Source organism: Streptomyces sp. NPDC053474 (assembly GCF_044544845.1).
Taxonomy (GTDB): Bacteria; Actinomycetota; Actinomycetes; order Streptomycetales; family Streptomycetaceae; genus Streptomyces.
Window position 1 is genome coordinate 57,672 of the sequence record NZ_JBITXV010000010.1, and the last position, 115,343, is coordinate 173,014.

Consider the following 115,343-nt stretch of genomic DNA (forward strand, 5'->3'; position numbering starts at 1 on the left):
GAATCCGCTCATGGCGCCAACGGTACCTGCGGGTTCCTGTCGGAAACCTAGCCTGGATTCCCACCCCCTTCCTTCCGTCTTCCTGGTCAGGAGAGTCATGCGAGTCATCACCCAGCACACGCTCGGCGGTCCCGAGGTACTCACCGTCGTGGACGCGCCCGAGCCCCGGCCCCTGCCGACCGAGGTCCTCGTCCGCGTCAAGGCGATCGGGCTGAACCCGCTGGAGGCGCGCCTTCGCGCCGGTGAGTTCCCGCTGATCGGCAAGCCCCCGTTCACCCTCGGCTGGGACATCAGCGGCGTGGTCGAAGAGGGGTCGCAGACATGGCGGTTCAGGCCCGGCGACGAGGTGTTCGGGATGCCGCTGTTCCCTCGGGCGGCGAACGCGTACGCCGAGGCCGCGGTGGCACCCGCGCTGCACCTGGCGCGCAAACCGGCCTCGCTCTCCCACATCGAGGCGGCGGCGCTGCCGGTCGTCGGACTGACGGCCTGGCAGGGACTGGTCGACCTCGCCGGGGTGGGAGGGGGCGACCGCGTCCTCGTCCACGGCGGCGGTGGCGGAGTCGGCCACGTCGCGATCCAGATCTCGAAGGCGTACGGCGCGCACGTGATCGCGACCGCCAGTGGAAGCAAGCGGGCGTTCGTCGAGGGGCTGGGCGCCGACGAGGTGATCGACCACACGAGGGTCGACTTCACCGAGAAGGTCCGCGACATCGACGTCGTCCTCGACACGATCGGCGGCGACACCGTCGAGCGCTCGCTCGACGTGCTCCGCCCGGGCGGTCATCTGGTGACGGCGGTCGCCGAGGAGGACACGGGACTCATCGCCAGGTACGAGGCGGCCGGTATGCGGTTCAGCGGCATCGCGGTCGAACCCGATCCGGTCGCCCTCCAAGGCCTCGTCGCACTCGTCGAACAGGGCAAGCTCCGGGTCCACGTACAGCAGACGTTCCCCTTCGAGCGTGTCGCGGACGCGCACCGGCTGCTCGACCGCGGTCACCTCCAGGGCAAAGTCGTCCTCACCGTCTGACTCCGCCGAGGACGCCCGAGGAGGTCCCCGTCCGTCGGGAGCCCCACCAGCACCTGAGCCCCGAGCTGATGGATGCCCAGTCCGGAAGGGTGAACGCGGCGTCGCACGCCTGCTGTCCGGCAAGGTTGTCCGGAACGCTGAGCCCCGTCCCGGGCGGTGGCCCCCGGCGGTGTGAGAGATTCCCCCGAGGCAGGGGGGCGATGTCCGCTCGCACGGGGGTCGGCAGGTGGGGGTCCTTCCGTGCGCAGCGGTCACCGCCCGGGATGAGAGGGGCGAGGTGGCGATGCAGGGCATGGATCTCCAGGGGGACGGGCGGCGCGCACGGGATGTGGTCCGTCGGGGCGGGCCGCTCGGGTTGTTCGCGCGGCGGCTGCTGGCCGCCCGGCGCGAGCGGGTACGGGACCGGGCCTTGGAGCGCAGGCTCCGGCAGCAGTTGCGTGACCTGGATGTCCAGCCGCCGCTCAGCGTCGAGGCGTTGTGCGACGCGCTGGCGAGACAGCTCGGGCGCCCCATCGTCCTGCGGGCCTATCCCCTGCCGGTCCCCGGTCCGCAGGGGCTCTGCGTGGAAACGCCCGACGGGTACGCCGTGTTGTACCAGGAGCACACCACCCCCCTGCATCAGCGCCACATCATCCTGCACGAGGTGATGGGTCACATCTGCGGCAGTCACCAGACCGACGGCTCCCAGTGGAGTGCGGTGGTGCCGGGCCTCAGTTCCGAGGCGGTGCACCGGGTGGTGGCCCGGTGCACGTACGACGACGACCCGGAATGCGAAGCCGAGCGCGCGGCGACGATCGTCACGATGTGGGCCACGGTTCTGGACGAGGTCGCTCCGACCTCCTCCGTCCATCCCGAACTGGGCCGGGTCCACTCCGCGATGCGCGACCGGCACGGCTGGCTCTGATGTTCTTCACGATCCTCTTCGTCGTCCTGGCGGCCGAGGCCGCCTGGAAGTTCCACCAACTCTCCCGTGCGCCGCAGAATCGCGGGGTGCGGTGGCTGACCCTGTGCGTGGTCTGCGCCGTGGCCACCTACGCACTGGCGATCAAACACGGCACGGAAGGCCTCGACGGCACCTTCGGCATCGGTACGGCGAAGCTCCTGATGGACGTCCTGTACATGGGCATGACGTACAGCCTGATGCTCTTCTATCTGTACTCCACCGGCGACACACCGGCGGTCCGGCGCCGGGCACGCCGGGAGGGAGTGGGGTTCCTCGCCGCCGTGACCGTGATCGTGGCCACGGCGGTCACCACACCTCACCACGCGGTGCTCCACAGCACCTTCGAGGACGCCGACATGACGAACCCCCGGGTCGCCCTCTTCTACCTGGGGCTCGGGCTGTACACCCTGTACGCCCTCGCCATGTCCTGTCGCAGGACCCACCGCTTCGCCCGGATGTCCAGCGGTGCCGAGGCCGTCGGCCTCTGGACGGCCAGCGCGGGGCTGCTGGGCCTCACGGCCTGCACCGCTATCCGGTCGGTGTTCCTCGTCGTCCGCTCGCAAGGCGGGGCCGTGCCCGCGTGGCTCAGCGTGTCGACGGGGATCCTGCTGCTGGTGTCCCTCCCCGTCTTCGTCCTCGGCGTCACCTGGCCAGGGATGCGGAGCCGCTGCGCCGCATGGCGGCTGCGGCGGGAGCACCGCCGGATCCACCGGGAACTGGAGCCGCTGTGGCGTCTGCTCTCCTCGGCCTACCCCGACACCGTCCTGCCCCGAGCGGGCCGCGGGGGCCGTGCCGCCTTCCGGTACGCGCGCCGCGTCATCGAATGCCGGGACGGCCTGGTCCGCATCAGCCCGCACCTGAGCTCTGCCGAGCCGGTCCTGGAGTCCCTGGCTCCGAAGGTGCTCGCGGAGCGTCTGCACCTCGCGGCGCTGGCGGTCCGCCGCGGTCAGGTGCCGTCGCGGCCCGGCACCCCGCTGGCCCTCTCGCGGGACGGCGACACCGCCGAGGTGGCGCAACTCGTCGCCCTGTCCCGGGCCTTGCACGCGCTGTCGGCGCCGACCTCGTAGCGGGAAGCACGGATGCCGGGGCGGCCTACTGATGAGCCGGGTCGTCCTGGGTCCTGCCCCACTTCTGGAGGTTGCTGGCGAGGTCGTTCACGACGGCCAGCAGTTCCACCGGCAGGCCTTCGGGGCCCAGGCCGCGGGCCTTGATGTTGCTGATGTCGCCGTTGCGCACCTGATGGAGCGTGCGCAGACCCTCCACGATCGTCGCCACGATGGCGTCCTCGTCCGGCTGGAAGAAGAAGGCACTGACCCCCAACACCGCGGCCAGACCGTCCCGGACGACGGGTGGGGCGTCCGTCACCGTGCCCTCGCGCAAGTCCCTGACACCCCGCGCGGACACCACCTCGGCTCCGGCGGCCGCGTTGATGCCACGGGCGATGTCCTCGTCCGAGGGCGGCTGTTGGTCGCCCGGATACGTGTGCTCCAGCAAGTACTCGATCTTCTCCGCGAGCGTGACGGGCAGCGGAGTGTCCTCCCCTCCGAAGCTGCGCCGCTCCGCTGCCAGCAGCGCGTCCTCGGTGACGTCGTAGAGGGCGGCCAAGGTCTTGCGCAGGGCCGGTGTCAGCCGCCGGGAACCGCGCTCGGCCCTGCCGATGTCGTGGTCCGTGGTGCCCGCCTTGCGCTCGACCTCGTACTGGGCGAGACCGGCGTCGCACCGCAGATCGGCCAGATCGGGGGCGCCGTGCCGGGGGAAGAGCAGGTTGATGTCCGTGTGGAGGGCGTGGGCCAGAGCGGGCAGGCGTTCCGGGTCGGGACCGCGGCCGTTCTCCCACGTGGCGACCGCTGTACGGGAGACCTCGACCTCCCGGGCGAAGTCGGCCTGGCTCCGGTATCCGGCTTCCAGCCGTGCCGATCGCAGGCGCTTGCCATCAAAGTGGCGTGCGGGCATGGCGGACTCCATCAGCGGGAGGGCACAGCGTCGGTGGCGTAACCATTTGAGCACCGTGCGAAGTTGTCATAGTGTCAATTCCGCACGGCGGCGTGGAATGGAGAGCCACATCTCCCGTCCGTACTGCCATGCCCACCCTTGCTCTTCCGGGACCGCGAACGGAGCCGCCCAGCCAAAGGCCCAGGAACTTCACAGCTGGAGACGGCCCACACACCAACGGAGTTGCTGGAGTTGCTATGAGTGTTGCACCCCACATGCCCGCATGCCTAGTTGCACCAGCCGAATCGGACCACAGCCCCTTGTGACACCGGCACGCCCCTGCCGCTGTGCCGACCGACCGACCGCTCGCCCCGCACCAATCCCCACGCGCCTTCCGCTACCGCGTCCACGACCCCGCCCCGCGCCGGTGGCTCCACGGCTCACCCCACCCGTGGCCGACCGGACGTAAGGACACACGGGCGGCCAGCCGGATCCCTAGCGCTCTTGCTTCTCGAAACGGAGGAATTGGCATGCCCGAGCTCACGATCGGTCTCACCGCGGCACACCGAGGGGAGAGTGGCCAGAGCCTTCCCATCCATCCACAGCACCTGGCCTCTCTGAGCGCCGAGATCCGCAGCCGACTGTTCTTCGAAACGGGGTACGGCACCCCCTTCGGCCTGACCGACGACGATCTCGCGCGGGTGTCCGGCGGCGTCTGCACGCGTCGGCTGATCTTCTCCGAGTGCGATGTGGTGCTGCTGGTCAAGCCGGTGCTCGAAGACTTCATGGACCTGACGGAGGGGCAGATCCTGTGGGGCTTCCCGCACGTCGAGCAGGCCGGGGAGCCTCCCCGGGCGACCGTCGACCGTCGGCACGCCGTCATCGCGCGGGAACCCTCCATGGACGGCTCGGGCCACGTCCCCTGCGCCCCTCCCATAGGTGAGCAACTGGAGGAGATGGCGGCCTATGGCTCCGTGACCCATGCTCTGGCGCGCGCCGGAAGGACGGGCCGCTGGGGACCCCCGGCGCACGCCGTGGTCCTCGGCGACGGTCCGGCCGGTGACGGCGCCGTGGCGGCACTCCAGGCACAGGACATCACCGATCTCACGCTCGTCACGAAGCGCTTCCCGGCTGCCCTTGGCGCGCGACTCGACGGCGTACGGACGGTCCAACTGGTCGTGGACGACGCAGGAGAGTGCCACGCGGTCTCCCCCTCGGGCCACCTCGCGCTGCACGACCTGCTGGCGCAGCACGAGATCATCGTGAACTGCCTCGGCCAGGACGCGGACGTGCCGCCGACGCTCTCGCCTCGGGACCAGGCGGCCACGCTGAGACCGGGCACGCTCGTCGTCGACGCCTCGCAGGGGCAGGGCGCGGAGTTCGGCCGGGCGAGACCCGGCACGTCCGCACAGCCCTCGCGGCACGTGGCCGACGGCGTCCAGTACTACGCGGCCGACGACCACCCCTCCTCCTGGTGGCACTCGGCGACCTGGATGCTCAGCAGAGCGATTCTTCCCCACCTCGGCACGGTCGCGTCGGGCCAGGCCCGCTGGCTCGGTCGTGGCGGAGACACCGGCACCGGCCTCTGACCCGGGCCTTCTCCCTAGCCGCCGCCCAGGTGCGGGTCAGCCAGGGCGGCCGAGCTGGCGCAGCAGCCGGTCCGTGCGTTCCTCCGCCGCTCGGACGCAGGCCTCGATGGAGGCGCCGCGTGCGTAGTCACCGGTCAGGGTGAGGCCCGGGAGGGCGGCCGTGAGGGTGTCGATGGCGGACAGGGTGCGGGTGTGGGCGGGGGCATAGGCGCACAGACCGTGCCGCCACCGGGCCGTGGCCATGTCCAGGCGCTTGGGTGCGTCGAGGTCTAGGTGGGCGCCGAGGTGCCGTTCGGCGAGGGCGGCGAGTTCCTCGTCGTCACCGGGCAGGGTGCGGGCCGCTCGGCCGCTGAAGGTGTAGCGAACGAGGTGCCGGTCCGTGACGCCGTAGGCACCGGCGTTGCTGAGAGGGCTGTCCGCAGGGAAGGTCAGCGCCCTGATCCGTGTGTCGAAGACCGGCCGGTCGTACTCGGCCACGACGACGGAGACCGGGAAGTAGCGGACGCGGGACAGGTGTTGGGCCAGCTCGTCGTGGTGGTGCCGTAGGAGTGCGGCGGCGTGGGGAGCGGGCACGGCGAGGACGACGGCGTCGGCCTCCTCCTCCGATGCGGTGCCGTCGGGCGCGAGGGCGCGGACACCGGTGACGCGCCCCGCGGTGACGCGCAGGGCGGTGACACGGGTCGCGGCGCGCGTCTCCACCTGGGCGGCAAAGGCGTGCAGGAGTGGGTCGAAGCCGTCGGTGAGCTGGTCGAAGCCGTCCAGGAGCATGCCGAGGTTGGTGCCCAGGGTGGAGAGGTACGACTCCTCCGGCTCCGCCCCGTTCATGCGGATCACCGCGGGGCGCAGCAGCCGCTCCCGCAGGCGCGTGCCGAAGAAGGCCGAGAGCGTGGGGTCGCCGGTGCGTGCGGCGTAGCGCTCGATGTCGGGGCCGCACAGGAAGGCGTTGGCGCGGTCGCGGCGGACGTAGTAGGCGAGGCGCAGGATCCGGCTCAGATCGCGCGGGGGCACGCCGCGCAGCATCCCGTACAGGGCGGCGGCCTTGTTGGTGCTGTCGGTGGTGCGCAGGCGGCCGTCCTCGATGCGCGAGGAGTTGATGCCGAAGTGCTCGTAGGCGTTCTCGCCCGCCCCGAGTTCGGCGGCGAAGGCGCGGAAGCGGCTGTACTTGCGGCCGATGTTCTTGCCGCCGAGGGTGATCGCCCGCGTGCCGAGGTGGGCGGTGGCGGAGCGGCCGCCGAGGGTGGGGCGGTCGTCGATGAGGAGGGGGCGGGCGCCCGCGCGGTGCAGGTTCCAGGCGGCGGCCAGGCCCGACCAGCCGCCGCCTACGACGATGACGCGGGCGCCGCCGGAGCGCTCAGTGCTCATCGGTGGTGCTCCTCCCGCTACTCATCACTCATCCTCGGTGCTCCTTCGGCGCTCGTCCGTGGGGTTCGTGCCTCGCTCGTCCGTGGGGTTCGTGCCGCGCTCGTCCGTGGAGTCCGTGCCGCGCTCGTCCGTGGGGTCCGTGCCGAGTTCGTCCGTGGTGCTCGTCCCGCCTGCCTTGACGGACTCGCCGACCCACCGGGCGAGGCGGGCGCACAGGCCCGCGTGGTAGCGGACCCAGCGGAAGTGGTCGATCGGCTTCCCGTCGGCGGCCTCACGGGTGTACTCCCACTCCTCCAGGGCGCAGCGCGGGACCTTGGCCAGCAGGTGCTGTCGGGAGCCCGCCGGGGCCAGCCGGTCACCGGCGACGCCGACGGCGAGGACCGGGTGCGTGAGGTCACGCAGGGCCCGCTCGTAGTCGACGGTGCTGCCCCGGGGCCGGTAGTCGCCGGTACGTCCCTGGCGGGCCCAGTCGCGCATGACGCCGGTGGCCTCCGTGCCGCCGAAGCCGAAGCGCTTGCCGGGCCAGTAGCCGATCACGGTGGCCAGCGCGGCGAAGAGCTGACCGGCGACGAGGTTGCGCAGGGCGCGTGGCCCCTCGAAGCCGCGGTACCAGACGGAGCCGCTGGCGACCAGGGCGATCGCGTCGACGTCGGCCGGGTGGTGCGCGGCGTACAGCAGGGCGAGCTGGCCGCCCAGGCTGTGCCCGACCAGGATCACGGGCCGGTCGGGCAGTTCGCGCCGGACGGTCTCCAGGAGGGCGGGCAGGTCCTCCTCCAGGAGCTCGCGGTAGCCGAAGCGCACGCCGCGGGCCACCCGGGGGACGGATTCGCCGTGGCCGCGCTGGTCGGCGGTGACCACGGTGAGTCCCTCCTTGTGCAGCGCGCGCACGAACGGCAGGTAGAAGCGGGCGGAGGCGCCCATGGCCGGGAGGACCACCGCGACGGGCGCGGTCGGGTCCTGGTGGCGCAGCACCCGCGCCACCAGGGACACACCGGGGGCGGGCTCGATCCGGGCCAGCAGGGGCAGCGGGGCGCGCTGTTCCGTCGGCCCCGCCGGGTCCGGGGGCTCGCCGTTCATGTGGCACTCCTTTCGACGGGGGCACCGTCGGGGACGGCGCGGCGAAGTGCTACTTCATCAGCCTCGGGTACTCCGCGTCGTGTTCCTTGATGTACACGGTCTCGGCGGTCACCTCGAAGCGGTTCTCGCTGTCGAAGTCCTGGCGGGCTTCGGTGAGGTGGTTCATCAGCACTTCGCCCTTGGTGTTGAGGGTGTGGCGAAGGTAGTCGGTCTGGAGGTTGCCGTGCCAGATGACACCCAGTTTGTTGACGGTGAACCGGTCGCCCTCGTCCTCGATGACGCCGGCGGCGAGGTGCCCGTCGAGCACGGCCCTGACCCGCTCGAAGGTCTCCTCGTCGACCCGGGCCCCGTAGTCGGCCAGGAGCTCTTTGTCGAGGGACTTGTAGCGCGGGAACATCACCATGATCCGGTCCAGCACGCCCTCGGGGCCGATGGACTGGAGGGTCTCGGTGGAGGCGCCCTGTTCGTCGACGTTGCGCTGCCAGTCGTCGACCTTCTCGGGGTTGATCGACACCATGTCGCGGAGGTTGCCGCGGGCCGCGCAGCCGATGCCGATGATGTCCTGGCGGGCGCAGTGGGCGGTCTGGTACTGGGACCGCTCGGGGCGCTTGGACCAGGTCTCGGCGATGGTGTTGTGGTACCCGGCGTCGGTCAGGGTGTCGTAGAGGTGCTCACGCATGGCGAGCAGCTGCCAGGGGCTGCCGGGCTGTTCGACCCTGCCGTCCATGATCAGCTTGTGCAGCGGCCGGTAGGGCAGGTAGATCGTGGTGAAGAGGTCGATCTCGGTGGGGTCGTAGCAGCTGAGCAGCTCGGACAGCTCGGCCTGGAACCCTTCGAGGGTCTGCCCCGGCAGGTCGTACATCATGTCCACGCAGGTGTCGGCGGTGTAGCCGATGTCCCGCATCCGGTCGAAGATCGCGTCGACGTCCTCGCGGGTGTCGAGGCGGCCGATCTTGCGGTGGATCTTCTCGTTGAGCGTCTCGATGCCGAAGGTGACGCGGTCCCAGCCGTGGTCGCGCAGGACTTCGAGGAGTCCGGGGCGGCGCAGCGTGCGGGGCTCTCCGGTGAAGCTCTTCTCGATCGTGTCGAAGTTCGGGACGACCTTGCGCAGATGGTCGCTCAGGCGCTCCACGGCGGACACGGGCAGCGTCGAGGGGCTGCCGCCGCCGATGTAGATGCCGGTGAACTCCCGTGCCTGGACGTACGGCTGGCGCGTGTACCAGTCGATTTCCTTGATGAGGTAGTCGGTGTACCGCTCCAGGCGCTCGGAGTCCTGCTTGGGGTAGTGGAACCGGTTGAAGTTGCAGTAGTGGCAGAACGACTTGCAGTACGGAACATGGATGTACATCATGATCCGGTCGTTCAGGTTGCCGCCCGGGTCCTGCAGGCTGTGGATGTTCTCGACGACCTTCTCGCGCGGAACCTGGTGCCAGTCCATCGTGGCGAAGTTCGGCATGATGTAGTGCGAGACCGTCATGACGCCGTCGAACGGTACGGGGCGGGTGGGGTTGTCCCCCAGGTAGTAGCGCTGTTTTTGCTTACTCACCTCTGACACGGGGTGTCTCCCTGGTCACTCGTATGGGCTGTGGGCGTGTGCGTGTGCGTGCGGTGGTGCTCGTAGCTGTCTGTCTCGGGGTGGTGCGTGCGGTCGTACGCGAGGCCTGACGCGGATCTGTCTGATGCGGGGCGGTGTGTGCGGTCGTACGTGGCGCTCGCTGAGCCGGGGCGGTCATGCCGCGGGCGGCCCGTCTTCCAGCGCATGAGTCCGGCGCCCCAGACGAAGCCCGCGCCGAAGGCCGCCATGGCGATCCGGGCCCCCGCGGGCAGTCGGCCGCGCTCGCGGGCCTGCCACAGGGCGTGCGGGATGGAGGCGGAGGAGGTGTTGCCCACGGAGTCGACGGCGATCTCCACGCGTGCCTCCGGCAGCCCCAGTTCGGCGGCGACCGCCAGCAGGATCCGCGCGTTGGCCTGGTGGCCGATGAACAAGTCGACGTCGTCCAGGCCGATCCCGCCGGTGCCCAGGAGCTTGCGGGTCTGCTCCGTCATGTTGTCCACGGCGAACTCGAAGACCTCACGGCCCTCCATGCGCAGGAGGCGCTCATCCCGGTCCGCGTACAGCAGCTCGGTGTGCCTGCCGTCGGAGCCGAGCAGGAAGACGGGGCGTTCGGCGGTGGGGTGGGCGGTGACCACGACGGCGCCTGCCGCGTCGCCGAACAGCACGGCGGTCGAGCGGTCGTGGTGGTCGGTGATGCGGGACAGGGCCTCCGCCGCGCAGACCAGGACGCAGCCCGCGCGGCCGGTCTCGATGAGTGCGCAGGCGTGGTCGAGGGCGTAGACGAAGCCCGAGCAGGCCGCGTTGAGGTCGAGGGCGGGCGGTCCGTCGGCGCCCAGGCGGGCAGCGAGTTCCGGGGCGATGCCGGGGGTGATCCGGTCCGGGGTGATGGTGCAGACGAGGACGTGGTCGACCTCGTGGGGGTGGCGGCCCGCGTCGGCGAGCGCCTCGCGCGCGGCCCGCTCCGCGAGGTCGGCGAGGCTCTCGCCGGGGCCGAGCCGGTGCCGGGTGCGGATGCCGGTGCGCCGGGCGATCCAGGCGTCGGTGGCGTCCAGGGGCAGGAAGTGGTCGTTGCCGATGACGCGGGCGGGCAGGGCGGCGCCGACACCGCTCAGGACGGGGTGCGTGGCCCCCGGCTTCGCGGCCGGGGGAGGGTTCGCCGCTGTGTTCATGGCCCCGCTCCTGGGTCGGTGACGGGGTCCGCACCGCGCCCGCCCGGCGGGCTCTCCCCCGCGGGTGCGGCGTCGGGGCTCGTGGTGAACTCGACCTCCACCGTCCCGATGGCGCGGTCGCGCTGCTCGACCGACACCCGTATGCCCGAGGGGCCTTCGGGTCGCGCCCGGCACCACAGGGGCGCGTCGTGTTCGGCGAACTCCCGGAAGGCGGCGCGGCAGGCGGTCGCCACGAGGGCGGTGACGGGCACGCCGCTCGCCCGCGCCCTGGCGACCAGTGCGCACTGGCGGGCCGCCTCGACCAGGAGCATGCCCGGGAGGTGGTCCAGCGGGTGGTCGAAGAAGACGGGGTCCGCCGGGTCGGGGACGACGCGTGCGAGCGTCTCGTGGCCCCGGACCCCCGGTTGGCCGATCAGGACGTTGCGGGGGTCGGTCCGGCCCACGAGGGCCGGTGTGCCGCGGGGCGGGAGCGGGTCGGCGGGCTCCGGGGCCGGGTCGGCGCGCAGGTCGGTGTAGGTGTCGGCGGGTACGAAGCGCAGGGCGCCGGAGAAGCGTGCCGCCTGCTCCCCTTCTACGTGGCACTGCGCCACTCCCTCCAGCGCGCGCAGGGTTCCGCTGCGGCTGCGCCTGCTGCGGTCGATGTGGAGTTCCACTGCGAGGTCGGTGGGGGCGGGGCCGATGCGCAGGGCGGGCAGCCGGGTGATCTCCACGGCCAGTCCGCCCAGGACGAACCGGGCGTCCAGCGGCACGCCCAGGAGTTCGTGCGTCATGGCCTCGACGGTCTGCCGGGCCGCCTCGGCCACCAGCAGCAGGTCGTAGTACGGGGTACTGGTGTCGTTGAAGTACCGGTGGCAGCGCGGTAGTTGGGCGATGCCGAGGAGCCTGTCGCCGTGGCGGGCCACGGCGGTGGTGAGGACGTGTTCGACGGCGCGTTTGTGCACCAGTTGCCGGTGTACGCCGCGGTCCGTGGTCAGCGGCGTGGCGGCGTCCCGGGGTGCGGTGGTGGTCACGGTGCCTCCCGTTGCGGTGCCGGGGTGCTGGGCGTCCCGGACTCCGTGGCCGCTTGCGGGGCGGGCGCCCTGTCGGCCGGGGCCGCTCCCATGCCGACGCTGCGCATGCCGCCGTCCGCGTGGAGCACCTCGCCGGTGACGCCCCGGGCCAGGTCGGACAGGAGGAACAGGGCCGGTCCTGTGACCACGTCGGCGGCTGCCGTGGTGCTGTCCCAGCCCAGCGGTGCCTCCTCGCGCCAGCGGCGGTCCAGGGCGTCGAAGGTGCTGACGCCGCGCCCGGAGACGGTCTCGACGGGCCCGGTGGCGACCAGGTTGACGCGGATTCCGGTGGGGCCGAGGTAGAGGGCGAGGTAGCGGCAGACGGACTCCAGGGCCGCCTTGGCGACGCCCATCCAGTCGTAGCCGGGCCAGGCCCGGGTGCCGTCGAAGTCGATGCCCACGACGCTGCCCGGCGTCGCGCCGCGCTCCAGGAGCGGGGCGAGTGCCGTGGTCAGGGCGTGCAGGGACAGGGCGCTGGTGCGCAGGGCGCCTTCGGCGTCGGTGGCCAAGGTGGTGAGGAAGCCGCCGCCGATGGCCGCGGGCGGGGCGCCCGCGACGGCGTGGACCACGCCGTCGAGCTCGGCCCACCGCTCCGCGACGGCCTCGGCCAGGGCGGGGAAGTCCTGCGGGCGCTGGACGTCGAGGGGCAGGACCTCGGCGGGCTTGGGCAGTTGGGACGCGGCCAGTTCGGTGATGCGCAGGCTGCGTCCGTACCCGGTCAGCAGGACGTCGGCGCCGGCCGACTGGAGGGCGCGGGCGATGTGCCAGGCGATGGAGTCGCTGGTGAGCACGCCGGTGACCAGGTAGCGCCGGCCGGACAGGTCGATCATGGGCCGGTCTCCCGTGCGGGGGTGCGCAGCACGAGTACCGCGTTGTGGCCGCCGAACCCGAACGCGGTGGACAGCGCGGTCAGGCGCCCGTCGGGGCCGGGGCTCAGGGGGCAAGGCCGGGTGAGGTGGGTCAGCGGCCCCAGGTGTGGATCGGGGACGCGCAGGCCCGCGGTGGGTGGTGCCTCGCGGTGGTGCAGGGCCATGACGGTGGCAACGGCCTCCACCGCTCCGGCCGCCCCCAGGAGGTGTCCGATGGCCGACTTGGTGGAGGACAGCGGGATGGTCTCCAGGGCCGGGCCGAGGCTGCGGCGCAGGGCGGTGACCTCGGCGCTGTCGTTGAGGGCGGTACCGGTGCCGTGGGCGTTGACGTAGTGGACGTCCTGCGGGGCGACGCCCGCGTCGGTGAGGGCCAGGGTGACGGCGCGGGCCGCCGATGTGCCCTCGGGGTGCGGCGCGGTCAGGTGGTGGGCGTCGCTGGTGGCGCCGTAGCCGGCCAGTTCGGCGAGGACGGGCGCTCCCCTGCTCCGGGCCGCCCCGGCCTCTTCGAGGACGAGGATTCCGGCCCCCTCCCCCAGCAGGAATCCGTCGCGGTCCTGGTCGAAGGGCACCGACGTCCCGCTCGGTGAGAGGGCTCCGGCGTTGAGGAAGGCGGCCCGGACGATCTCCGAGGTCGCCGCCTCCGCGCCGCCGACCACGACCGCGTCGGCCTCGCCGGACCGGATCATGCGCAGTCCCGCGCCGATGGCCTGCGCACCGGCCGAGCAGGCCGAGATCACGCAGTGGCTCTCGCCGCGCAGTCCGAAGCGCAGGGCTATCTGGGCCGCGGCGGCGTTGGCCATCATCATGGGCACCATGAGGGGGGAGACCGCCTCCGGGCCCTCCTTCTCCAGGACGACGAGCTGTTCCTGGAAGGTCTCCAGGCCGCCCACCCCCGACCCCACGACGCACGCCGTCCGTTCGGGCGCGTGGGGCGGTACGTCACCCCATCCGGCCGCGGTGACGGCTTCGGCGGCGGCCACCAGGGCGAACTGCGAGAAGCGGTCGGTCCTGCGGGCTTCCCTGCGGGTCAGCACAGGGGTGGGAGTGAAGTCGGCGCAGCGGCCCTCGCCGCCGCTGAGTCCGGTCTCGCCCGCGACGGCCCGCTCGTGCAGCACGGCGGCACCGGTGCCGAGCGGGGTCACCGCCCCGACACCGGTGACGACGGCGCTTCGAGGGGTCATCACAGCCCCGCGGCCGCGAACATGACGTCGAGTGCCTCGCCCACCGTCTTGACGCCGTCCATGTCCTTGGGGCGCACCAGGACGCCGAACCGCTTCTTCACGGCCTGGCCGAGCTCCACCAGGTCCAGCGAGTCGATCTCGAGGTCCTCGAAGGTGACGTCCATGGTGATGGCGTCGGGCTCGGCACCGAAGTCCTCAAGGGCTTCGACGACGAACTCCGTCAGGGCCTCACGGGTGGGAGCGGTGGTGGTCATGGGGCGATCTCCAATCGTGGCAGGTGCGCCCGGGCAGGGCGGCAGCAGGGCGGGAAGCGGTGAGGTGGGGCGCCGGGTGCGCGGGCAGGGCGCGTCGGGGCGGCGCCTGGGGACGACGGGCGGGGACGGGTGGCTCTCAGTCGTGGACCGCGCCGGGCAGGAACGCGGCGGCGGAGAGCCCTCCGTCGACGGTGAGGGTGGTTCCCGTGACGTAGCCGGCCTCGGGCGAGGCCAGGAAGCTCACACAGGCGGCGATCTCGGCGGGCTTGGCGGCCCGTCGTGCCGGGATCGCCGCGCGGGCCGAACGTCTCAGGAACTCGACGTCACGCACGAGTTCGGTCTCGACGAGGCCGGGAGCCACCACGTTGACGGTGATGCCGCGTCGGGCGACTTCGACGGCCACCGATCTGGTCAGGGCCTCCAGGCCCGCTTTGGCCGTCGCGTAATTCGCCACGCCCGGCAGTGATCGACCGCCGAGCACGGAACCGATGTTGACGATACGACCGAAGCGCGCCTTCCCCATAGCGGGAAGAGCTCTGCGCACGGTTCGGTAGACGGAATTCAGGTTGGTGTCCAGCACCACATTCCAGTCGTCCGGTTCCATGGCGGAGAAGATCTGATCGGACCGGATCCCGGCATTGTTTATCAATACCGTGACAGGGCCGAAGGCGGATTCGGCGGAATCGAAAATTCTTTCCACGTCGGTGGAAACGGTGACGTCGGCCTGGACGGCAAGCGCCTTGCCACCGGCGCGTTCGACCGCCTCAACCGTGCGCCGCGCAGCGGCCTCGTCCGCGCGGTAACCGACCACAACGGGCCTTCCGGTGGCGGCGAGCGAGAGCGCGATGGCCGCGCCGATCCCGCGCGACGCGCCCGTCACCAGAGAACAACTTTCGTCAGGTGGACGCATTGGAGCGACGTTCGGCATGCAACCCCCGTGGAACATCGCGTACGAAGAGCCGACGTAAAGGGATTCACATCGGCGGTCTGAGGGCGATGGTAGGACACCGCCCTCGAAAAGTCACCGTTGTTAAGCGGTCTTGTGAGCGCCCTTACGGAGATCTACGCTGCCCTGCCATGGAAATGAGTTCGGCGGCCGATTCCTCATATTCCCCATCCGTCACCGTGTCCCACGTTCCCGTCTCCACCCAGGGGCGCACGGCCGTGGTGACCCTCGACCGTCCCGACGCCGGCAACGCGATGGACACTCCCCTGCTGGTCCAGCTCACGGAGGCACTGCGGTCCCTGACGGCCGATCCGGAGCTGCGCGGGGTCCTGGTCACGGGCGCGGGTCGGGCCTTCTGCCTCGGCGGCGATCTGCGCGCGTACCACCAGGCCATGTCGGACCCGCAGTTCGACCCCGTGGCCTACGGCGATCGGCTGACGGGGCTGTTGTCCGAAGTGGTGCTGAGCGTACGCTCCTTGGGCTGTCCGGTCCTGGCCGCGGTCAACGGACAGGCGGCGGGCGCCGGGTTCTCCCTCGCGCTGGCCTGCGACCTGCGCATCGCTTCGCGCCGGGCGTCCTTCCACTTCGCGTACGGCGCCATCGGGGCCTCGACGGACGCCGGCATGGCCTGGTTCCTGCCCCGCGTGGTCGGCCACGCCCGCGCGCTGGAACTGCTCCTGGAACAGCCCGTCCTGCGCCCCCCGCAGGCGCTGAAGGAGGGCCTGGTCGGCGCGGTCGTCGACCCCGGGGACCTGGTGGACGCGGGGCTACGCCGACTGGAGGAGCTGGCGCAGGGCGCCCCGCACGCCATCCGCAGCGCCAAGCGGCTGCTCGACCGGAGCCTGTCGACCGGCCTCGCGGAACACCTCGAGCTGGAGCGCGCGGACTTCGCCGCCGGGGTGGCCTCTCGTGACATGCGGCGCGGGGTCACGTCCCTTCTCGCCGGGGAGTGGCCCGAGTTCCGGGGCGAGTGACCTCTCCGTCGTCGCCCGTGGCGGCCTCGGCGCCGCCGCCCCCTGCGTCCTCGTCGCCGGTGTCGTCCCCACCGCCCGTACTGTCCTTGGCGTAGCCGCCGTCCGCGCCGCGTACGCACCCGGCGTGCGCGCCTCGTACACGGCCGGGAGCAGCGCCAGCGACGTCGGCACGAGCATCGCCCCGCCCACGGCCTGCACGACGCGGGCGGCCGAAGGGCATCAGGAAGGCGGTGCCGCATTCATGTCAGGGTGGTATCGGACCACGTGTGCCGGTCCGCGCTCTCCAGGTCGGCGAGGAGCACGGCCGCGATCTCGGACCGCGGCTGCGGGTCCATCAGTTCCTCGTGGCGGAAGCCGATCCGGGAGACGTGGACCGCGCCCTCAACGTGGGGAGCCCAGCTGTCCGCCCGTGCCCGGAGTTCGTCCTCGGTGGCGCCCTTCGTGCCGACGAACAACCGGACGGGGCCGGTGAAGCGGGTGGGGACATAGCGCTGGGCCAACACGGCGTTGGTGCGCATCACGGCGAGCACGCGCTCCAGGTGCCGGGCGCCGATGCCCGCGAGCCTGCTGCCCTCGTCCCGGGCCAGGGCGAGCGCGCTGTCCGGGGTCAGCGTGGTGCCGGGGTGAGGGACGCCCGCGTGGCCCAGGAAGTCCGTGAGGAGTTCGCTCTCCGAGGGCGGCCGCTCCCCCGCGACGGCGGGTCGGCTGTCCACCACCGTCAGCGAGGCGACCACCTCGCCCGCGGCCCGCAGCCGCACCGCCGCCTCGAAGGCGAGCAGCCCTCCGAACGACCAGCCGAGCAGGTGGTAGGGCCCGTGCGAACGGATCTCCCGGATGCGGCCGAGGTATTCCTCGGCCACCTCCTCGACCGACGCCGGGAACCGGGAGGGGCCGCCGATGTGGGGCGACTGCAGACCGAAGACGGGCCGGTCGGGGCCCAGGTGCGCGGCCAGACCCGCGTAGGGAAGGCTCAGGCCGAGAGCGGGGTGGAAGCAGAACAGCGGGGGCCGGGAGCCGGAGGAGCGAATCGGAAGGACCGGCACGAAGGAGTCCTGCGAGGTCTCCCGTGGGCTGTCCGGCCGCGATGGCGTGCCGGGGGCCGCGGCGCCCTTGTCCCGCAGTACGGCGGCCAGTTCGGCCGCGGTCGGTGCCGTCAGGATGTCGGTCAGGGACAGGCGTACGCCCAGGGCTCGGCGGATGCGTGCCAGCGCCTGGGTGGCCAGGAGGGAGTGTCCGCCCGCTTCGAAGAAGCTGTCCCTGATGCCGATCCGTACGCCTCCGAGGACGTCGTTCCAGATGTCGAGGAGCGCCGCCTCCACCTCGTCCCGGGGGAGGTCGTCGGTGGATGTCCGGCCGAGGTGGGCCTCCGGGTCGGGCAGGGCGCGGCGGTCCACCTTGCCGTTGGCCGTCAGCGGGAGCCGGTCGAGGAAGACGATCACGGACGCGGTCATGAAGGCGGGCAGCCGCTGCGCCATGCGGTGGGCGAGGTCGGGCTCGGCGGCCGGGTCCGCCACCACATAGGCGCTCAGGCGCGCCTCATCGGTACCGGCGGCGTCGACGACGACCACCGCGTCCTTGACCTGCGCCGAGGAGAGCAGCAGCGTCTCGATCTCGCCCGGCTCGACACGGTATCCGCGGACCTTCACCTGGTGGTCGAGCCGTCCTCGGAAGTCGAGTTCCCCGCCGGGCAGTGACCGGACCAGGTCTCCGGTGCGGTACATGCGGCTGCCCGCCGGGCCGTAGGGGTTGGGCAGGAACTTCTCCGCGGTCAGGCCGGGCCGGTGCCAGTAGCCCCTCGCGAGGCCCGGCCCCGCGAGGTACAGCTCACCGACAACGCCGACGGGCACCGGCGTCAGGGCGTCGTCCAGGACGAGGGCCTGGGTGCCCGGGAGCGGCTGGCCGATCGTGATCCGTTCCGCCGTGGTCACCTCGCGGCCCGTGGCGTAGGTCGTGTACTCCGTGGGGCCGTACAGGTTGTTGATGCGTGCCCGGGGTGCGAGTGCGCGCAGCCGGTCCACGATCTCGGGCCGCAGCGCCTCGCCCGCCAGGTTGATCGCGCGTACGCCCGGCGGGATGCGGCCCGCTTCGGCGAGGACCCGGCCCACCGACGGCACGATGTTGAGCAGGCCCACGCCCGCGGAGCCGTCCGAGGCGTCCGCGTCCAGTAGGTCCAGGGCGTTGTCCGCCAGGATCACCGTGCCGCCGACCGACAGCGGTGCGAACAGCTCGAAGACGGAGAGGTCGAAGGAGATCGACGTGCCGAAAAGGACCCGGGCGAGTTCCTCCTCGGTGAAGGAGGTGCTCGCCCAGCGCACGAACGCGACCGCGTTCGCGTGCCGCAGCACGACTCCCTTCGGTCGACCCGTCGATCCGGAGGTGTACAGGCAGTACGCCGCGTTGTCCGGCACCACACCGGGGTCGGCGTACGGGACGGAGACGGCGAACGGCTCGTCGATCAGAAGTAGTTCGGCCGCGGGCCGCTCCAGCCGGTGGGCGACGTCGGAGGCGGTCACCACCACCTTCGCCCCGCTGTCCTCCAGCATGTCCTGGACGCGGGCCCGCGGATACTCCGGGTCCAGCGGCAGATAGGCGCCGCCCGCCTTCAGGACGGCCAGCAGGGCGACGACCGTCGTGGCCGAGCGGCCGAGGAAGACGCCGACGAGCTGCTCGGGGCCGATCCCCCGCTCCCGCAGCAGCGCCGCCACGCGGTCGGCCCTGGCGTCGAGTTCGCGGTAGGTGAGCCGCTCCTCCCCGGCGACCACCGCGAGGGCGTCGGGGGTGCGGCGTGCGGTGCGTTCCACCAGGTGGTGCAGGCAGGCGTCGGCGCCGGTCGGCCGGGGCGCGCGGGACAGTTCGGCGACCCGGGCGGCGAGCCGCGCGTCCGGGAGGAGGGACAGCTCGCGCAGGGGGGCGGCCGGGTGGCGGGTGACCCGGTCGAGCAGGGTCAGGATGCCGTCGGCCAGGCCCTCGATGGTCGACCGGTCGAACAGGTCGGTCGCGTACTCCAGGCCCGCCGTGATCGATCCGTCGGGGCCGATCTCCTCCGTGACGAAGGTCAGGTCGAACTTCGCCGTGCGGTCCCCGGTGTCCAGCTGCGTGACCCGCAGGTCGCCCAGGCGGTGCTCGCCCGGCGTCAGATGGGCGGACATCACCTGGAAGAGGGGGTGGGCGCCGGCCTCGCGGGCGGGGGCCAGCTCGGCGACCAGTCGGCCGATGGGCAGGTCACGGTGGTCATAGGCGGCGAGCAGGTCGGTGCGCACGCTGTCCAGGAGGGACAGGAAGGTGCTGTCCCTGCCGATGGTGCTCCGCAGGACGACGGTGTTGACGAAGTAGCCGATCAGGGAGGTGGCTTCGTCGTGCGAGCGCGCGTCCACCGGGAATCCGACGCAGATGTCCGACTGCCGGGTCCACTTCGCCAGCGCCGCGTGGAAGCCCGCGAGCAGCACCGTGTACAGGGTGGCGTCGTGTTCCCTGCGGAACCCCTCCAGGCGCGCGGCGAGCTCCGGTGGCACCCTGAACCTCAGCATGTCGCCGGACTGGGTGGGCACCGCGGGACGGCTCCTGTCGGTCGGCAGGTCCAGCAGGGGCGCCGCTCCGGCGAGCCGGTCCTTCCAGTACCGCAACTGCCGTGCGTAGTCGGGCCCTTCGGCCCACTCCCGCTGCCACACCGCGTAGTCGGCGTACTGCGCGACCGGCGGCGGCAGCGGGGAGGTCCGGCCTTCGGCGCAGGCGCGGTACAGCGTGTCCAGCTCGTCGAACATGATCGCGGTGGAGGGCCCGTCGATGGCGATGTGCGGGACGGTGACGAGGAGGACGTGGTCCGTGGGCGCGGTGCGGACCAGGTGCACCAGCAGCGGAGGGTCGGCCGCCAGGTCGAAGCGGTGGTCGGTGTGGGCGTCGCTGATCGCCGCCAGCCGGTCCGCGCGCCGCTCCGGCGGCAGCCGCGACAGGTCGGTGACGTCCATGGGAACCTCGCCGGGCGGGTCGACGAGCTGGTGTCCGACCCCGTTCTCGGAGACGTAGCGCGTGCGCAGGCTCTCGTGTCTGCGCACGAGTTCCCCGAACGCGCGGCGCAGCGCGCGCACGTCCAGGTCGCCCCGCAGACGCAGGTCCGTCCGTACGTTGTACGCCCTGTCGTGGGCGCCGAGTTGGTCGATGTACCAGAGCCCTTCCTGGCCCAGGGAGAGAGGGAGGCGCGGCGGGCGCGGCCTGCTGGTGAGGGAGGTCCGGTCCTGGCTGAGCGCCGCGACGATCTCAGCTCTGGCGCTCCGCAGGGCGGCGAGGACGGCCGGGGCGAGCGGCTCGGGCGCGCGGTAGCGCAGCGCGCCCTCGTGGACCCACAGTCGGGTGCCACAGGCGCGCAGCTCGGCGAGCAGGCTCTGCACATCGCTCATGACCAACTCCTGGTGGGTGGCGGGGCTAGCTCAGCGCGAGGAGGTCCAGCAGGTCCTCGTTGTAGAAGTCGTCCAGGCCGCAGGCCCCGGACAGGGTGCCGAAGTACCGGTCGACCAGGTCCTGGCGACCGGCGATCGCCCGCAGCAGGCAGAGCCGTGACTCCGCGACCCTGAGCTCGGCGGTGGTGAGGGTGCTGCGGTAGAAGCCCAGGAACCGCTGCTCCAGCTCGGCGGCGTACCGCGCGAGCGCCGCGTCGAGGCGGGCGCCGTCGTCCAGCCCGGCGCCGGTGCTCTCGACGCTCTCGACGAGGAGCTGCGCCTGGAGGAAGGCGTCGGTGATGCCGCGTGCGGCGATGGAGTCCTTGTGGTGGGCGGCGTCACCGACCAGCGCCCAGCCGGGGCCCGCCGCCCGGCGCAGGTAGTTCTGCTGGTCACCGGTGCCGTAGAGCCGTTCGACCCGGCGGGCCGAGGCCATCCGCTCGAACAGGCGGGGAGCGGTCGTGCGCACCGCCTCCAGATAGGCGGGCTCGGCGGCCGCGCGCACGGTGTCGAAGTCCGCCTGCGGGAAGTACGTCATCACCAGCGTGAGCGCGTCGTTGGTCGGGATCACCCCGATCCACCGGCCGGGCCGCTCGTACAGCTCGAAGTCGACGGGCAGGCCTTCCCAGTAGCTGTAGTAGGTGCAGGTCATGCGCCGGTCCTCGGTGACCGTCGGGGCCTTGGCAAGGCGGGCGACGAGCGAGCGCATGCCGTCGGCGCCGACGACGAGCCGGGCGCGTTCGACCGACCGCCGCCCTCGGGGTGTGGTGTACGCGACTCCGGTGACCCGGTCGCCGTCGAAGAGGAGGTCGTCGACGCGGCACTCCTGGCGGAGTTCCGCGCCCGCCGCGACCGCGGCGCCGGCGAGGAGGGGGTCGAGCACGTGGCGGCGGGGCGCCATCCCCGCCCGCTGGCCGTCGACGGGCGGGGAGCAGCCCGAGATGCTGACGTCAGCGGCCTGGTACCGGACGCGTTCCAGGGGCGGGCAGCCGGAGTCCCGCACCGTGGCGAGGAGTCCCCAGCGGGCCAGGAGCGCGGTGCCGGGCTGGTGGATGTAGTGCGACGAGAGCGTGTCGCGCGGGAAGCGGACCCGGTCCAAGAGCAGGACGCGGTATCCGGCGCGCGCCAGGAGCATCGCCGTGGGGGATCCCGCGCAGCGCGCGCCCACCACAATGACGTCGTACATCGTGTCTTCTTCCTCCTGGTTGTCGGGCCGTGGACGGTATGGGCCCGTTGATTGCGCGGGGCCCCTGCGCCTTAATGAGGTCGGCGACGGTGCCGCCCCGCCGCTTCCCGTCGCAGCCGTGCGGTCCGGACGAGAGGAAGGGGTTCGCGTGCGTGCGATCGTGATCCGGGCGCCGTACGACGTCCGTGTCGAGGAGGTGCCGGACCCGGTCGTGCGACGGCCGACGGACGCCGTGGTGCGTCTGCTCGGCTCCTGCGTCTGCGGCAGCGACCTGTGGGCCTACCGGGGAGTGGCACGCACCGCGCCGGGGCAGCGGATGGGGCACGAGTTCGTGGGCGTCGTGGAGGAGACCGGGTCCGAGGTGACCCGGCTGCGGCCCGGGGACTTCGTCGTCGCGCCGTTCGCCTGGTCCGACGGCGTCTGTGTGTACTGCCGCTCGGGTCTGCAGACCTCGTGCCCGCAGGGCGGGTTCTGGGGTGACGAGGGCTCCGACGGCGGGCAGGGCGAGGCGGTGCGGGTGCCGTTCGCAGACGCGACGCTGGTGCCGCTGCCGCCGGAGCTCGCCGGGGAGCGGAAGCTGCTGCCCGCCCTGCTCGCGCTGTCCGACGTCCTGAGCACCGGTCACCACGCGGCGGTGAGCGCGCGGGTGCGCCCGGGCAGCACGGTCGCGGTGGTCGGCGACGGCGCGGTGGGCCTGTGCGGGGTCCTTGCCGCGCGGCGCCTCGGCGCGGAACGGGTCCTGCTCCTCGGCCACCACGAGCCACGCGTCGCCGTGGCGCGCGCCTTCGGTGCCAGCGACGTGATCTCCGTACGCGGCGACGCGGCCGTGGCCGCGGTGCGCGACCTGACGGGCGGCGAGGGAGCCCCGGCGGTCCTTGAGGCGGTCGGCACCGCCCAGTCGCTGAACACGGCCCTCGCCATCGCCCGGGACGGCGGTACGGTCGGCTGCGTGGGGGTGCCGTACGGCGGCAACGCGGGCGTGGATCTGCGCCGGATGTTCGACCACAACATCGCCCTGGGCGGGGGCATCGCCCCGGTCCGCGCCTACATTCCCGCCCTCCTGCCGGACGTGCTCTCCGGCGCCCTGGACGCGGGGCCCGTCTTCGACCGCACGGTCACGCTGGCCGAGGTGCCCGACGGCTATCGGGCGATGGACGACCGGTCGGCCCTGAAGGTACGCGTCACGTTCTGAGCGCGCACGGCGGCGGTACGGGGGTGCCGAGCGGGGTCCTCGTCCCGTCAGGCGGCGCGCTTCACGTGCCGGACCAGCCACCTCAGCAGGGGATCCAGATCGGCGGCGGCCGACAGGACCCGGTCGACGGCCTCGGGGGTGTGCAGCCAGTCCCCGTCGCCGAGGTAGCGGGCGGCGATCAGCGAACGGTGGCGCAGCAGGTGGGTGCGGGCGTGGTCCACCGGATAGCCGCGCGGGGGGCGTTTCATCACGTCCCCGGAGATCTCGTAGCCCTTCTTGCGTACGTCCTCGACGAGGGCGGCCAGGTGTCGGCCGCTCCCCTCGGCGGCCACGGCCTTGCGGAACGCGTCCACCTGGCCGGGGTCGGGGTACCACCAGGCGCCCTGGATCCGCAGGCCGTCCAGGTCGAACCGGAGACCGATCTCGACCTTGCGGCCGAGGCGGATCACCGCGCCCTGGTGCTGCCACCACCACGCGTCGGTGCGGTAGTGCCAGACGGAGAAGTCCTCGTAGCGGGGGTCGGCGTCGGCGACCTCGTGCAACAGGGCGATCATCGGCTGTCGGACGAGGTGTTCGCGGTCCGCGCGGCAGCGCTCGCGGGTCGTGTGGGACGGCTCGCCCTGCAACCGCATCAGCACGTCCATGGCCCGCTCCGGCCAGCCTGTGAACCGTCCACGCATCCGCGCAGGATAGCTCACCCATGATCCGCGCGCGGGGACAGCGAGACGGGCAGGGAGGCGTAGCCCCAGACGTGGTGCGAGGCGTTGCGGCGGGGCTCGCCGGCCAGTGCCACCTTCCCTGTGCGGTGGGCGAGTTCGCCGAGGAACACGGAGAGCAGGAGCCGGGCGAGCGGGGCGCCCAGACAGAAGTGCACCCCGGTACCGAACGTGAGGTGGCGGTTGGGCCGCCGGTCGAAGCGGGCCGTGTCGGGTTCCTCGAAGGCGGAGGCGTCGCGGTTGACCGACGCGAGCCACACCACGACCGCGTCACCGGCCTTGATCCCGGCGCCGGACAGGGTGAGGTCGCGGGTGGCGACGCGCAGCACGTGCGTCGCCGGGGCCGTCAGGCGCAGGATCTCCTCGACGACGGGCGCCGTCTCCAGGCGGCCCGCGCACAGCGCGGCCCATGCCGTCGGGTGCCTCAGCAGGGCCAGCAGCCCCGAGGTCATGGCGTTGCGGCTGGTCTCGGTGGCGGCGACGATCACGTTGTCGCAGGCCAGGATGATCTCCTCGTCCGAGATGTCCTGGCCGCGGGAGCGGGCGTGCAGCAGCGCGGAGACGACGTTGGCGTCGGGGGCGCCGGGCGGTTCGAACAGCGCCTCGGTGTAGTAGCGCAGGATCTCCAGGTGGGCCTCCTGGACCTCGCCGCTGTCCACGTCGGCGCCGGTGACGCAGGCCATGGCGGCTTCCAGCGGGCCGACGGCGTCGTCGCGTACGCCGAGGAGTTCCGCGGTGACGGCCAGGGGGATGCGGGCGGCGATGTCGGTGGCGACGTCGCAGCGTCCGGCGATCAGGGCCTCGTCGATCAGCGCCGCCGTGACCTGACAGGCGCGGGTTTCGAGGCGGGCCATGGCGCGTGGGGTGAACAGGGGGGTGAGGGCCTTGCGGATCACGTCGTGGCGGGGCGGGTCGGTGAGGGCCAGCATCGTCCCGGCGCCCGGGTAGGGCTCGGTGAGGTTCTCCCGGAGCATGGTGCCGCGGGTGGAGGTGAAGTCCTTCCAGTCCCTGAGGACCCGCTGGGCGTCCGCGTAGCCGGTCACCGACCAGAAGCCGCCCCGCTCCCCCTCGTCCTGCCAGCTGACCGGGCGCGTGTCCCGCAGCTCCCGCCACAGGCCGTGGGGGTCGCCGCGGGCGTACAGGTCCGGGTCCGTGAGGGAGGGCGCGGGGCCGGAGAAGGGGCACTCTGGGGGCGCGAGGGGCACGGGTGCACTCCGTTCGGGGTCCGGTGGGCTAGGGCCGGTCGGCGAGGAGGTCTTCGACGTGGCGGGCGAGCTCCCGCAGCTGGGGGTGCTGGTAGACGGCGCGGGTGGAGATCACCACGCCCAGGCTCCTCTTGAGGCCCGCGATCACCTTGAGGGCCATCAGGGAGTGCCCGCCGAGCACGAAGAAGTCGTCGTCGGCGCGGACCCGGTCCCGGCCGAGGACCTCGGCCCAGGTCCGCGCGATCAACGGCTCGACCGGGCCGGTCGGTTCGAGGTGCCTGTCCTCGTCCGCCGGGCGCGCCGCGCGGGCGCGGTCGGCGGCGGTCGGCAGGGCGGCGTGGTCCAGTTTGCCGTTGGCGGTCAGCGGCATGTCCGGCAGGACGGTGAGGCGGGAGGGCACCAGGTAGGGCGGCAGGGTCGCGGCGAGGTGGCCCAGCAGACGTGCCGCCGTCCGTTCGGGGGTGTCGGCCGTGGCGGGTCCGTGGGCCAGGGTGCAGTACGCGGAGAGGCCTCGCGCGGGATCCGCGGTGACCGCCGCCGCGGCGACGTCCGGGTGGTCGGCCAGGACCGTCTCGATCTCGCCGGGCTCGACGCGGAAGCCGTGCAGTTTCACCTGGCGGTCGGTCCGGCCGAGGTAGTCCAGGGTGCCGTCGGCGCGGCGTCGTACGCGGTCCCCGGTGCGGTACATCCGGGATCCCGGTGGCGCCGCGGCCGCCGGGTCGGGCAGGAACCGTTCCGCGGTGAGGGCGGGGCGGCCCAGATACGCCTGCGCGACACCGGCGCCGGAGAGGAACAGCTCGCCCTCCGTGCCGTCGGGCACCGGCCGCAGCCGCGCGTCGAGCACCTGGCCCCGTACGCCGTGCAGCGGCAGGCCGAGATGCGGCCGGTCGCCGGTGATCCACGCGGCGGTGGCGTCGACGGTGGTCTCGGTGGGGCCGTAGACGTTGACCGCCTCGACGAGCCCGCGCTCGGCCGCGAGCGCGAGGTCCCGCCACAGGGGCACGGGGATCGGCTCGCCGCCGACGAACAGGCGCAGCGGTGTGGCCCCGGGGTCTTCGAGCAGCGGGTCGCGCAGGACCTGCCAGTGCGAAGGGGTCACGTCGAGGTCGGTCACGGCGTGCTCGCGCACGTGCGCGGCGAAGGCCGCGGGGTCGGAGCGCAGCCGGTCGTCGATCAGGACGAGGGTGTCGCCGCGGCACACCCGGGCCCACTGCTGGACGGACGCGTCGAAGGAGACGCTGGCGTTCCAGCCGACCGTGCGGGGCGCGGCCGCGTAGAGCCCTCCGTGTTCCAGGGCGGCGATCAGGTGCGCCACGCCGCCGCGGGAGACGACGACGCCCTTGGGCCGCCCGGTCGAACCGGAGGTGTAGATGACGTAGGCGGGGTCGTCGGGGGTGGGGGTCGCCTCCGGGCGGCGGGCGGCGGTGTCCGGGGCCCGCTCGTCCACGGTCACCTGGCGGACGCCCGGGTGGGGCGCCGGGTCCGGCCGGTCGGTGACGACCAGGCGCAGGTCCGCGTCCCGCGTCATGTGCGCGAGGCGCTCGGCGGGGTAGCCCGGATCGAGCGGGACGTACGCGCCGCCCGCCCGCCACACCGCGAGCAGCGCGACGACGAGGTCCACCGACCGGGGCAGCCGTACGCCCACCAGCGTGCCGCGGCGCACACCGTGCCCGGCGAGCACGTCGGCCAACCGGGCGCTGCGGTCCTTCAGTTCACCGAAGCTGAGGCAGCGGTGTCCGTCGCGGACCGCGGGCCTGCCCGGGTCGCGGTCCGCCTCCCGCAGGAAGCGCGGGACCGGATCCTCGTGGGGGCCGGGCTCCGGGCCCGGCGGTGTCTGTGCGCTGTCCGTGTCCGCCATGGCGGCCGCCTTCGCCGTACGGGGGGTCATGCGGCAAGGCCCGCGAGGGCGGGCACCGTGGGTCGGCAGTCCTCCAGGCGGACGGGGTCGCCCATCGCCACGAGGATCCTGCGCTCGCCCCGGAAGGCCTGGCGGCCGTGGGCGGCGAGGACGTTGTCCACCACCATCAGGTCGCCGGGCCACCAGCTCTCCCACACGGTGGCCTTGTCGTACGCGGCGTGGATGGCGGCGATGTCCTCCTCGGCGAGGGGCTCCCCGTCGCCGTAGGAGGTGTTGAACGGCAGCCGGTCCGGGCCGAGTTCCTCCAGCAGGACGTCCCGGATGTCCGGGTCGAGGGACCAGGCGTTCCAGAACGCCACGTGGTTGAACCAGACCTCGTCGCCGGTGCGCGGGTGCCGGATGACCGCGGAGCGCCGCTGGGTGGTGCGCAGCGCGCCGTGCTCGTCCCAGCTGTGGGCGATGCGCTGGCGGCGGCAGTACGCGGCCACGGCGTCGGCGGAGTCGGTGCCGAAGGCGGTGCGCCAGTCGAGCGAGAGGTGCTCGTCGTAGGTGCGCGTCAGGGCCCAGCCCTGCCGTCGGAACCGCTCGGTGAGCTCCGGGGGCAGGTGGCGCAGCACCTCCCGGCAGTCCGCGACGGGGGTGGCGCCGCCGTGGTCGGGCGCGGTCAGACAGCCGAACAGCAGGATGCCGGGGAAGGTCAGGGTGTAGCTGTTCTCGTTGTGCGGCCGGATGGGCTGGCTGGGCGGCAGGTCCGTCGAGGAGAAGACGTCGTCGCCGTACGCGGTGCGCGGGGTGGCCTTCTCGCGGTAGGCGGCGTTCTCGGTCAGCAGCCGGTTCCGCAGCGCCGCGAAGTCCTGGGGGGTGGTGAGGGGCAGGCCGCGCAGGCAGACCGCGCCGTACCGGTCGAGGGCCGTGCGCAGGGGTGCTCGCACGGAGTCCAGCCAGGCGCCTGCCTCGGCCACGTCCTGGGTGTGCGGGGCCTGGACGAGGGCGGGTCGTCCGGCCGGCTTGACGCAGTCCACGATTGCCTCTCCTTGTGAAGGGCGGTCGGCCCGGTCCTGGTGACGGGCGCTCAGCCCGGCGTCGGCCGGTGTGCGGTCAGCGCCGCGAAGTGCGTGGGCAGCGCCTCCCAGACCGCCGGGGTGTAGAAGTGGCCGCCCGGCAGCCGGTCGGCGCGCAGGGTTCCGCTGGTCGCCTCGGCCCACTGCCGGTCGGCCCGCGGTTCGATGACGGGGTCGTCCGCGCCGTACAGGACCTGCACGGGCACGCTCGTGCGGGTCTTCGACGGCCGGTAGGAGTCGCGTACCCGTACGTCGGCCCGCATCAGGTCGATCGCCATGCGGCGCAGGTCGGCGTCCTCGAGCGCGTAGTCGGGCAGCGATCCGCTGGTGCGCATCCAGCGCAGCAGGTCCTCGTCGCCGTCCTCGGCGCACGGGAAGCGGTCCCGTTCGGTGACTCCGCGGTACGGGGCGTTGCAGGAGGACACGATCAGGGCCTGCGGCAGGGGGCCGCCCCGCCGTTCGAGGCGGGTGGCCACGTCGTACGCCATCCAGCCGCCCATGCTGTGGCCGAACAGGACGTAGGGCAGCTCGCCCGCGGCGCCGCGCACCGCCTCGGTGGTGTCCTCGGCCAGTGCCTCCCAGCCGGGGGCGAAGTCCTCGGCGAACCGGGCCTCGCGGCCGGGGTAGCACACCAGCGCGAAGTCTGTCTCCTCGTCGAGCAGGGGGCCCCAGCCGCGGTAGGCGCCGGTGCCGCCGCCGCAGAAGCCCAGGCAGACCAGGGTCCGCCGGGCCGCGGGTCGGCGCAGGGGGCGGATCACGGCCCGCCGCGGGTCGAGGCGGGTGGTCATCGCGGTGTCCCCCTCCGCCGGGGTGCTGTCGCGGCCCGGTGTTCCGGGCGTGCGGGCTCGGCCCTGCGGTCGCTCACTTCGGCTCCTTCCTCGTGCCGGGTCCTGGCACGGCGCGGTCGTCGGGTCGTGCGCGTGGATCGTGCCGGTGGGGTCAGATCTCGGTGAAGTCCAGGCCAGCCTCGGCGATCGCGGTGAGTACGCAGGCCAGTCGGGGCGCGTGGCGCTCGTCGAGCAGGGTGAAGTGGTTGCCGGGCACGGTCTGGGTCACCACGTCGGACAGCACCTCGCCCCAGCCGTGGTCGGGCCCTTGGCGCAGCACGGCGTAGGGGTCGGGCGAGGCGCCGGTCTCGGCGGCGCGCAGGAGGTGCACCGGCCCGTCGTAGGGGTGCGGGGTGTAGTCGAGGTACGCGCCGCGGTTGCGCTCGATCGCCCGCCGCAGCCGGGTCAGTTCGTCGGGGGCCTCGTCGCCGATGGCCGAGTCCAGGCCCTCCGTGGCGATGATGTCCAGGTCCAGGAGCGCGGCGCGCGCCGCGGCCCGCTCCACGGGGTCCAGGCGCCGTCCGTCGGGCGGCACCCAGGTGTCCAGCAGGACGGTGCCGGTGGCGTCCTCGCCGCGCTTGTGCCAGGCGCGGGCCATCTCCAGCGCGATGCACCCGCCCATGGACCAGCCGACGAGCAGGACGGGGCTGAGGCCGCGCACGCCGTCGACCGCCTCGACGTAGCGGGCCGCGAGGCTCTCGACGGTGTGCTCGGCCTCGCCGTCCGGGGACTGCAGGCCGAGGACGGAGAAGTCGTCGCCGAAGGCACGGGCGACGGCGTGGAAGGGCAGCGCGGAGCCGGACGTGGCGTGGACGAAGACGACCAGGGGCCTGCCGGGGCGCGGCACCAGGGGCACCAGGCTGGTCTCGGGGGCGCTGTGGGTGAAGTCGAGGCGCTCGGCGAGCCGCCGGACCGTCGGCGCCTCGAACACGTCGGCCACCCGCAGGCGCACGCCGAGGCGGCGCGCGCACACCGCGATCAGCTTGAAGATCTTCAGGGAGTGACCGCCCAGGTCGAAGAAGCTGTCGGTCACCCCCACCTCGGCCAGGCCGAGCGCCTCGGCGTAACTGAGGGCGAGCTGGCGCTCCACCTCGCCCGCGGGCTCCACCCGGGGGGTGGTGCGCGGGAGCGTCTCGCCGAGCCAGGCCCGTTGCAGCGCCCGGCGGTCGGTCTTGCCGTTGACGTTGACGGGGATGGACTCGATGGCCTGGACCCCGGCGGGGACCATGGTCTGCGGGAGCGCGCCGCGCGCGTGGTCGAGCAGGGCCGCGGCGTCGAACGGGGCGCCGGGCGCGGTGCGGACGAAGGCGGCCAGGGCCCGGTCGACGCCCTCGCCCACCGTGACCACCACACATTCGGCGACATCGGGGTGCTGGCGGAGCACCGCCTCCACCTCGGCCAGTTCGATGCGGTTGCCCCGGATCTTGACCTGGGTGTCCAGGCGCTCCAGGAAGGTCACCGTGCCGTCCGGCCGGTAGCGGCACAGGTCGCCGGTGCGGTACATGCGGCTGCCCGGCGGGCCGTAGGGGTCGGGCAGGAAGCGCTCGGCGGTCAGTTCCGGGCGGTGGTGGTAGCCGTGGCTGATGCCGATCGGGGAGCTGAGGTAGGCCTCGCCGGGCACGTTGACCGGCACGACGTTCAGCTCCTCGTCCAGTACGTACATCCGGTAGTGCCGGTGGGGGCGGCCCAGCGGCACGACCGGGTCGCCGGGGGTGTCGGCGAGGCGGGTGCTGACCATGCAGGCGGTCTCCGTCGGGCCGTAGCCGTTGATCAGCTCGGTGCCCAGGGCGGCGAACTTCGCGTAGAACGCGTCGCGCAGGCCCGGTGTCACCACCTCGCCGCCGGTGTGCAGATAGCGCACGGCGCGCCAGCGCCCGGGGTCGTCGATGTGGTCGACGACCGCCTGGAGCAGGGTCGGGGTGAGGTACACGGTGGTCACCGCGTGCCGTTCGACCACCTCCACCAGCTGCTGGGGGTCCTTCTCCGCGCCCGGCGGGCACACCACGATGCGGGCGCCCACGTACAGCGGCCACAGGATCTCCCACAGCGAGGTGTCGAATCCGTAGGAGGTCTTGAACAGCATGACGTCGTCGGGCCGGTAGGCCAGCTGGCGCTGCATCTCCAGGATGTCGGCGACGGCCGTGGCGACCGGGCAGATGACGGCCTTCGGCTTGCCGGTGGATCCCGAGGTGTACAGCAGGTGGGAGACGTTGTGGCAGTCGCCCTGGGCGGGGAGGTCGTGCTCGGCCTCGTGCGCCGCGGCCTCATCGAGGTCCGCGAAGGTGTGTACGGCCCAGGTCCCGACGGGCATCCGGCCGGTGCCGTCCGCCTCGGCGACCACGAGCTGCGGGGCGGTGTCCTGGAGCATGAACGCCAGGCGGGCGTCGGGCAGTTGGGGGTCGAGGGGCACATAGGCCGCGCCGCTCTTGGCGACGGCGTACACCATCGCCAGGGTGCGCACGCCGCGGTCCATGAACAGGGCCACCCGGGTCCCGGGTCCGGCGCCCAGGCCGCGCAGCGCGCGGGCCAGACGGTTGGCCCAGGCGTTGAACTCGCCGTAGGTGAGGGTCCGCTCGCCCACCTCGACGGCGACCGCGTCGGGGGTGCGGGCGACCTGCTGCTCGAAGGGCTCGGCCAGGGTGGCGTACGGGACGTCGAGCGGCTGGTGGGGGTTGAGGCCGTAGAGGATCCGCTGCCGTTCCGCGTCGGTGACCAGGGGGTGGGTGCCGACGGCCGCGTCGGCGTCCGCCGCGAGTGCGGTGCTCAGGTGCAGCCAGATGTCGCGGAACCGGTCGAGGGTCGTGGCGTCGAAGAGGGCCGCCGAGCACTCCATGACGCCGCTGACGCCCTGGGGCGTCTCCGACAGCGTCGCCGACAGCTCCCACTTGGCCGTGCCGTACTCCAGGAGCTTGAGCGGGTTCAGCTGCGCGCCGCGCAGCTGGAGCCGTTCGTCGCTCTGGAAGCCGAAGAAGGTCTGGAAGACGGGGTGGGTGGTGAGGCGGCGCGGGGTGCCCAGGGCGTCCACGATCCGCTCGAAGGGCACCGTCTGGTGGTCCTGGGCCTCAGCGGTGGTGGTGTGCACGGCGCGGATGACGTCGTGGAACGACGCGGCGGCGACCACGTCGGTGCGCAGCGCCACCGACTTCACGAAGCATCCGGCGATCCGCTCGGCGTCGGGGTGGTCCCGGCCGCTGAGGGCGGTGCCGACGACGATGTCGCGCTGTGCGCTCAGCCGCATCAGGAACACCTTGTAGGCGGCGAGCAGCACGACGAACAGCGTGGTGCCGTTGCGCGTGGCCAGGTCCTTCAGGGCATCGACCAGACCGGGCGGCAGCTCGACGGCGACGGAGTGGCCGCTGCGGCTCGGCTCGTCGCCGCGCGGCCGGTCGGCGGGCAGGTCGAGGACGGCCAGGTCGCCGCCGAGCTTGTCCTTCCAGTAGGCGAGTTCGACGGCGGCGCGGTCCGTGTCGGCGGTGTCGTCGAGCCAGGCCGCGTAGTCGAGGAAGCCGACGTCCGGCGGCGGCCCGAGCGGTGCGCCCGCCAGCAGGGCGCTCAGCTCCTCCATGTACGTCGACATGGAGGCGTAGTCGTTGACGATGTGGTGGACGACGAACACAAGGAGCGTCGCGTCGCCGGGCAGGGCGACGGCCGAGACGCGGAACAGGGGCGGCCGGTCGACGCGCAGCGGCACCTGGGCGCTGGCGTTGGCGATCTCCTCGGCGCGGCGCTCGGCGTCCTGGGCGGGCAGCGCGCGCAGGTCGTGCCAGTCCACGTCGGGGTCGAACGGCGGCCGGTCGTACTGGCGGGCCTCGCCGTCCTCGACGGTGATCCGCAGCCGCAGCGCGTCGTGCCGCTCGACCAGGGTGCGCAGGGCGCGGCGCAGGTCGGCCTCGGTGCAGGCCCAGGGGATGCGCAGGTTGTCGAAGCAGTTGTACTCGGTGCTGTCCGGGAAGAGCTGGGTGAAGAACCAGATGCCCGCCTGGGCGGGGGTGAGCGGTACGCCCGTGCCGGGCCGGTGCGCGGGGATGGCCAGGTGGCGGGTGGTGGTGACGCTCTGGCTGAGCAGGCGCCTGATCAGTTCGTGCCGGGCGTCGGTCGTCTTGTCCATCTCAGCCTCCCGAGCCGCGTGCGTTGAGTGCCTCGATGCGCTCGGCGGCCTCCTGCTCGGACATCGAGCCGACGAGTTCGCCCAGGGTCCGTTCGATGAGGGCGGCGAGGCCGCGTACGGTCGGGTCCTCGAAGAACGCGGCGACGGGGACGCGGATGCCGAACAGGGCGGAGATCCTGACCATCACCTGGGCGACCTTGAGCGAATTGCCGCCCAGGGAGAAGAAGTTGTCCGTCGGTCCGACGTCGGGCAGCGTGAGGACGCGGCTCCACAGGCGGCAGAGTTCGGCCTCCAGGTGCGACCGCGGCTGCTCGCCCTCGCCGCGGGCCGCCCTGTCCTTAGCGGTCGGCGCGGGCAGCGCGGTGCGGTCCAGCTTCCCGGAGGCGGTGGAGGGCAGGGCGGGCATGCGGACGTAGACCTGGGGCAGCAGGTGGCTGGTGAGGCGTTTGGCCGCCCACCGGGCCAGCTCCTCGATGTCCACGTCCGTGCCGACGACGTAGCCGACGAGGGTGGCGTCGCCCTGCTCGTCGGGGCGTACCAGGACCGCGCAGTCCCGCACGCCGGGTCCTTCGGCGAGGACCGCCTCGACCTCGGCGGGTTCGACCCGGGCGCCGCGGATCTTGGTCTGGGTGTCGGCGCGGCCCAGGAAGAGGATCTGTCCGTCGGGGGCGTGCGCGCCGAGGTCCCCGGTCCGGTAGAGGCGTTCACCGGGTGCGAGGGCGTAGGGGTGCGGGACGAAGCGTTCGGCGGTCAGCGCGGGCTGGTGGTGGTAGCCGCGGGCGAGGCCGCCGACCCCGGCGACGCAGATCTCCCCGGGGACGCCGTCCGGCACCGGCTGGAGCGCCTCGTCGAGCACGTAGGGCCGGTACAGGCCGACCTGGCGGCCCACCGGTACGTGGGCGGCGTGCGGCGGAACGCCGGTGTCCAGGTGCGGCCGTCGACCCGCCCAGACGGCGAGCTCGCACGTCTCGCTCTGGCCGTACGCCGAGTGGATCTCGGCGTCGCCGAACCGCTGCCGCACCCCGTCGAGGAGCCGCGTCGGCAGGGCCTCGCCCGAGGTCTGCACCCAGCGCACGCCGGGGAACTTCGCGTCCCCGGCCTCGTCGAGGAACACCTTGAGCATGGACGGCACGAAGTGGACGAACGTCACCTCGCCGCGGGTGAGCAGATCGACGAGGTGGGCGACGTCCCCCTCGCCGTGCGGCTCCGCCAGGCGCACCGCGCCACCGGCCGACAGCGGCGCGAGGATCTCGATGACGGCGACGTCGAAGATGAGCGGCGTCTTGTGCAGGGTGACCGTGCCGGGTCCCAGACCGTAGTACTGCGCGGTCCAGTCGACGCGGATCGCGGCGCACGTGTGGTCCGTGACCACGCCCTTGGGGACGCCGGTGGAGCCGGAGGTGAAGTAGATGAACGCGGCGTTGTGCGGGTGCACGGAGGCGCGGGCCACGGCGCGTTCGGCGGTGTCGGTGGTGTCGGTGTCCGGCCGCTCGGTCACGCACGGGACGTCCAGGCCGTCGACGGCGCGGGTGCCCGGTGCGGAGACCAGCAGCTGGGCGCGGGCCGAGCTGAGGACGGTCCGGATGCGTTCGGGCGGCATCCGGTCGTCGAGGGGGACGAAGGGCGCGCCGCACTTGAGGACGGCGAGCAGGGCCACGACCAGTTCCGTCGAGCGGCGCAGGTGGAGGGCGACCGGCCGCTCGGGTCCCGCGCCCAGGGCCGTGAGCCGGTCGGCGAACCGCTCGGCGCGGGCGTCGAGTTCGCCGTAGGTGACGGTGTCGTCGCCGGTGAGCAGCGCGACGCGGTCGGGGTGGCGGGCGGCCTGTTCCTCGAAGGGGCGGTGCAGCGGGTGCGGCGCGGGGGCGGCGGCCGCCCCGGCGTCGGTCGCGGCGATCCGGGCCGCGGCCTGCTCGGCGCTCAGCAGGCGCAGCGAGCCGACGCGGGTGGCGGGCTCGGCCAGGGCGTGGCGCAGCAGGGATTCCAGGGCGGCCGGGGTCCACTGCCCTTCGGGCGCCGTGATCTCCGCCGTGGCCTCTTCGGCTCCGGGCGGGGTGTGCAGGACGACCTGTACGGCGTCCGGGGCGCTCGGTGTGGACGGGGCGGCCGAGGCGGTCGGCGCTGGTGACGCGGAGTGGGCCTGTGCCACGAGGTCGGTGAAGCGCACCGCGTCCGTCACCCGTACCGCCGACGGCGTGCCGCCGGTGATCAGTCGGCGCTCCTCGACGCGGTCGTAGCGGAACAGCGTCGCCGCCACCGCCGCGGCGACGACCGTGTCCGCCTGGCAGCCGTCCTTCCGCGCGAGGGCCGCGACCCGGGCCATGAGGTCCGGCGGCAGGGTCAGCCGCACGGCCGGTCGGTGGGTTGTCACGGGGTGTCCTCCCCCTCCGTGTGGCGGCCCGCGCTCGACGGTCCCGCGAAGCCGCAGGTGAGTTGCGCGGTACGGGCGGTGATGCTCGGGAAGCGGTGCTCGCACTCGCCGATGAACGGGGTGCGGTACGGGGGTGGCAGCCCTTCGAAGGTCTGCTCGCCGTACGGGTACAGGCCGTTGAGGGACACGTCGATCAGCGCGGCGCGCAGTCGCCGCAGCAGTTGGTCGAGCACCTGCCGCTCGGGGACGGGCCTGCGGACCGTCAGGAAGAAGTGGTCGTAGAAGATCGAGCGCACGGCCCGGTCCTGGAGGCGCATGTCCCCCACGGACTGCTGGAGCAGGGACTCGCTGCCGGGCACCAGGCGGGCCGCCACGGCGCCGTGCACGACCTGGTTGACCCTCAGCGCCTCCTCCAGCTCGGGGTTGCCGAGGCCGTCGGCGGCGGTGGGGACCCTGCCGTGGAAGAGTCGGCGCACCGGTCGGTAGTCCGGTGCCCAGCTGCCGCTGAATCCGTGGTGGTGGCGGTGCATCGCCGGGCGGATGACCCGCTCGTAGCTGTCACGGGTGCAGGAGCTGGTGTACAGCATCATGGCGTTGTAGCCCTCGGCGAGGCCCGCGAGCAGTTCGGCACCGGTGCGGGGCGGGTCCGGCGACGGCCGTGGGTCCGGCGCCGACCCCGGCTCCGGCATGCGGGCGAGGACCCGCGCCATCAGGTGCCACAGCAGGAACGAGATCTGGTGCCCGGTGATCCACCGGAACCAGAACACGTCGTCGAGGGTGTCGCGGTCGGCGAGGTGGATCTCCTCCCGCGACAGCCACGCCGTGGCGAGTCCGAGCCTGCGCGCGGCGTGCTCCAGGGCGGCGTGCTCCAGGGCCGCGTCGTCGGCGGTGTCCGGCCCGTCCCGGCCGAGGTCGTCCGGCTCGGGCAGGTGGAGCGGCTCCAGACCGTAGGGGTAGGCGCCGAAGTCCCATTCCGCCACCCGCGTCGCAGTCGTCACCTCACCGGCCCTCCCGCTCACGGGCGCGCACCGGGTAGGTAGGTGAACTCGAACTCCAGGCCGTTGACGTCGAGGAAGTAGAAGCTCTCCACGCCGTCGGCGTCCACCACGACGTCGGTCGCGGTCTCCTGGTCGACGAAGGTGTACGAGCCGGAGTGGAACAGCGCAAGCCAGTGCTCGCGCCAGGCGACCAGCTCCTCGGAGGAGGCCGCCTGGAGGCACACGTGCTGGTACTGCGCCGCCTTGGGGTCGGGCGGCCGCGCGGCGCTGCCCCGCCGGTCGAAGAGGTGGAAGCGCACCGAGCCGCACTCCAGCTCCACGAGGGTGGTGATCCCGGGCAGCCTGCTGAGGGTGAGCGACGAGAACGTGGACAGCGTCCAGTTCGGCGTGCAGCCGAAGAAGTCCCGGTACCAGTTGAGGGAGTTGTCCAGGTCCGCGGTCTGTACGCCGATGTGGTGGAAGGACGGCGCCGTCGCCGGTGGCGCTCCCGGGGCACGGCTCGTGCCGGGCGTCGGCACGCTCATGAGGTCCGCTCCCCGGCCGCGGCCTCCATGCTGCGCCGCAGACTGGCCGGCCGCATGTCCGTCCAGACCTCGGCGATGTGCGTGAGGCAGGCGTCCTTGGGCCGTGGCGGACCGATCACTTCCCAGCCGGCCGGCACGTCTCTGCCCGCCGGCCAGATGGAGTACTGCTCCTCGTCGTTGCGTACGACGACGAAGTCGGGCTCGCTCGCGGCCTCAGACGTAGTGTCCACTGCCGTCACCTCCCACAAGGCTCTCTACGGTGGCGTCGCCGCCCGGGTCCGATGCGGTGCGGCCGTTGTCCAGGGACATGCCGAGCAGCTGGCCGATCAGGTCGCGGTGGTCGGTCTCCGCGGTGTCGGCGAGCGCGTGGGCGGCATGCCGTCGTTCGTGCTCCTCCTGGTCCTGCGACAGCTTGAACCGGCCCACGATGTCGGTGATCTCGACCTCGAAGCCGACGACGAAGTCGATCAGCTTGTCGATGCGTTCGTCGTCGGGCCGCAGCGTCGGCGGGCCCGGGTCGCGCTCCGCGCGCGCGGCCAGTTCGCACATGCCCGCCACGATCCGTTCGCGGTCGCGGACGATCCGGGCCCGGCCGCGGACCTGGACCGTGATGGAGTTCCAGGTCGGCAGCTGGTCCGTCTCGTAGACGGTGGGCGAGATGTAGCTGTTGGGGCCGTGGAACAGGATGGTCACCGGGCGGTCGTCGAGGAGCCGGGCGTGCGGGTTCTCCCGGTCCAGGTGCCCGAAGAGGAACCCCCGGCCGCCTCGCGAGCGGTCCAAGGTGAGCGGGAGCTGGCTGACGACGGGGTCGTCGGTGCCGCGCGCCGAGATCACGGTGGCGAACTTGAAGCGTTCCACGACCGCGTACATCCGCTCGGCGTCGCGCTCCACATGGCGGTCCGGCGGATAGCGCGGCCCGCCGCGGCCGGGCGCGGGGCCGAGCCGGGCCGCGATGTCGTCGACGATCTGCCGGGACCGGAACGGCAGCAGGGACAGCAGCGTGTCGCCGAGCCCGAAGGAGCTCTCGCCCAGGCCCTGGACGTACAGGCCCGCGGTCAGTGGCGGCGTCAGGGCGACGCGATGGGTGGCGGTCAGCACGGGTTCGCCGGTCGCGTCGCGCCGGACGTACGGCAGCACGTCGGCGAACATCTCGCGGTCCAGGCGGCGTTCGTAACCGGTGGCCAGGACCACCAGGTCGCAGGGCAGGGTGGTGGTCGTCCCGTCCAGGCGGTCCTGGACCGTGGCGAGCGTCCCGTCCTCGCCCGGTCCCGCGGCGACGAGGCGGGAGTAGGGGTGGATGAACAGCCTGCGGCGCCCCGCGACCTCGTCGAGGTAGGTGAGGCGGTACAGGTGGTCGAGCAGGCCCTCCTCGACGGCTCCGTAGTTGGAGTTGCGCACGTCGGCGAGTTGCTTGGCCCGGCGCTCGGCGGGTTGCTCCAGGAAGCGGCGCGCGCTGTCGGAGAAGTACTGCTCGTTGACGAAGGGGCTGTTGTCCGTGGGGCGGGGCGCGAAGCCGGAGGCGATCAGGTGGACCTCGATCGCGGGGTACTCCGTGAGGGCCTGGAGCGCGATCTCTCCGGCGCTCTGCCCGTCGCCGACGAGCACGATCCGGTGCGCCCCGTCGGTGTCCGGCAGCCGTTCGGCGAACCGGGGCAGGAACGCGCTGGAGTGGATCACATGGTCGAGGTCGACGCCTTCGGGTATCCGGGGCTTCCCGCCGGGCGCCACGACGACGTTGCGGGCCCGCACGGTGCGGGTCCGGCCGCTGGTCCGCTCGCGGTAGCGCACGTCGAACGACTCCGTGCCGTGCGGGGTGACGCCGACGACCTCGGCGCCGTAGCGGACCTGCTCGCAGAAGTCCTCCGCCGCCCAGGCCAGGTAGTCGCTGTACTCGGCCCGCGAGGGATGGAACTCGTGGAGGTTCACGAACCGTTCGAGTCGGCCGCGGTGCTTGAGGTAGTTCAGGAAGGAGTACGGGCTCGCGAGGTTCCGCAGGCTGACCAGGTCCTTGAGGAACGAGATCTGCATCCGGGAGCCCTTGAGCAGCATGCCCGGGTGCCAGCGGAAGCACGGACCGCGCTCCAGGAAGAGGCACGTGCGCAACGGGTCGATCTCCCGCGCGGCGATGGCGAGCGCCAGGTTCGACGGTCCGAATCCGATGCCGACGACGTCGTACGGCTCGGTCGGCGATGGCCGCGAGGCAACAGCGGATTCCACAGCGTCGTTGAGCAAACCGGGTACCCCGTCCTCTGGTTCCCTTTGCCGGTGCACAACCGCGTCAGCCCATGGGCGGTCCGCCCAGGGGAATCGAGGCATACCACCCGCGCGATCGACTCATGCGCAAAGAAAACGAGGGGGCGGCAAAGGTTCGAATGTTATTGATGCGCCATTTCGAAAACACGGCCTGCTCGAGGGAGGTCCAGACGGAGTAGCCGTCCGACGTGTCCGGCATCGGCCAATTCGGCACCCGCCTTCACCATGCGATCAACATTCAACGAAGCCCCACACTACGGTGATCGAAAATTCCAGTCAACAGTGGAATCAGGACACAGATCCTCTCCCCGGCGGCCTCTCGGGACGAATGCGCATCGACCCACATTCAACGACATGTGTGCTGATGGCAGACGTGGACGGAGATCAATTCACCACCTCGTCGAGGCGCAGGGAATCAGCCCGCATGAACGGGGTGCGAAGCGGTTGACCGCCCAACGATTCGCCTGTCACCGGGGGTGTTGACTGGCGAATATCACCGGGCTACCGTCGCCATGACTCCCGGTCCCGCACCCCGCGTCCGCATCTCCGGGACCCGTGCCCGCTGCGTGGTCGCGCGGAAGAGCCGTCAGGCCACGCGTAGACGAGGCGTGACTCTACATTCATCGGCAATTTACGCTGCCGCTTCTGCCGTCAAAAACCTGTTTCAGGAAGGACTGGCGAGTTTGCACTCTCATCGCGTCAGCACGGTGGAGATAGACGAGGAAAGACTGGCCAAGGAGCTGGAGCAGGCGACGGAGTTCGACTTCGCCGAGCCCTATGACGAGTTCCTGTGCAGCCGCCCGGCACGCCGGCAAGGGCAGATCATGCTCTGGGCGCCCGGGGGCGACAACGGGGACGGCATCATCAAGCACTACGACGACGGCTGCGCGTCGGGTGTCACGGAGTACGGGCGGCGGTTGCCGTACCTCGTACAGATCATGGAAGAGTCGTTGTCCGTGCGGCATCTGCGGTTCGCCCGGCTGGCCGCGCTGACCTCGAACGTCCTGGTCCCGCACCGCGACTACGTCGAGTTCGACACGGCCGCGGCCAGCGACAAGCGCCCCGCGCACCGGCTGCACATCCCGCTGATCACGTTTCCGGACTGCTACTTCAGCGACGACAACGTGGTCTTTCAGATGGCGGCCGGGGAGGTGTGGTTCCTCGACGTCACCAAGGTGCACAGCGCCGCCAATCTCTCGGACGAGCTGCGCCTGCACCTGATCGTCGACTTCGTCGACGCCGAGGACCACGACGAGCTGCTCACCCTCGGCACCGAGGCCGAGCGGGTGATCCCCGACTCCCGCATCGTGCACCGGCCACCGCTGCCGGAGGCCGCACGGCAGGCGCTGTACGGCCTGGCCGACGTGGTCGATCCGGGGAACCTCCGGGAGGTGTTCGGCCTCGTCGCCAAGGCGGGCTTCCAGTACGACGGCGGCGAGAACTTCTTCTGGCGGACGATCGCCGAGATCCGCGACCGGGTCGCCGATCCCGCGATGGCCGCGCGCCTTGCGGAACTGGACGACTACTTCCTGTGCGCACGCGCCACGTGACCGGCGTCCCGGAGCCCGGGCGGACCACGCTGCCCGGCGGCACGGCCGCACCGACCCGCCGGGCGATGCGGCACGGCGTGGTCATCCTGCCCGAGTACACCTGGCCCAGGTCCCGAGACATGTGGCGCAGGGCCGAGGACCTGGGCTTCGACCACGCCTGGACCTTCGACCACCTGATGTGGCGACGGCTGCGCGAGTCGACGTGGTACTCGGGCCTGACCACGCTGACCGCCGCGGCCGCCGTCACGACCAGGCTGCGGCTCGGCACGCTGGTGGCCAGCCCCAACCTGCGGCACCCGGTCTCCTTCGCCAAGGAGCTCATGACCCTCGACGACATCTCCGGGGGCCGCCTCATCTGCGGGGTCGGCGCGGGCGCCCAGGGCTTCGACGCCGAGGTGTTCGGTGCCGCTCCCCTGTCCCCGTCCGAACGGGCGGCGCGCTTCGAGGAGTTCGTCGAGCTGACGGACCTGCTGCTGCGCCGGACCGAGACCAGCTACGACGGCCGGTACTTCCAGGCGCGGGAGGCCCATATGCATCCGGGCTGCGTCCAGCGCCCGCGCGTGCCGTTCGCCCTCGCGGCCGGTGGCCCCCGCGGGATGCGCCTCGCGGCCCGGCACGCCCAGTCCTGGATCACCGTCGGGGTCCCGGGACGCTTCCAGGAAGGCCGCTTCGACCGGATGGCCGGGCTGCTCAGGGACCAGCTCGCGCGGCTCGACGAGGCCTGTGCCGCCGAGGGCAGGGAGCCGTCCACGCTGGCGCGGATCGTCGTCGCCGGTGAACAGCTCGGTGGCGTCCTGGAGTCGGCGCGGTCCTTCGAGGAGGCCAGGCAGATGTTCTCGGAGATGGGCTTCACCGACCTGGTGGTCTTCTGGCCGCGCGCGGACTTCCCCTTCGCGGGTCGCCCCGAGGTCCTCGACGCCATCGCGCCGCTGCTGCACGAGGGCGCCGCCGCGTCCCGGCGCGCCGACACCACGACGCGTCCGGCATGAGCGGCACACCGCCGGGCGACGGCGCCCACGCCCTGACCGCCGCCCTGCGCGCGGCCGGGGTCTCCGTGTGCTTCACCAACCCCGGCACCTCGGAGGTCCATCTGGTGGCGGCGCTCCAGGACACCCCGGGCACCCGCACCGTGATGTGCCTGTTCGAAGGGGTGGCGACCGGCGCGGCCGACGGCTACGGCCGCATGGCACCCGTACCGGCCATGACCCTGCTCCACCAGGGCGCCGGGCTCGCCAACGGCCTCGCCAATCTGCACAACGCCCAGCGGGCGGGCACCCCCGTGGTGAACGTCGTGGGCGACGGGGCGATCAGCCACCGCGGCCTCGGTGCGCCTCTGGAGTCCGACGTCGCGGCCCTCGCCCGCCCCATGTCGCAGTGGGTCCGCAGCAGCGCGCACGCCGCGGACCTGGGAGCCGACGCGCTCGCCGCGCTGCGCGCGGCGTGCGGCCCGCCCTCCGGCGTCGCCACTTTGGTCGTCCCCTCGGACGTGGCCTGGTCGCCGTGGAGCCGGGAGCCACCGGACGACTCCCTCCACCCCACGACGGAGGCGGACCCGGTCACCACCGGGATCCGACAGCCCTCCACCACGATCACCACGATCACCGCGGACACCCCCGCCGACAGCGCCCGCGCGCTGCGGGCGGGCCCCGGCACCCTGCTGCTGCTCGGCGGGCCCACGCTCACCGCCCGCGGCCTCGCCGCCGCCGACCGGATCGCGCGGGCCACCGGCGCCCGGATACTCGCCGAGCCGTTCCCCGGGCGGCTCGAACGCGGCCTGGGCGTCCCGTTCGTCGAGCGGCTCGACTCCGCTCCTGAGGCCGCGCGGGCCCGCCTCGCCGATGTCACCCGGCTGATCCTGGCGGGCGCGGCCCGGCCCGTCACCGCCTTCGCGACCCCGGGGGTGTCCGGCGACCTGGTCCCGCCCGGCTGCGCGGTGACCCGTCTCGCCGATCACGGCCAGGACGTGGTCGACGTACTGGACGAGGTCGCCGACCAGGTCGCCCCGGGCATCCGGCCGCGGCTCCATGGGGCGCTGCCCGGACCGCGCCCCTCCCCCGGGGCCGAGCTGACCGCCGAGACGGTGGCGCGGGTCGTGGGCGCCGTGCTGCCCGAGGGGGCCGTCCTGGTCGACGAGACCAACACGTCCGGCGCGGCCCTGCCGACCGCGACCGCCTCGTCCGCGCGGCACGATCTGCTCACCCTGTCGGGCTTCGCCATCGGCCACGGCCTCCCGCTCGCCGTCGGCGCCCAACTCGCCTGCCCCGAGCGGCCGGTGGTCTGCCTGGAGGCCGACGGCAGCGCGATGTACACCCTCAGCGCGCTCTGGACCCAGGCGCGCGAGAACCTCGACGTCACCGTCCTCGTGCTCAACAACCGCGGCTACGCGATCCTGCGCCGGGAGGCCCGCCGCATGCTGGGGCCGTCCGCCGAGCCGCTGGCGGAGCTCTTCGACCTCGACCGGCCCGACCTGGACTTCGTCCGCCTCAGCGAGGGCATGGGCGTACCGGCGTGCCGTGTCCGGACCGTCGGCGAACTGGCCGACCAGTTGAAAGGGGCGCTGTCCGAGCCCGGGCCGCACCTCATTGACGTGCCGGTGCCCGCGGCCCACTGACCGAGTGGAGTGCCGCGACCGTACGAACGACCAGGACCTGGTGAGGAGCGAGCAGCCCGTGACGACCGAGCCGCACCACGCATCCCGACCGACGGGCGTACCGGAGGAGGCCCTGGCCGCCCTGTTCGCCGAATGCCTCCAGATCCCGTCGGTGGGTCCCGACGAGGACTTCTTCGTGCTCGGCGGCTACTCGCTGACCGCGACGACCCTGTCGGCGCGCATCCGCGGCGCTCTGGGCGTCGAGGTGACCACCGCGGACATCTTCCGCAACCCCACGGTGCGGAGCCTGGGCGCCGCCCTCGGCAGCGGGCGGGAGGCGGCGCGGCTCATCCGGCCCGCCGACCGCGGCCTGCCGATCCCCGCGTCCTTCGCCCAGGAACGCCTGTGGATCCTCGACCAGTTCACCGGCCCCAGCAGCCTCTACAACGTCGCGTTGGTCCTCCGCCTCAGCGGCTCCCTCGACGAGGCCGCCCTGCGTACGGCACTCGGTGACGTGCTGGAGCGCCACGAGGCCTTGCGCACCCGGGTCGTCCTCGGCGAGGACGGGCCCGTCCAGGAGGTCCTCCCGGCACCCCGGGAGGCGCCGCTGCACCCCACGCGCGTGACGACGGGCACGGTGATCGCGGCCGTGCGGGAGGCGGCCGCTCGCTCCTTCCGTCTGGCCACCGAGATCCCGTTCCGCGCCGAGCTGTTCGCCGACGACACCCGCGCGGACGGCTCCGACACGTACGTCCTGCTCCTGCTGATCCACCACATCGCTGTCGACGGCTGGTCCAACAACCGCCTCACCAGGGACATCGGCCTCGCCTACCGTGCCCGCCTCGCCGGGCGCGAGGTGCCCTGGGAGCCGCTGCCCGTCCAGTACGCCGACTACGCGGTGTGGCAACGCACCCAGTACGCCCCGGACCGCCCCTCCCCCACGGCCCTGCGGCAGACGGAGTTCTGGCGCGCCGCCCTGGCGGGTGCCCCGGAGCCGCTGGTGATGGCCACCGACCGTCCCCGTCCACCGGTGCCCAGCGGCAGAGGCGAGCAGCTGCCGCTGGCCTTCGACCCGGCGCTCCACCGGGACCTGCTGAGCGCGGCCCGGCGCTCCGGCTGCACCGTCTTCGTCCTCGTCCACGCCGCGCTCGCCCTGCTGCTGCACCTGCGCGGCGCGGGAGAGGACGTCGTCATCGGCGCGACCGTGGCCGGGCGGTCGGACGCCTCGCTCGACGACCTGGTGGGGTTGTTCGTGAACACCCTCGTGCTGCGGGTCGATCTGTCGGGCGCCCCCACGGTGGCCGAGGCCGTGCGCCGTACGCAGGTGACGGACCTGGCGGCCATGGAGCACCAGGACCTGCCGTTCGACCGTGTCGTCGAGGTGGTGAATCCGCCGCGGTCGGCCGCGTACGGCCCGCTGGTGCAGGTGCTCCTGGCGTTCCAGGCGGGCCCCGTCGAGCCGCCGGAGCTGACGGGGCTGCGCGCCGAGGCCGAGATCCTGCCGCTGAAGGTCGCCAAGTTCGATCTCACCTGGGAGCTGACCGAGGCCTTCGACTCCGACGGCGGACCGGCCGGTGTCACCGGGCACCTGGAGTACGCCGAGGACCTCTTCGACCGGGAGACGGCCCGCGCCATGGTCGCGGACCTGGGCCTGATCCTGCGGGTCATCGCCGCGGAACCGGACCGTCCGATCCATGATCTCCCCTGTGGTAGAACGGCGTTCGCCCCAAGCAGCGGCGACCTTTGAGCGCCGGGCCGACCGATCCAGCGGAGGAGACCGTGCCGAGCACCACCCGACGCCGCGTCCTTGACCGGGTGCCACCGCTGTTACGCCAGACCGCCTTCCGCAGATACTGGACCGCCCAGTCGATCTCCTACCTGGGCGATCAGATCACCTTCGTCGCCCTGCCGCTGGCCGCGGTCCTCGCCCTGGATGCCAACGCGTCCCAACTGGGTGTCCTCTCGGCCGCCGCGTCCCTGCCCAATCTGCTGTTCTCGCTGCACGCGGGCTCGCTCATCGACCGGTCCGGGCGGCTGCGCGCCACGATGGTCGTCGCCGACCTCGTCCGCGCGCTGGTCCTGGTGACCGTGCCGATCGCCTACTGGCTCGACGTGATGACGCTGCCTCAGCTGTACGTCGTCGCCTTCGTCACGGGTACGTTCGGCATGCTGTTCAGCCTGTGCGCCAACAGCCTCCTCGCCGTCGTGGTGCCGCGTGAGCAGTTGCTGTCGGGCAACGCCCTGGTCAAGGGGAGCTACAACTTCTCCTTCGCGGCGGGCCCGGGGATCGGCGGCGGGCTCGTGCAGCTCCTGTCCGGTCCCGTCGCGATCGTCCTCGACGTCGCCTCCTTCCTCGGTTCGGCCCTGCTGCTGCGGTCCTTGTCGTCCGACGAGCCCCGGCCCGCGCCCGCGGGGCGCCGACATCTGCGGGAGGGGTTGCGGTTCGTGCTGCGCACGCCGGTCCTGCTCGCGAAGTTCTTCGCGGACGCCAGCCTCAACTTCTTCTACACGATCTACTTCACCCTCCTGGTCCTGTACGCGGTCCAGGAACTCCACCTGTCGTCCGGCCTCGTCGGTGTCGTGATCGCGGCAGGCGCCATCGGCGCGATGGCCGGGGCGGCGCTCACGACCCGGGCGAGCCGGTCGCTGGGGGTGGGCGGGGCCTTCTTCCTCGGCGCGTTCCTCTACCCGGGGGCCCTGGTCCTGGTGCCGCTGGCCCATGGGCCGGTGTGGCTGGCGGCCACGGTGCTGATCGTGGCCGAGTTCGTCTCCGGCATCGGCCTGATGGTGTGTGACATCTCCGCGACCTCGATCCAGCTCGCGTTGACGCCGCACCGGCTCCGCGCCCGGGTGCAGGGCGCGTTCATGCTGTTCAACAAGGGGTCCCGGCCGCTGGGCGCGCTCGTGGGCGGTGCCCTGGGCAGCTGGCTGGGGCTGCGCCCGACGCTGTGGCTGGCCACGCTGGGCGGCGTCGTGAGCATCCTGTTCATCCTGCCGAGCCCGCTGCGGCGGATGAAGGAGCTGCCTGCCGAGGCGGAGTGACGAGGGGCCGGTGACCCCCCGGCGGAACAGCTCGCCGTCCCGCCGGGGAACCGGCTCCGTCACGGCTCAGCGGCTCACGCCACGGAGCTGAGGGCCTCGGTGGAGGCGACCTGGAGGGTGGGCAGGATCTCCCGGGAGCGCAGCACCATGCCCTGGCAGTAGTTCGCGTTGTGCTCCAGGCTCCGCTGCCGCTGGTACGGCATCTTCTGCCGCCCCCGGTGGTCGATGTGCAGGGTGACCCGCTCGGCCCCCTGGTCGTCGGCTTCGAGCATCTCGCGCCCCACCAGCAGGCGGAGCAGTTCCGCGGACACCTCGACCAGGTAGCCCTTGCCATCCGGCTGGCCGAGCAGGGTGACCTCGGTGAACTCGTAGTCCGGCGTCCGCACCGGTTCGCGGTAGATGTAGGCCCGGGTGAGGAGGTCCATCTCGAACGCCTGGCGCGCCATCGGGTCGGCCCACCAGTCCTGTTCGGCGACGAAGTCGGCCAGCAACCGGTCGAACTCCTCGCGGTGCGAGCTCAGCACCATGTGCGCGGTCTTGCCGGTGTTCAGCAGGTCGTAGTTGCCGAGGTCCTTCGTCGACTGGATGAAGAACTGGCACACCTGTGAGTCGGGCCTGCTCCGGAAGTAGCGGGCCATCTCGGCGAACAGGTCGCCGTAGGAGAGGGTTCCGGTCGCGTCGAGATAGCCCGAGAGCACGAACAGGGCCCGCATGTTGTACAGGGTGTACAGCGCGTGGTTCACCCAGTAGCCCTCGTAGCAGTCCTCCTCGGTCACCCATTTCGTGCCGAGGACGACCTCCGCCTCGGACACGTCGCTGGCCGCCTCGGCGGTCACGATGCCGAGGGCCTCCCGCTGCGCGTACATGGGCGTGTTGTGCAGGAACAGCTGCGGATAGACGATGATGGTGTCGGCGTACGAGCGGCAGAGCCGGGTCAGCCCCTCCTTGAACGAGGTGAGGGTCTCACCGGGCAGTGGCCAGATCATTTCCACGTACGAGCTGATCCGCTTCTCCCGGAGCAGGCGCTGGAGTCCGATGTAGGTCTCCTCGCGGATGTTCTTCCGGTCCACCATCTCCAGCGTCGACTCGTTGACCGTCTGCAGTGAGATGGGCTGGCTCACCATCAGTCCACCGCGTACGAAGATCTCGGTGATCTCAGCCATGCGCTCGGGCCGGTTCTTCGCGGCGGCCATGTGGACGATCAGCGGGTAGCCGTTCTCCTCGCTGCATTCGACGATGTATTCGCTCAGGGCGATGTCGCGGGGCGACAGGCCCCAGTTGGCATCGGCGATCATCAGCGCGTTGTAGCCGTGCTCGCTGACCCATTTGAGCTCGCTCTTGATCCGTTCCTCTTCGAACTTGTTGACCTTGGAGTTCGTGGCGGCGCCCCAATAGCAGAAGGTGCAGCGGAACGGGCAGCCGCGGTTCGTCTCCATGATGGCGAAGCTGAATTCGTGCCCGTCGAAGACGCCGTTGAGGAACGGCGAGGGGATGTCCATCAGGTTCTGGATCCTGGGCGCCGCCTCGGTGGTGACGAGCTCGCCCGCGGACCAGAAGCTGAGCCCCGGCACCTGGTGCATGTCCGGCTTCTCCGCGCCGAGTTGCCGGATGAACTCAAGGGACGTGCGCTCCCCTTCTCCGTTGCACACGTAGACGTTCTCCGCGCCGTCGCTCAGATAGGTCGCGGCGTGGTTCATCACCTGGGGCCCGCCCAGCAGGTAGTGGGCGTCGGGGCGCAGTGCGCGCAGTTCCTTCAGCAGCCAGCGCACCAGCTTCATGTTCCAGATGTAGCAGCTGAACGTGTAGAGGTACGCGTCCTTGTCGGCGAGCTGCCGGAGCAGGTCGCGCCGGTCGCCGGTGACCGGGAGGGACACGATCTCGAAGGTGTGGGCCGCCGCGACCTCGTCGTCGTCCTGGGCGAACGCCTGGATGTAGCCCGAGGCGAGCGGCAGGATGTTCTCGTAGGTGGGCAGTTCCACCAGCACGATCTTCCGGCGGTCCCGTGTGACCGTCCCGGCGGCCGTGGTTCCGGATAATGCTTGGCTTCCCATGCTCGCGCCCCCTATGCCCTCTGCCCGTCGTGACCGCTCACGAGATACGTGGACATGGCGGCCGTGACGGTCGCCATGTTGTCGAGATAGAAGAAGTGCCCGCCCGGCATCAGATGCGTGACGCACTCCGTCGTGCCCAGGTCGTTCCAGCGTTCCGCCTCGGCCGGGGGCACGAGGTCGTCGCTCTCTCCGCCGAACACCACGATGGGCGTGTCCAACCTGCGCCGGACATCGCCGTACGCGTAGTTCCTGAAGAGCCTCACGTCGCCCCTCAGGGTGCGCAGGGCCTGGCTCATGACCTCCGGGTGGTTCCTGAGGTCGTCGGAAACGCCCTCGTACATCCCCAGGATCCCCAGGAGCCACTCGTCGGTGATCTCCTCCTCGGTCGCCGGGTTCGGCCGGTGCCGGTGGGGAGGGACGGCTCCGGAGGCGAAGAGGACGGCGGGCGCGCGTCCCGCCGACTGCTCCCTCCAGCAGAGCTCGTATCCGACGTAGGAGCCCATGCTGTGGCCGAAGACGTAGAGCGGCCCGTCGAGGGTGCCCAGGGCTTCGAGGATCTCGTCGACGATGCGGTGGAGGTCCGCCGCGGCCGGTTCGTCGGCGCGCGACGCGCGAGCGGGGTACTGGGCCGCGAGGATGCGCAGGTCCTTAGGGAGCCAGTCCGCCCACGGGCCGTAGTTCTGCGCCGAGCCTCCCGCGTGGGGCAGGACGAGCAGCGTTCCCTGCCCGGGGCCCCCTGTTCCGGGGCGCATCTCCCACAGGCACGCGCCGGGCCTGCTCGCGCGGGTCGCGGGAGCGGGCGGACCCGCGGTCGGCCGCGCCGACTTCGCCACCCGCTGGTCGATGCGTTCGGCCAGTTCGGCCAGGACCGGCGCGTCGTTCAGCACTCTGACGGTGATTTTGATGTCCCAGTCCCTGCGTACGCGCAGGACGACCTTCGTGGCCAGCAGCGAGTCCCCGCCGACGTCGAAGAAGTCGTGGTCGCGCTTGACCTTGTCCTTGTCAAGGCGCATGACGTCGGCCCAGATCTCGGCGAGCCGCCGCTCGGTCGCTGTCTTGAAGTCGCTGTGGTGCACGCGCCCCCCTCTTCGGATGGTTTCCGTTCGTGCGGTACTCCCCCGTTCCCGGGCCGCGCCCGGGGTCCGTGCGCTGCTCCCGCCGTCCGGCGTCATGGCGTCGGGGGCGCGAGCGCGGCGGTGATGGCGTCCCGGTCGGCCTTTCCGCTGGGGGTGCGCGGCAGTTCCGGCAGGACGGTGAGGGAGACCGGGATGAACTGCTCGGGCAGGAGTTCGGTGAGTGCCTTGAGCGTCCTCGCGCCGTCGAACGCGTCCTCGTCCACGTCCACGGTCACGGCGGCGCGCAGCTGCCGGGAGCCCTCGGCGATGTCCACGACGACCGTGACGGCCTCGACGATCCCCGGCTGCTCCAGGAGGCAGGCGTCCACTTCCAGGGGGTTCACGCGCACTCCGCGGATCTTCACCTCGCGGTCGATCCGGCTGAGGAGGTGCACGGTGTCGTCCTCGACGCGCACCAGGTCGCCGGTGCGGAAGGCGTGGCGGTGCCCCTGCGGTGTCGGCTCGTCGAGGGTGACGTACCGCTCGGCGTTGAGGGCCGGCTGGTTCAGATAGCCCACGGACAGCGGTGCGCCGGCGACCAGGAGTTCGCCCACCGACGGTTCGCCCGGCTCGGTCGGGGCGACGAGGACCTCGCAGCCCGGCAGCGGGCGTCCGATCGGGGGGAGGGTGGGCCACGTGTCGCTCGGTCCCGTGAGCGTGTGCACCGTGACCATGGCGGACTCGCTCTGCCCGTAGTGATTGTTCAACCGGCAACCAGGAAGGCGGCGGAAGAGGTCACGGACCGCCGGGGTGCACACGAGCTGCTCTCCCGCGGTGTTCACCTCGGTCAGGGCGAGGTCCTCCAGGGAGTCCGTGGCTTCGGCGGCCACGGCGAGCATGTGCAGGGCGACGTAGGGCAGGAACAGGCGCTCGACGCGGTGGTCGACGAGCCAGTCCAGGAGGGCGATGGGGTCGCGCCGGAGCGGCTCGGGCATGACGATCAGCGTTCCGCCGCCGCAGAGGGTTCCGAGTACTTCCTGGAACCACACGTCGAAGTTGAGCGGGGCGAACTGGGCCGTGCGCAGGTCCGGGCGCACCGAGTGACGCCACTGCCAGGCCGCCATGTTGTCGACGCAGCGGTGGGGCAGGGCCACGCCTTTGGGCAGCCCCGTTGAACCCGAGGTGTAGATCACGTATACAGGGAGGTCCGGTCGACAGGACAGCCGCGAGAGCGCGGCCACGGCCTCCGCGTCGGCCAGGTCGGGCGCGGCGGGGATGCGGACCGCCTCGGCCTTGCGGTCGAAGGCCGGTTCGTCGCCGCAGTACAGGAGCAGTCGGGCCGCGCTGTCGGCGGCCATGTGCTCCAGGCGCCTGAGCGGATACTCGACGTCGAGGGGCACATAGGTCGCTCCCGCGCTCACGGTGGCCAGCATCGCCGCGACGATCGCGGCACCGCGTGGCCCTGTGACCGCCACCCGGTCGCCCGGGCGAATGCCGTGGTCGACGAGGAGATCGGCGATGCGACCGGCCCAGGTCGCGAGCCGGGCGTAGGTCAGCGCGTGTTCGTCGTCCTGTACCGCGATGTCTTCGCTTCGCTCTTTTACCGTCTCGGCCAACGACTCCAGCAGGCAGCGCACTTCTGCGTCGCCACCCCAGAGCGCGTATGTCCCCCGGCCCGGCGCTGGCGCCCTTGATTCCTCTGTCATTGTTGCCCCCCAGGGCATATCCATGGTGACGGCCAGGTCGCCGTCGGGATCAGCAATTCATCTCTGCTTTCGCCCGGGCATTCCACAGGCCTTGGCTGTGGAACGCGCCGGAAGTCCCGCCCACAGGAATGTGTGTCGGCGGCTCGTGCTATGACGAGCTGTTCGCGGCGCGGCGACGATCCGCGCCGTTCACGTGGTTGCGCTGAGACTCTTCACGGGGACCGACGAAGCCGGACTCTGCCTGCCCGCTCCGGCTCTACGGCCCGTTCTTCCTCGCCCCTCGCCACCGTGGCGACGCGAGGGGAAGGGGACTTGCCGGTGCTTCCTGGAACAGGTTTCTGACGGCAGAGGCGGCAGTGCGCGTGACCCATTGACGCGGAGTTGTGTGTCGTCTTGACGCGGAGTTACGTGTCGTCCTTGCGTGACCTCGCGTCGGGCACGGTTCCTGGATATGCGGACACAAGGTGCGGGACCGGGATTCATGGCGACGTTATCCCGGCCCTATTCCTCAGTCAACACCTCGGCTGCGGCGCCCTGTTGATGCTCAGGCCGTTTCGCACTGCGTCCGTACAGGCCGATTCCGCGCGCCTCGACAAGGCGCCAAATGGCGACCGGACTTTTCGATCACCGCACCATTGGGCGATGCTGAAAGTCGCCTTGGTGGAGAAGGCACGTACCGCATTCATTGATGTATGCGAACTTCTTTCACGACCGGAAGCACCCCACCCGGATGCGGTGCCCCGCACGGAGCGAGCCCGGGGGCCGCCTCGACGGCCGGGGTGCCCCCGGAGATGCGGCGCCTCACCGCACCGACGACATCAGGCCATGCACCCTGCGGCGCGAAAGCAACCATCCGCCGCGGAGCGGGGGGCATGCTACTCCCCCTGATGATGGCCGAAGTTACCCCCTGCGCATCCCTGATGCGCGCGTGTCATGTTTGCATGTGTCCATGATCATTAACGAGCAGCAAACAGCCGCGCCGCGGACGTACGTGGACCGCGTCCTGGAGCACTGGCACAAGGACGAAGAGGCCGAGGCGCTCGTCCAGGGCGTGCAGCGGCTGACCCGGGGAGAGGCGCGCCGACGTCTGTTCAGGCTGGGCCACGCACTGCGTCGGCAGGGGCTCGAACCCGGCGACGGAGTGGGGCTGTTCCTGGCCAATCGCGTGGACTCCGTCCTGGTGCAACTCGCGGTCCACCTCATCGGCTGCCGCGTCGTCTTCCTGCCGCCCGAGCCGGGCCCCGGCGAGCTCGCCGCGCTGGTCGAACAGTCCCGGGCGCGCGTCGTGGTCACCGACCCGCTCTTCGCGGAGCGGGCCGCCGACGCGGCCGGGCGCAGCGTCCACGCCCCCGCCCTGGTCAGCCTCGGCCCCTGCGCACAGCCGTGTCCGGACCTGCTGTCCCTGGCGGCCGACTGCCCGGCGGAGCGCCCCGACGGCGTGCCCGCCCCGGCGACGGACGAGGCCGTCACCGTCCTCTACACCGGCGGCACCCTCGGCCGCCCCAAGCTCGCCGCGCACAGCCACCGGCTCTACGACGCGCTGGTCGACATGGCGGAGGACGATCCGCGGGAGTCCCGCGCCGGGTTCTTCCCGACCATGGACCCGGGCACGGACCGGGTGCTCGCCTCGACGCTGCTCACGCACGGCAGCGGCCACCTCACCTCGATCCAGGCGCTGGTGACGGGGTCCGCCCTCGTCGTGCTGCCGGAGTTCGACGCGGGCGCGGCCCTGACGGTCCTGCGCGAGGAGCGGATCACCGCCACCATGTTCGTGCCGCCGATGCTGTACGCGGTTCTCGACCACCCGGAGTGCGTGCCCGGCGCCCTGCCCGCGCTGCGCCGGATCGTCGTGGGCGGCGCGGCGACGTCGCCCAGCCGCCTGCAGCAGGCGGTCGAGGTCTTCGGGCCCGTGCTCAGCCAGGGCTACGGGCAGTCGGAGGCGCTCGGCATCACCGCGTTCGGCGCGGAGGACCTCGCCGCGGAGGCCGCCCGTCGGCCCGAGCTCTGGCGCAGCTGCGGTCGCGCGATCTGCGACACCGAGATCGAGATCCGCGGTGAGGACAGCACCTCGGCGCTGCCCGTCCGACAGGTCGGTGAGGTGTGCGTGCGGGGCGAGACGGTGATGCTCGGCTACTTCGAGGACCCGCAGCGCACCGCCGAGGCCCTCAGCGACGGCTGGCTGCGCACCGGCGACCTGGGCTACCTCGACGCCGAGGGGTACCTCTACCTCGTCGACCGGGCCAAGGACATCATCGTCACCGGCAGCACCAGCGACAACGTCTACTCCCGGGTCCTGGAGGACTTCCTGCTCACGCTGCCCGGCGTGCGCAACGCGGCGGCCCTCGGCATACCGGACGAGGAGTACGGGGAGGCCGTGCAGATCTTCCTGGCCACGGCCGAGGATGTCGACGTCGACCCCGGCGCGGTCGCCAGGGCGGTCACCGCCGAGCTCGGCGAGCTGTACTCGCCCCGCGGGACCGCCCTGCTGAGGCAGCTCCCGACGACCAAGGTCGGCAAGGTCGACAAGAAGGCGCTGCGCGCCGCGTGGACGAGCGGGGCCTTCGAAACGCCCTAGAAGCAGCTCCTGAGAAAAGTGTTGTCCCCAGGCCCTCCGCCCGGTCTCCCCTCCGTCGGACCGACCGACGATCACCACAGAGTGGAGCGCACATGCACCTGGGCAAGGACAACACCGACGCGGAGCGCGGCCGTCACGGGCGGAGCCGTCGCGGGCTGAGGGTCCGCGTGCTGGCGGGCGGGGCCGTGGCGGCCGCCGCTCTCGCGTCGGTGGGGACGTTCGCCCTCGCGGACAGCTCCGGCGGCGAGAGGCCGGGCACCGCCACCGCGGCGGCCAAGAAGCGCCCGGCGCCGAGCAAGACCGCGCGGTACCAGAAGCAGCTCCTGGTCCTCGTCAACGCCGAGCGGGCGAAGGCGGGGTGCGGGCCGCTGCGCCTGGACCGCCGGGTTCAGGCCGCCGCGCAGGCCCACGCCAAGGACATGGCGGCGCGGAACTACTACGACCACACCAGCCCCGAGGGCAAGAGCGCGGGCGACCGGATGCGGAAGGCGGGATACCGCGCCGGGGCGTGGGGCGAGAACATACACAAGGGCCCGAAGGGCCCCAAGACCGCCATGCGTGACTGGATGCGCAGCTCCGGGCACCGCGCCAACATCCTCAACTGCGCGTACAAGGACTTCGGCGCAGGGGTCAGCCTGAAGGCCAACGGCCCCTGGTGGGTGCAGAACTTCGCCACGAAGCTCTGAGGCCCGGGCGGGTCCAGGGCCATGCGGACAGGCCCTGGACCCGCCACGTCCGTGGGGGAACACCGGCAGGGCAGCCGGGGCTACAGCGAGGTCTTCCGTTCGTCGGCCGTGAGGCCGCGCAGGGCCCAGAGCCCGTACAGGGCAAGGAGCGGCTTGACCACCGTCCACTCCCCCGGGCGGTAGTCGTCCGCGCGCACCAGCCGCTCGGCGAGGTCGGGGCGCTGCCGCCGCACGTACGCGCGCGCCTTGAGGGCGTGAGCGGGCTGGGAGACGATCTTGATGCGGTCGGCGTCTTCGAGCAAGGGGATCACGTTCATGACGTTCTCCCAGGTCGTCCGGCTCCGCTCTTCGAGGACCACCGTGCCGCGGAAGCCGAGCACCGACGTCGCGTAGTCGGCCATCACCGCGGCCTCCGTGGCGCCGCCGCTGGTCGCGCCGCCGCTGAAGATCACGCGCGTGTCACCCGCTCCGCCGTCGGCGGCGGAGCGGATTCCGGCGCGAACGCGCCAGCGGTTGACGACGTTCGCTGTCGCCCGGGGGTTTCGGAACCCCAGCACGACCACGGCCTCGACGCCGCCCGCGCCGCGCCCCACGAGCGTGCGGGACCAGCGCCGGTTCAGCCACTCGCCCCAGGCCAGGGCCGCCGCCCCCGCGATCGCCGCTCTCGTCCTCCGTCGCATGCGGTGACTCTACGACGCTGTCACGCGTCATCCCTCCTTCGGCGGCGCGGGCGGCTTCGGCGCCCCCGGAGGCGGCGCGATCTTCCCGTACGCGGTGGCCGGGGCCGCGGGTGCGGCGGGGGCCTGCTCCTCGCGGGGCAGGAGCGCGTCGCGGCGCGCGCCCGGGTCCCAGCCCGTCTCCACGACCCGCTTCTGCACGACGATGGCCCCGGCCAGGATCACCGCGCCCAAGAGCAGCATCAGGACGACGCCGCCCACCGTCCCGGCCTTGGCGGCGTTGCCGATGAGGGAGCCGAACCAGCCGAAGTCCGCGTCACCGAACGTCGTGTTCTCCTTGCCGAAGGCGCCGAGGACCTCCAGGAGCAGCGCGGGCAGGAACGTGATGAGCACACCGTTGAGGAAGGCACCCGCGACGGCGCCGCGCCGCCCTCCGGTGGCGTTGCCGTACACCCCCGCGGCGCCACCGGTGAAGAAGTGCGGCACCAGGCCGGGCAGCACCAGCGCGAGCCCGAAGGCGGGCTCGAAGATCCAGGTGAGCAGGCCGAGGCTGATCAGGCCGCCGACGAAGCTGGAGATGAAGCCGATCAGGACGGCGTTCTGCGCGTACGGGAAGACGATCGGCGCGTCCAGCGAGGGCACCGCGCCCGGCACCAGCTTGTTCGCGATGCCCTGGAAGGCGGGCACGAGTTCGCCGAGGATCGTGCGGACTCCGAAGAGGATCACGGCGACGGCGATGCCGAACTGGAGTCCCTGCATGATCGACTGCATGACGTACGCGCCGACGTCGGGCGCGGCCGGGCCGCCGTCCGTGGCGAACGCCTTGAACGCGGTCTCCTTGCCCACCTTGGCGAGGAACAGCAGCGACATGATCAGGTAGATGAGCACCATGGACAGGGCCGTGGCGACCATCGAGTCCCGCAGGAAGCGCAGGCCCTCGGGCAGCTTCATGTCCTCGGTGGAACGGCTGCGGCGCCCGACGAGCTGCCCCGTCGCCCCGGCGACGACGTAGCCCGCGGTGCCGAAGTGGCCGATCGCGACGGTGTTGTTGCCGGTGACGCGCTTGGTCCACGGGTGGGCGAAGGCGGGCATCGCCACGAGCAGGATGCCGAGCAGGACACCGCCGACGACGACCACGACCCACGACTTCTGCCCGGCGGCGGCGAGCACCGTCGTCAGGAGCGTGGCCATGAACAGCATGTGATGGCCCGTCAGGAAGACATAGCGCAGCGGCGTGAGACGGGCGAGCGCCAGGCTGACCGCGAAGCCCAGGATCATCAGCCAGGCCACCCGCGAGCCGTACTCGGCCTGGGCGATGCCGACGATGGCCTCGTTCGTCGGGATCACGCCGTGCGCGCCCGTCGAGCCCTGGATCATCTCGCCGAGCGGGGCGAGCGCCGCCACCACGAGCCCGGCGCCCGCGCCGATCAACAAGAACCCCAGCGTCGCCTTGATCGCCCCGCCGAGCACCTGGCCCGCCGACTTGCGCAGCGCGACCAGACCCGCGGCCGTGATGAGACCGATCAAATACGCGGGCTGGCTGAGGATCTCGTCGACCAGGAACCTCGCTACCGATACCAGCCAGTCCACGGCGCCCTTCCTCCCCTGTCGTGTGCGGTGCTGCGGCTCATACGTCGTAGGTGTCCCGCAGCACCCGGTCGGCCTCCGCGGTGGAAGTGAAGTCGTCCACGACCTTCACGGGGATGCCGACGTCGCCGAGGGTCCTGGCGATCTCGCGGGACGTGAGGATCGCGACGGCCTCGGCCGCTTTGCCCCTGGCGGAGATGGTGTCGGTCGCCTCCACGGTCACGTACCGGCCCCACCCCCAGCGTTCGAGGACCTGCTCCAGGGTGTTCTTCAGGAACAGGCTCGTGCCCAGGCCGTTGCCGCAGACGGTGAGGATCTTGTGCACGGTCGGGCCGCCGCTCGCCGCGCGGTCCTGTGCGGGCCCGGGTGGGCTCTCCCCCGCGAGCAGCGCCCGCAGGGCCTGCGGTGTGGGCGCGTTCCGCAGGGCCCGCTCGGTCTGCGGGTCCGCGAGCAGCCGGGCCAGTGAGGCCATCGCCTCGGTGTGCTGCGAGGCGTCCCGCGCGGCCAGCGCCACGACCAGGTCCACCGGGTCGTTCGCCGCGTGCCCGAACTCCACCGGCCGCGCGAGCCGCACCCAGGACATGCCCGTCCGCAGCACCGCCGGTGAGGGCCGCGCGTGCGCGAAGGCGAAGCCGGGCGCGAGCACGATGTACGGGCCGTTGTCCACGACGCTCTGGATCATCTCGGCGGTGTACGCGTCCGTGCCGCTGCCGCTCTGCACGAGCAGCTCACCCGCGAGGCGGACCGCCCCGCGCCAGTCCCCGGCCTCGGCCCCGAGCCGGATCGCCTCCACCGGCAGCAACGCGCTCACAGACACCATGGGGCTGATCGTTTCACAGGCCCAGGGGCCGGGCCGAGGGCTCGGGCCGTGCGGCGTTCCGGCCGACGGCCCGCCCCCCTGCTTAGTTGCTCTGCCGGTCCCAGAACGCGCAGTGGTGGGCGGTGCTTGCGTCCACCGGGCGGATGCCGTCCGAGCCGGGGGCCAGCGACAGCACGGTCGGGCCGGTGGCGGAGCGGGGCCAAGCGGGCGCGCCCGCGGAGTTCGGGTCACCGGCGGTCGCGAACCGGGTCCAGTAGCCGGTCATGCGGGCCGCCAGCGCGTGTTGTGCGGGGGAGAACCGCGGCACCGTGTCCGTAGGGAAGAGGTACGGCAGCTCGAAGCCGTGCGCCGCCCCGTAGGGGTAGCCCTCCACCGGCGGCAGCTCCGCGAGGCGCGGTGCGTTGGTGTCGCGGAAGAGATAGGCGTACGTGGGCACGCGCGCGGCCAGCGCGCGGTTCGCCCGCAGCGCGGGGCAGGTGAACGAGGCGTCGGACGTCAGGGCGGCCCAGGCCGCCCCCGGCGAGGAGTGGGCCGTCAGCGGGTACTGCTTCTCGACGGCCGCAGCCGCTGCGCCGAAGGAGCGGAGGAGGCGGGCCCGGTACGCGCGCGCGTCGGGGATCGGGGCCAGCGACTGCGTCAGGCCGAGGAAGAGCCGCATCTCGTCCTTGTTGGTGCCCTGCACCACCGGTACGCGGTGGAAGCGGCCCTTCTCCAGGGCCCGGTCGGGGCGCAGGGGCAGCCCCGCGCCCCCGTAGGAGACGAGGGAGAACGTCTGCGTCAGCGCGGGCGTGACCAGCTTGTCGGGGCTCAGGCGGCGCAGGCAGTCGAGCGTCCCGACCGGCCGTGCGCAGCCGAGTGCGGCGGCGGCCGCCGTGCCCGCCGTCTCCGTCCGGCTCCTCGGCACGAACGGCTCGTAGCGGGGTTGGAGGGGGAGGATGGCGCCGCGCGGGAACGCGGTCATGCAGGACCCGCTCTGCAGCACCGCCCGGTGGAAGAGCCCCGCGGACTGCGGCGAGGTGAGGTGCGCGCAGGTGCTCAGCGCTCCGGCGGACTCCCCGAACAGCGTCACCCGGCCCGGGTCCCCGCCGAAGCGGGCCGCGTTCGCCCGTACCCAGCGCAGCGCAGCCCGCTGGTCGGCGAGGCCGAAGTTGGTCGCGCCGCGCAGCTCCGGGTGGCCGAAGAAGCCGAGGACGCCGAGCCGGTAGTTGAGCGTGACGACCACGGTGTCGCCCTGGACGGCGAGGCGCTCGGCCCGGTACGGGGAGCCCGAGCCGATGGTGAAGCCGCCGCCGTGCGCCCACACCATGACCGGCCGACCGCGACCCTTCGCCGCGGCGGACGGCGTGGAGGGCACGGTCACGTTGAGGGTGAGACAGTCCTCCGAGCCGGTCACGGGACCGGGCCCGAACTGCGGGAGCTGGAGGCACTTCGGGCCGGGCGCGCCCGCGTCGCGCACCGCGTGCCAGGGCCGCGCCGGTCGCGGGGCGCGCCAGCGCAGCGGCCCGGTCGGCGGCGCGGCGAAGGGAATCCCCTCGAAGGTGTCGTACACGCCGTGGGACCGGCCCCGTACCGGCCCGTGGTCGGTGACGACGACCGGGCCGTCGTCACCCGGGCCGCGCGCGGCCGGTCGGCCGGGGGCCTCGGCGCCCGTGGCCGGTGCGGTCAGGAGAGCGGACAGCGTGAGGACCAGCGCGCACAGCGCGCCGCCTCGGCGTCGTGAGGGACGGGGTTCCGGCATGGTGACGTCCTTCGGCGGCCGGGGGCCCACGGTGGACCCGAGCGCCCTGGTACGTACCCCGGACCGCGCGTGGTCACCTGTTCGGAATGGGCCCATATGGCGGCAGAGGGAAGCCGCGCTCCGCCTGCCGGAACGCTTGTCATGCCGTCGGGGCGGGCGTTGTCTGGGCGTGGACGCCCGGTACGGCAACGCAACGGAAGGAGCGAACGATGCGCCATGGCGACATCGCTTCCGGCCCGGACACGGTCGGGGTCGCAGTGGTGAACTACAAGATGCCCCGGCTGCACACCAGGGCCGAGGTGCTCGACAACGCCCGGAAGATCGCCGAGATGGTGAAGGGCGTCAAGGTCGGCCTGCCGGGGATGGACCTCATCGTCTTCCCCGAGTACTCCACGCACGGGATCATGTACGACCCGGGCGAGATGCTGGACACCGCCTCCCGCGTGCCGGGCGAGGAGACCGAGGTCTTCGCCGCGGCCTGCCGCGAGGCGGGGGTCTGGGGAGTCTTCTCGCTGACCGGCGAGCGGCACGAGGACCACCCGCACAAGCCGCCCTACAACACCCTGGTGCTCATCGACGACCAGGGCCGGATCGCGCAGAAGTACCGGAAGATCTTCCCGTGGTGTCCGATCGAGGGCTGGTACCCGGGGGACTCCACGCGGGTGACCGAGGGCCCCAAGGGCCTGCGGATCTCGCTGATCGTCTGCGACGACGGCAACTACCCGGAGATCTGGCGCGACTGCGCGATGAAGGGCGCCGAGCTGATCGTGCGCTGCCAGGGCTACATGTACCCGGCCAAGGACCAGCAGGTCCTCATGGCCAAGGCGATGGCCTGGGCGAACAACTGCTACGTCGCGGTCGCCAACGCCACCGGGTTCGACGGCGTCTACTCCTTCTTCGGGCACTCCGCGCTCATCGGCTTCGACGGGCGCACGCTGGGCGAGACCGGTGAGGAGGAGTACGGCATGCAGTACGCGCAGCTGTCGGTGTCCGCCATCCGGGACGCGCGCGCCCACGACCAGTCGCAGAACCACCTGTACAAGCTGATGCACCGCGGCTACTCCGGTGTGCACGCGGCGGGAGAGGGCGAACGGGGCGTGGCGGAGTGCCCGTTCGACTTCTATCGGCTCTGGGTGACCGACCCGGCCAAGGCCGCGGAGCGGGCCGAGGCGATCACCCGTGACACGGCCGGTGTCGCGGGCTGCCCGGTGGGCTCGCTGCCCGTGCCGCCCCCGAAGGAGGACTGAGGCCCTCGGTGGACGCGTGCCGGGGCCCGGCGCCGTCGCGGCACCGGGCCCCGAGGGGTTCCGCCGCGGTCAGGGGGTGCCGAGTGCGGACAGGGTCGCTGTCGCGTCGGCCAGGCCCGCGCCGCAGCCGCCGGAGCAGGTGCCCGGCAGTGCGCGGGCGTTGGCCTTGATGGTCGACTCGACCTGGGCCGGGGTGATGCCGGACTTGGCCTCGTACATCAGCGCGGCGAGCCCGGCGATGTGGGGCGCGGCCATGCTGGTGCCCTGATAGGCGACGTAGGTCTCACCGCCGACGCCGCGGGTGCCGGAGTTCAGCGTGGACAGGATGCCGTCGGCGGTGTTCGGCGAGGTCTCCCCGCCGGGGGCGGTGATGTCCACGACGCTGCCGTAGTTGGAGTAGACGGCCCGGTTGCCCTCGCGGTCGGCGGCCGCGACGGCGATGACGTTCTTGCAGCTGGCCGGGTTGAAGTTCGCGGCGTTGGCGTTGGAGTTACCGGCCGCGACGACGACGGTGGTGCCGCGGCTCACCGCCGCGTTGACGGCGCTCTGGGTGCCCGCGTCACAGGCACCGCCGCCGCCCAGGCTCATGTTGATGACGTCGGCCGGGTAGGGGTTGGCCGCGACGCCCTGCACGGTGCCGCCGGAGGACCAGGTGATGGCGTCGATGATGTCCGCCGTGGTGCCGCCGCACTTGCCCAGGACGCGGACGGGCTGGACCTTGGCCCGGTGGGCGATGCCCGTGATGCCCTTGGCGTTGTCGCCCGAGGCGGCAATGGTGCCCGCGACGTGGGTGCCGTGCCAGGAGTTGTTGGTGTCGCGGGCGGGGACGGGCTGGCCCTTGGCGTCGGTGCCGCACTCGCCGCGGTTCATCCAGTCGCCGGGGTCCGCGGCGTCGCTGTCCCGGCCGCCGCCGTCCTGGGCCATCCAGGGGTCGGAGATGAAGTCGTATCCGGGGACCACGTTGGCGGCCAGGTCGGAGTGGGCCACGTAGCCGGTGTCGATGACCGAGACGTTGACGCCCTCACCGGTGGCGCCCTGCGCCCAGGCGCCGGGGACCTTCATGCCGGCCTTGTCCTCGAAGAGGTCCCACTGCTGGGCGTAGTAGGTGTCGTTGGGGTCGGCCGCGGCGTACACGCGGGTGTCGGGGACGACGTACGCGACGTCGGGGTCGGCGGCGAAGGCGGCCATGACGTCCTTGACGTCCTTCGTGCCGAGGTCGTCACCGAGGTCGACCAGGGCGGCGCCGGTGCCGAGGCGCCGTTCGAAGGCGAGGCTCTCGCCGACGTCCTCGCCCTTGGCGCGGGCGTCGGCGCGGGCCTCGGTGTTGGAGGTGGCCTCGTCGGCGCGTGGGGTGTAGCCGACGATGAGGCGCTCGGTGGGGACCGCCTTCGCCACGGACGCGCCGGGCAGGGCGGCGGAGTCCGGGCCCGGGGCCGCGACGACGGTGGTGACTCCGGTGCCGAGCAGGGCGGCGGCGCCGACCGTGGCCAGCAGGGATATGCGTATGCGTCTGGAACCGCTCAAGATGTGCCTTTCACGGGCTGGTCCGGGCATGCCGGACCAGCGGTTCGTGCCGTGCATGACAAATTGCGCCGCGCCTGTGCCGACTGGTGCGTGCGGGGATGTGGGGGCGGCACAGGCGCGACGGCGCGCGGGGCTCCGCGAAGACGCCGCGACGCGCTACCGATCGGGCGCACGCCCGTCCGTCACGCAGGACTCGTACGACCTGCAACAGATGAACGTTCGACCAACCAGTGGCAGGGAACTTATGACCGGAGGAACAGCGCGCCTATCCGGAAGGCCCAACCTACGGATACGCAATTAACCAGGCCCGCGGACCGTGTTGGTCTAGGCCTGACCTGGGGTTTTGGTGATGGCACGGGCACTGGCTCCGCCAACGCGGGCCTCGCCGGGCGGCGTTGGGGTCGCGCCGGAGACCTACGGGGCCAGCTCCTGCCGGGTCGCGGTGCCCAGTTTGCGCATGGCCCGGGCGACGTGCTGTTCGACCGTACGGGGCGACAGGTGCAGGGTGGCGGCGATCTCGCGGTTGGTCAGCCCGTTGCCCGCCAGCTCGGCGACTTCGCGCTCGCGCGGGGAGAGCTGGTCGCGGTAGGAGGGCCGCCCGGGGCGGCGGCGGTGCTTCTCGGGCTGGTGGGCGCGCGAGAGCGCGCGCACGCGCGCCGCGTCCCAGGCCGCACCGAGGTCACTGAACTGCTCGGCGGCGAAGGCGAGATCGGCGAGGCCCTGTGCGCGGGGCGTGTCGGGTGTGTCGCGGCCGTCGGGTGAGTCGCGGTTATCGGGTGCGTCGTGGTCATCGGGTGTGCCGCGGTTATCGGGTGTGTGCGCGTTACGGGGTGTGTCGGCGTCCGCCTCCCGCAGGGCGCAGCGTCCGGCGCCCTCGGCCGTCAAGGCGTGGGCGTAGGGCCGGGGCAGGGCGGCGAACGCGCTCGACGCCCGCTGGTAGAGGGGGCGGGCCCGGGCCGGGTCGTCTCTCGCCTCGGCCAGCGCGGCACGGGTCCACCACAGGGCCGCGTCGGCGGCGGGGGACGCGAGGCCCTTCAGGCCGTCGGCGAAGGTGTCCACGAGCCGGCGCGCGCCCGTGGTGTCGCCGTCGCGGGCCAACGCCTCGACCGCCCAGGGCGCCAGCTCCGCCGCCCAGACGAACACGCCCTTGGTGACGACGTTGTTCCAGGCCCTACGGGCCTGCGCGGCCGCGTCGGCGACGTCCTGCCGCGCCAGGGCGAGGCGGATGAGCGCCCCGGCGAGGGTCGCGCCCAGGGGCGCGGCGGCGTGTTCGGCCAGGGGCGCGTCCTTGCCCGACAGCCACGAGGCCGCCGGGCCCCAGCCGCCGCGGGCGAGGTTGAGCAGCCCCAGGACGGTGCGGGCGTCGGCCGAGATGACGGGCATGTCGGCGGTTTCGCGGACAAACGCCTCACAGCGCTCACCGAGGCCTTCCCACTGCCCGGTCGCCCACTCCAGGAGCAGCCGGGTGCCCATCGCCGTCCGCTCGGTGTAGGGGGCACCGCTGCGCGCGGACAGCTCCAGGCCCTGGTCGAGCAGTTCGCGGGTGCGGTCGTAGAAGCCCAGCCACACCGAGGAGTCCGCGGCGTTGCACAGGCCGCGGGCCGCGTGGCGGCGGCAGCGCGGGTCGGGGCTGTCGACGGGGAGGGCCTTGAGCAGCTCCCAGCCCTCGGGGTTGCCGTAACTGAGGGCCAGGCCCGCCCGGTTCGCGGCCACGGCGGTCTTCACGACCTCGTCGCCGCTCGCCGCGCTGGCCCGCTCGGCGTCCCGCATCCACGCCAGGTGGACGTCCAGGGAGTTGCCCGGCCAGTAGGGCATGGCCAGGGCCGACATCGCCCTGGCCGCGAGCTCCGGCCGCGCCTCGCGCAGCTCCGCGGCGGACCGTTCCAGCTCCGCCCAGCCGTGCGTGCTCATGCCGACCTGGTTGCACAGCAGGAGTCCCAGGTCCAGACGCATCTCGCCGCGTACGGCCTTCGGCAGGTTCTCGTCCCGCACGATCTGCGTGAGCACCTCGACCGTCTGGTCGGAGCGCAGCGCGACGACGGCGCTGGCGGCCAGGACGGGGGCGAGACGCGCTCGCGCGGGGTGCGACACGAGCGGCGAGGCGAGGGTGTCCTCAAGCAGCGCGATGACTTCCTGGTGGTGGCCCTCGGCCGCGAACTCCCGGGCCGCGCGTTCCACCGCCCGCAGCCAGGCGCGCATCTCGCCGCCCGCCCTGCGGTACCGGGCCAGGGCCGCCCAGGGCACGGGGTGCCTGCGCTGGAGCAGTGCGGCCGCCCGGCCGTGCAGCTCTTGGCGCACGGGTCCGGGGACCGTCTCAAGCACGGCCTCGGCCGCGAGCGGGACCGGCAGGGCGTAGCGGTGCTCGGCGTCCTCAAGGAGGGCGGCTCGCGCGAGGGCGGCCACCAGCGCGTCACGGCCCTCCTGGCCTCCCGGCTCGCCGTCGCCGCCGCGGTCGTCCTCCGCTCCCTGAGCCGTACGCGCCTCAAGCCCGGCCACGGTCAGCAGGTCCGCCCCGGACGCCGGTTCGCCGAGGACCGCCGCGGCCCACACCACGCGCCGTGCGGGGCCGGGCAGGGCGTCGGTGCGGTGCAGCATCAGCTCGGCAAGGCGTACGGGCACCCCCGCGGCGTCGACGTCAGCGGCGGTGCAGCGCTCCCCCGCGCTGTCCCGCAGCACGGCCAGCAGGTCGACCACCACTTGGGCCACACCGCCCGACCGCTCGTGCAGCCGAGCCACGGCCTGCGGGGCGCACCCCTCCCCCAGGGCCTCGCTCGCCGCCTCGGCGACCTGACCGGCGCCCCACGGCAGCACATGGTGGCGAAGTATCACCAGGTCGTCGGGGTAGCGAAGCGGCGCGGGACCGAACGGCAGACCGGGCCGGGCCAGTTCTTCGGGGCGGTAGGTGACGACGACGGCTGTTTGCGGCCCGGCCTCCGCCACCAGGCCCCGTATCCGGGCCAGAGCCTCCTCGTCCGCCGTGTGTACGTCGTCCACCAGCACCAGCGCGGGGGCGTCGGCGGCGATGTCCGGCGGCTGACGGTCGCCGCAGCGCCAGGGGGTCACCGCGCCGACGGCCTCCGGCAGCTCGGCCAGGCGCCGCAGCAGCCAGCTCTTGCCGGTGCCCGCGGCTCCGGCGACCAGGACGAGGACGGGCCCGGCGCCCTTCTCGGCCAGCGTCCGCCGTATCCGGCCTTCCCAGAATTCCTCACCCTGCGTGACCACGCTGCTCCTGTACGCCGTCTACCAGGCCTTCCGGCCTTCTTTGCGTATCCGTATTTCGCCGGGCACTGATTGCTTTTCGCCTGCCGTGGTTGACAGCGTGCTAAGCGCCCGTGATGCGACGCTCCGGGCACGGCAGCGGGAGGACCGCATGATCACCGCCCAGTACGCGCAACCGTCCGGAACGGGCACCGGTGCGCTCCCTGCCACGTCCGCGGCGCCCACTGGCCCGGCCACCGCGCACCGCGAGTCGCAGGCCACGCTGGCGGCCACCGCCGCCGCGGCTCCCGCCCTGCGCCGCTTGGCGACGACGTCCGCGCGGGCTTGGCACCTCGGTGCCGCCACCCGCGAGGCGCTGGCGCTCGTCGTCACTGAGCTGGTCACAAATGTCATACTGCACAGCGGCAGCCCCCGTGTCACTCTGCGGCTGCGTCTGCTTCCCGGCGTCCTGCGCGTCGAGGTCCACGACACCGGCTGCTGGCACCGCCGTGTGACGCGCCGCCCCGTCCGGCACACCACCGCGCCGGGCGACGCCACGGCGGACCTCCTGCACGCCGAGTCCGGCCGCGGCCTCGCCCTCGTGGAGGCCTACGCCGCCCACACCACGATCCGCCCCTCCCGCACGGGCACGACCGTCCTGGCCGAACTCCCCCTGCCGTGAACAGCAGGTTCCCGCAGGTCGGGGCCCCGCGTACTCGACTTACGGGCGGATCGACGCGGTGAGGCGTCGCAGCGCGTCCTGAGCGGGCGGCCCCCAGGTCGGCTTGCCCCCGGGACGACCGTGGACCCCGGCGTGCCCGATGTGGAGGCAGGCGAGGGCGCGCAGTACCGCCCAGCCGCGGGCGCGGCGCAGGGTCGCGGCGTCCGGGCCCGGTCGACAGGCCGCGTGGAAGAGGTCGAGGGCTCCGTCCGGCAGCAGGATCCAGGCGGCGGCGAGGTCGAAGGCCGGGTCACCGGCGAAGAGGTCACCGAAGTCGATGACGCCGCAGAAGGTGCCGTTCGAGGTCAGGACGTTGGCCGGGTGCAGATCGCCGTGGAGCCAGAGCCGTGGTCCCGCCCAGCCCGGCGCGGCGGCGGCGTCCTCCCAGACCGCGCGGACGGCCTCCGGGTCGCGTACCAGCCCCAGTTCGGTGGCCGAGGCGAGGCCTTGGGTGAACGCTTCGGCGGTGTCGGCCAGCGCGCCGCCACGGTCGCGGCCCACCGGTGCCCCGTCGGGCGCGGGGCGGTGGAGGGCGGTCAGGAAGGCGGCCAGGCCGACGGCCGCCTCCGCGACACGTGTGACCGGGGCGTGGTCGGCGGGCTCGCCCGGCACCCAGGTGGTGACGAGCCAGGGCCGGGGAAACCGTGCGGTGGGCTCACCGAGACGCTGCGGTACGGGAACAGGCAGGGGCAGGAGCGGGGCGAGGGCGGGCAGCCAGGCGTACTCCTTGCGCAGCAGGTCGTCCGCGGACCGCGTCGCCCAGGGCACCCGCACGGCGAGGTCGTCGCCGAGCCGCCACACTTGGTTGTCCCAGCCACGCGCCCCGAGCTTCAGGGGGCGGTCCGCCAGGTCCGGGTGCTGTGCCCGCAGCAGATCCCGGATCAAGTCCTCGGTGATGTCCGTGTCGGGTGCCGTCATGGGGAGCAACGGTAGTGGGGCGGCGGTCCGCGCGGCTCGCGGGTCGGTCCGGGTCACGTCCCGGTGCCCGAGGGGCTTTCGAAGCGGCCGATCCGGCCCGGCCGCCCGAGTCCGGGAGCCCTCGGTCGCCTACGCGTCGTCCACGGCCTGGGCCTCGACGATGCTCAGGACGGTGGGAGTGGGGACGACCCGGGTCAGCCGCAGGCCCGCCTCGGTCAGCACGGCGCGGAAGTCCTCGTACGTGCGCTCACGCCCCACCAACGAAGCCATCATCAGCAGGTCCAGGTCCTTGGCCTGATGAGGGCGGTTGTCGGGTGCGATGACCGCGTCCACCACGAGGACCCGCCCGCCCGGGGCGAGCGCGCGGCGGCAGGCGCGCAGCAGGCGGACGCACTGCTCGTCCTGCCAGTCGTGCAGGATGCGCTTGAGGACGACGACATCGCCCCTGGGTACGTCGGTGAAGAAGTCGCCCTCCGCGGTGGACCAGCGTCCGGCGAGCGCCGCGTCGTCGGCAAGGCGGTGCCCGGCCACGACGTGGGCCTGGTCGTACAGCACACCACTGAGCCCCGGCCCGGCCCGCAGGATCGCGGCGAGGAACCCGCCCTGGCCGCCGCCGACGTCCACGACGGTGCCGGTCTTCGGGAAGTCGTAGGCTGCGGCGATCGGTCCGTTCTCCACACGGGACATGGCGGCCATGCCGTCGTGGAAGACCGCCGCGGTCTTGGCGTCCTGGGCGAAGTGGTCGAAGAACGGCCGCGTGAAGATCTCCTCGAAGACGGATCCGCCGGTGCTCAGGCAGTGGTCCATCCGGCCCGCCGGGAGCCAGAACGTACGGTCGGTGATCATGAGGACCCCGTCCCGCACCGAGCCCGGGACGTCGGAGCGCAGTGCTTGCCCCGCCGCCTCCAGGCGGAAGTGTCCCTGCTCGTCCTCGCTGAACAGGCCCCGCGTGGCGAGCAGCCGGAGCACGCGGGTCAGGGCCGCCGGGTCGGTCTCGGTGGCGGTGGCCAACTCGGCGGGGGCGCGCGGCCCGTCGGCCAGGTGGTCGGCCACGCGCGCGAGCGCGGCCGCCCTGAGCGCGGCCGGGAACACGAAGCCGAGCGCCGCGTCGATGAGCGCGGCGCCTCCCCCGTCGAGTGCGGCACCTCCCCCGTCCCCGCCGTGCGCACCCCGCTCACCAGCAGTGCCCGTGTAGCCCATCGCCCCGGCTCCCTCCGCTCCCGTGCCTGGTCGAGCACAGCCGTGCCCCACGGCCCACGCCCTCAACCCCGGTGTCCGCCGCACGGGTCACCAATGGCGCGTTCTGAGCGTCACAGACCGGGCCGGGCCGTGGCTTCATCGGTCAGGACGAGGTGAGGCCCGGCTTCCAGTCCTCGACGAGGAGTCCCAGCAGCACCTCGTCGACGAACTCCCCCATCACCCAGGCCGAGGAGCGCAGCACCCCCTCGCGGACGAAGCCGTTGCGCTCGGCGGAGCGCAGCATCGCGGCGTTGTCCGACAGGGTCTCGATCTGCAGGCGGTGCAGGCCGCGCACCACGAAGCCGTAGTGACACAGGACCGCGACCACATCCGTGCCGTAGCCCTTGCCACGCGCGGACGGCAACATTCCGAGGCCGATGTGCGCGGACCGGTTGTGGTGGTCGATGTTCCACAGCACCGCGTCGCCGACCAGCGCGCCGCCCTCCAACTCCACGACGGAGAAGGTGGCGTGGCGCTGCTCCTTGTCGTCCACCGCGAAGGGCGACTCCTTCGAGCCGGGCGTGATCGGCCGCCACGGCCGGGTGTCGGACCGCGCCTGGTTGACCACGTCGTCGTGGAGTTCGGCGTGCAGGACGGGCATGTCGTCCTCGTGCCGGGCCCTGAGCCCGACCTTTCTCCCTCGCAGCATGCGAGCTTCCTATCCGACCGTGCCGAGCCGCGGCAATCCAATAAGTCGGCGCGGGAACCGAGTTCACCGCGCACGCTCTGCCGTAAGAGTTCTGTCCGGAACAGCACCCCGCGGAGCGCCCCGGGCGCTGCGTCCGCCGATCAAGCCGCTAGCCTCCGTACGCATGACCGATACACAAACCCACGACCCGCGCGTCGGTGAACTCGTGAGACCGCCTGCCCACCGCGTCCTGTGGTTCACCGCGGGCGCCACCGCGTTCTTACTCCTCGCCGACCTCGGTACGCGTGCCTACAACCACTACGACTCCATCCCGACCATCCGCAGGTTGGTGAACGTCGACGTCGAGGCCAATCTGGCCACGTGGTGGAACAGCACGCTCCTGTTGGCCGTGGCGGGCGTGGCACTGGCCGCGGCCCTGCTCAGCGGGCGCGACACGCGCCCCGGGCGGCTGTCGTGGCTGGGCCTGGCCGCCGCGACCGCGCTGCTCAGCGTCGACGAGACGGTGTCGCTGCACGAGCGGCTCGGCGAGGTCGGCAAGTCGTGGAAGGAATGGGCGGGGGGTGCGCTGCCCACGCACGCCTGGGTGCTGCCCGGGGCGCTGCTCGCGGCGGCGGGCACCGTCTGCGCCGTGCTGTGGGCGCGAGGGCTCCCGCGCGATCTGCGCAACGGGGTGCTGAGCGCGCTGGGCGTGTATCTCGGCGGGGCGCTGGTGACCGAGGCGTTCAACGGCTGGGCGCTGGAGAACGGCCACAGCGTCGTGCTCATGCTGGGAACCCTCGTTGAGGAGGGTCTGGAGATGGGCGGCTGCATCGTCGCCCTCGCCGTCCTCAGCCGTTACGTGCTCCTTGAGCGTGACCCCGCGTCGGGGCGCAAGGTGGTCCGGCTGCGGGACGGCCGGAGCGCGTAGCGGCCGCACGGGGGTGTCTGTCCGGGTATTCAGCTCCTCGACTATTCTGGATTCCGTCATAGTCGGTGAAGCGGAGGAGCGACCTCGGTGGCAGCACACGCGGCAGCCCTTGGGACGGCGGCCTGGACCCGGGCGGCCCTGCCGCTCTGTCTCCTCGGAGTCCTCGACAGCGAGGCCAAGAGCTATGGGTACGCCCTGCTCAGCCGCCTCGCCGACGCGGGACTCACCGGCGTGAAGCCCGCCGCCCTCTACCCCGCCCTGAGCCGCCTCGAAGAGGAAGGCGCCGTCGAGATCGAGTGGGGCGCGGGAGAGGGCGGGCCCGGGCGCAAGTACTACCGGATCACCGAGGCGGGGCGGCAGCGGCTGCGGCGGGAGCGGGCCGCGTGGCACGCGTTCACCGCCAGGGTCGCCACGCTCGCCGACGGTGCGGGGGACGAGGAGTAGCCGTGGCCACGGCACAGCACGAGTCACAGAAGCAGACACGGAAGCACAACCTCCGTTGGGACCTCGAAGACGACGCGGACTGGGCGGCGACGGTCGAGCTGCGCCTCGTCCTCGACCACGACGCGCCCGCTGGACTCGCCGACGACGTCCTCGCCGAGGTGCACGAGCTGGTGCGCGAGGAAGGGCGGACCGCCCGCGACCTGTTCGGCACGCCGGAGGCGTACGCGCGCGCCGTCGCCGAGGAACGCGTCAGTGAGGAGTACCGGGCGCGGACCGACACCCACGGCCTCACTCCCGGGGAGCGGTTGCTCGCCGCGTTCGGCACGCTCGGTGTGGTCGGTGCCATCCTGTGCGCCGTCGACTGGGTGCGTGACGGACTGTGGGCGGGCGTGAGCTGGCCCGGCGTCGTGGGCGTCACCACCGTCGTCCTGGCCGTGGGGCTGATCGCCGTGGCCGTCGTGGCGCGGTCCGCCGGGCGGTTCAAGGGCGCGTACGCCGTCGCCGCCGGTGTGCCCGCGGTCATCGCGGCCGGGGGCGGGGTCGGTGTCGCCGTGCCCGAGGGGCAGTTGTTCAGCGTGCCCGTGCCGGTCCTGATGGCGGGGTGCGCGGCCTGGGCCGTGGGGGCCTTCGCCGTCCCGGAGCGCGTCGTCGACCGGTGGTTCGCGGTGCGCCCGCCCGCGGGCCGTGACGACGCCGCGTGGCTCGACCGGCTCGGTGGACTGCTGCGCGGGCGGCACGGCATGACGGCGGCCGAGGCGCGCGGGCACGTGCGCGAGGCACGGCAGCACCTCGCCGCCGTGGAGCCCGGCGAGCACGCCGAGGACGTCTTCGGGGACGTCGAGATCTACGCCCTCCGGCTCGCCGACGGTCCCCGCAAGAAGGAGCGCGCGGCCCGCCGCAAGATGTACGGGACGCTGCTGCTGCTCGGCGTGGTCACCCTGCTGTTCGTGGACCACGTGCTGGACTCGCAGGCGCCCTTCGACTTCTGGCTCGCGCTCTACACCGGCGTGGTCGGCAGCCTGGGCTGGACGGCGGTCAGCGAGTGGCGCGCCAGCCGCCGCCCGGACGCCGCCGGGCCCGACAGCGCCGACTAGCCGCCGTCGCCGCCCGGCCGCGTCGGCACTCGGCTCGGCGCCGTCCATTCGGGCCGTCCGCTCGGCGGCGTCCGGCAGGCACGTGACGTCAGTGCAGGCACAGGCAGAACGGATGCCCCGCCGGGTCCGCGTAGACACGCCAGTTGGCCTCCGGGCGGAGCTGGTCCGTCCGCTCAAGGACCGTGGCGCCGAGGTCAAGGGCCCGCTTCTCCTCCGCTTCGAGGTCGTCGACGTCGAAGTCCAGGTGGAGCTGTTGCGGGTGCTGCTGGCCCGGCCACTCGGGCGGCCGGTAGCCGTCCACGCGCTGACAGGCCAGCGGTGTCCCCTCGAACCCGTGCACTTCGACCCAGTCGGAGTCCTCCGGGTCCGCGACCACTCGGCCGCCGAGCAGCTCCGCGTAGAACGTCGCGAGCCGTACCGGATCCGCACAGTCCAACGCGACCGCTTGCAGCTTTCGAATCATGTCCAGCGCCTTTCGCTCCGAGGGCACTTCGGTGATGTTCCGTACGGGACGGCTCGTACCCACTGGGGCGCGGGTGTACCGCGGGGTTCACTCGAAGCGAAGGCACCTCACCGCATCGGCCCCCGGTGGTCGCCGGGTGCCCGCACCTCGTGTCGGGGGCCGGACGGAGGGCCCGTACGCTGGTCTTCCGTGGAAGCACGTACACACAACGACCCCGTTCCCGCGCCCGCTTCACCGCTGCGGGTCTTCGTCCTCGACGACCACGAGGTGGTGCGGCGGGGCATACGGGACCTGCTGGACGCCGAGCCCGACATCGTGGTGGCCGGGGAGGCCTCGGACGCCGCCGAGGCGCTCGCCCGCGTCCCCGCCGTCCGGCCGGACGTCGCGGTCCTCGACGTACGCCTCGGCGAGGGCGGCAGCGGCGACCACGCGGGCGTGGAGGTGTGCCGGGAGCTGCGCGCCCGCATGCCGGACCTCGCCTGTCTGATGCTCACGTCGTTCGACGACGACGAGGCGCTTTTCGACGCGATCATGGCGGGCGCGGCCGGTTACGTGCTCAAGCGGATCGACGGCTCGGACCTGGTGAACGCCGTGCGCACGGTGGCGGGCGGCGCGTCGATGCTGGACCCGCGCGCGACCGCCCGGGTGATGGCGCGCCTGCGCGAGCCGGAGCCCGAGCCCGCCCGCTCGCCAGAGCTGGAGCGCCTGTCACCGCGCGAGGCGGAGATCCTGGCGCTGATCGGCGAGGGCCTGACGAACCGGCAGATCGCTGACCGACTGTTCCTCGCCGAGAAGACCGTCAAGAACCGGGTCTCGTCCATCCTGACCAAGCTCGGCGTCGGCCGCCGCGTCCAGGCGGCGGTGATCGCCGAGCGACTGCGGGAGCGGCAGGGCGCCCGGCGCTAGTGCGTTGTCCGTGAATCCTCACCGGGTGGGTGTACGTGGATCTCTTCCTGGGATAGGAGTTGGTCATCAGCCCTGTTCCGGGAGGAGGCCATGATGGCCGCTCCGGTACGTGACCGGCGGCTGAGGGACGAGGAGGGCCGCGCCCTGCGGCGCATCGTGCGGCGCGGGCGGCAGGAGACGGTGGTCCGTCGCGCGATGATGGTCCTCGCCTCGGCCTGCGGGAACACTCCCACCGCGACCGCCGCGCTGGCCGCGGCCGACCCCGATACCGTCCGGGATGTCATCCACGCCTTCAACGACACCGCACTGGCCTGCCTGGACCCGCACTGGGCCGACGGCCGAACACGCCGCATCACCGCAGGCGACGAGGCGTACCTCATCGCCGTCGCCCGAACTCGGCCCCGCGCCCTCGGGCTTCCCTTCACCCACTGGAGCCCGCGCAAGCTGGCCGACTACCTCACCCCGTCCACCCGACGACGGGCGTGCCGTGCCCCTCCGCCGCGAGCGCCTGCGAGTGACTGAGCCGAAGCACGATAGGTGTCACCGTTGCGCTCCGCTGACCTGGGGGTGAACGCGGCGCGCAGCAGGACGGTTGTCACCAAAGAGGCAGCGCTGTTGTCACCGACGCCGAATGTGCAGGCTTGTTGTCACCGCTTTCGGCCGCCGTGTGAGTTCTGACCTGTGATGGACTCGACCTGTCCCGTGCTTGCCGTGACGGATGACGCGGGCGAGCTTGTGGCGGGACCCCTGGCCGCCGGGCCGCAGGAACCGGGGGCTGTGAACGGCGGGTTCGTGGCGCGGCCGAAGCGGTAGAGGGCCGAGCTGGCTTACGGGGCCTGCCCCCATCGGCATCGTGCGCGTCAGACAGCAGCAGTATGGCTGCCTGTGTCCGTGAGGGTGGGGGCGTGCGAGTGGAGTGGAGGGATCAGTGGGCCGTGTCAGCCGGCTGAAGGGGTGAGACTGGTGCGGTCGAACGGGCCACCGTGCGCGGTGGCGTACGTGATGGCGTCATTGACGGCGTCGAGGCCGAACGACCGGACCCGTTCGGGGGCGAGGTCCAAAGTGCCCGAGGCGAGGAGCCGGATGATGCCGACATTGGCTGTGCGCGGGTACATCCACTGCCCGCGCACGGTGACCGAGTTGCGCATGATCCATGGGTACGGGAGCGCGAGGTCGTCGCCACCGAGCATGCCGACGCCGCCCATGAGGACGACGCGGCCGTACTCGCGCACGGTCATGGCCGCCGCACGCGAGGCCGAGCTGGGGGCGCTCGGCGGGAGCAGGTCGATCACCATGTCGATCGGGCCACCGGCCGCCGCGGACATCGCCGCGCGGTCGGTGGCCTCATCCCCGGTCAGCGGGACCGGGCGCAGACGCGGGCCGAACCGGTCGGCGAGGAGGTCGAGCGCGGCCTTGTTGCGGCCGGGGGCGACCACGCGGCCCGCGCCCAGCGCGAGCGCAAGCGCGACCGCGCTGCTGCCGAGGTTGCCGGTGGCCCCGCTGACGAGCAGCGTCTCGCCGGCCGCGAGCCTGCCTGCCAGAAGCCCGCCGTAGGAGATGGTGTGCACGGTGAGCGCGGCCCAACGGGCCGGGTCCTCCCCGGCCGCGGCGGGTAGCGGGTAGACGTTCTCTGTGGGGACCCGCATGAGCTCGGCGAACGCGCCGTCGTGCAGGTACTCGGCGAGCCGCGCGCCGCCCTCGCCGCGCGAACTCCAGCCCTGGAGCGTGATGTCGGGCGTCAGGGCGTCGTCCCGCGAGCGCACCGTAGAGTCGCACCACACCAGGTCGCCGGTTTGCAGCCGGGTGGCGTCCGGGCCGACGTGGAGGATCCGCCCCACCGCGCTGACACCGGGTACGACAGGGGGGACAAGGGGGTAGTTCCGTTTGCCGCTGAAGACTTCGGCCGCGTAGGGCGCCACGCTGGCGGCGAGGACCTCGACCACCACCTCACCGCCCCCGGCCTCGGGGTCCGGTACCTCCCGCACCGCGAGTGGGGCGCCGAACCGCGTCAAAACTGCTGCTCGCACGTGATGACCTCCGTGTTGTCCGTGCTCTTGAGATCGACACTAGGAGCGGGGCGAGCATGCGGGAAGCGAGGATCCTGCATCTGTGGTATGCGTATCCCGCATGGACATCTCCAGCACGGGACTGCGGGTCCTGCGGCAGATCGCCGAGTCCGGCAGCTTCACAGCGGCAGCTGCCCGGCTCGGATACACGCAGTCGGCCGTCTCCCGCCAGGCCGCCGCCCTCGAACGCAGCGTCGGTACCGCCCTGTTCGAACGCCGCCCGGACGGTGTACGGCTCACTCCTGCCGGCTTGACCCTGCTGCGGCACGCCCACACGGTCCTCGCCTCGCTCGCGGCGGCCGAGCGTGAGCTCACCGGGAGCGTCCCACGGACCGAACCTGTACGGCTCGGGGCAGTTCTGAGCGCGGGTTCGGCGATCCTGCCCGCCGCACTCGTACACCTCGCGGCGGCCGACCCGCAGATCACGGTCACCACCCGCGAGGGCACTACGCCCACCCTGATCCGGGCGCTGCGTGCGGGCTCGCTCGACCTCGCCGTGCTGACATCCCGTCCACCCCACCGTCCCTTCGACGGCGACTCGCCGCGTCTGCACCTCGAGGCCGTCGCGGACACCGAACTGGTCGTGGCGGCGCCTTCGACCGGAGAGTTCGCCGGGCGCACCACGGTGCACGTCGACGAGCTGGTCGGTGCCGCTTGGATTGCCACCCCGTCATCAGGCGGCGAGCCGCTGCTCGGCGTCTGGCCCGGCCTGCCCGGACGGCCGCGCATCATCCACTCCGCGCGCGATTGGCTGACCAAACTCCAGCTGGTCGCCGGCGGCTTCGGCGTGACCACAGTGCCCTCCCCCCTCTCGCCGGTACTGCCGCCGGGGGTAAGCCTGCTGCGCGTCGAGGGCGCACCCCCCGAGATCCGTCGCGTACTCGTGGCGCGCCTTGGCGGCCACCCCACTCCGGCGATCACGGCCGTCACCCGAGCGATCACTGCGACCGTCTGAACCGCCGCCACGGCCGGACTGTTCTTCGCGGTACTGACGCCCGGCTCCGCCGCCGTCACAGGCTGGCATCACGTACATGACGGTCCAGCCCGCGGACACGCCAGCGAGCTGGTCCGGGCTCGCAGCCCGGGGCGGGCTACTACAGCGAATCCAGGTGCTCCACGCTGCCCGCGGCTTCGCCTGAGCAGTTGCGTGGACAAGTCGAGGGGAATCCGGGCCGCTGCCCGTACAAGGCGAAACGGCCCGAAACCGCCTGCCCCAAGCCGAAGAATGGGAACGCTCAAACGGCCGAGTCGCAGCTCACCGGCAACTTCAGTCACTCAGTCGCACCAGCCCGGTGCCCTCTGTCTGAGGGTCCTGGTGACAACACGCTGCCTCGGTGACAGCTATCGTGCTTCGGCTCAGTGACCAACCGGCACCGCGACCGGCGCTTTCGCCTTCGACCAGTTCGGCACGGTCAACATCCAGCCCAACCACGGCACTTGCTGGTCGCAGGGGTGCCGACCTCAGCGCTGCGCAGCGTCCGGGCTGCCCGCCCCGACGGCGAGCCGATCTACGTCATCCTGGACAACTGGTCAGGCAACAAGACCCGGAAGATACGCCGCTGGGCGGCCCGACGCGGCGTCGCGCTGCGTTTCAAAAGCGAACGAGGGCACCGCTGGGGCCGTCCCCACCGCACCGCCACATGATCAACAGCCCCGGCTAGGCGGCCTACGCGGTTGTGGCGATGCCGCCGTCGACAGGGATCACGGCGCCTGTCAGGTATGCGCCTGCCCGGCTGGCGAGGAACACGGCGACACCCGCCATGTCGTCGTCACGGCCGATCCGGCGTAGTGGAGCCGACGCCGCGATCGCCTCGCCGAACTCATCGAGGGTTGCAGCCATCATCGTCGACGGGAACGGTCCCGGCGCCACGGCGTTCACGGTGACGTGCTGCGGTCCTAGTTCCTTGGCGAGCACTCTGGTGAGTTGATGCAGTGCGGCCTTGCTGCTGGAATACGAGTAGTTGGGCCGCTGGGGGATGTGGATGGCGGCGATGCTGCCGATGTTGATGATCCGCGCGGGATCGTCGACGGTGCCCGCCCTGCGCAGTGCGGGCAGCAGCGCCTGGACTAGCCAGAACGGCGACTTCAGGTTGAGGTCGACGACCGTGTCCCAGGCCGCGTCTGGGAACGTCGCCAGCGGCTCGTCCCACATGGCGCCCGCGTTGTTGACGAGGATGTCGAGATGCTCCGAGTCGGCGGTGACGAGGTCGGACAGTCGCCGACACTCGTCGTGGCGGGACAGGTCGGCGGGGATGGCCCACACCTCACCGAATTCGGACAGCTGATCCTGCGCCTGAGCGCACGCTTCTGCGGTGCGTGAGCTGATGACCACGCGGACGCCCGCCTGGAGAAGGCCACGCGCGATCATCATTCCGATGCCTCGGGTACCACCGGTGACGAGCGCGCGCTTTCCACGCAGATCGAACAGTTCTGCATGCGTGGTGAATGGGGTGTCTACCACTTGCCGCCTTTCCAGTTGGCCGTGCGGGATGCTGCGTCGACGCGTTGGGGGTTCGGTTCTGCTGTCTCAACGCTATGGCCTTGGAGTGCACTCCAAGCAAGCGGATCCCGGTCCCGACGGACCGCGTCCGCAGCCGTCTCAAGCGCGGATCGTGAGGGGGGGACGGCCGCCCAAGTTCGAGGAGCGCGCGAGTTCAGTCGCCGGGCAGCGGCACCCGCCACACGATGCGGGTGCCGCCCGTGTCCGGGGACTCGACGGTCAGGGTGCCGGCGTACTGCTCGGCCCGGGAGCGCAGATTGGCCAGACCGCCGCCGCGCCCCGTGGAGCTGCCCGGCCCGCGGATGCCTGCCCCGTCGTCCGTCACCGTGAGGGTGAGCGCGTCCCCCGTGGCCGGAACGGCGAGCACCACGTCCGCCCGACCGGCCCGGGCGTGCCGGGCGACGTTGCTGAGGGCCTCGGCGGCCACGGCGAGGACGTGCTCGGCCACGTCGGGCGGCACGGTGGAGTCCACCGGTCCGTCGATGCGCAGGGACGGGCTGAAGCCCAGGGACTGGGCGGCTAGGCGGGTGGTCTCCGGCAGTCGGTGGCGCAGCCCGGGGCCGCCCCGGTCGTCGCCCGCGGACCGCAGTTCGAAGATGGTCGAGCGGATGATCTCGACGGTGGTGTCCAGGTCCCGCACCGCCCGTGCCACGCGTTCGGCGGCGTCCGGATGCTCGACCACGCGGGTCGCGCTCCGCAGGGTCATGCCGGTGGCGAAGATGCGCTGGATCGCCAGGTCGTGCAGGTCGCGGGCGATGCGGTCGCGCTCCTTGAGGACGGCGAGCTCCTCCGACTCGGTGCGGTGCCGGGCCAGTTCGAGGGCGATCGCGGCCTGGTCGGCGAAGCGCGAGACCAGCGGCACTTCGGTGGCGTCGAAGGCCGGGCGGCCGGATCGCCTGCTCAGGCGCAGAGCGCCGGGGGCCGAGGCGCCCTGGGGCAGCGGGACCACGATGGTCGGGCCGTACGCCGCCGCGCCGAGTGGGTGGGCGCGCGGGTCGCTGTCGACGTCCGCGGTGGCCACGGCCTCGCCACCGCGAGCGGCGAGCCCGGCAAGCGAGCCCCGCGCGGGCAGGGTCACGCCCTCCATGCGGGCGGCGCCGGGGCCGTGCGCCACCTCCACGGTGAGCAGGTCGCCGCCCTCGGGGGCCGGGAGCAGCACGGCGGCGAGGTCGGCGTCGGCCACCTCGCTCGCGCGGCGGGCGATCAGGCGCAGGACCTCGCGGGACGCAGTCCCCGCGAACAGACTGCGGGTGATCTCGCTGAGCGCCTCCAGCCAGCGCTCGCGCCGTCGGCTCTCGTGGTAGAGGCGGGCGTTGTCGATCGCCACTCCGGCGGCGTTGGCCAGCGTCGTCAGGACGGCCTCGTCGTCGGCGTCGAATCCGGCGCCGCCGCGCTTCTCGGTCAGGTAGAGGTTGCCGAACACCTCGTCGCGCACCCGGATGGGCACCCCGAGGAACGTGCGCATCGGCGGGTGGTGCGCGGGAAAGCCGAAGCTGGCCGGGTGGCGGCCGAGGTCCGTCAGGCGCAACGGCGCCGGATTTCTGATCAGTTCGCCCAGGATGCCGCGTCCGCAGGGCGCCTGCCCGATCCGGGCGGCAAGGTCGTCGGCCATGCCCACCGGCAGGAACTGCGAGAGGCGGTGGCCGTCACCGATCACGCCGAGGGCCCCGTACTCGGCGTCGGTGAGCGTGACCGCCGCCTCCACGATGTCGCGCAGGACCTGAGGGAGTTCGAGGCCGTGCCCCAGGTTCATGACGGCGTCGAGGAGGTTGTGGATGCGGTCCGGCACGTCGAGGCGCAGACGTGCCGACGCTGCCGCCGGGGGTGGTGATGCGGGCATAGGGGGGAACTCCTGAGTGGTCGGTGCTCCGTAGCGTACGGCCGCGTCCGCAGCCCGAGCGCACGGCCCCCGCTTCCCGCCGATGCCGCGTTCGTGCTGGTCAAGGGCGCGAGGGCAGGGGCCATTGGACCCTATCCGGAGACCCTCGCGGGGACTGTTCGGCCCTAGCCGGGTCCGGTGCCCCACCGGCGATCATGTGGCTGCGGCCGGGAAGCGCCGCCCCGTCCCCCCGTGTGCACGGCGCTTCCCGGACGCCGACGACATGAGCTCCAGCGGAGGGACGCCGTCCGGTGGACGAGGCGCGGATACGGCAGGTGACGGCCGCACGGCCCCGGGGCGGGTCGCCGGTGGCCGCCGAGGCGCACCGGCCACCCTGGGGCCCGCGCCGCCGTGTGGCGGCGCCGCGAGTCACGGGAGGCTGCGTACCACTGGGCACGGTTGCGGGTCGGCCCGCCCCGGCCGGACGGGGTGACTCCCGGAACGTCGTGGCAGTCCTGGTCGGCTGCCCGCTCCCCCGTCCCAGATAGGGCCGAAGGACCCCATGGGGAGGGCCGTTCGGGCGGTGGGGCCCGGTGCGAGACTCGCGGAGCGCTCCTGGGACGGGTGGGAGCGCACTCCACGGAGCCAGAGCAGGAGAAGCCGCTGTGCAGACCGACCCCACCGACCAGTTCGAGGAATACCGCGTCCTGCTCGCGCGCCAGGAGGCGAAGCGGCTGCGGCAGAGCCTGCTGGGCCCCGCCCCCACCGGTGCGGAGTCGCCCGGTGGGGTGACCGGCGGCGGCCCTCACGACGGGGCGGACGACCACCGGCTCATCATCGAGTCGCTGCCCCTCGTCACCCCGTTCGACCGGCTCATCTCGGAGCTGTACGCGGCGATGTTCGACCAGCACCCGTATCTGCGGGGCCTCTTCCCCGAGTCGATGGACTTCCAGCGGGCCCATCTGGAGCGGGCCTTCCGCTATCTGATCGACCACCTGGACCGCCCGGACGAGGTGACCGCCTTCTGCCACCGCCTCGGCCGCGACCACCGCAAACTGGGAGTGCGCCCCGTGCACTACGAGGTGTTCGAGGCGGCCCTGGTGGAGGCGCTTCGCCGCCGTGGCGGAAGCTGGTGGCGAAAGGACGCGGAGGAGGCGTGGCGGCGCATGCTGCGGCGGGCGGTGGCAGCCATGGTGCGGGGCGCGGAGGCGGCTCTCGCGGAACGGCCCTTCTGGCACGCAACAGTGACGGGCCATCAGCGACGGAATCCGGACCTGGCCGTGCTGAGGGTCTCCCCCACCGAGCCGTTTCCGTACCGCGCGGGCCAGTACGCCCTGCTCCAGTCGCCCCTCCTGGCACGGGCCTGGCGCCCGTTCAGCATGGCGTGCGCCCCGCGCCCGGACGGCGAGCTGGAGTTCCACGTCCGCCGCACCGGCCCGGGCGGGGTGAGCGACGCCCTGGTGAACCGCACCCACGTCGGGGACTCGCTCCTCCTCGGTCCCGCGCAGGGGACGATGACGCTCAGGGAGGACGACCTCCGGCACGACGTGCTGATCGCGGCGAGCGGTACCGGCTGGGCCGGTGCCAGAGCGGTCCTCCAGGACCTGGCCCGGCGCCGTCTGCCGGGGCGGACCGCCCAGCTGTTCCTCGCCGCGCCCACCCGTGACAAGCTGCACGACGCGGCCGCCGTGGCCGAGCTGGAGAGCCGCCTTCCATGGCTGCGTACCGTCACCGTGGACGGTACGGCCGCCGAGGGTGACGCGCTGGCCGAGGCCGTGGCCCGGTGCCCGGCCTCGGCGCGCGGGATCGTCTTCGTGAGCGGCCCGCCCGCCCTGGCCGCCACGGTGCGGCGCCTGTCCGCCCTGGGCCTGCCCGCCGACCGAATGCGCCACGACCTGACCGCCTCCGCACCGCAGGGGCTCGGGGTCTGAACCCAGCGTGCGTCCCGGAACGGGTGACCGGGACGGACGCGACGGATCAGATCGTGTCGGTGAGCGGGATCAGGATCATCTTGGTCACGGTGCCGTCGTCGCCCACGACGTCGCGCACGTGCCGGGCGTTCAGGCGTCGGCACAGCGCGAGGCTGGCGGCGTTCTCCGCGCCGACCATGCCGTACACCTCCTTGAGGCCGAGGTTCTCGGCGGCGTGCCGCATCAGGCCGTGCACGACCTCGGTGCCGAACCCCTTGCCCCAGTACGCGGGAAGCAGCGCGGTGATCAGTTCGTAGCCGTCGACATTGCCGGTCTTCTTGCACTCCGCGTGACCGATGTACGTGCCCTCGTGCCAGACGCCCCAGACGTCGAAGAGGCGTTGGGGATACACATCGGTGAAGATCGCCTTGTACAGGTTGCGCAGGTCGGGCTCGGGAACCTGGTCCTGGCCCATCCAGCGGCAGACCACCTCGTTGCGCAGGAGGGCGACGAAGTGGTCCTCGTCCTCGGGGCGGTAGGGCGTGAAGTCCAGGCGCTCGGTGCGCAGGGGCGGCGTGGTGGGCGTCGGCGTCGGCAGCGTCATCGGGATGCTCCTTGGTCCATTCGCTCGCGCAGGCTGCGGGGGCGCATGTCGGTCCACACCTGGTCGACGTATGCGGAGCACTCGGCTTCCGTGCCCTCCTTGTCCGTGCGATGCCAGCCCTCCGGGACGTCGACGTCTATCGGCCACAGCGAGTACTGGTCCTCGTCGTTGCGCAGCACCTGGTAGCGGGTGTTCTCATCCATGGTGTTCTCCTCTCGTGGGTGCGGTGTCGCCGCCCCGGGGCACCGGCGGTGCGGGCGCCCCGGGGCGGAGCGTGGGTCACAGGCTGTCGCGGGCATGCCGGGCTATGTGGTGCAGAGCCGTGGCGAACTCCTCGGCGACGCGGCGTACGGTCTCCGTGTCGTGCAGTCCCGTGCGGTGGTGCCAGGTGAAGGCGAGGCGGCCGTCCTGGACGGCGCCGACCACCTCAAGGGGGTGGGATCCGCTGTCCCGTGGGTCGTGGTCCTGGCCGAGGGAGCCGTGTTCGGCGCGCACGAGGCCGGTGCCGGGCTCCGCGGGCCGGGCGTCCCACTGCCCGAGGTAGTTGAACACCACCTGGCCGTGGGCCGCGGCGCCGAGCCGCTCGCGGACCTCGGGCGGGCCGAAGGTGCGCAGGGCGCCGTAGCCGAGGCCGTTGCCGGGCACCACGCGCAGCTGGCGGCGCACGGACTTCACCAGGGCCCGCCAGTCGCGGGAGGCACCGAGGTCCTCCGGCTGTGTCACCTGGAGGGCGACGGGGTGGACGGTGGTGAACCAGCCGACCGTGCGGGACAGGTCCACGCCGTCGAGCAGGTCCTCACGGCCGTGCCCTTCCAGGTCGAGGCGGACCCGGTCGCCGCCGGTCCAGCGGGCGAGGGCGAGGGCGAGGGCGGCCAGCAGGACGTCGTTGACGCGGGTGCGGTAGGCGGTCGGCGCGGCCCGCAGCAGCGCCGTCGTGTCCTCCTCGGTCACCTCCACGGTGACCTGCCGGGCCTCGCCCTCGTCCACTCCCGCCACCTCGGCGGCGGGCGGCGGCTCGGCGGTCACCGTCTCCTCCCAGTACGGCAGTTCGTGGTCGAGGCCGCCCTCGGCGACGTGCGCGGCGAGCCGTCGGGACCAGTCCCGGAAGGAAGTGGTGCGCTCCCCCAGGGCGATGGGCTCGCCCGCGGCCGCCTGCCGGTAGGCGGCTTCCAGGTCGTCGGCGAGGATCCGCCAGGACACCGCGTCCACGACCAGGTGGTGGCCGACCAGGAGGAGGAAGACGGGGCGGTCCGCGTCCCCGGTGAACAGGGCCGCCCGCAGCAGCGGGCCGCGGCCCAGGTCGAAGCCGGTGTGCAGGTCGTCGGCGGCCTTGCGCAGGGCCTCGTCGGCCTCCGCCTCGGCCAGGCCGCTCAGGTCGTGCTGGACGAGCAGGCCGTCGGCGGGGGTGTCGGCGGGCGGCGGGTTGAACTGCCGCCAGCCCTCGGCGTCCTGGGTGAAGCGCATGCGCAGCGCGTCGTGGTGTTCGAGCAGCGCCTCCAGGGCGGCGCGCAGGGCCTGCGGATCGGGGGCCCCGTCGAGTTCCAGGAGCGCCGACTGGTTGAAGTGGTGGTGCGCGGCGCGCGGGGTGGTCAGGAACCACTCCTGGATGGGGGTGAGCGGTACGTCGCCGCTCACCGGGCCCTCGCCGGAGCGCTGCGGCGCGGTCCTGACGACGGCGGCGAGTTCGGCCACCGTCTGGTGGGTGAACAGGTCACGCGTGGCCAGGTGCAGCCCGTCGCGCCGCAGCCGGGACACGACCTGCATGCTCAGGATCGAGTCGCCGCCGAGGAGGAAGAAGTTGTCGTGGGCGCCCACGTCGTCGACACCGAGGACGTCGCCCCAGATGCGGGCGACCCGGCGTTCGGTGTCGGTGCGCGGTGCGACGTGCGGCCCGGTGGCGGTGTGCGCGGGCCCGGGCGCGGGCAGGGCGCGCCGGTCGGCCTTGCCGTTCGGGGTGAGCGGCAGCCGCTCCAGGGGGACGAACACCGACGGCACCATGTGCAGCGGGAGCAGCCCGGCGAGGTGCTCGCGCAGCTCAGCGGCGGGGAGCTGTCCGGTGTCGCCGCCGGTGGGCACGACGTACGCCACGAGCCGCTCGGAGCCGCCGTCGGCGCGGACGACGACGACCGCGTCGCGCACCCGGTCGCTGCGGCGCAGGGCGCTCTCGATCTCGCCCGGCTCGATGCGGTAGCCGCGCAGCTTGATCTGGTCGTCGGCGCGCCCCGCGAAGCGCAGCGCGCCGTCGGCGCCCCAGCGCACCAGGTCGCCAGTGCGGTACATGCGCTCCCCCGGCGGGCCGAACGGGTCGGCGGTGAAGCGCTGGGCGGTCAGGCCCGGCTGGTTCACATAGCCGCGGGCGAGGCCGGGCCCCGCGACGTACAGCTCGCCGGTCACGCCGGGCGGGACGGGCCGCAGGGCGGCGTCGAGGACATACAGGCGGGTGGCGCCCGCCGGGCGGCCGATGGGCGGGGCACCCGCTCCCGGGGACAGGGGCCCGGTCCAGGAGGCGACCACGGTCGCCTCGGTGGGCCCGTAGGAGTTGATCATCCGGCGGCCGGGGGCCCACTGCTCGACGAGGTCGGGCGGGCAGGCCTCCGCGCCGACGATCAGGGTGCGCAGGTGCGGCAGGCTGCCCGCGGTCTCGGGTGCCACCGTGGCCAGGGCGGCGGGCGGGATGAGGGTGTGGCTGACGTGCCGCTCGGTGAGGACCTGGGCGAGGCGTTCGCCGACCAGCGGGCCCTCCTCGCCGGTCACCAGGGCGGCGCCGCTGAGCAGCGAGACGCACAGCTCCAGGACGGAGGCGTCGAAGCTGGGCGAGGCGAACTGCAGGACCTTGTCGCCGGGGCCCGCCGCGTACTGCTCGGCGGCGGCCGCGGCGAAGCCCGCCAGGCCCCGGTGCGGCACCACGACGCCCTTGGGCGTTCCGGTGGACCCGGAGGTGTAGATGACGTACGCGGGGTGGTCGCAGGTCAGTGGTGCGGTGCGGTCGGCGTCGGTGGGCGCGGTCGCGGGCCCGTCGGCGGCCCAGACCTCCGCCGGGTCGGCCAGGGTGAGCCAGGCGCCCGCGTCGTGCACCATGAACTCCCGCCGCCGCTCGGGGTAGGCGGGGTCCACGGACAGGAAGGCGCCGCCCGCCTTGGCGACCGCGAGCTGCGCCACCACCGCTTCGGCGGTCCGGGACAGGGCCAGGGCCACCACGCGCTCGGGGCCGACGCCGCGGCCGATCAGCTGGTGGGCGAGGCGGTTGGCGGCGCGGTCGACCTCGGCGTACGTCAGCTGCCGGGAGCCGTCGTCGAGCGCCACCGCGTCGGGCGTGCGCGCGGCCTGCCGTTCGAAGAGCCGGGGCAGGGTGACCGCGGGGAGCGGCCGGGCCGTGCCGTGGCCCTGCTCCAGGAGGGTCTTCAGCTCGGCGTCGGAGGACAGGGGCAGGGCGCCCAGGGGCCGGTGCGGGTCGTCGGCGACGGCGGTCAGGAGCGTGCCGAGCTGGTCGGCCATGCGCTCGGCCGTCGCCGCGTCGAACAGGTCGGTGTTGTAGGTGAGCAGGCCGTGCAGCGCTCCGGAGTCCGTCTCGGCGAACTCCAGGGTGAGGTCGAAGGCCGCGTGCTGGAGCTCCGACTCGATGTCGCAGACGTCGAGTCCCGGCAGGTCGAGGTCGCCGGTCGGGGTGTTCTGGAGGACGACCATGACCTGGAAGAGCGGGGTGCGGCTGGTGTCGCGCACCGGCTGGACCTCGTCCACCACCCGCTCGAAGGGCACGTCCTGGTGCGCGAAGGCGTCGAGCACGGTCTGCCGGACGTCGTCGAGGAACTCGGGGAAGCCGCGCTCGGGCTCGACGCGTGAGCGCAGGACGAGGGTGTTGACGAAGAAGCCGACCAGGTTCTGGACCTCGGGCCGGTCGCGGCCGGAGGTGACGGTGCCGACGGCGATGTCCCGCCCGCCGGACAGGCGCGCGAGGTAGGTCTGCGCGGCGGCGACGAGCGTGGTGAACAAGGTGGCCCCGCGCTCCCGGCCGACCTGGGCGAGGCGCCGGGCGGTCCGGGGGGCCAGGGTCAGCCGGGCGGTGCCGCCGTGGTGGGTGCGCACGGCGGGGCGCGGCCGGTCGGTGGGCAGGTCGACGGGTTCGGTGTCGGCCAGGTGCTGCTTCCAGTAGGCGAGTTGGGCGTCGGCGTCCGCGCCGTCGGCGGTGCGCTGCCAGTGCGCGTAGTCGGCGTACTGCACGGGCAGCGGCGGCAGCTCCCCGGTGCCGGTGCCGAGGGCCTGCCGGTAGAGGTGGGCCAGGTCGCCGGTGAGCACGGCGGTGGACCAGCCGTCGGTGACGATGTGGTGCAGGGTCAGCGCGAGCACGTGGTCGTCGTCGCCGAGGCGCACCAGGGCGGTGCGCAGCAGCGGGCCGTGGCGCAGGTCGAAGGGGCGGGTGCGTTCGTCCGTCAGGAGGCGGTCCAGCTGGGCCGCGCGGTGCTTCTCGGACGTGCCCGACAGGTCGTGCGTCGGCAGCGTCGCCTCGCGGGGCGGGTGCACGACCTGTACGCCGTGGCCGTCGACGGTGTCGAAGGTGGTGCGCAGCGAGGCGTGCCGGGCCACGAGGCCGGTCAGGGCCTCGGTCAGGGCGCCGGTGTCGAGCCGTCCGCGCAGCCGCAGCGCGAGGCCCGTGACGTACTCGGCGGTCCCGCCGGGCGCGAACTCCGCGAGGAACCACAGGCGTTGCTGCGCGTACGACATGGGGGCCGTGGCGCGCGCGACGGGCACGATGGCGGGGCGGGCCGTGCCGGGGGCCGGGGCGGCGGTGACCAGGGTGGCGAGCGCGGCCGGGGTGGGGTGGGTGAACACCGCGCGCGGCGAGACCTCCGTGCCGAACTCCTCGGCCAGGCGGGACGCGAGGCGGATGCTGAGGATCGAGTCGCCGCCCAGGGTGAAGAAGTCGTCCTCCGCGCCGGGCAGGGCCACGCCGAGGACGTCGGCGAAGACGGCGGCGACGCGGCGTTCGGCGTCGGTGCGGGGCTCGACGCGCGCGGCGCCGCCCGCCCCCGCGTCCGGCTCCGGGGCCGGGAGCGCCGCCCGGTCGACCTTGCCGTTGGCGCTGAGCGGCAGGGCCGCCAGCGGGACGTACGCGGAGGGCACGAGGTAGTCGGGCAGCGCGCGGGCGGCGAAGGACCGCAGCTCCGCCGGGTCTGCGCCCGCCGGGCCGACGAGGTAGGCCACCAGGCGCCGGGCGCCGGGCCGGTCCTCGCGGGCCACCACGGCGACGTCCACGACGCCGGGGTGCGCCGCGAGGGCGGCCTCGGCCTCGCCGGGTTCGACGCGGAAGCCGCGGATCTTCACCTGGTCGTCGGCGCGGCCGAGGAAGGCGACGGTGCCGTCCGGGTGGCGCCGGGCCAGGTCGCCGGTGCGGTACATGCGGGCGCCGGGCGGCCCGTAGGGGTCGGCGAGGAAGCGGCCCGCGGTCTCTTTGCCGCGGCCCAGATAGCCGCGCGCCACGCCCTCGCCCGCGAGGTACAGCTCGCCCGCGCAGCCCGGCGGCACGGGCCTGAGGCGGGCGTCGAGGACGTGCGCGCGCATGCCGTCCAGGGGGTGGCCGATCGGCACGGTGTCGGGCACGGCGGCGGCGTCGGCGAGGGCGAAGGAGGTCGCGAAGGTGGTGGTCTCGGTGGGGCCGTAGCCGTCCACGACGGTCAGGCCGGGGCAGGCGGCGAGGACGCGGCGTACGGCCGCCGCGGGGACCACGTCGCCGCCCGTCCAGACCTGGCGCAGACCGGTGAAGCAGTCCGGGGCGTCCTGGGCGAGGAGCCGGAAGAGGCCGGCGGTGAGCCACAGCGCGCTCAGGCCGCCGGTACCGGCGAGCCGCCGCAGCAGAGCCGCGTCCACCGCCCCGTCGGGGGCGACGACCACGCGGCCGCCGGTCAGCAGGGGCGCCCACACCTCGAAGGTGACGGCGTCGAAGGCGACCGGGGAGTGCAGCAGGACGCGGGCGCACACGCCGTCCGCGAAGCGGCTGTCGGTGGCCAGCGCGGCCACGTCGCGGTGGCGCACGGCGACGGCCTTGGGCAGGCCGGTGGAGCCGGAGGTGAACATCACGTAGGCCAGCTGGTCGGGGTCGGCCTGCCCGGCGAGGGGTGCCCCGGCGGGGCCGGTGCGCGCGGCCTCGACGTCGTCGGCGGTGAGCCGGGCGGTGGCGCCGACCTGGTCGAGCAGGGCGCGGCGGCGCTCCTCGGGCGCGCGGGTGTCGACGGGCACATAGGCGCCGCCCGCCTTGAGGACCGCGAGCTGCGCGACCACGAGGGCGGCGGAGCGGTCCATGAGCAGGGCCACGCGGTCCTCGGCCCCCAGGCCATCGGCGCGGAGCCGGGAGGCCACCCGGTCGGACCAGTCCGCGAGTTGACGGTACGTCAGTGACCGGTCGCCGTCCTGGAGGGCGACCGCGTCGGGGGTGCGGCGGGCCTGCTCGGCGAAGAGGGCCACCGGGGTGCGCGCGGGCGCGCTGTCGGAGGGGGTGGCGTTCCACCGCCGCAGGAGGTCCTTGTCCTCGGCGGTGAGCAGGTCCAGCTCGTCCACGTCCGCGTCGAGGCCCTCGGCGAGGCGGGTGAGCAGGGTGGTGAGGCGGTCCGCGGCGCGTTCGACGGTGGCCCGGTCGAAGAGGGCGGGGTCGTAGGCCAGGTCGAAGCCGAGCCCTTCGGCGAGGTGGGCGCGCAGGCACAGCGGGAAGGTGGTGGCGTCGTCGGCGCGCACCTCCTCGACGCGCACGCCGGTCCTGGCCGCGGCCCGCTCGTCGACGGGGTAGTTCTCGAACACCACCATGCTGTCGAACAGGGCCTCGCCCGACGGGAGCTCGCTGAGGGCCTGGATGCGGGGCAGCGCGAGGAAGTCGAAGCGGCGGGCGTCGCCCTGCCGCTCCTGGAGGTCGCGCAGCCAGGGCAGCACGCCGCCGCCGGGGACGCGTACCCGCGTCGGCACGGTGTTGATGAACATGCCGACCATGGAGTCCACGCCGGGCAGCTCGGCGGGGCGGCCGGAGACCGTCGTACCGAACACGACGTCGTCGCGGCCGCTGTAGCGGGCCAGGAGCAGCCCCCAGGCGGCCTGCACCACGGTGTTGACGGTCAGTCCGGCGCGGGCCGCCGTCTCCCGCAGCGTGCGCGAGACGTCCGCGTCGAGTGCGCGTGCGACGGCTTCCTCGGAGCGGGCGCGGTGGGCCTCGGCGGGGACGCGGTCGTACGGCAGCGGGGTGCGCGCGGCGCATCCGGCGAGCTCGTCGGCCCAGTACGCCTCGGCGAGGGACTCGTCCTGCTCCGCGAGCCACTGGAGGAAGTCCGCGAAGGGGCGCCGGATCGGGGCGGCGGCCTGCGGGCCGCCGGTGAACGCGGCGTAGCGCTCGCACACCTCGATGAGGAGCTGACCGCTGCTCCAGCCGTCGAGGATGAGGTGGTGCGACGACCACAGCAGCAGGACCTCGTCCCCGGGCAGGGCGGCCAGGGTGATCCGGGTGAGCGGCGCGGTGGTCAGCTCCATGCCCGCGGCGCGGTCCTCGGCGAGCAGCCGCTCGACGGCCTCGGCGCGCCCCTCGGGCGTCAGTGCGCGCCAGTCGAGGTGGGTGACGGGCAGCTCCGCGCGGTGGTGGACCACTTGCACGGGCCGCGGCAGGCCCTGCCAGTGGACGCTGGTGCGCAGCGCCGGGGTGCGGTCGGCGACCTGCTGCCAGGCGGCGGCGAGCGCCCGCGGGTCCGTGACTCCGGACAGGCGCACCGCCGTGCGGTCGAAGTAGGCCCCGGCGGTGTCGACGAGGCCGTGGAAGAGCATGCCGGCCTGTAGCGGGGTCAGCGGCAGGACGTCCGCGACGTGCCGTCCGTCGCCGACGAGCCGGTCCAGGTGGTCCTGGGTGAGCCCGGCGAGTGGGAAGTCGGAGGGCGTGCGGCCGCCCGCGTCGGGGCGGGCGCAGTGCCGGGCGATGTCACGCAGGGCCGCGTGCGTCTCCTCGGCCAACTGGCGCACCGTGGCTTCGTCGTAGACGGCACTCGGGTACGTCCAGCCGAGTTCGAGGCGCCCGTCGTGGACCACGCCGGTGATGTCGAGGAGGTAGGGCCGGGTCTCGTCGGGGTCGGTGTCGCGGCCCGCGGGCGGCAGGGCGGCGCCGTACAGCACGCCGTCCCGGGGGCCTGCGGTGCCCCACTGCCCGTGGTAGTTGAACCCGACCTGCGGTGCGGGGCCTTCGGCCAGCGGGCTCTCGGGCAGCAGGTGCCGCAGGGCGCCGTGGCTCAGGCCGTGCAGCGGGACCGCGCGCAGCTGCTCCTTGACCGAGCGCAGGGTGTCGCGCCAGTCGGCGTCGGGGGCGACGGTCAGGGCGAGGGGGAACTCGGCGGTGAACCAGCCGACGGTCCGCGACAGGTCCACGTGCTCGAACAGGTCCTCGCGGCCGTGGCCCTCCACGCCGATCAGGACGGTCTCGCGCCCGCACCAGCGGGCCAGGGTGCGGCCAAGGGCGCTGAGGAGCACGTCGTTGACCTGGGTGCGGTAGACGTCGGGGACCTGGCGCAGCAGGGCGTCGGTCTCCTCGGGCGTCAGCGTGACCGTGAGGGTGGCGGCGCCGCCGTGGGTGTTGGGGCCGGGGCGCCCGGCGGGCAGCTCGGCCGGGGCGGCGGCGGTCCGCCGCCAGTGGGCGAGGTCGGCGTCCAGGGCGCCGGAGCGGGTGTGGGCGTCGAGCCGGGCGGCCCAGTGTCCGTACGCGGTGCCGACCGGGGCGAGCTCGACGGGCCGTCCGGCGGCGGCCGCGCGGTGGGCGCTCTCCAGGTCGCCGAGCAGGATGCGCCAGGAGACGCCGTCGACCGCCAAGTGGTGCACGGTGAAGACGAGTTGCGCGGGCCTGTCGGGGCCGCGGTCGAAGACGAGGACCCGGACCGTCCGGCCCTCGGTGGGGTCGAGCGAGGCCTGGGCGGCGTCCGCCGCGCGCTGCACCTCCGCTGCAAGGGCCGCCTCGTCGAGGCCCGTCGCGTCGTGGGCGGTGAACACGGGCCCCGGGGCCTCGGCGAGGAGTTCCTGGCGCCAGCCGTCGCCGGTGTGGCAAAAGCGGGTGCGCAGCGCGGCGTGGTGGCGCACGACGGCGTCGACGGCCTGCTCCAGGGCGGCCAGGTCGGTGCCCGGGGCCAGTTCGAGGCGCTGGGTCATGGTGAAGCGCAGCGCGTCGCCGGGGCGGCGGGCGTCGAGGTACCAGCGCTGGATCGGGGTGAGCGGCGCCTCGGCGGGCGGGGCGGCGTCCGGGGCGGATCCGGCCGGGTCCGCGGCGGTGGCGCACAGGGCGAGTTCGGCGACGGTCGGGGCGCGGAACACGTCCTTGGTGGTCACGGCGAGGCCCGCGCGGCGGGCCCGGGAGACGATCTGGATGCTGAGGATCGAGTCGCCGCCGAGCGCGAAGAAGTTGTCGCGGGCGCCCACCCGGGCCACGCCGAGGACGTCCGCCCAGATCGTGGCCAGGCACTCCTCGGTGCCGGGCCGGGGCGCGACGTAGGGCACCTGGGTGTCGGGCTGCGTGGGCGGGGCGGGCAGGGCGCGGCGGTCGGTCTTGCCGCTGCTGGTGCGCGGGATGCGCGTCAGCGGCACGAACGCCTGCGGCACCATGTGGTCCGGCAGTGTCCTGCGCAGCCGGGCCCGCAGGTCGTCGCCCGTCGGGGTGCGCTCCCCCGCGGGCACCACGTAGGCCACGAGCAGGGTGCGGCCCGCGTGCTCGTGGGGCGTCACCACGGCCTCGGCGACATCCGGATGGGCCGTCAGGGCGGCTTCGATCTCGCCGGGTTCGATGCGGAAGCCGCGGATCTTGACCTGCTCGTCGGCGCGGCCGAGGAACTCCAGGAGCCCGTGGTCGTCCCAGCGGGCGCGGTCGCCGGTGCGGTACATGCGCGTGCCCGGCGCCCCGTAGGGGTCGGCGAGGAAGCGGGCCGCGGTCAGGCCCGGCCGGTTCAGATAGCCGCGGGCCACCTGCGCGCCCGCCAGGTACAGCTCGCCCGGGGTGCCGGGCGGCACCGGACGCAGCGCGCCGTCGAGGACGTAGGCGCGCAGGCCCCGGCCGGGGCGGCCGATGACCGGGCGCTCGGGCCGCTGGGCGCACGGGCCGTAGACGGCGTCGACGGTGCACTCGGTGGGCCCGTACACGTTGTACGCGGTGACGCCGGTGTCCTGTGCCGCGCACAGCTCGCGCCAGGTGTCGGCGCCGAGCGCCTCGCCGCCGACCAGGAGCACGTGCGGGTGGTGGCGGCCGGGCGCGAGGAGGCCCGCCGCGGTGAGTTCGCGCAGGAAGGACGGGGTGACGTTCACCAGGTCAAGACGGTGCTCGGCGACCTGGGCGCAGAACGCCTCCGGGTCCAGGCGCACGTCCTCGTCGACGAGGTGGACCTCCTGGCCGAGCGCGAGGAGCAGCGGCCCCTCCCAGGAGGTGTCGAAGGAGAACGACGCGCTGAGCGCGGCCCGCAGCCGACGGCCGTCGGTGGTGTGCGGGGCGACGATCCCCTCCTGGTGGTCGTGGCAGAGGTTGACCAGCTGGCGGTGTTCCACGGCGACGCCCTTGGGCCGCCCGGTGGAGCCGGAGGTGTAGATGACGTACGCGGTGGTGGCCGGGCGCAGCGGCGCGAGGCGGTCGGCGTCGGTCGGGTCGTGGGCGGGCAGCCGCTCCCAGGGCACCGCGCGCAGCGCCTCGGCCGTCAGGACCGTGCGGGGCGCCGCGTCGGCGGTGAGGTAGGCGACGCGCTCCTCGGGCAGGTCGGGGTCGAGGCACAGCAGGGTGCCGCCCGCCTTGAGGACGGCGAACAGGGCGACCACCTGGTCCGAGGTGCGCGGCAGGCGCGTGGCGACGGTGCGCTCGGGGCCCACGCCCTGGGCGATGAGGTGGTGGGCGAGCCGGTTGGCGCGGTCGTTGAGGGCGGCGAAGTCGAGCGTGGCGTCGCGGGCGACCAGGGCGGTGGCGTCCGGCGTGCGCGCGGCCCGTGCCTCGAACAGGGCCGGGAAGGTTCCGGGCGCGGCCTCCGGCGCGGGCGCGGGGCCGCCCTGCCACTCCTGAAGGACCTGCCGCCGTTCGGCGGGGGTCATGAGGGGCAGCGCGCCGACCTCCTGGTCCGGGTTGTCGGCGACGGCGTCCAGGAGCAGCCGCAGCTGCGCGGCGAGGCGTTCGGCGGTGCCGGGGTCGAACAGGCCGGTGCTGTACTCCAGATGGCCGGTGACGCCGTCGTCGTGCTCGACGAAGTCGAAGGCGAGGTCGAAGGTGGCGCCCCGCACCGGTGGGGTCACGGCCTCGACGTCGAGGCCGGGCAGGGCGGGTGCCTCGGTGCCGAGGTTGTGCAGGGCCACCATGACCTGGAACAGGGGGGTGCGGCTGGTGTCGCGCTCGGGCCGCACCGCGTCCACGACCCGCTCGAAGGGCACGTCCTGGTGGGCGAAGGCGTCGAGCGTGGTGGTGCGCGCCCGGTCAAGGAGGCCGCGGAACGACTGGCCGGGGGTGACCTCGCCGCGCAGCACGAGGGTGTTGACGAACATGCCGACCACGTCGTGGAGTTCGGCGCGTTCGCGGCCCGCGGTCACGGTGCCGACGGCGATGTCCTGCTGGCCCGTCCACCGGGCGAGGAGGACCTGGCAGGCCGTCAGGAGGGTCATGTACAGGGTGGCGTCGGCCTCGCGGCCCCGCTCCCGCAGCCGCTCCACGAGCGCGGCCGGGAGCGGGAAGGTCACCAGGGCGCCGTCGCGGGTGCGCACGGCGGGGCGGGGCCGGTCCGTGGGCGGCTCCAGCGGGGCCAGGCCGTCCAGGACGCGCTTCCAGTGGGCGAGCTGCCGCTCGGCCTCCTCGGTGCGGCCGCGCTGCCAGGCGGCGTAGTCGGCGTAGCGCACGGGCAGTTCGGGCAGCTGGGGGTCGCGGTCCTCCAGCGCGGCCGTGTACAGCTCGCCGAGGTCGCGGCCGAGGACGCCGAGGGACCAGCCGTCGGTGACGATGTGGTGGAGGGCCAGGACGAGCACGTGCTCGTCGTCGGCCAGGCGGGCGAGGCGGGCCCGCAGCAGCGGCCCGGTGCTCAGGTCGAAGGGGGTGGTGGCCTCGCGTTCCAGGAGGGCCTCCAGCGCGTCGGCCGCGGCGGACGTGAGGTCGTCCACGCGCAGGTCGGCGCCGTGCGGCGGGGCCACGAGCTGCCGGGCCGTGCCGTCCTGTTCGGCGAACGTGGTGCGCAGGGCCTCGTGCCGGGCGACCAGGCCGTCCAGGGCGGTGCGCAGGGCGGTCTCGTCGAGGGCGCCGCGCAGGCGCAGGGCGGACACCGTCGTGTACTCGGTGCTGCCGGGCTCGAAGCGGTCGAGGAACCACAGGCGCTGCTGGGCGTACGACAGCGGCGGCGCGGTGTCCGGGTCGGCGGCCGGGATCACGTCGGGGGCCGCGGCGCCCGACGGGTCGCCGAGGGCGGCGGCCAGGGCGCTCACGGTGGGGTGGGTGAACAGGAGCCGGGGTGAGACGTCCGTGCCGAAGGCGGCGCGCAGCCGGGAGGTGACGCGGACGGCGAGGATGGAGTCGCCGCCGAGGGCGAAGAAGTCGTCGTCGGCGCCCACCTCCGCGGTGTCGAGGACGTCCGCCCAGGCGGCGGCGACCAGGCGTTCGGCCTCGGTGCGCGGCGGGGTGCGGTCGCTCCTGGTGGCGAAGCCGTCGGCGCCGGGGGCGGGCAGGGCGCGCCGGTCGAGCTTGCCGTTGGCGGTCAGGGGCAGCGCGGCCAGCGGGACGTAGGCGGCGGGCACCATGTGGGCGGGCAGCAGGCCTTCCAGGTGCGCGCGGAGCGCGGCGGCCGCCGGGGCGCCGTCCGCGCCCGAGCCGACGACGTGGGCGACCAGGCGCCGGGTCCCGGCGGAGTCCTCGTACACGCCGACGGTGGCGGCGCCGACGCCGGGGTGGGAGTGGAGCGCGGCCTCGATCTCGCCGGGTTCGATGCGGTAGCCGCGGATCTTGACCTGGGCGTCGGCGCGGCCGAGGTACTCCAGGGTGCCGTCGGGCCGCCGCCGGGCCCGGTCGCCGGTGCGGTACATGCGGGCGCCGGGCGGCCCGAAGGGGTCGGGCAGGAACCGGGTGGCGGTGAGGGCGGGCAGGCCCAGGTAGCCGCGGGCCAGGCCCTCGCCCGCCACGTACATCTCGCCGATGGCGCCGGGCGGTGCCAGGGCCAGGTCGTCGTCGAGCACGTGGACGCGCAGGTCGGGGATGCCGGTGCCGATGGGGCTCGCGGTGCCTCTGCGGGCCGTCGCCCGGTCGAGGGGGGCGTAGGTGACGTGCACGGTGGTCTCGGTGATGCCGTACATGTTGACCAGGCGCGGCGCGTCGTCCGCGTGGCGGGCGTACCAGTCGGCGAGCCGGTCGACGTCGAGGGCCTCGCCGCCGAAGATGACCTGACGGAGCGTCAAGCGCTGGCTCAGCTCGGGGAGTTCGGCGTCCGCGCGGGCCAGCGGGTAGAAGGCGGACGGGGTCTGGTTGAGGACCGTGACGCCTTCGTCCGCGAGGAGGCGCAGGAAGTCCTCCGGGGAGCGGGCGGTGTCGTCGGGGACGACGACGAGGCGGCCGCCGTGCAGCAGCGGGCCCCACAGTTCCCACACGGAGAAGTCGAAGGCGTAGGAGTGGAACAGCGTCCACACGTCGTGCTCGTCGAAGGCGAACCAGTCACGGGTGCGCGTGAACAGCCGGACGACGTTGGCGTGCGGGACGACGACGCCCTTGGGCCTGCCGGTGGAGCCGGAGGTGTAGATGGCGTAGGCGGGGCTCTCCGGCAGCGGGCGCCGGGCCGGGTCCGGCCCGGTGGCCGGGCGGCGGTCGAGGTCGGCCCGTACCCGCGCGTCGTCCAGGAGCAGGACGGGCAGGGCGGTGTCGTCGGCGCGTACGCTCGTGTCCGTGGTGGTCACGAGCGCCACCGGGGCGGTGTCGCGCAGCAGCTGGGCGACGCGCTCGGCGGGCAGCTTGGGGTCGATCGGCAGATAGGCGGCGCCGGACTTCAGGGCGGCGACGACCGCGACGACCAGGTCGGTGGAGCGGGGCAGGGCGAGGGCCACGAAGCGCTCGGGCCCGGCTCCGGCCTCGGCGAGGCGGTGGGCGAGGCGCCCGGCCGCCGCGTCGAGCGCGGCGTAGTCGAGGCGGTCACTCCCGCAGGTGACCGCGGTGGCGTGGGGCGTCCGCGCGGCCTGGGCCTCGAAGAGGTCCACCAGGGTGTGCGCGGGGCGCCCGTGCGCGGAGCCGGTCCCCTCGGTCAGGATCCGGCGGCGCTCCTCGGCGGTGGTGACGGCGAGCTCGCGCAGCGGCCGGTCGAGGCGGTCGGCGAACTGCGCGAGGAGCAGGCACAGCCGGTCGGCGAGCGCCCGTGCCGTCGCGGCGTCGAACAGGTCCGGGTCGTAGGCCAGGTCGAAGCCGAGCCGTTCGCCTTGGTAGGCGCGGAGCACCAGCGGGTAGTTGGTGGCGTCGCGGGAGGCGACGTCCAGGAGCCGAACGCCGGTGGTGGCCGCGCGGGCCTCGTCGAAGGGGTAGTTCTCGAAGGCCACCATGCTGTGGAACAGCGGGGTGCCGGAAGGCACGTCGCTGAGCGCGGTCAGCTCGGCCAGGGAGACCGCGGAGTAGCGCCGCGACTCGGCCTGCGCCTCCTGGAGTTCACGCAGCCACACGTCGGCGGTGCGGGCGCTGTCGACGGGGACGCGGGTGGGCAGGGTGTTGATGAACATGCCCACCATCGACTCCACGCCGGGCAGTTCGTCGGGGCGCCCGGACACGGTGGTGCCGAACACCACGTCCCGCTCGGCGCCATGGCGGGCGAGCAGCAGCGCCCAGGCGCCCTGGACCAGGGTGTTGGCGGTGAGCCCGGCCGCCCGTGCGGTGCGGGCCAGGCGCGCGGACACCTCGTCGGACAGGCCGGTGGTGTGGACCCCGGCGGAGCGGGCCTGGTGCGCGTCGCTCAGGGGGCGGTCGACGGGCAGCGGGGTCGGCGTGGCGAAGCCCGCGAGGACCTGCTGCCAGTGCGCGCGTGCGGCCGTGCCGTCCTGCTCGGCCAGCCACCGTACGTAGTCGCCGAAGGGGCGGCGGACCAGCGGCCGGGCGGCGCTGCCGCTGGTGAGCGCGGCGTAGCGCTCGCCGACCTCGGTGAGCACCTGGGCAAGGCTCCAGCCGTCCAGGATCAGGTGGTGGGAGGTCCACAGCAGGTGCAGGCGCGCGTCGGGCAGCCGGACCAGGGTGAGCCGCATGAGGGGGGCCGTGGTGAGGTCGATGCCGCGCGCGAGGTCGTCGGCGCGCAGCCGCTCGAACCGGGCGGCGCGCTCGTCCTCGGCCAGGTCCCGCAGGTCCACGTGGGTGACCGGGACGCAGACCTCGCGGTGCACGACCTGGAGCGGGGCGGGGACGCCCTCCCAGACCACGGACGTGCGCAGGGTGGGTGTCTCGTCGGCCACCTGCTGCCAGGCCAGGGCGAAGGCGTGCGGGTCGGCCACGCCCTCCAGGAGCAGCGCCGCCTGGTCCACGTACACGTCGTCGGGGCCGCCGACGAGGCGGTGGAAGAGCATGCCTTCCTGGAGGGGTGTCAGCGGCAGCAGGTCCTCCACGCTCCTGCCGTCGCCGACGAGGCGGTCCACCCCGGCCTGGTCGAGGCGGGCCAGCGGGAAGTCGGAGGGGGTGCGGCCACCGGCGTCGGGGCGGGCGCAGTGCTCGGTGATCGCGGTGAGGGCGGTGACCAGGCCCGTGGCCAGGTCCTCGACGGTGGCCGCGTCGTGTGTGTCCTGGCTGTAGTGCCAGGTGATCTCCAGTTCGCCGTCCGCGACCACGGCCGTGACGTCGAGCAGGTGGTCGACGGGCACGTCGGCGGCAACGTCCCGGCCGGGCACGTCGGCGACGGGGGTGAAGTCCCCGGTGCCGGAGGTGTCCCACTGGCCGTGGTAGTTGAACGACACCTGGGGCAGCGGCAGGTCCCGCAGGGCGCGGGCCGACGGGTCGGGCGAGCCGAGGCGGGCCAGCGCCTCGTAGCTGAGGCCGCGTCGGGGCACGGCCCGCAGCCGCTCCTTGACGGCCTTGAGCGTGGCGCCCCAGTCGGGCGCGCCGGGCGGCCCGACCGGGGCGAGGGTGACGGGGTACTGGGTGGTGAACCAGCCCACCGTGCCGGACAGGTCGAGGGTGTCGTCCTCGCGGCCGTGGCCCTCCAGGGCGACGGTGACGCGTTCGGCGCCCGCCCAGTCGGCGAGGACCCGGCCGAGGGCGCTGAGCAGCACGTCGTTGACCTGGGTGCGGTAGACGCCGGGCACGCGGCGCAGCAGCGCCTCCGTGGTGGCGCGGTCCACCCGGGTGCGCACGGTGCGCACCGATCCGGCGAGCGGGGCGGCCGTCCGGTCGACGGGCAGCGGGGTGCGGGGCTCGGCGGCCTCCGCCGTCCAGGCGGGCAGGTCGCCGTCGAGGCCGCCGGACCGCACGCGTTCGGACAGGTGCCAGGACCAGTCGGCGAACGGCGTGGCGGCGGGCTCCAGGCGGACCGGCTCGCCCGCGGCGGCCTGGCGGTAGGCCCGCTCCAGGTCGGCGAGGAGGATCCGCCAGGAGACGCTGTCCACGGCCAAGTGGTGGGCGGTCAGGAACAGCTGCGGCCGCTGCCCGGCCGGGGGCTGCTTCCCCGTCGTGGATCGCTCCCCCGCCGCCGGGCGCAGCAGCGCCGCGCGCAGCAGGGCGCCGGTGGCCGGGTCGAGGGCGGCGCGGGCGGCGTCGGCGGCCGCTCCCCGGGCGGTCGCGGCGGCGTCGGTGTCGGCGGGCAGGTCGTGGCGGGTCAGCAGGCCGGTGGCCGGGCCCTCTCCGGGGTGCTGCCGCCAGCTTCCCCCGGTGCTCGCGAAGCGCGTGCGCAGCGCCGGGTGGTGGGCGGCGAGGGCTTCCACGGCCCGTTCCAGGGCCTGTTCGTCGAGGGCGTACGGCAGGTCGAGCAGGAGCGACATGCTGAAGTGCCGCCGGGCGCCGTGGGTGGCGAAGAACCACTCCTGAACGGGGGTCAGGGGGGCGGGCCCCTCGGTGCGCGGCCGTCGGGGCGCGGGCTCGTCGGCGTTCCGCCGGGACGCGGCGGCGGCCAGGTCGGCGACCGTCTGGTGCCGGAACACGTCCTGCGAGCTGAGGCGCAGTCCGGCGGCGCGGGCGCGGGAGACGGCCTGGATGCTGAGGATGGAGTCGCCGCCGAGCTCGAAGAAGTTGTCGGTGACCCCGACCCTGCTCGTGCCGAGTACCTCCGCCCAGATGGCCGCGAGGGTCTCCTCCTCGGGGGTGCGCGGGGCGACGAACTCCCGGTCGCGGGGGCCGGATTCGAGGTCGGGGGCGGGCAGGGCCCTGCGGTCCAGCTTGCCGTGGGCGGTCAGCGGCAGCGCGTCGAGGACGGTGAACGACGACGGCACCATGTGGTCGGGCAGGACGCGGCGGCACGCGCCGCGCAGCTCCGCGGCGGCGGGCCGGGCGGCGCCCGCGGCGGGCACGACGTAGGCGGCGAGGCGCTGATGGCCGTGCGCGTCGGGCACCGCGACGACCGCGGCTCCGGAGACGTCCGGCAGGTCGAGGAGCACGGCCTCGATCTCGCCCGGCTCGATGCGGTGGCCGCGCACCTTCACCTGGTCGTCGGCGCGGCCCAGGTAGTCGAGTTGCCCGTCGCCCGTCCAGCGGGCCAGGTCCCCGGTGCGGTACATGCGGCTGCCGGGCGGTCCGAACGGGTCGGGCAGGAAGCGGGCGGCGGTGAGGCCGGGGCGGCCCGCGTAGCCGCGGGCCACCTGCTCGCCCGCCAGATACAGCTCGCCGCCGACGCCGGGCGGCACGGCCTGGAGCCGCCGGTCGAGGACGTAGGCCCGCACGCCCGGCAGCGGGCGGCCCACCAGCGGCCGCCCGTCGCCCTCGATCCGGCAGGCGAGCGCGTCGACGGTGCACTCGGTGGGGCCGTAGAAGTTGTACGCGGCCACGTCCCGGTGTCCGGCGAGTTCGCGCCACAGGGCGGGGCCGATGGCCTCGCCGCCGAGCATCAGGATCCGGGGGTGGTGGCGGGGGTCGCTCAGCAGTCCGGCGGGCAGCAGCTGGCGCAGGTACGAGGGGGTCAGGTCGAGGAAGTCGACGCGGTGCGCGACGACGTACTCGACCAGGGCGGCGGCGTCCAGGCGGGTCGTCTCGTCGACCAGGTGCAGCGGGTGGCCGTCGGCCATCAGCAGCACGCCCTCCAGCGAGGTGTCGAAGGAGAACGACGCGGTGAGGGCGACGTGCAGCGGGCCGCCGCCCGCCGCGGCGACGAAGCCCTCGCGGTGGCCCGCCAGGAGGTTCGTGAGCGACCGGTGCGACACGGCGACGCCCTTGGGGCGCCCGGTGGAGCCGGAGGTGTAGATGACGTACGCGGTGGTGTCCGGGTCGAGCGGCGCGGCCGGGAGGGGGGCGGCGGGCCCGGTGTCCGGCACGGCCGCGAGCGCGGCCTCGTCGAGGACCAGGGCCGGGCGGGCGTCGTCGAGGAGGAACCGTACGCGCTCGTCGGGCAGCGCGGGGTCCAGCGGCAGATAGCCCGCGCCGGACTTCCACACGGCGAGCATCGCCACGATCATGTCGGCGGTGCGCGGAAGCCGCAGCGCGACCAGGTGCTCCGGCCCGGCGCCGTGGGCCAGGAGGTGGTGGGCGAGGCGGTCGGCGCGGGCGTCGAGCGTCGCGTAGTCGAGGCGGTCGGCCCCGGCGACCAGGGCGGTGGCGTGCGGGGCCCGGGCGACCTGCCGGGCGAAGAGCTCGGGGTAGGTTCCGGCGGCCTCCGGCGCCGCGGTGGCGTTCCACTCCTGGGTGATCCGCCGGGTCTCCTGCGGGGAGAGCAGCGGGACCGTGCCCAGGGCGCGGTCCGGCTCGGAGGCGGCGGTGTCGAGGAGCCGCACCAGCTGGTCGGCCATCCGCTCGGCCGTGGCGGTGTCGAACAGGTCGGTGCGGTACTCCAGGAGGCCGACGAGCTGGTCGCCGTCGGGCACGAACTCCACGCTCAGGTCGAAGGTGGAGGCTCGCCGGGGCACGGTCACCGGGGAGGCGCTCACCCCGTTCACGCCGGGCGCCTCGGGCGGGGCGGGGTGCAGCAGGACCATGACGTCGAACAGGGGGTTGCGGCCCGCCTCGCGGGTCGCGCCCACGGTCTCCACCAGGCGCTCGAAGGGCGTGTCGCCGTGCGCGAAGGCGTCGTTGACCGTGTCGGCCGCGGCTCCCAGGAGGTCGCGGAAGGACCCGGCCTCCGCCACGGGGGTGCGCAGCACGACGGTGTTGACATAGAAGCCGACGGACCGTTCCAGGTCGGTGTGGGAGCGGCCGGGGGTCAGCGAGCCGATGGTGATGTCGTCCTGCCCGGACCAGCGGGCCAAGAGCGCCTGGCACCCGGCGACCAGGGACGTGAAGAGGGTGGTGTGCCGCTCCGTGGCGAGCGCGCGCAGCCGGGCCGTGGTGTCCGCGGACACGGCGAAGGTGTGCACGGCGCCCGCCCCCGCCTCCTCGCCGCGGCGCGGCCGGTCCAGGGGCAGGCCCGGCGGCACGGCACCGGTCAACTGCTCGGACCAGTAGGCGAGGTGCCGCTCCAGGCGCGCTCCGGAGAGCCGCTCGCGCTGCCACACCGCGAAGTCCGGGTACTGCGCCGCCACCGGCGGCAGCTCCGGTGCCGCACCCCGGGCCAGCGCGTCGTACGCGGCGCACAGCTCCTCCAGGACCACGCCCATCGACCAGCCGTCGGTGACGATGTGATGGGCGGTCAGGAGCAGGACGTGGGACACGTCGGCGCCCTCCGGCTCCCGCAGCAGCAGGGCGCGCAGCAGCGGCCCGCCGGTCAGGTCGAACGACCGCTCGTACTCCGCGAGGAGGGCCTCCTCCAGGGCCGCCGTGCCCGCGGCGGGCAGGTCCCGCACGGGAAGCGGCACCGGCCCTGCCGGGTGCACGGTCTGTGCCGGTCGCCCGTCGGTCTCCTGGAACGTGGTGCGCAGCGCCTCGTGCCGCGCCACGACGGTGTCCAGGGCGCGGGAGAGCGCCGCGCGGTCCAGGGCGCCGGTGAGCCGCAGCGCGACGGCGCTGTTGTAGCGGGAGTCGCCGGGCCGCAACCGGTCCAGGAACCACAGCCGCTGCTGGGCGAAGGACAGCGGCAGCGGAGTGGAACGGTCCGCGCGCGGGATGCCCGGCCGGGCGGCCGGGCCCGGCGCCCCGTTTCCGGCCGCCGTCGTTCCCGCCGTGCCACCGGCGCGCCCGGCGAGGCGGCGGCGCAGCGCCTCCTGGAGGTCCTTGGGCAGGGCCGCGGCGCGGTCTCGCTTCGAAGACGTCATGGTCTGGCAGTCCTCACCGTTCGTCGTGGTCGCTGTCGCCGCGTGCGGCGTCTTCGAGTTCGCTCAGCACCTGCTCCTCCACCAGGTCCGCCAAGGCGGCGACCGTGCGGTGGACCAGGACGTCGCGGGGCGTGAGGGTCACGCCGAACGCGTCGTTGACCCGGGAGGCGATGAGCAGGGCGCGCAGGGAGTCGCCGCCCAGGGAGAAGTAGTCGTCCTCCACGCCCACCACCGTCTGCAGGACCTCCTCCCACAGGAAGGCGACGGCCTCCTCGGTGGGGGTGCGCGGGACGACGTGGCCGGACGTCTCCTCCTGGTCCGGTGGCGGCGCGGGCAGCGCGGCCCGGTCCGTCTTGCCGTTCTCGGTGAGCGGGAAGCGGTCGAGGACGACGTACGCCGAGGGGACCAGAGGCCCTGGCAGGGTGCGGGCGGCGAGGGTCCGCAGCTCCGCGGCGGCGGGCGGCTCCGCGTCGGGCGCGGCGAGCAGGTGGGCGACCAGGCGCGGCAGCCCCGGCTCGTCCTCGCGCACCGTGACCACGGCGTCGAGCACCGCCGGGTGCCGGACGAGCACCGCCTCGACCTCGCCCGCCTCGATGCGGTGGCCGCGCAGCTTGAGCTGGTGGTCGGTGCGGCCCAGGTAGTGGAGCTCGCCGTGGGCGTCGCGGCGCACCAGGTCACCGGTGCGGTACATCCGCGAACCGGGCGGGCCGAACGGGTCGGCCGTGAACCGCGAGGCCGTAAGACCCGGACGGTTCAGATACCCACGAGCCAAGGCCGGGCCACTCAGCCACAGCTCCCCCGCCACCCCGTCCGGAACCGGCCGCAGCCGCGCGTCCAGGACGTACACGCCCGTGTCCGGCAACCGACGCCCGATGGGCGGGGCGACGCCGTCCGCTGTCAGCGGCGCCGACCAAGTGGCGACGACGGTGGCCTCGGTGGGCCCGTAGGAGTTGACCAGGCGGTGGTGCGGCGCCCAGCGGGCCACCAGGTCGGCGCCGCAGGCGTCGGCGCCGACCGTGAGGGTCTTGAGGTCGTGCAGGGTGCCGGGCGTGTCCGGCGGCAAGGTGGCGAGCGCGGCCGGGGGCAGCAGGGTGTGGGTGATGCGTTCGGTGCGCAGGACCTCGGCCAGTTCCGCGCCGAGCAGCGGCCCGGGCGCGGGCACGACCAGGCTCGCACCGAGCGGCAAGGACATGCAGAGCTCAAGGACCGAGGCATCGAAACTCGGCGTGGCGAACGCCAACACCCGATCCCCCGGCGCCACTTCATAGTGCGCCGCCTCAGCGGCCGAGAAGCCCGCAAGACCCCGATGCGTCACCACCACACCCTTGGGCGTCCCCGTGGAACCGGATGTGTAGATCACATACGCCGGGTCGTCCAGGCGCAGCGGACGGACCCGGTCCGCGTCCGTCGGCCGATGCTCCGGTGCGCCCTGGGCCGCGAGCAGTTCGGCGACCTCGTCGGCGTCGAGCGTCACCGCGGGCGCCGCGTCGCGCAGCATCAACGCCACCCGCTCCGCCGGATATCCCGGATCCACCGGCAGGTACGCCGCTCCGGCCTTGGCCACGCCGAGCTGCGCCAGGACCATGTCGGCGGAGCGCGGCAGCACCAGGGCGACGAGGTCGCCGGGGCCCGCGCCACGGGCGATCAGCTGGTGCGCGAGCCGGTTGGCGCGCGCCTCGACGTCCGCGAAGGAGAGGGAGAGGCCCGGTGCGACCAGGGCCGTCGCCTCGGGCGTGCGGTCCACGGCTGCCTCGACCAGCGCGGGCAGCACCTCCGGTACGACCGGGGTCGGCTCGGGGCGCGCGGGCCCCCGCAGCAGCCGCGCGCGCAGTTCGGGCGGCAGGGAGTCCACCGCGTCCAGGCGCGTGTCGTCCGGCGCGGCGACCAGGGCGCGCAGGGTGTGGACGAGCTGGGCCGCGAGGGAGCGTGCGGTGGACTCCTCGAAGTAGCGGGGGTCGTAGCCGACGACGACACCCATCCGGCTGCCCGGCAGGATCACCACGGTCAGCGGGTAGTTGGTGGATTCGTGGGCGTCGAGGTCGCGGACCCGCACGCCGTGCGCGCCCGCGGTGTCGTCGCCGACCGGATAGTTCTCGAACACCAGCAGGCTGTCGAACAGCGGGGTTCCCGCGGGCAGTCCGCTGGCGGCCTGGAGGTCGGTGAGCGGTACGTGGTCGAAGCGGCGGTCCTCGGCCCGCGCGGCCTGCGTCTCGCGCAGCCACGCGGCGCACGGGGCGGCGCCGTCCACGGTGACCCGGGCGGGCAGGGTGGTGATGAACAGACCGGCGATGGTGTCGGCGCCCGGCATGTCCGCGGGCCGCCCGGAGACGGTCGTGCCGAAGCACACGTTCCGCTCGCCGCTCCAGCGGGACAGGAGCAGCGCCCAGGCGCCCTGCACCACGGTGTTGAGGGTCAGCCGGTGGCGCCGGGCGAAGTCCGCGAGGTCGTCCGTCTCGGCCTCCTCCAGGTACTCCGCGAGCCAGCTGCCGGAACGGGCCGGGGCGCCCGGGGCGGGCCTGCGGTCGTAGGGCAGCGGGGTCGGAGCGGTCAGGTCGGCGAGCGCGCCCGACCAGTGCTCCGCGGCCCGCGCTGTGTCGCGGGCCGCGAGCCAGGCGGCGTAGTCCGCGAACGGCCTGCGCTCCGGCAGCCGCGGCTCCTCGCCCCGGGAGAGCGCCGCGTGGCTGGCCACCACGTCCCCGAGGACGTGGAAGACGCTCCACCCGTCGAGCAGGGCGTGGTGGAAGGTCCACACCACGCGCACCTCGTCCGGGGCAAGGCGGATCAGGGCGACGCGCAGCAGCGGCACCCGGTCCAGGTCGATGCCGCGGGCCTTGTCCTCGGCGAGCATCCGCTCCAGCTCCGCCGCGCACGCGTCGGGTGCGAGACCGCTCCAGTCGTGCTCGGTGACGGGCACCGTGACGTCACGCCGCACCGCCTGGAGCGGGACGGGCGTCCCGGCCAGGACGACGGCGGTACGCAGCACGGGGGTGCGGTCCACGACGTGCTGCCAGGCGGCGGCGAGGACGCGAGCGTCGGGCACGCCGTCCATGACGAACGTGATCTGCTCGACGTAAAGACCCTCGGCGGGCTCGTCCATGCCGTGGACGAGCATGCCCGCCTGGGTCGGGGTGAGCGGGTAGAGGTCCTCGACGTCGCGTCCCGTGCCCACGAGGCGGTCGACGGCGGCCTGGTCCAGCGGGGCCAGGGGGAAGTCCGACGGGGTGCGGCCCCCGGCGCCGGGTTCGGCGCAGTGCCGCACGAGGGCCCGCAGTTCGTCGGTGAGCTCGGCCGCGAGCCGGGCGACGGTGTCACCGCGGTGCACGTCGCGCGAGTACGACCAGGTGAACTCCAGGCGCTTGTCCGTCACGCGCCCGATGACGTCGAGGAGGTGCGGGCGGTCCGCGGCCGTGTCCATGCCGCCCGCCAGGTCGCCGAGGGGCGCGTGCAGCAGGTCTCCGGTGGTGTTCCGGTCCTGCTGGCCCAGGTAGTTGAAGGAAATCTGCGGCAGCCCAGGCAGCCCAGGCAGCCCCGCGCCCGCGGTCGGGTGCAGATGGCGCAGGGCGCCGTAGCCGATGCCGCCGTGGGGCACCGCGCGCAGGCCCTCCTTGACGGACTTCAGCGCGGTGGCGGTGTCCGCGTCGCGCGGTACGTCGAGCGCGACGGGGAACACGCTGGTGAACCAGCCGACGGTGCGGGAGAGGTCGACGTCGTCGAAGAGGTCCTCGCGGCCGTGGCCCTCCAGGGTCACGGCCACCCGGTCCCGGCCCGTCCAGCGCGCCAGGACCCGGCCGAGGGCGTACAGCAGCACGTCGTTGACGCGGGTGCGGTAGACGCCCGGTACGTCCTGGAGGAGGCGGCGGGTCTCCTCGCTGTCGAGGCCCACCGTCACGGACTCCTCACTCGCGGCGGTGTTCGCCCCGGCGAGGTCGGTCGGCAGGGCGTGGCCGTCGGGCACGCTCCGCCAGTGGCCGAGCTCGCCGTCGAAGCCTCCGGCCTCGGTGTGCGCGGCGAGACGGCGGGCCCACGCCTGGAAGGAGGTCGTCTTCGGGCCGAGGTCCGGCGGGTTTCCCGCGCGCAGGGCCCGGTAGGCGGTGTCGAGGTCCTCCAGGATCAGGTGCCAGGACACCGCGTCCACGACCAGGTGGTGCGCGGCGAGCACCAGGACGGGCCGCCGCTCGTCGCCACAGCGGCACAGCGCGGCCTTGAGGAGCGGCCCGGTGTCCAGGTCGAAGCCCGCGCACAGGTCGTCGACGAGGGCGGCGGGCACCTCCCCCGGCAGGTCGTGCGTCTCCAGGTGGACGGGTGCGCCCGGCGCGCTGCCGTGCTGGCGGCGGGCCCCGTCGGCGCCCGCCGGGTAGCGCAGGCGCAGCGCGTCGTGGTGGTCGTGGACGGCGGCGAGGGCGGCGCGCAGCGCGGTCTCGTCAGTGTCGCTGGCGAGGTGGTGGGCGACGGCCTGGGTGAGGCGTGCCGGGTCGCCGGTGAGGGTGTCGAACAGCAGGTGCTGGACCGGCGTGAGCGGTGCCTCGCCGACGACGGCGCCCTGTTCGGCCGTCGTTCCCGCGGCGGGCAGGTCCGCCGCGGCGGCGGCGAGCTCGGCGATCGTCTGGTGCCGGAACAGGTGCCTCGGCGTCAGCGCGAATCCGGCGCGGCGGGCCGCGGCGACGATCTGGATGCCGAGGATGGAGTCCCCGCCGAGCGTGAAGTAGTTGTCCTGCGCGCCCACGTCGGGCACGCCGAGGACCTCGGACCAGATCGCGGCGAGCGCCTTCTCCGTGTCGGTGCGCGGCGGCACGCCACCGATGTCGGCCGGGGCCGACCAGGCGGGTTCGGGCAGCGCGTTCCGGTCGAGCTTGCCGCTGGCGCCGAGCGGGAGTCGCTCCAGCGGTACGACGGCCGCGGGGACCAGGTGGTCGGGGAGGGTGCGGGCGAGGAAGTCGCGCAGGGCCGCGGGGTCGGGGGCTTCGCTCCCTCGCGGCACGGCGTAGGCCACGAGGCGGCGGTGGCCGTCGCGCTCCGACACGCGGGCGGCGGCCGCGGCCACGTCCGGGTGCCCGGCGAGGGCCGCCTCCAGCTCACCCAGCTCGACGCGGAAGCCGCGCACCTTCACCTGGTGGTCGGTGCGGCCCAGGTAGTGCAGTTCGCCGTGGGCGTCGCGGCGCACCAGGTCGCCGGTGCGGTACATCCGCGAACCGGGCGGACCGAACGGGTCGGCCGTGAACCGGGAAGCCGTAAGACCCGGACGGTTCAGATACCCACGGGCCAGGGCCGGACCGCTCAGCCACAGCTCCCCCGCCACCCCGTCCGGAACCGGCCGCAGCCGCGCGTCCAGGACGTACACACCCGTGTCCGGCAACCGACGCCCGATGGGCGGCGCGGTCCCCTCCACGGTCAGCGACGCCGACCACGTGGCGACGACGGTGGCCTCGGTGGGCCCATAGGAGTTGACCAGGCGGTGGTGCGGCGCCCAGGCGGCCACCAGGTCGGCGCCGCAGGCGTCGGCGCCGACCGTGAGGGTCTTCAGATCCGGCAGGGTTCCCGGGGTCTCCGGTGGCAGCGTGGACAGCGCGGGCGGAGGCAGCAAGGTGTGCGTGATGCGCTCTGTCCGGAGCACCTCCGCGAGTTCCGCGCCGAGCAGCGGCCCGGGCGCGGGCACGACCAGGCTCGCACCGAGCGGCAAGGACATGCACAGCTCAAGGACCGAGGCATCGAAACTCGGCGTGGCGAACGCCAACACCCGATCCCCCGGCGCCACTTCATAGTGCGCCGCCTCAGCGGCCGAGAAGCCCGCAAGACCCCGATGCGTCACCACCACACCCTTGGGCGTCCCCGTGGAACCGGATGTGTAGATCACATACGCCGGGTCGTCCAGGCGCAGCGGACGGACCCGGTCCGCGTCCGTCGGCCGGTCCTCCCCCGGGCCGTCGCTCAGCAGCTCGGCGACCTGCGCCGCGTCGAGCGTCACCGCGGGCGCCGCGTCGCGCAGCATCAACGCCACCCGCTCCGCCGGATATCCCGGATCCACCGGTACGAAGGCCGCACCGGCCTTGGCCACACCCAGCTGCGCGAGGACCATCTCCACGGAGCGCGGCAGCACCAGGGCCACCAGATCGCCCGGGCCCACACCGCGGGCGATCAACCCGTGCGCCACCCGGTTCGCGCGCACCTCGGCCTCGGCGAAGGACAGGGAGAGGCCCGGTGTGACCAGGGCCGTCGCCTCGGGCGTACGGTCCACGGCGGCCTCGACCAGGGTGGGCAGCACCTCCGGTGTGACCGGGGCCAGTGCGGGGCGTCCGGGCCCGCGCAGCAGCCGCTCGCGCTCCTCCGGAGCCAGGACGTCCACCGCGTCCAGGCGGGTGTCGTCCGACGCGTCGGCCAGGAGGCGCAGCGTGTGCAGCAGCCGCGCCGCGAGGGAACGCGCGGTCGACTCCTCGAAGTGACCGGGGTCGTAGTCCAGGATGACCGACAGGATGTCCCCGGGGGCGACCACCACGTTGAGCGGGTAGTTGGTCGGCTCCACGTCGCGTTCCTGCTCGATGGCCAGGCCGTGCCGGGCCAGGGCGCCCTCGTCGAACGGGTAGTTCTCGAAGACCACGATGCTGTCGAACAGGTTCGTACCGCCGGGCACCTCGCTCCAGGTCTGGAGCTGGGCGAGGGAGACGAAGTCGTGCCTGCGGGACTCCGACTGCGCGGCCTGGAGCGCGCGCAGCCACTCCAGGAGGCCGCGACCGCCGTCGATCCGGACGCGGGTGGGCAGGGTGTTGATGAACACCCCGACCATCGAGGTCACTCCGGGCAGTTCGGCGGGGCGCCCGGAGACGGTGGTGCCGAACACGACGTCGTCCCCGCCGCCGTACCGCGACAGGAGCAGCGCCCAGGCGCCCTGCACCATGGTGTTGACGGTCAGCCCGGCCCGCTGCGCCGTCTCCCGCAGCCGCGCCGACGTCGCGGCGTCGAGCTCCGCGCCGACGGTTCCCGAGGACGACGCGCGGTGGGCCTCGGCGGGCCGCCGGTCCCTGGGGAGTTCGGTGGGGGCGCAGAACCCGGCGAGGGTCTCGCGCCAGTACTGCTCAGCCCGGGCGGCGTCCTGCCGCGACAGCCACTCCAGGTAGTCGCGGAAGGGCGCGCGGTCGGCGACCTCCGGGCGGCGTCCGGCGGTCAGCGCCGCGTACCGCTCGCACACCTCGTCGAAGACCTGGGCCGCGCTCCACCCGTCGAGCAGGACGTGGTGGAACGTCCACACCATCCGTACGCGGTCCGGCGTCAGACGGATCAGGGTGAGGCGCATCAGGGGCGCGGTGCCCAGGTCGATCCCGGCGTCGCGGTCCGCGTCGAGCAGCCGGTCCATCTCCCGCGCGCACCGGTCGGCGGGCCATCCGGTCCAGTCGTGGTGGGTGACGGGCACGGTGGCCCGGTGCCGCACGGCCTGGAGCGGCTCGGCGGTCTCCTGCCACACCAGGCCGGTGCGCAGCACGGCGTTGGCGTCGGCCGTGCGCTGCCACGCCTCGGCCAGGGCATGCGGGTCGGTGACGCCGCGCAGCACCAACTGGACCTGGTTGACGTACGTCCGCGCGTCGGGGTCCATGAGGCTGTGGAAGAGCATGCCCGCCTGCATCGGCGTCAGCGGGTACAGGTCCGCGACCGCGCGGCCGTCGCCCACGACGCGGTCCAGGGCCTCCTGGTCCACGCGGGCCAGCGGGAAGTCCGAGGGCGTACGGCCCCCGGCGTCCTCGCGGCAGCAGTGGGCGACGAGTTCGGTGAGCGCGCGCAGCATGCCGTCGGCGAGGCCCGCGACGGTCTCCTCGTGGTGCAGGGTGTGGCTGTAGTGCCAGGTGATCTCCAGCTCCCCGCCCTCGACGCGGGCGATCACGTCGAGCAGGTGCGGGCGCGCCGCCTCAGGCGCGTCGGCCCCACCGAGGCCGCCGGGCACGCCGCGCACCAGGGCGCCGCCGCTGTCGGCCGACCAGTCGAACCGGCCCAGGTAGTTGAAGCTGATGCCGGGCGTCGGCGCGGTGGTGAGCCGGTCGTCCCCGGCGAGACGCGTGAGCGCGCCGTGGCCGATGCCCCGCTCCGGTACCGCGCGCAGCTGTTCCTTGACGGACTTCAGGGCGGTTCCCCAGTCCGCGTCCGGCACGTGCAGGGCGACGGGGTACAGGCTGGTGAACCAGCCGACCGTGCGGGACAGGTCGACGTCGTCGAAGAGCTGGTCCTCACGGCCGTGGCCCTCCAGTGTGACGGCGACGGTAGAACGTTCGATCCAGTCGGAGAGGGTACGGCCGAGGGCGGTCAGGAGCACGTCGTCGACGCGGGTGCGGTAGGCACTCGGCACCTTGCGCAGCAGGTCGTCGGTGCGCTCCCGGTCCAGGCGTACGGTGACCGCGCGTACGTCGGCCATGGTGGTGCTGTCCGGTGCCGCGCCGGTGTCCAGGGGCAGGGGCGCGGCGCAGTGCCGTGCCACGTCCTCCCAGTGGGCGCGCTGGCCGGCGAAGCCGCCGGACGCGGTGCGGGCGCGCAGGCGACGCGCCCACTCCTGGACGGACGTGGTGCGCTGCGGGAGCCGTACCGGCTCGCCCGTACGCGCCTGCTGGTAGGCCGTGTCCAGGTCCTCCAGGAGGATGCGCCAGGACACGCCGTCGACGACCAGGTGGTGGACGGTCAGGAGCAGGCGCGGGCGCGCGCCGGTGAACAGGCGGGCGTTCAGCAGCGGGCCGGTGGCGAGGCGGAACGCGGCGTGCGCCTCGGCGGTGCCGCGGGCCTCGGCGGCTTCGGCGTCCATGCCGCTCAGGTCGCGGACCTCCAGGAGGTCCGGGGCCGCCTCGTCCGGGCCGGGGCAGTGCTGGTGCCAGGACCCGTCGTCGCCCTGGACGAACCGGGCGCGCAGGGCGTCGTGGTGGGACCACAGGGCCGCGAGGGCGCGGCTCAGGGCCTCCGCGTCGACGTCCGTGGCCGTCTCGACGAGCAGGCACTGGTCGAAGACCTCGGGGCGGCGCGGCCCGGGGTCGAGGAACCAGTGCTGGATGGGCGTGAGCGGCACCTCGCCGGTCACGGGGCCGGTTCCGGCGACGGCCCCGGCGGAGCCGCTGGCCGCGGCGAGGGCGGCGACGGTGGGGTGGCGGAACAGGTCGCGCGGGGTGAGCCCGAGCCCGGCGGCGCGGGCGCGCGAGACGACCTGGATGCTGAGGATCGAGTCGCCGCCGAGGGTGAAGAAGTTGTCGTCGGCGCCGACGCGGTCCACGCCCAGGAGGTCGGCCCAGATGCCGCTGAGGACGCGCTCGGCCTCGGTGCGGGGCGGGCGGTAGGCGGTGTCGCCCGCCGCCGACCAGTCCGGTGCGGGCAGTCTGCCCCGGTCGACCTTGCCGTTGGCGGTCAGGGGCAGCTCCGGCACCGTCACGAAGGCGGCGGGGACCATGTAGTCGGGCAGTTCGGCGGCCACGTGGGCGCGCAGTTCGCTCACGGTCGGCGCGGCCGTCACGGAGGCGGGCACGAAGTGGGCGGCCAGGCGCTTGCGCCCGGCGTGCTCGCACACGGACACGACGGCCTCGGCGACGCCCGCGTGCACGGTGAGGCGGGCCTCGATCTCGGCGGGCTCGACGCGGAACCCGCGCAGTTTGATCTGGTCGTCCGCACGTCCCACGAAGTGCAGTTCGCCGTCGCCGCCGAAGCGGACGATGTCGCCGGTGCGGTACATGCGGGAGCCGGGCGGGCCGAAGGGGTCAGCCACATAGCGGGCGGCGGTCGCCCCCGACTGCCCGGCGTAGCCCCGGGCGAGCCCGGCCCCCGCGACGTACAACTCCCCTGGAACGCCCGGCGGTTGGGGCTGGAGCGCGGCGTCGAGGACGTACACGCGGGTGTTGTCGAGCGGGCGTCCGATGGGCAGCACCGGGGGCAGCGGGTCACCGGCGCGGAAGGGGCGCCGGGTCGCGAAGGTGGTGGTCTCGGTGGGGCCGTAGCCGTCGACGACGGTGAGGTCTGGACAGGCGTCGAGGACGCGGCGCACCACGGCGCCGGGCACGGCCTCGCCCCCGGTCCACACCTCCCGGGCGCCGCGCAGGCACGTGGGGTCCTCCTGGGCGAGGAGGCGGAACAGGCCCGCGGTGAGCCACAGGAACCGCACGCCTCGCTCGGTGATCGCGCTCCGGACGACGGCGGCCTCGACGTCCCCGGGCGGGGCGAGGACGGCCGTCCCGCCGCGCAGCAGGGGCACCCACAGCTCGTACGTGGAGGCGTCGAAGGCGTGCGGGGAGTGCACGAGGACGCGGTCGTGCCCGGCGAAGGCGCGGTCGAGCGCCAGGGCGGCGACGTCCCGGTGGCGCACGGCGACGCCCTTGGGAGTGCCGGTGGAGCCGGAGGTGAACATCACGTACTGGACGGAGTCGGGGTGCACGGCCGGGGTGGCGGGAGCGTCCGGCGCGCCGCCCTCGGGCTCGCGGTCGGGCCGCAGCACGGTCCCGTCGGGCAGCACGTCCCGGGCCGTCCGCTCCCACTCGGCGTCCGTCAGGACGAGGTCCGCGCCGACCTCGGCGAGCATGCGCCGCAGCCGCTCGCTCGGCGCCCGGCCGTCGAGGGGGACGTAGACGCCCCCGGCGAGGGCGAGCGCGAGCTGGACGACGACCAGACCGGCCGAGCGGTCCATGAGGACGCCGACCGGCACTTCGGCCGTGACGCCGCGGGCGGCGAGCCGGGCGGCGAGTGCCGTGGCCCGGACGTCCAGGTCCCGGTAGGTGAGCCGGTCGGCACCCGCCTCCAGGGCGACGGCGTCGGGCGTGCGGCGCGCCTGTGCCGTCCACAGCTCCGCGACCGTCGCCTCGGGGAGGGCGGTGGCGGTGTCGTTCCACTCGTCGACGACCTGGCGGCGGCGGGCGGGGGTGAGCAGCGGCAGCCGCGCGGGCGGGCGCCCAGGTTCTGCGGCCATGCCGTCGAAGAGCACGGTGAGGTACTCGGCAAGGCGGGCGACCGTGGCGGCGTCGAAGAGCGCGGGGTCGTAGCCGAGGCGCAGGCCGAGTTCCGCACCGGGGTAGGCGACCAGGCTGAGCGGGTAGTTGGTGGTCTCGATGCCGTCGAGGTCGCTCAAGCGCAGCCCGTGGGCGGCGGCGAGGTCGTCGTCGACGGGATAGTTCTCGAAGACGACGATGCTGTCGAACAGGGCGGCCCGCTCGGGGAGTTCGGTGAGGGCCTTCAGCCGCGTGAGCGGCACGTGGTCGAAGCGGCGGTCCTCGCTCTGGTCGTACTGGAGGGCGCCCAGCCAGTCGGCGAGGGTGCCCTCGCGCGCCACCCGGACGCGGGTGGGCAGGGTCGTGATGAACAGGCCGGTGATGGAGTCGGCGCCCGGCAGCTCGGGCGGGCGGCCGGAGACGGTGGTGCCGAAGACGACCTCGTCCCGGCCCGCCAGACGGCTCAGGAGCAGCGCCCAGGCGCCTTGGACCAGGGTGTTCAGGGTCAGGCCCGCGGCCTTGGCCAGGTCCTCCAGGGCACGCGTCGTGGCCTGCGGCACCGTGACGCGGACCGCCTCGGTGGACTCCGCGTGGTGACTCTCGCGCGGCTCGCGGTCGTAGGGCAGCGCGGTGGCCTCGGCCAGGCCCGCGAGGCGGTCGCGCCAGTGCCGCTCGGCCCGGTCGTCGTCGCGGTCGCGCAGCCAGGCCACGTAGTCGCTGAAGGGGCGCCGCACGGGCGGCGGGTCGCCCTCGTCCGCGGAGCCGGACGGCCTCGCGTGGCGGGCGAACACGTCGGACAGGACCTGGAACAGGCTCCAGCCGTCCAGGATCAGATGGTGGAAGGACCACACCACGCGGACGGAGCTGTCGGAGAGCCGGGCCAGGGCGATGCGCTGGAGCGGGGCGCACGCCAGGTCGACGCCGCGCTCGCGGTCCCGGTCGAGCAGGTCCCGCAGCGCGCTGCCCCGCTCGTCGTCGGTCAGCTCGCGCCAGTCCAGGTGCGTGACCGGCACGGTGGCGTGGCGCCGCACCACGAGGAGCGGTTCGGGCACGTCCTGCCACACCGCGCGGGAGCGGAGCACCGGGGTGCGGTCCGTCACGTGCTGCCAGGCCGCCGCGAGGGCGGCGGGGTCGGGCACGCCGTCCAGGACGAACGACACCTGCTGGAAGTACACGCTCTGGTCGTCCTGCGACAGGCCGTGGAAGAGCATCCCCGCCTGGGTGGGGGTGAGCGCGTGGACGTCCTCGACCGCGTCGGGGTCGTCGCCCACGACGCGGTCCACGGCCGTCTGGTCGAGCCGCGCCAGGGGGAAGTCCGACGGGGTGCGGCCGCCGGTGCCGGGCCGGGCCGCGTGCCGGGCGATCCCGGCGAGGGCGTCCGCGAACGCCGCGGCGAGCTCCGCGACGGTCGCCTCGTGGTGCAGCGCGTCGGAGTAGAACCAGGTGAACTCCAGTGCGTCGCCGTCCAGCTGTCCCACGACCTCCAGCGGGTGCGGGCGCGCGGACAGCGGGTCGGCGTCCAGTTCGAGGGGGCGGAACGGTTCGCCGTACAGGCCGTCCGGTGCGTCCGGGAGCCCGAACCGGCCCAGGTAGTTGAAGCTGACCTGCGCGGTGGGCGCGGTGGGCGCCGTGCCGGGCCCGGTCAGATAGCGCAGCACGTCGTGCCCGAGCCCGTGCCGGGGCACCGCGCGCAGTTGCTCCTTGACCTGCTTGAGTACGGCGTCCCAGTCGGCGTCGGCCGGGACGGCGAGCGCGACGGGGTGGCGGGTGGTGAACCAGCCGACGGTCCGGCTGGTGTCGACGTCGGCGAACAGCTCTTCGCGCCCGTGCCCCTCGACGTCCACCAGGACCCGCTCGTGGCCGGTCCACGCGCACAGGACGCGGCCGAGCGCGCTCAGGAGCACGTCGTTGACCCGGGTGCGGTAGGTGTCGGGCAGCGTGCGCAGCAGCGCGGTGGTGTCCTTAGGGGTGAGGCGTACGGTCACCGAGCGGGCCGAGGCGTAGGTGTTGGGGCCCGCCCCGTCCGTGGGCAGGGCCGCCTCGGCGCCCGCGAGGGCGCGGGTCCAGTACGCCGTCTCGTCGGCGAAGCCGCCGTCGGCCGCGTGCGCGGCCAGGCGCTGTGCCCAGTGGCGCAGCGGCGAGGACTTGGCGGGCAGGGCCGCCGTGGCGTCGCGGCCCTCGCGGCGGGCGCGGTAGGCCAGGTCGAGGTCTTCGAGCAGGACGCGCCAGGAGACGCCGTCGACCACGAGGTGGTGGACGGCCAGGTGCAGGACGGGCGGCAGCCCCGCGCCCCGCTCGTGCAGGACGGCGCGCAGCAGCGGGCCCTCGCGCAGGTCGAAGGGGCCCAGGTGCGGCGCGTCGGCGTCGGGGCCCGTGTGGCGTGCCAGGCGCAGGCGCGGGGTCCGTTCGCCGATGTGCCAGCGGGCGGTGGTGGGGCCGTCGGGGCTCGCGGAGCCGTCGGTCACGAAGTGGGAGCGCAGCGCGTCGTGGTGGGCGACCAGGTCGTTGAGCGCGTCCTCGAGGGCCGCCGCGTCGACCGGCTCGCGCAGCTGGGCCGACAGGGTCTGGGAGAAGTGGCTGGACCGGTCGGCGGCGCTGTCGAACAGCCAGTGCTGGATGGGCGTCAGCGGCGCCGGTCCGGTGGCCGCCGCCTGGACGGGGGCGGCACTCTTGCGGCCTTCCGCGGTGTCCGCGCGGCGGGCGAGGTCGGCCACCGTCTGGTGCCGGTACACATCGCGGGAGGTGACCGTCAGGCCCTCCTGCCGGGCGCGGGCGACGACTTGGATGCTGAGGATGGAGTCGCCGCCGAGCGCGAAGAAGTTGTCGTCCGCCCCGACCCGCTCCACGTGCAGGACGTCCGCCCAGATCCCGGCGAGGAGCCGTTCGGTGGGGGTGCGCGGCGGCACGTGGCGGGTGGCGCGCCCGACGGGCCCGGGGTCGGGGAGCCGGTCGCGGTCCAGCTTCCCGTTGGGGTTCAGGGGCAGCGCGCTCAGCCCCACGACGACGGCGGGGACCAGGTAGTCGGGCAGGGCGCGGCCGAGTTCGCGGCGCACCGCGTCCGGGTCCACCCGCGTGCCCGGGGCGGGCACGACATAGCCCACCAGGCGCCGGTGTCCTTCGCTCTCGCGGGCGGCGGCGGCCGCCTGTGCCACGCCCTCGCAGCGCAGCAGGGCCTCCTCCACCTCGCCCAGCT

General features: G+C 73.5%; 65 protein-coding genes and 1 pseudogene (2 of these 66 cut by a window edge). 22 read left to right on the forward strand and 44 right to left on the reverse strand.

Annotation, left to right across the window (positions count from 1 at the left end; all coding sequences use genetic code 11):
• Positions 1-12, reverse strand: partial view of a winged helix-turn-helix transcriptional regulator gene (locus ACIG3E_RS24130; RefSeq protein ID WP_399619987.1) — the 5' end (the start) only. The gene continues 369 nt to the left of window position 1, outside the view; 12 of the gene's 381 nt are visible here — the first part of the coding sequence; its start codon is at positions 10-12; its stop codon lies beyond the left edge, outside the window.
• Between the two features lie 85 nt (positions 13-97).
• Between ACIG3E_RS24130 and ACIG3E_RS24135 the strand changes: the two genes are divergently transcribed.
• From ACIG3E_RS24135 to ACIG3E_RS24145, 3 genes are all read left to right on the forward strand, one after another.
• Positions 98-1,027 (forward strand): NADP-dependent oxidoreductase, encoded by a 930-nt coding sequence (locus ACIG3E_RS24135; RefSeq protein ID WP_399619989.1) that lies wholly within the window; start codon positions 98-100, stop codon positions 1,025-1,027.
• 292 nt (positions 1,028-1,319) lie between these two features.
• Positions 1,320-1,931, forward strand: coding sequence for a hypothetical protein (locus ACIG3E_RS24140; protein ID WP_399619992.1), 612 nt, complete (start codon positions 1,320-1,322; stop codon positions 1,929-1,931).
• The gene (locus tag ACIG3E_RS24145) at positions 1,931-3,037 is read left to right on the forward strand and encodes an MAB_1171c family putative transporter (RefSeq protein WP_399619994.1); all 1,107 of its coding nucleotides are present in this window, start codon (positions 1,931-1,933) and stop codon (positions 3,035-3,037) included. The genes ACIG3E_RS24140 and ACIG3E_RS24145 overlap by 1 nt, the downstream gene beginning before the upstream one ends.
• A 25-nt stretch (positions 3,038-3,062) precedes the next feature.
• Here the strand turns inward: ACIG3E_RS24145 and ACIG3E_RS24150 are convergent, their stop codons facing one another.
• Positions 3,063-3,923, reverse strand: a complete 861-nt coding sequence (locus ACIG3E_RS24150; protein WP_399619996.1) for a helix-turn-helix domain-containing protein — start codon at positions 3,921-3,923, stop codon at positions 3,063-3,065.
• Between the two features lie 509 nt (positions 3,924-4,432).
• Here ACIG3E_RS24150 and ACIG3E_RS24155 point away from each other — a divergent pair.
• Positions 4,433-5,491, forward strand: coding sequence for a hypothetical protein (locus tag ACIG3E_RS24155; protein ID WP_399619999.1), 1,059 nt, complete (start codon positions 4,433-4,435; stop codon positions 5,489-5,491).
• A gap of 36 nt (positions 5,492-5,527) precedes the next feature.
• On the opposite strand, the gene ACIG3E_RS24160 is transcribed toward ACIG3E_RS24155, so the two are convergent.
• From ACIG3E_RS24160 to ACIG3E_RS24200, 9 genes are all read right to left on the reverse strand, one after another.
• Positions 5,528-6,853 carry a protoporphyrinogen/coproporphyrinogen oxidase gene (locus ACIG3E_RS24160; protein WP_399620000.1) on the reverse strand — a complete coding sequence of 442 codons (1,326 nt, stop codon included), beginning with the start codon at positions 6,851-6,853 and terminating at the stop codon, positions 5,528-5,530.
• A gap of 24 nt (positions 6,854-6,877) precedes the next feature.
• A complete protein-coding gene (locus tag ACIG3E_RS24165; RefSeq protein WP_399620002.1) occupies positions 6,878-7,930 on the reverse strand; it encodes an alpha/beta fold hydrolase in 1,053 nt (350 codons plus the stop codon).
• Between the two features lie 49 nt (positions 7,931-7,979).
• A complete protein-coding gene (locus tag ACIG3E_RS24170) occupies positions 7,980-9,485 on the reverse strand; it encodes a coproporphyrinogen-III oxidase family protein (RefSeq protein WP_399620005.1) in 1,506 nt (501 codons plus the stop codon).
• Positions 9,473-10,654, reverse strand: a complete 1,182-nt coding sequence (locus ACIG3E_RS24175; RefSeq protein WP_399620008.1) for a beta-ketoacyl-ACP synthase 3 — start codon at positions 10,652-10,654, stop codon at positions 9,473-9,475. Before ACIG3E_RS24175 ends, ACIG3E_RS24170 begins: the two co-directional genes overlap by 13 nt.
• Positions 10,651-11,664 carry a ScbA/BarX family gamma-butyrolactone biosynthesis protein gene (locus ACIG3E_RS24180; protein WP_399620010.1) on the reverse strand — a complete coding sequence of 338 codons (1,014 nt, stop codon included), beginning with the start codon at positions 11,662-11,664 and terminating at the stop codon, positions 10,651-10,653. The genes ACIG3E_RS24175 and ACIG3E_RS24180 overlap by 4 nt, the downstream gene beginning before the upstream one ends.
• Positions 11,661-12,533 carry an SDR family oxidoreductase gene (locus tag ACIG3E_RS24185; RefSeq protein WP_399620014.1) on the reverse strand — a complete coding sequence of 291 codons (873 nt, stop codon included), beginning with the start codon at positions 12,531-12,533 and terminating at the stop codon, positions 11,661-11,663. Before ACIG3E_RS24185 ends, ACIG3E_RS24180 begins: the two co-directional genes overlap by 4 nt.
• Complete coding sequence (locus ACIG3E_RS24190) at positions 12,530-13,753, reverse strand: beta-ketoacyl-[acyl-carrier-protein] synthase family protein (RefSeq protein WP_399620017.1); 1,224 nt, start codon at positions 13,751-13,753, stop codon at positions 12,530-12,532. The genes ACIG3E_RS24185 and ACIG3E_RS24190 overlap by 4 nt, the downstream gene beginning before the upstream one ends.
• Positions 13,753-14,007 carry an acyl carrier protein gene (locus ACIG3E_RS24195; RefSeq protein ID WP_399620020.1) on the reverse strand — a complete coding sequence of 85 codons (255 nt, stop codon included), beginning with the start codon at positions 14,005-14,007 and terminating at the stop codon, positions 13,753-13,755. The genes ACIG3E_RS24190 and ACIG3E_RS24195 overlap by 1 nt, the downstream gene beginning before the upstream one ends.
• Before the next feature lie 136 nt (positions 14,008-14,143).
• Positions 14,144-14,887, reverse strand: a complete 744-nt coding sequence (locus ACIG3E_RS24200) for a 3-oxoacyl-ACP reductase family protein (RefSeq protein ID WP_399620022.1) — start codon at positions 14,885-14,887, stop codon at positions 14,144-14,146.
• A 245-nt stretch (positions 14,888-15,132) separates the two neighbouring features.
• On the opposite strand from ACIG3E_RS24200, the gene ACIG3E_RS24205 reads away from it, so the two are divergent.
• The gene (locus ACIG3E_RS24205) at positions 15,133-15,927 is read left to right on the forward strand and encodes an enoyl-CoA hydratase/isomerase family protein (RefSeq protein ID WP_399620024.1); all 795 of its coding nucleotides are present in this window, start codon (positions 15,133-15,135) and stop codon (positions 15,925-15,927) included.
• Between the two features lie 239 nt (positions 15,928-16,166).
• Here ACIG3E_RS24205 and ACIG3E_RS24210 read toward each other — a convergent pair whose 3' ends face one another.
• Entirely contained in the window at positions 16,167-20,321 is a 4,155-nt protein-coding gene (locus ACIG3E_RS24210; protein ID WP_399620027.1) for an amino acid adenylation domain-containing protein, read from the reverse strand.
• 25 nt (positions 20,322-20,346) lie between these two features.
• Positions 20,347-21,546: an NAD(P)/FAD-dependent oxidoreductase gene (locus ACIG3E_RS24215; protein ID WP_399620030.1), complete on the reverse strand. Its 1,200-nt coding sequence runs from the start codon at positions 21,544-21,546 to the stop codon at positions 20,347-20,349.
• Between the two features lie 148 nt (positions 21,547-21,694).
• Between ACIG3E_RS24215 and ACIG3E_RS24220 the strand changes: the two genes are divergently transcribed.
• Positions 21,695-22,738, forward strand: a complete 1,044-nt coding sequence (locus tag ACIG3E_RS24220) for a zinc-dependent alcohol dehydrogenase family protein (protein ID WP_399620033.1) — start codon at positions 21,695-21,697, stop codon at positions 22,736-22,738.
• A 47-nt stretch (positions 22,739-22,785) separates the two neighbouring features.
• Here ACIG3E_RS24220 and ACIG3E_RS24225 read toward each other — a convergent pair whose 3' ends face one another.
• From ACIG3E_RS24225 to ACIG3E_RS24275, 11 genes are all read right to left on the reverse strand, one after another.
• The gene (locus ACIG3E_RS24225) at positions 22,786-23,418 is read right to left on the reverse strand and encodes a DUF2461 family protein (RefSeq protein WP_399620036.1); all 633 of its coding nucleotides are present in this window, start codon (positions 23,416-23,418) and stop codon (positions 22,786-22,788) included.
• A 14-nt stretch (positions 23,419-23,432) separates the two neighbouring features.
• Positions 23,433-24,659 carry a cytochrome P450 gene (locus ACIG3E_RS24230; protein ID WP_399620039.1) on the reverse strand — a complete coding sequence of 409 codons (1,227 nt, stop codon included), beginning with the start codon at positions 24,657-24,659 and terminating at the stop codon, positions 23,433-23,435.
• Between the two features lie 28 nt (positions 24,660-24,687).
• Entirely contained in the window at positions 24,688-26,547 is a 1,860-nt protein-coding gene (locus tag ACIG3E_RS24235; RefSeq protein ID WP_399620042.1) for an amino acid adenylation domain-containing protein, read from the reverse strand.
• Positions 26,544-27,539 carry a TauD/TfdA family dioxygenase gene (locus ACIG3E_RS24240; protein ID WP_399620045.1) on the reverse strand — a complete coding sequence of 332 codons (996 nt, stop codon included), beginning with the start codon at positions 27,537-27,539 and terminating at the stop codon, positions 26,544-26,546. The genes ACIG3E_RS24235 and ACIG3E_RS24240 overlap by 4 nt, the downstream gene beginning before the upstream one ends.
• Positions 27,540-27,589: 50 nt before the next feature.
• Positions 27,590-28,366 (reverse strand): thioesterase II family protein, encoded by a 777-nt coding sequence (locus ACIG3E_RS24245; RefSeq protein WP_399620048.1) that lies wholly within the window; start codon positions 28,364-28,366, stop codon positions 27,590-27,592.
• Positions 28,367-28,517: 151 nt separating this feature from the next.
• Positions 28,518-32,513 carry an amino acid adenylation domain-containing protein gene (locus ACIG3E_RS24250; protein WP_399620051.1) on the reverse strand — a complete coding sequence of 1,332 codons (3,996 nt, stop codon included), beginning with the start codon at positions 32,511-32,513 and terminating at the stop codon, positions 28,518-28,520.
• A 1-nt stretch (position 32,514) separates the two neighbouring features.
• Positions 32,515-34,881, reverse strand: a complete 2,367-nt coding sequence (locus tag ACIG3E_RS24255; RefSeq protein ID WP_399620054.1) for an amino acid adenylation domain-containing protein — start codon at positions 34,879-34,881, stop codon at positions 32,515-32,517.
• Positions 34,878-35,879, reverse strand: coding sequence for a hypothetical protein (locus ACIG3E_RS24260; RefSeq protein ID WP_399620057.1), 1,002 nt, complete (start codon positions 35,877-35,879; stop codon positions 34,878-34,880). Before ACIG3E_RS24260 ends, ACIG3E_RS24255 begins: the two co-directional genes overlap by 4 nt.
• 17 nt (positions 35,880-35,896) lie before the next feature.
• Complete coding sequence (locus ACIG3E_RS24265; RefSeq protein ID WP_399620059.1) at positions 35,897-36,403, reverse strand: VOC family protein; 507 nt, start codon at positions 36,401-36,403, stop codon at positions 35,897-35,899.
• Positions 36,400-36,642, reverse strand: a complete 243-nt coding sequence (locus ACIG3E_RS24270; protein WP_399620062.1) for an MbtH family protein — start codon at positions 36,640-36,642, stop codon at positions 36,400-36,402. The genes ACIG3E_RS24265 and ACIG3E_RS24270 overlap by 4 nt, the downstream gene beginning before the upstream one ends.
• The gene (locus ACIG3E_RS24275; RefSeq protein WP_399620065.1) at positions 36,617-38,635 is read right to left on the reverse strand and encodes a SidA/IucD/PvdA family monooxygenase; all 2,019 of its coding nucleotides are present in this window, start codon (positions 38,633-38,635) and stop codon (positions 36,617-36,619) included. Before ACIG3E_RS24275 ends, ACIG3E_RS24270 begins: the two co-directional genes overlap by 26 nt.
• Positions 38,636-39,339: 704 nt before the next feature.
• On the opposite strand from ACIG3E_RS24275, the gene ACIG3E_RS24280 reads away from it, so the two are divergent.
• The 5 genes from ACIG3E_RS24280 to ACIG3E_RS24300 are packed head-to-tail and all read left to right on the forward strand — an operon-like array spanning position 39,340 to position 45,838.
• Entirely contained in the window at positions 39,340-40,206 is an 867-nt protein-coding gene (locus ACIG3E_RS24280) for an aspartyl/asparaginyl beta-hydroxylase domain-containing protein (protein WP_399620068.1), read from the forward strand.
• A complete protein-coding gene (locus ACIG3E_RS24285; protein WP_399620072.1) occupies positions 40,188-41,195 on the forward strand; it encodes an LLM class flavin-dependent oxidoreductase in 1,008 nt (335 codons plus the stop codon). The genes ACIG3E_RS24280 and ACIG3E_RS24285 overlap by 19 nt, the downstream gene beginning before the upstream one ends.
• The gene (locus ACIG3E_RS24290; RefSeq protein WP_399620075.1) at positions 41,192-42,817 is read left to right on the forward strand and encodes an acetolactate synthase large subunit; all 1,626 of its coding nucleotides are present in this window, start codon (positions 41,192-41,194) and stop codon (positions 42,815-42,817) included. Before ACIG3E_RS24285 ends, ACIG3E_RS24290 begins: the two co-directional genes overlap by 4 nt.
• A 58-nt stretch (positions 42,818-42,875) precedes the next feature.
• On the forward strand, positions 42,876-44,543 hold the full coding sequence (locus ACIG3E_RS24295; protein WP_399620078.1) for a condensation domain-containing protein: 1,668 nt from the start codon (positions 42,876-42,878) through the stop codon (positions 44,541-44,543).
• 32 nt (positions 44,544-44,575) lie between these two features.
• Positions 44,576-45,838, forward strand: a complete 1,263-nt coding sequence (locus ACIG3E_RS24300; RefSeq protein ID WP_399620081.1) for an MFS transporter — start codon at positions 44,576-44,578, stop codon at positions 45,836-45,838.
• 74 nt (positions 45,839-45,912) lie between these two features.
• Here ACIG3E_RS24300 and ACIG3E_RS24305 read toward each other — a convergent pair whose 3' ends face one another.
• The 3 genes from ACIG3E_RS24305 to ACIG3E_RS24315 form a co-directional block, all read right to left on the reverse strand.
• Positions 45,913-47,817, reverse strand: a complete 1,905-nt coding sequence (locus tag ACIG3E_RS24305) for a B12-binding domain-containing radical SAM protein (protein ID WP_399620084.1) — start codon at positions 47,815-47,817, stop codon at positions 45,913-45,915.
• Between the two features lie 83 nt (positions 47,818-47,900).
• Positions 47,901-48,965 carry an alpha/beta fold hydrolase gene (locus ACIG3E_RS24310; protein ID WP_399620087.1) on the reverse strand — a complete coding sequence of 355 codons (1,065 nt, stop codon included), beginning with the start codon at positions 48,963-48,965 and terminating at the stop codon, positions 47,901-47,903.
• 92 nt (positions 48,966-49,057) lie between these two features.
• A complete protein-coding gene (locus ACIG3E_RS24315; RefSeq protein ID WP_399620090.1) occupies positions 49,058-50,560 on the reverse strand; it encodes an AMP-binding protein in 1,503 nt (500 codons plus the stop codon).
• A 1,039-nt stretch (positions 50,561-51,599) separates the two neighbouring features.
• On the opposite strand from ACIG3E_RS24315, the gene ACIG3E_RS24320 reads away from it, so the two are divergent.
• Positions 51,600-53,225, forward strand: coding sequence for a class I adenylate-forming enzyme family protein (locus ACIG3E_RS24320; RefSeq protein WP_399620093.1), 1,626 nt, complete (start codon positions 51,600-51,602; stop codon positions 53,223-53,225).
• A gap of 92 nt (positions 53,226-53,317) precedes the next feature.
• Positions 53,318-53,911 (forward strand): CAP domain-containing protein, encoded by a 594-nt coding sequence (locus ACIG3E_RS24325; protein ID WP_399620096.1) that lies wholly within the window; start codon positions 53,318-53,320, stop codon positions 53,909-53,911.
• A gap of 80 nt (positions 53,912-53,991) precedes the next feature.
• Here ACIG3E_RS24325 and ACIG3E_RS24330 read toward each other — a convergent pair whose 3' ends face one another.
• The 4 genes from ACIG3E_RS24330 to ACIG3E_RS24345 all read right to left on the reverse strand — a co-directional run bounded on the left by ACIG3E_RS24330 (position 53,992) and on the right by ACIG3E_RS24345 (position 58,733).
• Positions 53,992-54,591, reverse strand: coding sequence for a YdcF family protein (locus ACIG3E_RS24330; RefSeq protein WP_399620099.1), 600 nt, complete (start codon positions 54,589-54,591; stop codon positions 53,992-53,994).
• Positions 54,592-54,618: 27 nt separating this feature from the next.
• Entirely contained in the window at positions 54,619-56,178 is a 1,560-nt protein-coding gene (locus ACIG3E_RS24335; RefSeq protein WP_399620103.1) for a PTS ascorbate transporter subunit IIC, read from the reverse strand.
• Positions 56,179-56,215: 37 nt separating this feature from the next.
• Positions 56,216-56,995: a PTS sugar transporter subunit IIA gene (locus ACIG3E_RS24340; RefSeq protein WP_399620106.1), complete on the reverse strand. Its 780-nt coding sequence runs from the start codon at positions 56,993-56,995 to the stop codon at positions 56,216-56,218.
• 82 nt (positions 56,996-57,077) lie between these two features.
• Positions 57,078-58,733 carry a carboxylesterase/lipase family protein gene (locus ACIG3E_RS24345; RefSeq protein ID WP_399620109.1) on the reverse strand — a complete coding sequence of 552 codons (1,656 nt, stop codon included), beginning with the start codon at positions 58,731-58,733 and terminating at the stop codon, positions 57,078-57,080.
• A gap of 209 nt (positions 58,734-58,942) precedes the next feature.
• Between ACIG3E_RS24345 and ACIG3E_RS24350 the strand changes: the two genes are divergently transcribed.
• The gene (locus ACIG3E_RS24350; RefSeq protein ID WP_399620112.1) at positions 58,943-59,980 is read left to right on the forward strand and encodes an aliphatic amidase; all 1,038 of its coding nucleotides are present in this window, start codon (positions 58,943-58,945) and stop codon (positions 59,978-59,980) included.
• Between the two features lie 81 nt (positions 59,981-60,061).
• Here the strand turns inward: ACIG3E_RS24350 and ACIG3E_RS24355 are convergent.
• Together ACIG3E_RS24355 and ACIG3E_RS24360 are read right to left on the reverse strand one after the other, a co-directional pair.
• Positions 60,062-61,471: pseudogene (locus ACIG3E_RS24355) on the reverse strand (S8 family peptidase); the annotation flags it as partial.
• A gap of 447 nt (positions 61,472-61,918) precedes the next feature.
• A complete protein-coding gene (locus tag ACIG3E_RS24360) occupies positions 61,919-64,726 on the reverse strand; it encodes a LuxR C-terminal-related transcriptional regulator (RefSeq protein WP_399620115.1) in 2,808 nt (935 codons plus the stop codon).
• 148 nt (positions 64,727-64,874) lie between these two features.
• Here ACIG3E_RS24360 and ACIG3E_RS24365 point away from each other — a divergent pair, with 148 nt between their 5' ends.
• Positions 64,875-65,384 carry an ATP-binding protein gene (locus tag ACIG3E_RS24365; protein WP_399620118.1) on the forward strand — a complete coding sequence of 170 codons (510 nt, stop codon included), beginning with the start codon at positions 64,875-64,877 and terminating at the stop codon, positions 65,382-65,384.
• Positions 65,385-65,423: 39 nt separating this feature from the next.
• Here ACIG3E_RS24365 and ACIG3E_RS24370 read toward each other — a convergent pair whose 3' ends face one another.
• The 3 genes from ACIG3E_RS24370 to ACIG3E_RS24380 form a co-directional block, all read right to left on the reverse strand.
• Positions 65,424-66,341 (reverse strand): phosphotransferase, encoded by a 918-nt coding sequence (locus tag ACIG3E_RS24370; protein WP_399620121.1) that lies wholly within the window; start codon positions 66,339-66,341, stop codon positions 65,424-65,426.
• A gap of 129 nt (positions 66,342-66,470) precedes the next feature.
• A complete protein-coding gene (locus ACIG3E_RS24375) occupies positions 66,471-67,541 on the reverse strand; it encodes a methyltransferase (protein ID WP_399620124.1) in 1,071 nt (356 codons plus the stop codon).
• A gap of 142 nt (positions 67,542-67,683) precedes the next feature.
• A complete protein-coding gene (locus tag ACIG3E_RS24380) occupies positions 67,684-68,229 on the reverse strand; it encodes a GNAT family N-acetyltransferase (RefSeq protein ID WP_399620127.1) in 546 nt (181 codons plus the stop codon).
• A 163-nt stretch (positions 68,230-68,392) separates the two neighbouring features.
• Here ACIG3E_RS24380 and ACIG3E_RS24385 point away from each other — a divergent pair, with 163 nt between their 5' ends.
• The 3 genes from ACIG3E_RS24385 (at position 68,393) to ACIG3E_RS24395 (ending at position 70,674) form a co-directional block, all read left to right on the forward strand.
• Positions 68,393-69,136, forward strand: a complete 744-nt coding sequence (locus ACIG3E_RS24385) for a hypothetical protein (protein WP_399620130.1) — start codon at positions 68,393-68,395, stop codon at positions 69,134-69,136.
• 87 nt (positions 69,137-69,223) lie between these two features.
• Entirely contained in the window at positions 69,224-69,580 is a 357-nt protein-coding gene (locus ACIG3E_RS24390) for a PadR family transcriptional regulator (protein ID WP_399620133.1), read from the forward strand.
• A 2-nt stretch (positions 69,581-69,582) separates the two neighbouring features.
• On the forward strand, positions 69,583-70,674 hold the full coding sequence (locus tag ACIG3E_RS24395; protein ID WP_399620136.1) for a hypothetical protein: 1,092 nt from the start codon (positions 69,583-69,585) through the stop codon (positions 70,672-70,674).
• Positions 70,675-70,762: 88 nt separating this feature from the next.
• Here ACIG3E_RS24395 and ACIG3E_RS24400 read toward each other — a convergent pair whose 3' ends face one another.
• A complete protein-coding gene (locus tag ACIG3E_RS24400; protein ID WP_399620139.1) occupies positions 70,763-71,137 on the reverse strand; it encodes a VOC family protein in 375 nt (124 codons plus the stop codon).
• A gap of 189 nt (positions 71,138-71,326) precedes the next feature.
• Between ACIG3E_RS24400 and ACIG3E_RS24405 the strand changes: the two genes are divergently transcribed.
• Both ACIG3E_RS24405 and ACIG3E_RS24410 read left to right on the forward strand, forming a co-directional pair.
• Complete coding sequence (locus ACIG3E_RS24405; protein WP_399620142.1) at positions 71,327-72,043, forward strand: response regulator; 717 nt, start codon at positions 71,327-71,329, stop codon at positions 72,041-72,043.
• Between the two features lie 93 nt (positions 72,044-72,136).
• Positions 72,137-72,565 (forward strand): helix-turn-helix domain-containing protein, encoded by a 429-nt coding sequence (locus ACIG3E_RS24410; RefSeq protein WP_399620145.1) that lies wholly within the window; start codon positions 72,137-72,139, stop codon positions 72,563-72,565.
• A gap of 416 nt (positions 72,566-72,981) precedes the next feature.
• Here ACIG3E_RS24410 and ACIG3E_RS24415 read toward each other — a convergent pair whose 3' ends face one another.
• Complete coding sequence (locus ACIG3E_RS24415) at positions 72,982-74,070, reverse strand: alcohol dehydrogenase catalytic domain-containing protein (RefSeq protein WP_399620148.1); 1,089 nt, start codon at positions 74,068-74,070, stop codon at positions 72,982-72,984.
• Between the two features lie 100 nt (positions 74,071-74,170).
• Here ACIG3E_RS24415 and ACIG3E_RS24420 point away from each other — a divergent pair, with 100 nt between their 5' ends.
• Positions 74,171-75,064, forward strand: coding sequence for a LysR family transcriptional regulator (locus tag ACIG3E_RS24420; protein WP_399620151.1), 894 nt, complete (start codon positions 74,171-74,173; stop codon positions 75,062-75,064).
• Between the two features lie 711 nt (positions 75,065-75,775).
• Here ACIG3E_RS24420 and ACIG3E_RS24425 read toward each other — a convergent pair.
• Entirely contained in the window at positions 75,776-76,570 is a 795-nt protein-coding gene (locus ACIG3E_RS24425; protein WP_399620154.1) for an SDR family oxidoreductase, read from the reverse strand.
• A 193-nt stretch (positions 76,571-76,763) separates the two neighbouring features.
• Positions 76,764-78,449, reverse strand: a complete 1,686-nt coding sequence (locus ACIG3E_RS24430; protein ID WP_399620157.1) for a GAF domain-containing protein — start codon at positions 78,447-78,449, stop codon at positions 76,764-76,766.
• A 644-nt stretch (positions 78,450-79,093) separates the two neighbouring features.
• Between ACIG3E_RS24430 and ACIG3E_RS24435 the strand changes: the two genes are divergently transcribed.
• Positions 79,094-80,359, forward strand: a complete 1,266-nt coding sequence (locus ACIG3E_RS24435) for a globin domain-containing protein (protein WP_399620160.1) — start codon at positions 79,094-79,096, stop codon at positions 80,357-80,359.
• A 46-nt stretch (positions 80,360-80,405) separates the two neighbouring features.
• Here ACIG3E_RS24435 and ACIG3E_RS24440 read toward each other — a convergent pair whose 3' ends face one another.
• The 4 genes from ACIG3E_RS24440 to ACIG3E_RS24455 form a co-directional block, all read right to left on the reverse strand.
• On the reverse strand, positions 80,406-80,942 hold the full coding sequence (locus ACIG3E_RS24440) for a GNAT family N-acetyltransferase (protein ID WP_399620163.1): 537 nt from the start codon (positions 80,940-80,942) through the stop codon (positions 80,406-80,408).
• On the reverse strand, positions 80,939-81,145 hold the full coding sequence (locus ACIG3E_RS24445) for an MbtH family protein (RefSeq protein WP_399620166.1): 207 nt from the start codon (positions 81,143-81,145) through the stop codon (positions 80,939-80,941). Before ACIG3E_RS24445 ends, ACIG3E_RS24440 begins: the two co-directional genes overlap by 4 nt.
• 76 nt (positions 81,146-81,221) lie before the next feature.
• Positions 81,222-101,222, reverse strand: a complete 20,001-nt coding sequence (locus ACIG3E_RS24450) for a non-ribosomal peptide synthase/polyketide synthase (protein WP_399620169.1) — start codon at positions 101,220-101,222, stop codon at positions 81,222-81,224.
• 13 nt (positions 101,223-101,235) lie between these two features.
• Positions 101,236-115,343, reverse strand: the 3' portion of a protein-coding gene (locus tag ACIG3E_RS24455) for a non-ribosomal peptide synthase/polyketide synthase (protein ID WP_399620172.1). 4,453 nt of this gene lie beyond the right edge of the window; the window shows 14,108 of its 18,561 coding nt (coding positions 4,454-18,561); the start codon falls outside the window, past its right edge; it ends in the stop codon at positions 101,236-101,238.

What these genes read in the sequence shown, in the direction of transcription:
- ACIG3E_RS24135 (WP_399619989.1), top strand. Translation starts at nt 98, where the DNA reads ATGCGAGTCATCACCCAGCACACGCTCGGCGGTCCCGAGGTACTCACC.
- ACIG3E_RS24140 (WP_399619992.1), top strand. Translation starts at nt 1,320, where the DNA reads ATGGATCTCCAGGGGGACGGGCGGCGCGCACGGGATGTGGTCCGTCGG.
- ACIG3E_RS24145 (WP_399619994.1), top strand. Translation starts at nt 1,931, where the DNA reads ATGTTCTTCACGATCCTCTTCGTCGTCCTGGCGGCCGAGGCCGCCTGG.
- ACIG3E_RS24150 (WP_399619996.1), bottom strand. Translation starts at nt 3,923, where the DNA reads ATGCCCGCACGCCACTTTGATGGCAAGCGCCTGCGATCGGCACGGCTG.
- ACIG3E_RS24155 (WP_399619999.1), top strand. Translation starts at nt 4,433, where the DNA reads ATGCCCGAGCTCACGATCGGTCTCACCGCGGCACACCGAGGGGAGAGT.
- ACIG3E_RS24160 (WP_399620000.1), bottom strand. Translation starts at nt 6,853, where the DNA reads ATGAGCACTGAGCGCTCCGGCGGCGCCCGCGTCATCGTCGTAGGCGGC.
- ACIG3E_RS24165 (WP_399620002.1), bottom strand. Translation starts at nt 7,930, where the DNA reads ATGAACGGCGAGCCCCCGGACCCGGCGGGGCCGACGGAACAGCGCGCC.
- ACIG3E_RS24175 (WP_399620008.1), bottom strand. Translation starts at nt 10,654, where the DNA reads ATGAACACAGCGGCGAACCCTCCCCCGGCCGCGAAGCCGGGGGCCACG.
- ACIG3E_RS24185 (WP_399620014.1), bottom strand. Translation starts at nt 12,533, where the DNA reads ATGATCGACCTGTCCGGCCGGCGCTACCTGGTCACCGGCGTGCTCACC.
- ACIG3E_RS24190 (WP_399620017.1), bottom strand. Translation starts at nt 13,753, where the DNA reads ATGACCCCTCGAAGCGCCGTCGTCACCGGTGTCGGGGCGGTGACCCCG.
- ACIG3E_RS24195 (WP_399620020.1), bottom strand. Translation starts at nt 14,007, where the DNA reads ATGACCACCACCGCTCCCACCCGTGAGGCCCTGACGGAGTTCGTCGTC.
- ACIG3E_RS24210 (WP_399620027.1), bottom strand. Translation starts at nt 20,321, where the DNA reads ATGAGCGATGTGCAGAGCCTGCTCGCCGAGCTGCGCGCCTGTGGCACC.
- ACIG3E_RS24215 (WP_399620030.1), bottom strand. Translation starts at nt 21,546, where the DNA reads ATGTACGACGTCATTGTGGTGGGCGCGCGCTGCGCGGGATCCCCCACG.
- ACIG3E_RS24225 (WP_399620036.1), bottom strand. Translation starts at nt 23,418, where the DNA reads ATGCGTGGACGGTTCACAGGCTGGCCGGAGCGGGCCATGGACGTGCTG.
- ACIG3E_RS24235 (WP_399620042.1), bottom strand. Translation starts at nt 26,547, where the DNA reads ATGACCCCCCGTACGGCGAAGGCGGCCGCCATGGCGGACACGGACAGC.
- ACIG3E_RS24245 (WP_399620048.1), bottom strand. Translation starts at nt 28,366, where the DNA reads ATGACCACCCGCCTCGACCCGCGGCGGGCCGTGATCCGCCCCCTGCGC.
- ACIG3E_RS24250 (WP_399620051.1), bottom strand. Translation starts at nt 32,513, where the DNA reads ATGGACAAGACGACCGACGCCCGGCACGAACTGATCAGGCGCCTGCTC.
- ACIG3E_RS24265 (WP_399620059.1), bottom strand. Translation starts at nt 36,403, where the DNA reads ATGAGCGTGCCGACGCCCGGCACGAGCCGTGCCCCGGGAGCGCCACCG.
- ACIG3E_RS24290 (WP_399620075.1), top strand. Translation starts at nt 41,192, where the DNA reads ATGAGCGGCACACCGCCGGGCGACGGCGCCCACGCCCTGACCGCCGCC.
- ACIG3E_RS24320 (WP_399620093.1), top strand. Translation starts at nt 51,600, where the DNA reads ATGATCATTAACGAGCAGCAAACAGCCGCGCCGCGGACGTACGTGGAC.
- ACIG3E_RS24325 (WP_399620096.1), top strand. Translation starts at nt 53,318, where the DNA reads ATGCACCTGGGCAAGGACAACACCGACGCGGAGCGCGGCCGTCACGGG.
- ACIG3E_RS24330 (WP_399620099.1), bottom strand. Translation starts at nt 54,591, where the DNA reads ATGCGACGGAGGACGAGAGCGGCGATCGCGGGGGCGGCGGCCCTGGCC.
- ACIG3E_RS24340 (WP_399620106.1), bottom strand. Translation starts at nt 56,995, where the DNA reads ATGGTGTCTGTGAGCGCGTTGCTGCCGGTGGAGGCGATCCGGCTCGGG.
- ACIG3E_RS24345 (WP_399620109.1), bottom strand. Translation starts at nt 58,733, where the DNA reads ATGCCGGAACCCCGTCCCTCACGACGCCGAGGCGGCGCGCTGTGCGCG.
- ACIG3E_RS24350 (WP_399620112.1), top strand. Translation starts at nt 58,943, where the DNA reads ATGCGCCATGGCGACATCGCTTCCGGCCCGGACACGGTCGGGGTCGCA.
- ACIG3E_RS24365 (WP_399620118.1), top strand. Translation starts at nt 64,875, where the DNA reads ATGATCACCGCCCAGTACGCGCAACCGTCCGGAACGGGCACCGGTGCG.
- ACIG3E_RS24370 (WP_399620121.1), bottom strand. Translation starts at nt 66,341, where the DNA reads ATGACGGCACCCGACACGGACATCACCGAGGACTTGATCCGGGATCTG.
- ACIG3E_RS24375 (WP_399620124.1), bottom strand. Translation starts at nt 67,541, where the DNA reads ATGGGCTACACGGGCACTGCTGGTGAGCGGGGTGCGCACGGCGGGGAC.
- ACIG3E_RS24380 (WP_399620127.1), bottom strand. Translation starts at nt 68,229, where the DNA reads ATGCTGCGAGGGAGAAAGGTCGGGCTCAGGGCCCGGCACGAGGACGAC.
- ACIG3E_RS24385 (WP_399620130.1), top strand. Translation starts at nt 68,393, where the DNA reads ATGACCGATACACAAACCCACGACCCGCGCGTCGGTGAACTCGTGAGA.
- ACIG3E_RS24400 (WP_399620139.1), bottom strand. Translation starts at nt 71,137, where the DNA reads ATGATTCGAAAGCTGCAAGCGGTCGCGTTGGACTGTGCGGATCCGGTA.
- ACIG3E_RS24410 (WP_399620145.1), top strand. Translation starts at nt 72,137, where the DNA reads ATGGCCGCTCCGGTACGTGACCGGCGGCTGAGGGACGAGGAGGGCCGC.
- ACIG3E_RS24420 (WP_399620151.1), top strand. Translation starts at nt 74,171, where the DNA reads ATGGACATCTCCAGCACGGGACTGCGGGTCCTGCGGCAGATCGCCGAG.
- ACIG3E_RS24430 (WP_399620157.1), bottom strand. Translation starts at nt 78,449, where the DNA reads ATGCCCGCATCACCACCCCCGGCGGCAGCGTCGGCACGTCTGCGCCTC.
- ACIG3E_RS24440 (WP_399620163.1), bottom strand. Translation starts at nt 80,942, where the DNA reads ATGACGCTGCCGACGCCGACGCCCACCACGCCGCCCCTGCGCACCGAG.
- ACIG3E_RS24445 (WP_399620166.1), bottom strand. Translation starts at nt 81,145, where the DNA reads ATGGATGAGAACACCCGCTACCAGGTGCTGCGCAACGACGAGGACCAG.
- ACIG3E_RS24450 (WP_399620169.1), bottom strand. Translation starts at nt 101,222, where the DNA reads ATGACGTCTTCGAAGCGAGACCGCGCCGCGGCCCTGCCCAAGGACCTC.